Here is a 113204-nt window from a genome sequence, read left to right as displayed (position 1 = left end):
GCACAGTGGCAACGGAACCACGACCGCGTTCCAGACTGGATTCAACCACCACGCCTTTGGCGCTGGCATCCGGAGATGCTTCCAGCTCGAGAATTTCCGCCTGCAGCAGCAGGGCTTCAAGCAGATCGTCGATACCTTCACCGGTCTTGGCCGAGACCGGAACGAACTGGACATCGCCGCCCCAGTCTTCCGGAATAACGTCCATGCCGGCCAGTTCGTTCTTGATGCGGTCCGGATCGGCTTCTTCCTTGTCCATCTTGTTGATGGCCACGACGATCGGCACGCCTGCGGAGCGGGCATGATCCACCGCTTCCTTGGTTTGCGGCATCACACCGTCGTCGGCGGCGACCACCAGGACAACCACGTCGGTGCACTGGGCACCACGGGCACGCATGGCGGTAAACGCGGCGTGGCCCGGGGTATCCAGGAAGGACACCATGCCGTGGCCGGTTTCCACGTGATAAGCACCGATGTGCTGGGTAATACCACCGGACTCGCCTGATGCCACCTTGGTGCGACGGATGTAGTCCAGCAGGGAGGTCTTACCGTGGTCGACGTGACCCATGACACTGACAACCGGCGCACGCTTGACCTTCTCTTTGCCCTCGGCCTGTTCGCTCAGTTCGCTCAGCACCTCTTCCTCGAAGGCGTCTTCACTGGTGGCCTTGGGCTTGTGACCCAGCTCTTCGGTCACCAGAATCGCGGTTTCCTGATCCAGAGCCTGGTTGATGGTGGCCATCACGCCCATGCCCATCAGGGTTTTGATCACATCGGCGGATTTCACCGCCATGCGCTGGGCCAGATCACCGACGGTGATGGTTTCCGGGATCTCTACTTCTCTAACCATAGGTTTGGTCGGTCTCTCGAAGGCGTGTCGCTTCTGTTTCGGTTTCTTTTTGGCTCGCAGCTGTTTGCGGGGAACCACTTCTTCGTCGTCCTCCGACAGCACCACCGGCTCGTCAACCGGACGATTACGCGGGCCACGATGGCCAGCCTTTTTCTTCTTAGGCTTGCCTTCTTCCAGATCATCACCCCGGTCGCGGGCCTTTTCCTTCTCTTTCTTTTTCTTCGGTTTGCGGTCGCGGCCGTCATCTTCCGGCGGCGGCATCGGCATATCTTCAGGCTGCGGTTCTGGCTCGCTCACCTTTTCTTCCGACGCCTTCTCAGCCGCAGGCTCGACTGCTTTTTGTTCCGGCTCGGCAGGAGCCGGAGCTTCGGCCGGCTTGGCCGCTGGTTCAGCTGTCACTTCCGGAGCATTCTGCTCGGGCGCCTGTTCCGGCGCGGCCTTACTTTCCACCGGCGCTTCCGGTTTTTCCGCTTCCTGCGCCGCTTCCGGCTGCAATTCTGCCCGCTTCACATAGGTGCGGCGCTTACGCACTTCAACGTTGACGGTTTTGGCCTTACCCGCCTTCAACGTAGTGGTCGTTTTACGCTTGAGCGTGATCTTGCGCGGTTCGGCATCGGCCTCACCGTGGGTCTTTCTCAGATAGGCCACCAACTGCTGCTTCTCATCGCTGGTGACAGTGTCATTCTCGCTGCGGGCTTTCAGGCCCGCTTCCACGATCTGCTTCAGCAAACGATCCACGGGAGCGCCTACATCTGCGGCCAGTTGTTTTACCGTTACATCAGCCATACTGGTCCTCCTCTCCCGAATCAAGCCTGGTCTTCAAACCAGGGGGCACGTGCCGCCATAATCAACTGGCCCGCACGCTCTTCATCCATACCTTCAATTTCGAGCAATTCATCAATGGATTGCTCGGCCAGATCTTCCATCGTACGCACGCCCATACCGGCCAGCTTGAAGGCCAGGGCACGCTCCATACCTTCCATGTTGAGAAGATCTTCTGCCGGTTCCGCCCCTTCCAGGGCTTCTTCGCTCGCCAGCGCCTGGTTCAACAGGGCATCCTTGGCGCGGTTACGCAGCTCGGTGACGGTTTCTTCATCGAAACCGTCGATCGCCAGCATTTCCTCCATCGGCACATACGCCACTTCTTCAATGGAGGTGAAGCCTTCCTCAATCAACACACCCGCAAATTCTTCATCCACATCCAGATTGCTGATGAAGTGCTCCAGCAAACGGCTGTATTCCTCTTCCTGGCGCTCACCGGCTTCTTCTTCGGTCATCACATTCAGCGACCAGCCGGTCAGATCCGTGGCCAGGCGAACGTTCTGCCCATTACGGCCGATGGCCTGGGCCAGATTGTCTTCTGCAACGGCCACATCCATGGTGTGACGATCTTCGTCCATCACGATGGAAGCCACTTCGGCCGGCGCCATGGCGTTAATTACCAGTTGAGCCGGGTTGTCATCGTACAGGACGATGTCGACACGCTCGCCGCCCAGTTCATTGGACACCGCCTGCACACGGGAGCCCCGCATACCAACGCAGGCGCCAACCGGATCGATACGGCGGTCGTTGGTTTTCACCGAGATTTTCGCGCGGGAACCCGGGTCACGGGCGGCACCGCGGATCTCAATCAGATCCTCGGCAATTTCCGGCACTTCGATACGGAACAGCTCAATCAGCATTTGCGGGTCGGTGCGGCTGAGAATCAGCTGCGGACCGCGATGATCCGTGCGGATCTCGAGCAGTAGCGCGCGCACCCGGTCGCCCATGCGGAAAGTTTCCCGGGGGATCAGGTGTTCCCTTGGCAGCAGCGCTTCAGCATTGTTGCCGAGATCGACAATCACATTGTCGCGGGTAACTTTTTTCACGGTACCGGACACAAGTTCACCCACACGGTCCCGGTAGCTGTCGACGATTTTCGTGCGCTCAGCTTCCCGCACTTTCTGGAAGATGATCTGCTTGGCCGCCTGGGCGCCAATCCGGCCGAAGGAGACCGACTCCACTTTCTCTTCGTGGATATCACCCGGCTTCAGGTTCGGGTCAATTTCCTCGGCTTCCTGCAGAGTCAGCTCGGTACCCAGCGCAGGCACGGCATCGTTGTCCACGACCAGCCAACGACGGAAGGTTTCGTACTCACCGGTGCGGCGGTCGATGGCAACCCGGATGTCCGCTTCCTCGTCTTCATAACGTTTCTTGGCAGCGGTCGCGAGGGCGAGTTCAATCGCCTCGAAAATCACATCCTTCTCCACGCCTTTTTCGTTGGAGACGGATTCCACTACCAGCAAAATCTCTTTACTCATGGGATTGCCCTGCCCTTAATATGATCGATACTTCTGAAACTTGTTCGAGCGAATGATACAAACGTCCGAGCCTATTCAAACGTCGGGACGATGCTGGCCTTCTCGATGCTGTCGAAGGGCAGCAGATATTCGTGATCATCGACCACAATGACCACTTCGTCACCTTCCACGCCCTTGATCAGGCCCTGGAATTTCCGGCGGCCTTCGAAAGCCATGCGCAACCGGATTTTGACCTTGTGACCAACAAATTCCTGATACTGCTCCAGGCGGAATAACGGCCGATCCATTCCGGGAGACGACACTTCCAGGGTGTATTCACTCTGAATCGGGTCTTCCACGTCCATCACGCCGCTGACCTGCCGGCTGACTTTCTCGCAGTCTTCGATGCTGATGCCATTGTCGGCATCATCAATAAAAATACGGAGCATGGATTCGTGGCCCCGGGAGCGGAATTCAATGCCCCAGAGTTCATACCCCAGTCCTTCCACGACCGGCCGCAGAATTTCTTCCAGTTGCTTGAGCTTGGCTGACAAGTGTCGCCGCCTCCATTTTCAGGTTTTCAGAATTCACAAACAAAAAAAGGGCTGTTGATCAGCCCTTTTTATGCACAGGGCCTTTTGCGCCAGGCCCTTTAATCAAAAAACCCCGGATAACGGGGCTTTTTGTTGCAAGAATTCGCAAGGAACAGCCCCAAGCTGTTCCCGCCGACAGACACCTGGCCTGCCCGGAAGCCTGCGTGGACACAGGCTCCGATATCCGCCGGAGTATAGAGACGCCGCGCGGAGTGGTCAAGGACTGACCAAAAAAAACGGCCTGGGAATACCAAGCCGCCTTCTTCTATATGGTGCCCGGGGCCGGACTCGAACCGGCACGGCTCTCGCCACTACCCCCTCAAGATAGCGTGTCTACCAATTTCACCACCCGGGCATATTCTTTACTCGAGTTCCGGAAGCTCTTCGGAGCCGCCTTCCTCACTTTCACTGCCGCTTTCGGCATTGCCGGCAGGCGCGTCATCAACAGAGGGTGAACCCGAGGACTCCTCAACAACCGGAATACCCGCTTCACCCGCCACTTCGGCGCGCTGCTTGGCGAAAATCGCCAGCGAAAAACTGGTCACGAAAAAGACAACGGCCAACAGGGTCGTCATCTTGGTCAGGAAGCTGCCGCTACCCTGACTGCCAAATACGGTTTGAGACGCGCCGCCACCAAAAGCCGCACCGGCATCTGCGCCCTTACCCTGCTGGATCAGAACCAGACCCACCAGCGCCACGGCGATCACGACGTGAACAGTAACTACCAGTGTTTCCATCCAATCCATACAAACTCTCGTAATCGATTTGGCTTACGCACCCACCGGGAATGACCGGCAAATGCTCAAAAACTCGTCGGCCTTAAGCGATGCTCCGCCAATAAGACCACCATCAATATCCGGCTCTGCAAACAGAGCGGCCGCATTATCCGCTTTTACACTGCCGCCGTAAAGTACCGAAACCTCATTTGCAGGCGCATTCATAGATTCAAGCACTTCGCGAATGTGTAAATGCATGGCCTGGGCGTCTTCCGAAGTCGCCGTTTTACCCGTTCCGATGGCCCACACCGGCTCGTAGGCAACAACCACCTGAGCCCATTCGTCGCCCTGAATGCCGGCCAGCCCGCTTTCAATCTGGCTGGCAACCACCTGTTCGGCGCGACCCGATTCCCGCTGCTGCAGGGTTTCGCCCACGCAAACCATTGCCACAAGGCCATTTTCGATCACGCGGCGGACTTTCTCGGCCACCACCTGGTCGGTTTCGGCAAAATACTCCCGGCGCTCTGAGTGACCAACCAGAACATAACGGCACCCCAGGTCGGCAGCCATGGACGCTGACACTTCACCGGTGTAAGCACCGGATTGCCAGGGCGCAACATTCTGCACGCCCACTTGCAACTTGTCCTGCGCTGCTGAAAGTACCGGACTGACATACAAGGCCGGAGGCACGATAACCACTTCTGGACTGCCCGAAAAGTCTCCCGCTTGAGCAGCGACGGTGCCAACCAACTGGTCTACCAGGTCTTTCGACCCGTTCATTTTCCAGTTTCCAGCTACAATTTTTCGACGCATTGCTCTATCTCGACAGCCCTCGAATTCAGCGAGGGCGAACTATACAGCAGACCCTTGCGGCGCACAAGCCACGCCCGGCAAGGGCCTCAGGCGCGGGACGCTTCCACCGCCCTGGCCAACTGATCGGCAACGCGTGAAATCTCGTCGGCATTTTTGCCCTCGGCCATGACCCGGATCAGCGGCTCGGTTCCGGACGCCCGGAGCAGAATCCTGCCCGCATCGCCCAGCGCTTGCTCTGCCTCCCGCACCGCCTGGCGAATGTCGTCCCGCGCCAGTGGATCAAACCGCTCTGCCACCCGCACGTTCACCATTTTCTGGGGCAACTTGTTCATTCCCTTGCGCAGCTGCTGCAGGGTCTGCCCGGAACGGCGAACCGCCAGTAACACCTGTAGGGCAGACACAATACCGTCACCGGTGGTGGTGCAATCCCGGATCACCATGTGGCCGGAGCCTTCACCGCCAACCAGCCAGTTATTGGCCAGCAGACGCTCCATCACATAACGGTCTCCCACCTTGGCACGCTCAAATGCAATGCCTGCAGCCTGCAGGGCCAGCTCAACCCCCAGGTTGGTCATCAGCGTACCCACAACGCCCCCATTCAGGCGGCCCTCACGGTGACGCTGGGAAGCCAGGATATAAAGCAGCTCGTCGCCATCGATTTCCGAACCGTCGCGGTCGACCATCAGTACGCGGTCACCGTCGCCGTCAAAGGCAATACCCATATCCGCCTGTTTTTCCGCCACGGTCTTTTTCAGCGCGTCCAGATGGGTTGAGCCCACGTTAAGGTTGATGTTCAGACCGTCAGGTTCGGCACCGATCGTGGTGACTCTGGCCCCCAACTCCCGGAACACCTTGGGGGCCACATGGTAGGTGGCGCCATGGGCGCAATCGAGCACGATATGCAGGCCATCCAGGGTAAACTCGTTGGGCACTGTGCTCTTGCAGAACTCCACGTAACGGCCCGGGGCATCATCCACCCGGCTCGCCTTGCCCAGTTCTTCCGGTTCGCAGACCTCGATGGGGCGGTCGAGCCAGCGCTCGATTTCCTCCTCCAGGGCGTCATCAAGCTTGGTGCCCGCCGCCGAGAAGAACTTGATGCCATTGTCGTGGTGGGGGTTATGGGAGGCACTGATGACAATGCCCGCCGAGGCGCGGAATGTCCGGGTCAGATAGGCAATGGCCGGGGTTGGCATGGGGCCAAGCAGTTTGACATCCACGCCGGCGGCCGAAAGCCCGGCCTCAAGCGCCGATTCAAACATATACCCCGAAAGACGAGTGTCTTTGCCGATCAAGACGCTGTTGCGCTGGCCTTCCTGCTTGAACGCCTGGCCCGCCGCCCATCCCAGGTGCAGCATGAAATCCGGGGTAATGGGGCTGTCCCCGACCCGACCACGTATGCCATCGGTTCCAAAATATTTTCTGCCTGCCATTACAGGGCCTCCCTTGTAGCCTGCACCACGTTTACCGCGTCGACGGTTTCACGTACATCGTGAACGCGCAAAATACTTGCGCCTTTCATGGCGGATATTGTCGCGGCTGCCAGACTGCCGGGCAAGCGTTCATCGACCTCCCGCCCGGTCACGGCACCAAGCATGGACTTGCGGGACACCCCGATCAGCAGCGGATGTCCGAGGATATGCAGTTGTTCGAGACTGGCCAGCAACTGGAAGTTGTGGGCAACCGATTTACCAAAACCAAATCCCGGGTCCAGGATGATATTGTCCGCCGGGATACCGGCGCTCTCCGCCACCCGCATGCGCTCGGTCAGAAACGAGCTGACCTCCCGGCGCACATTCCGATAGCGGGGATCATCCTGCATGGACTCCGGCTCGCCCTGAATATGCATGATGCACACGGGAATGCCGACCTCCGCGGCCGCCTCCGGCGCACCCGGACGCTGCAGGGCTCGCACGTCGTTGATCAGCCCCGCCCCCAGCTTGGCGGTTTCCCTGATAACTACCGGGTTACTGGTATCAACAGAAATGACTACATCCAGTTCGCGGGCAACGGCCTCGACCACCGGGCATACCCGATCGAGCTCCTGCTGGGTCGATACCGGCGTGGCGCCGGGCCTGGTGGATTCGCCACCGACATCCACAAACGTGGCACCGTCTGCCACCATCTGCCGGGCCCGGGACAAGGCTGCTGCCGGAGCATTGTATTGTCCGCCATCGGAAAACGAGTCCGGGGTAACGTTCACTATCCCCATAACATGGCAGCGGGACAGATCCAGACGACGGCCTGCAAAATTCATTTCCATGGTGTGGTTTCCAGACAAGAATTCATCGCGGGTAGGAAAAACAAACGCCGCCCGGGAACCGGGCGGCGCGGATTACTGCGGTCTGTACGGCCAGTTGTCAATGCTCGCCGGCAGGGCGACCTACGTCCGGGCGGCGACCGTCATCGCCCCGCTCGGGGCTTGCAGCCGGCTCGGGCTCATCGGCCTTGACGCCACCACTTGGACCACTGTCACCCCAATTCTTGGGCGGACGGGGCTCATGACCGGCCATGATGTCGTCGATCTGACCGCTGTCGATGGTCTCGTACTTCATCAACGCATGGGCCATCAAGTCCAGCTTGTCCCGATTGTCGATCAGGATCTGCTTGGCCTTTTCATAGCAGCTGTCGATGATGTTACGAACTTCCTCATCGATGCGCTGGGCGGTTTCCGGCGAATAAACCGTGTGGGACTGGCCTGCGGAACGGCCCAGGAACGGCTCTTCGCTCTCGGTGTCGTATTGCAGAGGTCCCAGCTTCTCGGACAGCCCCCACTTGGTCACCATGTTACGGGCCAACTGGGTGGCGCGTTCGATATCGTTGGAAGCACCCGTGGTTACCCCATCAAAACCCAGAGTCAGCTCCTCTGCGATCCGGCCACCGAACAGGCTACAGATCGAGCTGATCAGGTAACGCTTGGAGTGACTGTATTTGTCCTCCTCCGGCAGGAACATGGTCACACCCAGGGCACGGCCACGGGGAATGATACTGACCTTGTACACCGGATCATGTTCCGGCATCAGGCGACCAACGATCGCATGACCGGACTCGTGATAAGCGGTGTTCAGCTTCTCTTTCTCGTTCATCACCATGGACTTGCGCTCGGCGCCCATCATGATCTTGTCTTTCGCCAACTCCAGCTCTTCCATGGTCACCAGACGCTGATTGCGACGGGCGGCAAACAGTGCGGCCTCGTTTACCAGGTTAGCCAGGTCGGCACCGGAAAAGCCGGGCGTACCACGGGCAATCGTCGAGGGCTCAACACCATCGGCCAGCGGCACTTTCTTCAGGTGAACTTTCAGAATCTGCTCACGACCAATGATGTCCGGCAGGCTGACCACCACCTGACGGTCAAAGCGACCGGGGCGCAGCAGCGCCGGGTCCAGCACGTCCGGACGGTTGGTCGCGGCAATGACGATAACACCTTCGTTGCCTTCAAAGCCGTCCATTTCCACCAGCAACTGGTTCAGGGTCTGCTCACGTTCGTCGTGACCACCACCCATGCCAGCGCCACGATGACGACCCACGGCATCAATCTCGTCGATGAAGATAATGCACGGGCTCTGCTTCTTGGCCTGCTCGAACATGTCGCGAACACGGGACGCACCCACACCCACGAACATTTCCACGAAGTCGGAACCGGAAATGGAGAAGAATGGAACCTTGGCTTCACCGGCAATGGCCTTGGCCAGCAGGGTCTTACCGGTACCCGGAGGACCGACCATCAGCACGCCCTTGGGAATCTGACCGCCCAGGCGCTGGAATTTGCTCGGGTCACGCAGGAAATCCACCAGTTCTTTGACGTCTTCCTTGGCCTCGTCGCAACCTGCCACGTCACCAAAGGTGGTCTTGATCTGGTCTTCACTCATCAGGCGCGCCTTGGATTTACCAAAGGACATGGGGCCTTTGCCACCAGCGCCCCCGCCTTGCATCTGGCGCATGAAGAACACAAACAACGCAATAATGATCAAAATCGGGAAAGCCGCCACCAGCAACTGCGTCCACAGGCTCTGGCGTTCTGGTTCCTTGCCGATCACTTCCACGTCATTGGCCAGCAGGTCATCCATCAACTTGTTGTCGGACACCTGCGGGCGGATGGTCTGGAACTGGGACCCGTCACCCCGGGTGCCCTGTACCTGCAGTCCATCGATGGTTACTTGCCGAACCTGGCCCTGCTGGACCATTTCAACAAACTGGGAATAGTTAACTTGTTGCCCGCTGGTAGTGGGAGAGAAATTCTGAAACACCATCAGCAGAACAGCGGCTATGATTAGCCAGAGAACCAGATTTTTTGCCATATCGTTCAAGGATCATCACCTGTGAATTGTCGGAACAGCGCTGTCAGGCCACCGCTCCTTTTATCGACACCTTACACTAATTGTACGCCGCTCCACCAGAAACAGCCCACTATCGCGGCCTTCCGGCAGCAGCCCCATGGCCCTGGAGGTATCAACGTCAGCCATACCACTCATAGTGGGCGCAACATCCGAAATTACAACGTCTGCCCGGGAACGGCAGCCATCTTCCTGGGATTTTTGACCCAGACACCCTCGAAATGTTCCTGCAGCCACTGGCCACGGGATTCAGAGCGGGCAAAACCAACCGCCAGCACTTGCGGAAATCACCAGAGACACCTGTAGGGGAACACGCCCATTCGTGACTCCGGCCAATCTGTTACAATTGCCGGATTATACGATGATGTCAGCCAATACGCCGCTGACCTTTTGTTAATTGCACCCATAAAGAGATCACATAATGAGTTTGTCACCGGAACAACGCCGGGAATACCGGGCCATTGCCCACAACCTGAAGCCTGTCATCATTGTTGGCGACAAGGGCCTTTCCGAAGGCCTCCAGGAAGAGCTGGAACGGGCCCTGAACGACCACGAGCTGATCAAGATAAAAGTCGCCAGCCCGGATCGTGAAGTGCGACGCGAAGCCATCGAGGCCCTGTGCGAAGCCTCCGGTGCCGAACTGGTACAGACCATCGGCAAGATCGCCGTAATCCTGCGCCGTGCCAAGCAGCCGAATCCTAAGTTGTCCAACCTGCTAAGAAATAAATAATTTTTTGCCACGGAAGAACACGAAAAACTGACTAACGATACTGATTGGTCGTCTTTTAATTTCGTGTTCTTTCGTGGGTTTAGTGGCCAGAAAACAAAAAGCCGGCCTGGGGAATCCCACGCCGGCTTTTTAGTTGCCCGGAGCACCTTAGATGTACTCCACCTCCGCAATTTCGTACTCCACGGTACCTGAAGGAATGCGGATCGCGACCACATCGCCCTCGTTCTTGCCCACCAGCGCGCGGGCGATGGGCGAGGAGATCGACAGCTTGCCTGCCTTGATGTCTGCCTCGTCCTCACCAACGATCTGGTAGGACACTTCCTCGTCGGTATCCATATTCACCAGGTGCACGGTGGTGCCGAAAATCACCTTTCCGGTGTTTTCCATGGTGGTGACATCGATCACCTGGGCGGCACCCAGCTTGCCTTCGATTTCCTGGATACGGCCCTCGATGAAGCTCTGCTGCTCACGCGCGGCGTGGTACTCGGCGTTCTCTTTCAAATCGCCGTGTTCCCGGGCGTCGGCAATGGCCGCGATCACCCGCGGCCGGTCTTCGGCTTTGAGCTTCTTCAGTTCTGCGCGCAGGCTCTCTTCCCCTGCTTTGGTCATGGGTACTCTGTCAGCCATAATTCTTACTTTCCTGCGTGTAGTTCCTGGAGACGACGAACGGTGCGCTCCGGACCAAACTTGATGGCCCGGCAGAACGCTTCGCCACCTGCCAGTGTCGTTGTATAGGTTGTCTTGGTCTGCAAGGCGGACTGGCGAATCTGCGCCGAGTCAGCAATGGCCTTGCGACCCTCGGTGGTGTTGATGATCAACTGCACCTGGCCATTCTTGATGGCATCAACAATATGCGGCCGACCTTCACGGACCTTGTTCACCCGCTCGGCCTCAACACCCGCCTCGGCCAGCGCCTGGGCGGTGCCGGTGGTGGCGATGATACGGAAACCGGCTTCCTGCAGGTCGCGCGCCACCTTGGCCGCTGCAGGCTTGTCGACATCCCGCACCGACATGAAAGCCACACCCTTGACCGGCAAACGCTCACCGGACGCCAGGGAAGCCTTGGCGAAGGCCTCATCAAAGCTGTCGCCGATGCCCATCACTTCGCCAGTGGACTTCATTTCCGGGCCGAGAATCGGATCGACCGCCGGGAATTTGTTGAACGGGAACACAGACTCTTTCACCGAGTAGTGTTCCGGTACAATTTCCTGGGTGAAGTTCAGCTCTTTCAGGGTTTTACCGGACATGACCCGAGCCGCGACCGCCGCCAGGGAAACGCCCACCGCCTTGGACACAAACGGCACCGTCCGCGAGGCCCGCGGGTTCACCTCGATCACGTAGATCTCGCCGTCCTGCCAGGCCAGCTGCACGTTCATCAGGCCGATCACATCCAGCTCGATGGCCATTTTCTTCACCGCCTCGCGCATTTCATCCTGCACCTCTTTGGGCAGGGTATACGGGGGCAGTGAACAGGCGGAGTCACCGGAGTGCACGCCAGCCTGCTCGATATGCTGCATGATGCCGCCGATCACCACGTCGGTGCCGTCGGAGATGGCATCGATGTCTACCTCGATGGCCGCGTTCAGGAAGTGATCCAGCAGTACCGGGCTGTCGTTGGACACCAGCACCGCGCTGCGCATGTAGTGCACCAGTTCCTTCTCGTCATAGACGATTTCCATGGCGCGGCCGCCCAGCACATAGGATGGACGAACCACCAGCGGGTAGCCAATCTCGCGAGCCGCCAGGATGCCTTCCTCGTGGCTGCGCACGGTGGCGTTTTCCGGCTGTTTCAGACCCAGGCGCTGGATCATCTGCTGGAAGCGCTCGCGGTCCTCGGCGCGATCGATGGCGTCCGGGCTGGTGCCAATGATGGGCACGCCGGCCGCCTCCAGCCCACGGGCCAGCTTCAGCGGAGTCTGGCCGCCGTACTGGACAATCACGCCCTTGGGCTTCTCGATGTAGACGATTTCCAGCACGTCCTCGAGGGTGATCGGCTCGAAATACAACCGGTCGGAGGTGTCGTAATCGGTGGACACGGTCTCCGGGTTGCAGTTGATCATGATGGTTTCGTAACCGTCCTCGCGCATGGCCAGGGCGGCGTGAACACAGCAGTAATCGAACTCGATGCCCTGGCCGATCCGGTTCGGGCCACCACCAATCACCACGATTTTATCGCGATCCGAAACATCCGACTCACACTCCTCCTCATAGGTGGAGTACATGTAGGCGGTGTCGGAGGCGAATTCCGCGGCACAGGTGTCCACGCGCTTGTAAACCGGGCGCACGTCCAGGTCGTGGCGCAGCTTGCGCAGGCTGACTTCGGAAATGCCCAGCAGCTTGGCCAGGCGGGCGTCCGAGAAGCCCTTGCGCTTGAGGCGGAACAGGGTGGCTTTGTCGATATCGGCCTTGCCGGCGGACTTCAGCATTTCCTCTTCGCGGATCAGATCCTCGATCTGCACCAGGTACCAGGGGTCCACATGGGTGTTGCGGAACACTTCCTCGACGGTCATCCCGGAGCGGAAGGCATCGCCGATGTACCAGATGCGCTCGGCGCCCGGCACGTTCAGCTCGCGGGTCAGGGTCTCTTTCGAGCTTTCCGACTGCAGGTCTTCCAGTTTCTCATCCATGCCCTCGGAGCCGACTTCGAGACCGCGCAGGGCTTTCTGCAGGGACTCCTGGAAGGTGCGACCAATCGCCATCACCTCACCCACGGATTTCATCTGGGTGGTCAGGCGGGCGTCCGCCTGCGGGAATTTTTCGAAGGTGAAACGCGGAATCTTGGTAACCACGTAGTCGATGCTGGGCTCGAACGAGGCCGGGGTCACGCCGCCGGTGATTTCGTTCTGCAGTTCATCGAGGGTGTAACCCACCGCCAGCTTGGCCGCCACTTTGGCGATCGGGAAGCCGGTGGCCTTGGAGGCCAGCGCCGAGGAACGGGATACCCGAGGGTTCATTTCGATAACGACCATGCGGCCGGTGTCCGGGTTAATGCCGAACTGCACGTTGGAGCCGCCGGTTTCCACCCCGATTTCACGCAGAACCGCCAGGGAGGCGTTCCGCATGATCTGGTATTCCTTATCGGTCAGGGTCTGGGCCGGGGCCACGGTGATGGAGTCACCGGTGTGCACGCCCATGGCGTCGAAGTTCTCGATGGAGCAGACGATGATGCAGTTGTCGTTTTTGTCACGGACAACTTCCATCTCGTACTCTTTCCAGCCGATCAGGGATTCGTCGATCAGCAGCTCGTTGGTCGGGGACAGGTCGAGGCCGCGAGTACAGATTTCCTCGAACTCTTCCTTGTTGTAGGCAATACCACCGCCAGAGCCACCCATGGTGAAGGACGGACGGATGATGCAGGGGAAACCGATGTCTTCTGAGACTTCCCAGGCTTCCGCCATGGAGTGGGCGATGGTGGCGCGGGGGCACTCCAGGCCGATCTTGCGCATGGCCTTGTCGAAACGGTCTCGGTCTTCGGCTTTATCGATGGTGTCGGCGTTGGCGCCGATCATTTCCACGCCGTGTTTTTCCAGGATGCCGTGTTTTTCCAGATCCAGCGCGCAGTTCAATGCGGTCTGCCCCCCCATGGTGGGCAGCAGGGCATCCGGCTGTTCCTTTTCGATGATCTTTTCGACGGTTTTCCAGGTGATCGGCTCGATGTAGGTGGCATCGGCCATGACCGGATCGGTCATGATGGTGGCCGGGTTGGAGTTCACCAGAATCACCCGGTAACCCTCTTCACGCAGGGCCTTACACGCCTGCGCGCCGGAATAGTCGAATTCGCACGCCTGCCCGATCACGATGGGGCCGGCGCCCAGGATCAGGATGCTTTTGATATCAGTACGTTTTGGCATGTCTCGGTAAACCTGTCAGCAACTTTGAATTCTTTCGCGCTGTTGGCAGCGCCCGTGAGTTATCCGTGATGGCCTTGCCTTCAGGCAGATCGCTTTTCCATCAACTGGATGAACTCGTCAAACAGCGGCGCCACATCGTGGGGGCCGGGGCTGGCTTCCGGGTGACCCTGGAAGCTGTAGGCCGGCTTGTCGGTGCGGCGAATGCCCTGCAGGGTGCCGTCAAACAGCGACTTGTGGGTGGCTTCCACGTTGGCCGGCAGGCTGGCCTCGTCCACCGCAAAGCCGTGGTTCTGGCTGGTGATCATTACCGTGCCCTTGGCGATGTCCTGTACCGGGTGGTTGGCGCCGTGGTGACCATGGCCCATCTTCATGGATTTGGCACCACTGGCCAGGGCCAGCAACTGGTGCCCCAGGCAGATACCGAACACCGGAATGTCGGTTTCCAGCACTTCCTTGATGGCCTTGATGGCGTAGTCGCAGGGCTCGGGGTCGCCCGGGCCGTTGGACAGGAAGATGCCATCGGGATTCATGGCCAGCACCTCGGAGGCCGGGGTCTGGGCCGGCACCACGGTGATGTCACAACCGCGCGAGGCAAGCATGCGCAGGATGTTGTATTTCACGCCGTAGTCCCAGGCCACCACCTTGAACTTTGACTCGGTGCGCTCACCGTAGCCGCCACCCTTCAGGCTCCATTCAGTCTGGCTCCACTGGTAGGGCTTTTCGCAGGTGGCTTCTTTGGCCAGGTCCATGCCCTTGAGGCCAGGGAAGGCGTTGGCCAGTTCCAGGGCGCGTTCGGCGGTGGCGTTTTCACCGGCCACAACGGCGCCGTTCTGGGAACCTTTGTCGCGCAGGATGCGAGTGAGGCGGCGGGTATCGATATCTGCAATACCAACAACGTTGTTGCTTCGCAGGTAGTCATCCAGGCTCTGCTGGTTGCGCCAGCTGCTGGCGAGCAGGGGCAGATCGCGGATGATCAGGCCGGCGGCCTGAATGCGATCGGATTCCACGTCTTCTTCGTTAACACCGGTGTTGCCAATGTGCGGATACGTGAGGGTCACGATCTGGCGGGAATAGGACGGGTCGGTCAGGATTTCCTGGTAGCCGGTCATGGCGGTGTTGAACACCACCTCGCCGCTGGTTTCGCCGTCTGCGCCAATGGCGGTGCCGTAGAAGAGGCTTCCGTCTGCGAGTGCAAGGATTGCTGGTGTGCTCAAGGCTTGTATCCTCATCGAGTGGCGGTAAGTTCGTCACGAACAGGAACGCAAGCGCATATTCAGGTTGCAAAAAAGCGAGACAGAGTAAAACCCGGTCCCGCTTTTTCAAAAACTTGTTAATGTTACGCTTGGTGCAGTCAAATCGCCTTATTGTAAGAAATCTGGCGATTTTTGTCCACGGCTATTACTTGAGTCCTAGAACATCCTGCATATCGTACAACCCCACCGGCTTGTCCTTCAGCCACAGCGCCGCACGCATGGCGCCCTTGGCGAAGGTCATGCGGCTGTTGGCCTTGTGGGTGACTTCGATGCGCTCGCCTTCGGTGGCGAACAGTACGGTGTGATCACCCACCACATCGCCGGCACGAATGGTTTCGAAGCCAATTTCCTTGCGGGTGCGCTCGCCGGTGAAGCCTTCGCGACCGTAGACGGCGCATTCTTTCAGATCACGACCCAGGGCACCGGCCACCACTTCGCCCATGCGCAAAGCCGTACCCGAGGGGGCGTCTTTCTTGTGGCGGTGGTGGGCTTCGATGATTTCCACGTCGTAGTCGTCGCCCAGGGTGGCGGCGGCGGTGCGCAGCAGGTTGAGGACGACGTTGACGCCCACACTCATATTGGGGGCGAAGACCACCGGGGTGGATTCGGCCGCCAGGGCGAGCTGGGCTTTTTCGGCATCGGTGAGGCCGGTGGTGCCGACCACGAGCATTTTGCCGTTGGCCTTGCAGAACCCGGCGTTTTCCAGGGTGAGGTCCGGGAAGGTGAAGTCGACCAGTACGTCGAAGTCGTCTTTCACCGCTTCCAGGCTGTCGGCCATTTTCACGCCGGTTTTACCGATGCCGGTCATTTCGCCGGCGTCGGCACCCACCAGGCTGCTACCGGGCTGCACAATGGCAGCGCCGAGTTCCAGCCCTTCGGTGCCGTCGACAGCTTCGATCAACACTTTGCCCATGCGCCCGGCGGCGCCGATGATTGCTACCCGCATTGGTTCGGCCCTCAGAATTTCATTTCGTCGAAGAAGTTTTTCACACCCTCAAACCAGGAGGTTTTCTTGGGGGCGTGGTTATTGCCGTTATTGCCATCCAGCGTTTTCTGGAATTCTTCCATCAATTCCTTCTGACGCTTGGTCAGGTTGACTGGCGTTTCGACGATCACTCGGCACAGCAGGTCGCCGGCCGGGCCACCACGTACCGGGCTGACGCCCTTATTGCGCAGGCGGAACAGTTTGCCGGTCTGGGTTTCGGGCGGAATTTTCAGCTTCACGCGGCCATCCAGAGTCGGCACTTCGAGTTCACCTCCCAGCGTGGCGTCAACGATGCTGATGGGTACTTCGCAATACAGGTTGCGGCCATCACGGGTGAAGATGGAGTGTTCGCGCACGGCCACCTGCACGTACAGATCGCCCGGCGGCCCACCATCAACACCCATTTCGCCTTCACCAGACAGCCGGATGCGATCACCGGTATCAACACCCGGCGGCACTTTCACCGACAGGGTCTTCTCCTGGCGCACACGGCCCTGACCGTTGCATTTTCTGCATGGATTCTTGATGATCTGGCCGGCACCGCCACAGGTCGGACACGCCTGTTGCACGGTGAAAAAGCCTTGCTGCATGCGTACCTGGCCCATGCCCTTGCAGGTGCCGCAGGTTTCCACGCCGGAGCCTTTCTCCGCGCCGCTGCCATCGCAGGAATCGCATTCTTTGTGGCCCGGGATGGTGATTTCGACGTTCTTGCCTTTGACGGCTTCTTCCAGGTCCAGCTCCAGGGTGTAACGCAGATCGGCACCGCGGGTGCTGCGGCCACGACCGCCGCCACCGAAGATATCGCCGAACACATCCCCGAAGATGTCGGAGAAGCTGGCACCACCGCCGCCAAAGCCACCGCCAGCACCGGCCTGGCCATCCACGCCGGCGTGACCGAACTGGTCATACGCTGCACGCTTGTTGGCATCCGCCAGCACTTCGTAAGCCTCACTGGCCTCTTTAAACTTGGCTTCGGATTCTTTGTCGTCCGGGTTGCGGTCCGGATGGTACTTCATCGCAAGCTTGCGATAAGCCTTTTTGATTTCCTTCTCGTCCGCTCCCCGGGAGACCCCGAGTACTTCGTAATAATCGCGCTTGGCCATGCTGTAAAACCCTGTTGCTATAACGAGGAAAACGCGGGCCTCGGCCCGCGCTTTCCAACTACCTGATGTACCTCGGAATTACTTCTTGTCGTCGTCTTTAACTTCTTCGAACTCAGCGTCGACGGCGTCATCAGCACTCTGGGCCTGGCCTTCTTCCTGGCCGCCAGCCTGCTGCGCCTGATCAGCGCCCTGTTCCGCGTACATCTTCTGGGCCAGCTCGGAAGAGGCTTCGGACAGCTTCTGGGTCTTGGCTTCGATGTCGTCCTTGTCGGAGCCTTCCAGCGCTTCTTCCAGTTCCTTGATCGCTGTTTCGATAGACTCTTTCTCGCTATCGCTGGCCTTGTCGCCGGCTTCGTCCAGAGTCTTGCGTACCGCGTGCACCATGGCGTCGCCCTGGTTGCGGGCCTGCACCAGCTCTTCGAACTTGCGATCTTCCTCGGCGTTCGCCTCGGCGTCCTGAACCATCTTTTCGATTTCGTCATCGTTCAGGCCGGAAGAAGCCTTGATCACGATGGACTGCTCCTTGCCAGTCGCCTTGTCTTTGGCGGACACGTTCAGGATACCGTTAGCATCAATATCGAAGGTCACTTCGATCTGCGGCACACCGCGCGCTGCCGGCGGAATGTCTGCCAGGTCGAAACGGCCCAGCGACTTGTTCTGGGACGCCTGCTTACGCTCACCCTGGACTACGTGAATGGTCACGGCAGTCTGGTTGTCTTCGGCCGTCGAGAAGGTCTGCGACTTCTTGGTCGGGATCGTGGTGTTCTTCTCGATCAGCGGCGTGGCTACGCCACCCATGGTTTCGATACCCAGGGTCAGCGGGGTTACGTCCAGCAGCAGGACGTCTTTCACGTCACCGGAGAGTACCGCACCCTGGATGGCCGCACCGATGGCAACCGCTTCGTCCGGGTTCACATCCTTACGCGGCTCTTTTCCGAAGAACTCTTTCACCTTTTGCTGTACCAGCGGCATACGGGTCTGGCCGCCCACCAGGATAACCTCGTCCACCTCGGACGCACTCAGGCCGGAATCTTTCAGGGCCATCTTGCACGGCTCAAGACTGCGCTGAACCAGCTCTTCCACCAGTGACTCGAGCTTGGCACGGGTCAGCTTGACGTTCATGTGCTTTGGACCGGTCTGATCGGCCGTGATGTACGGCAGGTTCACGTCGGTCTGCTGGCTGCTGGACAGCTCGATTTTCGCCTTCTCGCCGGCTTCCTTCAGGCGCTGCATGGCCAGGGAATCGCCGCGCAGGTCGATGCCGCTGTCTTTCTTGAACTGGTCCGCCAGGTATTCGATGATTTTCAGGTCAAAGTCTTCACCACCCAGGAAGGTGTCACCGTTGGTGGCCAGTACTTCGAACTGGTGCTCACCGTCCACATCGGCGATTTCGATGATGGACAGGTCAAAGGTACCACCGCCCAGGTCGTAAACCGCCACGGTGCGGTCGCCGCTCTGCTTGTCCATGCCATAGGCCAGGGCCGCAGCGGTCGGCTCGTTGATGATGCGCTTCACTTCCAGACCGGCGATCTTGCCGGCGTCTTTGGTGGCCTGACGCTGGCTGTCGTTGAAGTAGGCCGGCACGGTGATAACCGCTTCGGTCACTTTCTCGCCCAGATAATCTTCTGCGGTTTTCTTCATTTTCTTCAGAACTTCCGCAGACACCTGGGGAGGCGCCATTTTCTGGCCTTTAACCTCAACCCATGCATCGCCGTTGTCGGCTTTGGCAATCTTGTAGGGCACCATCTTGATGTCTTTCTGAACCACGTCGTCTTCAAAACGACGGCCGATCAGGCGCTTGATGGCGTACAGGGTGTTGTCCGGGTTAGTCACCGCCTGGCGCTTGGCCGACTGGCCTACCAGGGTTTCACCGTCGTCGGTGTAGGCGATGATCGACGGGGTGGTGCGATCACCCTCGGCGTTTTCGATAACCTTGACCTTGTCACCATCCATGATGGCCACACAGGAGTTGGTCGTACCCAGGTCGATACCGATAATCTTGCTCATTGAATCACTCCAATTCTTCTGAATTCCTGCCCGAAGCATTTCACTTCGGCAATTTCTGTTTAAAAGCTATATTGGCGCGCTAATCTGCTTTTCAAGCCTGCTCGTCGATTTTTGGGCTATCTTCAGCCTTCGCCACCATAACCATGGCCGGACGAACAACACGACCATTCAACAAATAGCCTTTCTGCACCACGGCCACCACACTGTTGGGCTCGGCATTCGGCGCCGGAACCATCGACATGGCTTCGTGCTGCTGCGGGTCAAACGGCTCACCCACCGGGTCCAGCTGCTCGACATTGAACTTGGCCAGACTCTTTCTGAACAGATCCAGAGTCATCTCGACACCCTCGCGGATGGAGGTCACCATTTCACTGGCGTCCTGCTGGCCTTCCGTACTTTCGACGGCCTTTTCCAGACTGTCCGCCACCGGCAGCAATTCCTTGACGAATTTCTCCAGGGCGAACTTGTGGGCCTTTTCCACATCGATTTCCGCGCGGCGGCGCACGTTCTGCATTTCCGCCTGGACTCGCAGAACCTGCTCCTGCTGCTCCTGCAGCTGAGCCTGCAACGACTCTACTTCCGACATTTCCGGCTCTGCCGACTGCTCGGCCGCGACATTCTCCTCGGCCGCCGCCTCGGTTGCTTCGTTCTGCTCGTCTACCTGTTCACTGCGCTTTTCGTCCGCACTCATGACTACTCCTGATACCTGATCTCACGGCCCGCCAGGGACCGCTCACTGAATGAGTCCTGCCCTTGCAAGACAGGAGAAACGACTTTGCGAACGGATATGGGGCCCGTGCCACGGGTTTCAACCTTATCGACAACATTCTTTGAGGTTTTTCCATCCCCGAATTTGCAAACAGCAAAAACCCTGTATATATTCACAGTCACTGTATACAACCACAGTATCAAGACGAGCGGAGGTCCAGGCATGCTCACGGAACTGACGGTTTCCAACTACGCCATCGCCGAGAAGGTGGAGCTGAATTTCAACAAGGGTATGACAGCCCTGACCGGCGAAACCGGCGCTGGCAAGTCCATTGTTCTTGACGCCCTGGGCCTGGCCATGGGCGGCCGGGCTGATGCCGGCACCGTGCGCCATGGCGCCAAGCGCGCCGACATCACCGCCAGCTTCGACATTTCCCGCATCCCCGAAGCCCGCCAATGGCTTGAAGCCCACGAACTGGATGATCCGGACCACTGCATTTTACGACGCACCATCAGCAAGGAAGGCCGGTCCCGGGCATTTATCAACGGCCAACCCTGCCCGCTCTCACAACTCAAAGAGCTGGGGGGCATGTTGATGGACATCCACAGTCAGCACCAGCATCAGTCGTTGTTGCGCAAAGAAACCCACCGCAAACTGCTGGACGAATTTGCCGGCGCCGAAGCTCTTCTTGAGCAAACCCGTGCCGCCTGGAAAACCTGGCACCAGACTCGCCAGAAACTGGAGCAACGCCGACAGAATGCCGATGAAGCCGAGGCCCGCATCCAGCTTTTGCGTTATCAGGTGGAAGAGCTTGACCGCCTTGCCCTTGAGGCCGGAGAGCAAGAGGCACTGGAACGGGAGCAGGAACAGCTCGCCCAGGCAGACACCGTTTTGCATGGCAGCCATCAGGCCGCCATGCTCTGTACCGAGGACGAGACCAGCGCGGCTGGCCTGATTCGCCAGGCTCTGCAACAACTCGAACAACTGCCGGTAGAGGTTCCGGCACTCAGCGACACCCTGCAAATGCTCAGTGAAGCCGAAATCCAGATTTCCGAGGCGGGCGACAACCTTCGGCGCTTTGTGGACGATTACGAGGCCGACCCGGCCCGCCTTGCCGAAGTGGAAGAACGGCTGAGCGCCATCTACCAGATGGCTCGCAAACACCGGATTACACCCGAGCAGTTGCCCGAGTTCCATCAGTCACTCACTGACGAGCTGGCAGAGCTGGACGGCGGCGAAGGTAGCCTGGAACGGCTGGAGGCCGAGCTGGCCGAACAGCGGGCATCCTTCAACGAACTTGCCCATCAGCTCACTGAAAAGCGCCAGCAGGCGGCGGTGGACCTGGATCAGCGCATCGCCGAAGAACTGGGTCAGCTAAGCATGCCTTCGGTGCAGTTTGTCACCCACCTGAACCGCAACGCCGGAGGCGAACCCGCACCCCACGGGCTGGAAGATATTGAGTTTCTGGTCAGCGCCAACCCGGGCCAGCCAGCACGCCCGCTTGCCAAGGTCGCTTCCGGTGGCGAACTGTCACGCATCAGTCTGGCCATTCAGGTGGTGGTGGCACAAACCTCAACCACCCCCACCCTCGTATTTGACGAAGTGGATGTCGGTATTGGCGGCGGCACGGCAGAAGTGGTTGGCCGGCTGCTGAGATCCCTCGGTGAAAACGGTCAGGTTTTGTGCGTTACTCACCTGGCCCAGGTCGCGGCACAATCGCACCAGCACTTGTTTGTCAGCAAATTTACCGAAGCGGAAGCCACGTACTCACGGATTGAGGCGCTGGACGATCAGGGAAGAATTGATGAAGTGGCGAGAATGCTCGGCGGCATGGATATGACCAAACAAACCATGGCCCACGCAAAAGAAATGTTCGTAAAGGGCCAGGCGACCCATCATTAAAGGCAACAGGCCTTCACTAACCCCTTCTCTTCGTTGCGAAGAGTTTGCGGAGCCCGGCTGACCGGGCTCCGCTTTTTTACTTCTTGCCGGAGCGGATCGGCTTTACATACAGAATCAGGCTGTGATCAACAATTTCATAGCCATGCTCTTCTGCTATTTTTCTCTGACGCTCTTCAATAACGTCATCAACAAACTCGACCACCTCACCGGTCTCGGTGCAGACCATGTGGTCGTGATGATCGTCTCCGGCCATTTCAAACACGGCATGGCCACCTTCAAAGTTGTGCCGGAGCACCAGGCCTGCCGCTTCAAACTGCGTCAGCACCCGGTAAACGGTTGCCAGACCCACGTCATCTCCCTGGTCAAGCAGCTTCTTGTACACATCTTCAGCGCTGAGGTGATGCTCTTCCGCGTTCTCCAGAATATTGAAGATTTTGACTCGCGGCAGAGTGACCTTCAGACCGACTTTTCGTAATTCGGTGTTTTCAGATGACATGTTACCATTCGCTCTTTGGTGTGCCTCGCGGCTTCGGGTATGATGAGGCCGCTGTTCAACGGTTTACCGTTTCACTCCTGCCCAGGCAGGCGACGTCAAGATAGAGGATTTCCCCCGGCGATGCAAAAGCTCACCGCTATCGTTTTCATAAGCATTTTATTCTTGTCTGGCTGCTCGTTTCCGGGCGTCTACAAAATCAATGTCCAGCAAGGCAACATTGTCACCGACGCCGAACTGGCGCAACTTGCCGAAGGCATGCCGAAAAGCCAGGTACGTGCCATTCTGGGCACTCCACTGGTGTCGAATCCGGTGGATTCATCCAGGGACTATTATGTGTACACCTTCCAGCGCCGGGGTGGCGACATCGAAGAACAGCGCATCGTTGTTCATTACGACGACGAGCAATACAGCCACCACGAAGCGAAACTACTGGAAGAAACCCCGGCGTACTGACACTCACCCCTTCTTTTTGGCCCGGTTCAACCGGGCCTGCTTGGGGTCAATTTTCAGTGGTCGGTACAATTCCACCCGGTCACCCTCGCGCAGTGTCTGCTCCCCCGGCTTTTTCACCACCTTGCCGAAAATGCCCATATCGATCTGCTCCAGATCGATCTCCGGGAACATGTCCACTATGCCTGACAATCTTGCGGCCTCTACCAGCGTTGTCCCCTCCGGAACCTGCAGGCGGATAATCCGCTGCTTGTCGGGCCGGGCGTAGGCTACTTCCACTTCCATCAGCCCTGCCCCCGACCGTAAACTTCGTCTGCCCGCTTGCAGAAAGCATCAACCATGGCATTGGCCACATACTTGAACACGGGACCGAAAGCCATGCGGGACAACGAACCCGAGAATTCAAAATTAAGAGTCAGCACCACCTTGCAGGCGTTGTCATCCAGTGGATGAAAATGCCAGCAACCATTCAAGCGCTTGAACGGACCGTCCGCCAACTGCATCTCGATCCGTTCCGGCTCAACGACCCGGTTACGGGTAGTAAACCAATGATGCATACCTCCCTTGGAAATCTCCAATGACGCCCTGCGCTGCCCTTCTCCCTCTTCATGGACTTCCGCGCCCGTACACCAGGGCAGAAACTCGGGATATCGGTCGATATCGTTAACCAGCCGGAACATCTGTTCTGCCGAATGCATGACAAGTGCGCTTTTATCAATCTGGTGAGCCATCAGAACCGGGACCCTAATTTGGTACAACACAAGCAATCATGGCTGCTCATCATACCGGATTCTGCCCTCCATTGGCTCGTTTTGCGCTCCCGCTCCTTCGACTTCAGCGGGATCGCCACCGCACCAGATGGAAGCATTTCCGTTTTCGCAAACATCCGCCAGCGAAAATACCGTGTATTGCAGGCCAATCAGAGCCACGGCCACCGGCACCACGAGCTTTAGTGCCCAATACCAGTATCGATGGACGGCGGGCACCGCACGCCCCAGAAGATCACCCGCATAGCGACGACTAATGCACCAGCCGGTAAACAGGGCCAGCATGATCCCGGCAAGCGGAACCAGCACCCCGCCCGCCAACAACTCAACCCAGCGGAAAGGCGACACTCCGCCCGGGTGGTAACCGGTCCAGAGGTTGAAAGAGAACAGCGAGACCAGCCCCGCCAGCCAGACACCCGTGCCGACCAACAGCACAGACATCCGGCGAGGTGCACCGGCCCATTCGCGCAACCAGCCGATCACGGGCTCAAACAGTGCCAAAGCAGTCGTCCAGACAACCAGCATCACCATTAAAAAGACGGCAGCCGTCACCAACTGCCCATAGGGCAACTGGGCCAGGGTTACCGGCAGGGAAACGAACAGGAGACTGAACCCCCGCTCAGACTCCAGGCCGGCCCGGGTCAGTGCGAACATCATGATACCGGCAACTATCGCCACCAGTGTATCGGTAAGCACAACCGCCAGCACCGAGCGCTTCAGGCGGGTACCCGGGGCCGCATAGGCCCCGAAAATGGTCCAGACACCCATGCCCAGCCCGAGGGTATAAAACGCGTGGAAAAAAGCGGCTCGCAGGCTGTCCAGCCCCAACTGCTCAGGCCTGGCCTCAAGCACCCGGGAAGCGCCGGAGCCCAGCTGACCATACCAGGCCGCCAGCACAAACAAGGTGACCATAAGAAGCAGCATGAGTGGCACCAGAAAGCGCACGGAACGCTCAACCCCTCTTACCACTCCACGTCCGGAGACCAGCAAAAGCAGCAACAGGAAGAAAAAATGCCAGGCCATCAATTCACGATAGTTACCGGGATTGGCCACCAGATCGGCAAAAACAGCCGAGGCCTGCGCTTCTGTTGCGCCCCGCAACTGCCCTGCCGCTCCGATAAAGACATAGGCGAGCACAATTCCGCCAAAAACAACAGTGAATGACAGCACCAAAAACGCGGCAACAATACTGACCGGACCAAGCACACGCCAGGCCGGATGACTGCCAGCGGTTTTCACATAACCACTGATGGCCAGCACAATACCGTGCCGGGAATGCCGGCCGAACACGGTTTCAGTCACCATCAGAGGCAGGGTCACCAACAGCAGGCAGGCCAGATACAGGACAATAAACAAGCCGCCGCCGTGCCGGCTGGCCAGATAGGGAAACTGCCACAGGTTCGCCAGGCCCACGGTGGCACCCACCGCCGCCCAGAAGAAGGTTGATTTACGGGTAAACGACCCGATAGATGTCTGATACTTGCGTGGCATTCCGGCCCCTGGCATCCATGAGCCCGTTATTGTAGCCGAACCACGGCAACACCGTTAATGGCTGCCCAGCGACACCGTGACCCGCCACGCCGTACTGGGCTACAATAGCCGATTCACCATTCTTCCGATCCCGGACAGGATTCATGAGCAAGAAGAAGAAAGCACCAAGCAGTAACACCATTGCCCTGAATAAAAAGGCGAAACACGAGTATCACATCGAGGAACGCTTCGAGGCGGGCCTGTCGCTACTCGGCTGGGAAGTCAAATCCCTTCGGGCCGGCAAAGCCCAGCTGGTGGATGCCTACGTGCTTCTGAAAAACGGCGAAGCCTGGCTGCTCGGAGCCCATATCACCCCGCTGATCACCGCCTCCACCCATGTGATAGCGGACCCGACCCGGACCCGGAAACTGCTTCTGCACGCCAAGGAAATTGCCAAGATCATCGGCAAGGTAAACCAGACCGGCCACACCTGCGTGCCGCTGGCCCTCTACTGGAAAGGCAACAAGGTAAAGTGCGAGATCGCCCTGGTGAAAGGCAAGAAACAACACGACAAACGAGCCGCCGAAAAGGAAAAGGATTGGAACCGCCAGAAACAGCGCATTCTGCGGGAAGTGAACCAGTAATCCGGACCGGTAGGTACAAGCCACTCGTTTACTACTTGAAGTTGATCAAACGATACCCATATACTGAAGACAAGAGGGGACGACATGGCTTCGACGCCGGTGACGAACCCTTGGGTGCATGTCGAGATGGCAGCGAATCTCGTAAATCCAAAGCTGCTTTAAAATAGTCGCAAACGACGAAAACTACGCACTGGCAGCGTAAGCTGCCGGTCGTCCTGGCTGGGGCGCCTATAACCCAGTAGCAACATCCCAGGACGTCATCGCTTATAGGCTGCTCCGTTAGTCAGAGCTCACTGTCTAACGGCTAAGATTAAAGAGCTCGGTTCTTGCACCCTGACTCTCGGGTCGCTTGAACTTAAAACAATAGAGAGACACTAAGCATGTAGACCTCAAGGCTGAGTGCTGGCGGACGCGGGTTCAATTCCCGCCGTCTCCACCAAACACCACGAATTAAGCCCCTGACTTCAGGGGCTTTTTTCGTTTCTGGCCTTCCGTTTTTTCTTCAGGTGTCAACGAAACGTCAACGGAACACATGGGGTTCAGGGTTACCGCTTCCTCCAGGTGGTCCGGTGCCAGGTGCGCGTATCGCATGGTCATGGCAATCGACGAATGGCCCAGGATCTTTTGAAGGGCCAGAATGTTGCCGCCATTCATCATGAAGTGGCTGGCGAACGTGTGCCGGAGTATATGGGCGCACTGACCGTCGGGTAACTGGATGCCGGTCCGATCGACGGCGCGGCGAAACGCTGAAATGGTCGACGTGCCGAAACTGCCCCACTCTTCCAGATGTTCTTTGAGTTCCAGGTAAAACGCTTTGGATATTGGCACTGATCGTTTTTTGCCAGACTTGGTTTGATCGTAAGTCACGCGATATGGCTTTAACCTGGCAAGCGTAAGCCCTTCGGCTTCGGACCACCTGGCGCCAGTTTCCAGGGAAAGGCGCGTTACCAGGTAAACGTGTGGATTCTTTGAGCCCTGCCGAATCTCCTGGAGGATTTGCTTTATCTGCCCCAGTTCCAGGTAACCCATTTCCCGCTCCGGGATGCTGATTGGCCGGACGTGTTTATAGAGCTGCCCTGGCAGAGCCCCCACGGTCATGAGCTGTTCACTACGCAGTACCACCGAGCGCGGCATGTAGCCTTTGACGCTTCTGAAATACTCCAGATAGGTGTCCAGCTTGGCGCGAATCTTCAGGGACTTCGGGTTGTTATTGAATTGAACGGCTTCGCCTTCGACGGGCGGCTGTTCGACGCAAGGAGAGACAAAAGACCAGCCAGCCGCACCGTTTTCGCTGTCACCGCCCACGGCCATCCACTGACGACCTGAAGCACTTACAGCAATGGTGCCCGGCGCGACCATGCAGGCGGGGCCGAGGCGGTCAGCAGATGCAACAAGCTTTTTCCCGTCGAAGAACCAGAAACCAGGAACCTTGCACCCACCGTTTTGCCGAAGCTCAACAAAGAGCTTTACGGACTTGCCACATTCGTTCAGGACTTTCATGCCGCCACCTTCAATACGTTGCAGGCCTGCCCTACTGCCCAGGCGTGAAAGTCTTTGGCACCGGAGGCGCAGAATTCGTCCACCCGGTCCAGGCTGTCGCGTACGTCGTTTACCAGTTGGCAATCAACGCCCACGAACGCGCTTTTCATGCCGATCAACTTGGCGCAGTAAAAGTGATGGTCATTGAAGTTGCGTTCTGCCCATGCGAGGCAGGCTCTTTCGGCCAGTTCGCAAATGGAGGATTGCTTCAGCTTGCGGACCTGTTCGTTGATCATTGCCAGTCCTCCTGATCCAGTGCCTGTTGAGACAGGGCGGCAATGTTCACCATGCGAACGCGGCCAATCTTGATGAACGCCAGATGACCTTTTTCGATCTGGCCCCTTACCTGCCCTTCCGTGAGGCCGGTCAGCTGGGCGTAGCGCTCCTGCGTCATGACCGGCGTTGCTATCAGGATGATTTGCTTTTGCTCGTCCACTGTTCTGCACTCTGCTACACTGTTTTCCACAAAATCACTCTGTAACAAACGCTAAGTACTGAGTACTTAATGCTTGCTCTAGCAGAGCGAGTATATTTTACTATTTTAAGATAACTATGATCAGAGATCGGATAATAGAAATCTTCGATACCCTAGATCTGACATCAAAAAAGATGGAGGAACTGACCGGGATCGACCGGTACAAGTGGGGCAATATCCGGGGAAGGAAGCAGAAGGTGAACGAGGACTACCTGGAAGCACTAAACCAAGTCTTTCCTCAGCTCTCCTATTGGATAATGACGGGAAAGACCATACCGGAGGTGGGCCAGATCAGCCCGGAGATGGAGAAAGCTCGTTCAGAGAACAGCCTGAAAATAGGATAGGTTTCCGCTTGGCAGCTCGGATCGTCAAGGCATGGCAAGGGAGCCGGGAAAGGGAACGATAACAAGAACAGGGAAATGATTAAGGTGTCTAGAGCTCAAAAGCAGAAACCAAAAATCATATTTTTCAATAATTTACACTACGCTCAAGCTAACATTTAGCCCAACCCTTCGGTGCGATAGGGAAATTCAACCAACTATGCCTCGACTTTTTTTAACATAGCGTTAAAATGGCACCCCCTTTAACAAACCGTTAAAGTCCGCTTGACGAGGCTGTGAATATGAACCAGCATTGATATGAGCAGCACAGTTCTAAAAAATCCTCTGGACTACAGTGAGGCGACGACTTTAATCAATGAGTACGCATGGTCGGATCGCCTTACCCTTAACCTTGTCGACCACGCGATCGACAGAATGGACGAAAGAGGAATATGCGAAGACTACGTACTAGAAACCTTAAGAAATGGGGAAGTTGTTGACCATCGGGAGCACACCAACAAAAAAGGACTAACGACTTACCGTTATAGAGTCCTTTACAAAACAAGGTGGGGAGAAACGGTAGCTATAACAATCATCCCTGCCGAAGATGAGTTAACTGTCATAACAGAATGGTAGATAAAGAGAGGCGCTTTATGTTTTGCAAAGTTTGCGGCTCCGATGATGTAACAATCGAAAAAAAATCCCTCAAGCTTAATCGCTTAGGCCTAAAAAATATTGTTATTAGAAACATCGAACATATTTCCTGTGAGGACTGCGGACACACCGCTCAATCACTGCCCAAGTACAATCTCATGATGAAGCAGGTAAGAATTAGCCTTGCATCATCCAACCGACCACTCTCGGGCAAGGAGTTTGCTTTTCTCAGAGAGAAGTTAGGGCTAAGCGGTCTCCAAGCTGCAAAAGAGCTTGGAGTATCTAACGTATCTATTTCACGCTGGGAAAAAGAGCACAATGACCTTTCGCCCATGGCCGACAGACTAATAAGAGCTCTTACACTTGAAGAGCTAAACAGCGTAAAGCTGCAAAACGTTCTTTCTCGAATAAGTAAAAATGAACCACAAGAAATATATATAGATGCCGACGACTTCAAAGATGTTGCCACATTTAAGCATACCAGTGGTTATAGGTTTGGACGCAGCAAAAAACCGGCTTGGGTTGTCACAAAAGTTTCTTAGTTTAGAGGAAAGAAATGTCAGAACATGATAAAAGCAAATCAGATGCTTTTGCTCATTGCGCTACAATTTTAAGTATCGACTTGCTAAAAAATAGTTTTGAATGCTTTCCGAGCAACGCTGACCCACGTGGTGGATCTCTCGAAATAAGTATAAACTCACACCACGACCACTTTAGTGAAGACAAAGATCATAGATATACAGTGGAATTTGACATTGAAGTAAATGGATTCAATGACGAAAAAGAAAGTGTATTTGAGCTGAACTCAAAATTTCTACTGATTTATGATCTAGAACAATGCGCGTCATGCTGGGAAGAAGAAGAAAGAGAATATTTTAAGAACAGAAACGCAGTACTACATGCGTGGCCTTATATCCGAGAGCATGTAGATAGAATTACAAACAGCTCACCTATCCCTCGAGCAATACTGCCGCTCTATCCTTTAGGCAAGTAAAGCACTTTAATGCATAGATAAAGATTTATTTTCCAATACAAAACTTGAAGCAGGCCTCTCCCTGAGGTCACACCACTATGCAGGTGTCGCGCTCGCCAAGACATCCTGTCAGCACTGAGCCCCGGTCGTCCTGACCAGCGGGCTCAACTCATAACCTACAGGGCTCAGCCGCGATTTTTAGAGGCAATATCTTCAGTTTACGTAAGAAATTTCGCACAAAGACGCCACAACAGCATGGGACTCTACTGCTGCAGTTCCCTCAAGCTCTTTCGGTACCGAATACACGCCATTTCCATGAAGCCTTCATTTTGACGAGTAGCATCCTTCTGGTACTCAGCCCGCCAGAACTCACACATCTTTTTATTGGTTTGTACTGCACTGGCTGAAGTGGTTGGCTTTGAGCGTTCCGTTGCCGACGGCTGTTCAGGCTCTTTTGCCGGGGTCGGCGTTCTCTCCACAACACCAAACTGGGGTGAAATATCACCTCCGGTAACGGAAGACATCTCGTCCTGGAATTGCTCAAAGTGGCTTTTTAGTGACGCCATTTGATGATCAAGGTAAGCCGACCAGATAGCCAGAGTTACCACCGAGATGATTACCCAGGCAGTAAGGATAGCGGCCAGAACTGCAGAATAGATTTTTAGCCAAGACATTATTCATTCCTTGAAACTAGGCCATGCACCGTAAATCAGGCCGGTCCAAATGAAGCCTCTTTCTCAGCAATGTGAGCAAGAAGCTGTTTGTTAATTACCTGCTTGTTTTCCGCATGGTGTGCGGCTCTATGGCAATTCGGGCAGATGGCCGCCACATGGTCCTGCCGATCGGGGCCGCCGTCGGATAACCGCAGAATATGGTGCACTTCCAAAAACGGTTCACCGTTAGAGCTGGTGAAAAGGGCGGGCGTATCGCAGTTTTCGCAAACACCATCAGCTCGGCGCCGGGCATAGGCTTTCACGGCTGCACTTCTCTGGAAAACCTGTTTCTTTACGTTCGTTGTCGCGGTCGGTTCGGTAGTCTGCCGGTCGTTATAGGCGCGATTTCGGAGCTCTGCTAATGATGTTTCTGTTTGCTGGTCTTCTGTGCTGGTAGTGCTAAAGTCCTCAATCGGCAAAAGATGAAACACGATCGCTTGCCGCATTTCCTTGTTGGTATCAGGTGCTTCCCGGTACTCGTAGCCTGAGTAGACGAAGCTACCCATGAATCGAACTGAACCGTCGTGGCGGAGCTTTTCAAAAAGCAGGAGTTCCTTGCCGTTTTTCAGGTGATCCCTGATCGCTTTGTTGCCGGACGAAAAGGTCATTGGTCCGACCTGGCCTTCACCGAAGTAGTTGAAGACTCCATCTTATGTCCAGCCGTCTTCATAGCCGTGCTGGCTTCCGGCCGAACCGGTAAAGGCAAAAATGACAGGGTGAGCTTTGGGGGTGGATATGCCGCCTTGCTGTTGCCCTCCGAATACGGAGTGAATGTCTTTGCGGCGTTTGTAGACCTGACCTGGCTGGAAGTTAAAGATAGCGGCTCTCCTTTTCCGAATGGAAGACGATGACGGCATTGGCCGAACTACCGTAGACTACACCGACACGTATCATTAGGAAACTGATTAACAAGGGATTGCCACCAATGGCAGAGAATGCAACAGAGCAAGATCACAAAAACTTCATGAATTGGCTAGGAGGACTGTTTGCTATAAACGTTGTCCTAGCAGCGACTTTCCTAGTTCTATACTCCCAGCATTTTAATGGTGATATCACAAAAGACCATACCCAATGGGCGGAATTTGGGGATTTCGTGGGAGGGTCGGTCGGCGCTCTAGTCTCCTTAACAGGCCTGCTTGCTCTTTTGTTGACGATTGGAATCCAGAGCAAAGCGTTAAGAATCTCAAAGGAAGAATTGCAATTAACACGCCAAGAAGTAGCAAAGGCTAGTGCTGCCGCGGAGGCTCAAGTTCAACACTTCGATTCACAGGCAAAAATCGATGACATTGTTGCTTCCATTAAAGAAATAGAGCAAGAAATAAAGTTAAGAAAAGACGACACCTTGGTTGCCTATGACGAGAAATATGGGGATTTCTTAGAAATACCATTAGAGGCATTTTTGGAAAAGTGGCCTCAATCCATCGCCTTCCTTCATCCAGGTTTTGACCTATCTAGTAGGTCAATGTTCATTAATAGTAGGAACGAAGAACTGGGACACCTATTCAAACTCCTATTTGACCAAATCATGACACTAAAAACATTCCCAACCGCTACAAATCGTTATCGGGTTTTCATTAGTAAGCACCTGGAAACTTTTTTCTGTCTCAGCAAAGCTGATGCACTACCTTTTGAGTGGAAGAATTCCCTAGATAAAGAAAGCCAGCAATTCCTCGAAACGTACGAAAATACGCTCGCTTATTTTCGGCTACTGCTGAAAGAGGCGCCCTAACTCCAGTGTCAACAAAGTGTCAACGCCGGTGCGGTTTTGTGTGGCTTACTGTGTTACGGTATTTTTTTAACTCCCTGATTTGTGAGGCTCTGTGGTTTGGTGTGGTGCTGCAAAAGCCTTAGACGCCGGGTTCAATTCCCGCCGTCTCCACCAAACAACCAGAAAAAGCCCCTGATTTCAGGGGCTTTTTTCGTTTATGACCCACCCAATCCCGAGCCACGGCACATGAGTCACGCTCCTCACCAGGCAAAAGATCCGGGCAACCTTCAAGAGCTCCTCGAGCGCATTCACAGCCACTCAGAGTCCCGGGCGCAGGTTTCGGTGCACGACATACTGCTTGCCGTTGGCGAACGTTCGTTCGGGCCGGTGGTGCTGGTGGCCGGGCTGATCATCGTGGCGCCACTGATTGGTGACATTCCCGGCGTACCCACCCTGATGGCACTGCTGGTATTGTTGACGCTGGGGCAGCGCCTGTTCCAGCGCCACACCATCTGGTTGCCGGGCAAACTGGCCAGACGCTCATTATCCCGGGACAAACTTTTACGGGGATTACGCTGGGCAAGGCGGCCTGCCGCCTTCGTCGATCGCTGGACCAGGCCTCGTCTGCCCTGGCTGGTCAGTGGAGTAGGCCAATACCTGATGGCCATCGTATGTATGGCTGTTGCGCTCGCCACGCCATTGATGGAGCTGATCCCGTTCAGCGCCACTGGCGGCGGGCTGGCGCTTGCGGCTTTTGGCCTGTCAATCGTTGCCAAAGACGGCTTACTGGCTTTGATTGCCCTGGCGGTTACCGGTGGCACCGGCTGGTTTATCCTTGCCAACCTGCCCTGGTGAGCATGGCCTTCATGTCGCCGGCAAAGCTGCTACTATAAGCAGGGTGTGTGGCCAGACCGGCCGGCATCCTGATACATTTATCGGTTTTCCAGTTACCGGACAGGCGCTTACGCCTGCCAACGTGCAAGGATATGTTTATGTCGAGCAAAGCGAAACAGACCCAGAAACTCCTGCTGTTCCGCCTGTTCGGATCGCGCCTGTTTGGCCTTGGCACTCTCAAGATCCGGGAAATACTGCCCCTGCAGAAGCTGACTCACCTGCCCCAGAGTCACCATGCAGTGATCGGCACCGCAACCTTCCGGGGGTCGGCCGTGCCGGTTATTGATATGGCGGCGGCGGTGGGCTATCCGGCCATGTCCCGGGAAGAGCAGCAGGAAGGCTCGATCATCATCACCGACATCCAGCGCCGGGAAATTGGTTTTATGGTGCGCAGCGTGAACCGCATCATCGAAACCGACTGGAAAACGGTAATGCCGCCACCCAGGGCCCTGGGCACCAACGCGTTCATCACCGGCCTGCTGGATATAGACGGCGATATCATTCAGTTGCTGGACGTGGAGCTGCTTCTGGCGAAGGTGTATCCCGAGTCGGTCGATGCCCGCGAGGTATTGCTCTCACCCATGGAAATCGAAACCCTGCGGAATCTGAACATCCTGCTGGTGGATGACTCCATGGTGGCACGCAAGCAGCTATCAGATGTGCTGGATGCCAAGGATATTTCCTACCATGTCACCACCAATGGCGACGAAGCGATGCAGGTGCTGGTGAGAGAACACGAGCTGGGACAGCCGATTGACATCCTGGTCAGCGATATTGAAATGCCAGGCCTGGACGGTTACGAACTGACGTTCAACATCCGCGACAATAAAAGCCTCAAACAGCCGTACATCATTCTGCACACCTCCCTGAACAGTGAGATGAGCCTGAGTTACGCCAACCAGGTAGGAGCCAACGAGGCCCTGACCAAGTTCGATGCAGACGAGCTGCTGCACGCCATGCTCCGGGCCGCCGGCGAACACACCAGCTGATTCCTTCCAGACAGGCAGCGCCGTCCGGCTTCAGTCCGCGGCTCCTGGCTGCGCCTGCAGCCCCTGGGACGGCACTCGGTTTTTGCCCCAGCTTTGGTGTACCCGGGCAATGACCTGCTGCAACTCTTCCACGGGCACATCGGCCGGCTCACCACGCTCCAGCGGATCAAAATGGTAGATATACAGCCGTGAGGTGAACTGACCAAACGGCAGGGACGATTCGCCAAAACGCTCCCCATGCCCGGAAGTGCTGACGGTCACGCCATCACCCCAATTCTGGCCGCTGTCATTGTTGGGGTTAAAGAAGTACACCCGCATTTCCCCTTCCGGGTCCAGCGCGGCCCGCAAAATCGTGATGGCATGCCAGCCGATAAAGCGGGCGGCGCTGTCGGTGACCGCGATGCCCGCCGGTTGCGGATGAATCAGCGGCTGATTGCCGTTGTAATAAGGATGGTAAGACGCATAAAAGTGACGGATAAAGGTTTCCAGCTCTACCAGTTGGCCGGTTTCCACATCCACATTGATGGCAAACCCGCGCCCGGACGACCAGCCATGGAACTCCGGATTGACCCAGCGATGGGGATCTCCCTCCCGGCCCAGGCACAACCGGCCCATTTCGGCGTAGATCCGGTCCAGGTGCGGCACCACGACCAGCGAAACCGGATCAAGATCCAGGGTGACTTCGGGCGCAACGCCAGCTTGGCTCTCGGCGGAGGACACCGGCTGCCCTTCAAAGTGCATGATAATCTCGTTATCACGCACCGCCCAGGCCACCATCTGCAGCAGATAATCCGGGTCATTGTAGGCCCACATGGACAACGCCCTGGCCGATTGGCAGGTGGGGTTGTTGCCTTGCCCAACACCCAGCGGCTGGCCGAGCACATTCAGTACCCCCTGCAGCAGCCAGGCAGCGGGCTGGGGCTGGTAGCCGAAGGCCAACTGCAGGCGCTCGCGGGCCTCCGGGCACAATGACAGACGAATCTGCCGCCACAGGGCAGGTGCGACCGGCGGCTGATAAAGGATCCCCCGCTCCAGAAGCAGGGCCAGGCCATAAATGCCCTGACAGGTCTCCGGGAACACCGCCTCACGCAAAAGTGTTTGCACCAGTTCCCGATAACACAACAGACAATCCCTGCCGGTACTGGAAAGACCGAGCGCCTCGGTGACCAGCGCTTCTTCCTCCTCAAGAACAAAGCGGATAAACACCGCATGATAGGGCGACACCAGGCCGGTATCGTGCATGGAGCGGGCAAAGCCGGTGGCTTCGTTATACAAGGCCAGGCTGTCCATGCTTTCCAGCCTTTGCTGATAGACCACGATGCCAGGATCTTCACTGCAGGCCCGGGTGGGGCCATACAGACTGGAAATCAAGCGGTCGGCACCAAGGCCGGCACCGCCCAGGTCCGTGCCCGGATCGGCCCGGCACAGGGCAATCTGGGTAATCATTTTGCGCACCGGTTCCACCTGAATCGGCCGCTGCTCCAGGATCCGCCAGATCTCCTCAATCAGGCTGTCAATCACCTGCTCGTAACCGATGTGACTGGCCACGTATTGAACCAGCCCCTGGCTGATCAGCGCCAGCTTGCCCTGCTCCCGTTCGGCTTCACCGGTCAGGCCGAACAACAAGCCCAGATTGATCGCGAGCACCTGGGTGAGATAGTGATGGGCCTGCTCCGCGGAAAAGCCATCATGCAGGTACTCACCCCGGGCAATCGCCAGCAGCCGAAGTTCGCTGAGCGCTTCAACAACCACGGTGTCGGCGTTCGGGCTTTGCAGCGACGAGGTAGTCAGGGCCGGCAGCAGAATGGACGGATCGGCCCAGTCGGTTCCCTCGAACACACCGGCCTGCTCCAGCCGCTCGGCCCGGGATTCAATCGCAGCCATACCTTCTGGCTGCTGAAGTACCCGTCGGATCACATCAAAAAGCCTGGGCAGCTTGCCGGCCCTGGCAAAAGGCCGGCTATCTTCCAGCGCCAGAATGGCATCGTCCAGCCTCGCCAATAGCTTGTCGAGGCTGACTGCCGGCACAGGGCCGGGCGGTTGCGGGTCGCTCACACTCAGGTCCTCAGGGCCTGAAACAGGCCCGTGATGTTAATTCCTGACTCGATTATACATAGAAATCGAGGTCTTCCTGGTGCTTGAGCAGATCACGCATGGTGTACGGGTCATCACCAAAGAAGTAAATCAGCCCCCAGTGCGTACCGAAAGCGGTGCGTTTGGTGACGGTTTCCTCGATGGGAGGGGTCAGTTCATGAGACTCAAAATACTCGTGATTCTCGGTTTCCTCCGGCATTTCCAGACGACTGACCACGCGACGGCGCGGATATACCCCGAAACAACCGGCATACCCTTTAGCGTCCACCACCTCTTTCGGGAAAAAGGCGGTGATTTCCTCTTCGGTGGTTTTCGGATCAAAGGCCAGAATCAGCCCCTGATAGGCATTGAAGCCGTAGGCCCGCTCCAACAACTCAAACACCTTGAAGCCGGGCGGGCGGTAGGCCACCTCACCGAAGTACATGGTGCCGTCGCTGGTGACAAAGTATTCCGGGTGGATAAAGCCAAACTCGATATCGAAGGTCTTGATCAGTTTCTCGATTTCGGCGGTGATTTGCGGACGGTACTTTTCCAGATCCGGAGTTGCGGGCACGAACACCGAATACCCCAGCGTCACGTACTCGGAGATATTGAGGAACCGGATTTTCCCGTTATGTACCCAGGCCTCGACCGCAAACTCCCAGCCATCCAGATGCGATTCCATCAGCACCGGGAATTCCTCGTCGGGAATGCTGTCTACCTCGTCCGGTGTCCGGATTACCCGGTGGCCCAGGCAACCGGCCTTGTCGAACGCTTTCAGATGAATGGGGTCGTTGGGGTCGCCATCCAGCTTGAGCAACGTCTGGTTCACCCGTTTGAGAAAACGGATCACGTCTTCCCGGTCGTGAGCTTCCTCGAAAATGCCCACCCGGATACCTCCCAACTGCGCCCGGCGTTTCATAAGCGCCTTATCACGCAGCAACATGGCCTGGCCCAGCAAACGCGGGTTATTCATCAACACTGAATTGATGGCGCCAGCCCATTCCACCGTTTCCTCAAACAGCGGGATGGCCACATCCACCCCCATGTCTTTGAGTGTTTGGGCTATTTCGAAAGAGCGGTCATTCAGGCGCTCGAAGTTCCAGGGTACATAAGGAATCTCGTGCTTGTCGCAGTATTCCTGCGCCCAGTCCGGAGCAACCACCACGTATCGGCGGTCAAACTTGTCTGCCGCCTCGACCGCGTTCAGGCTCCAGCCCAGCAGGGCTATATAGCCTTTTTCGGGGTTGAAATTTTGTTGTGTCACGGGCCATCTCCCTGGAAAGTTGTCCTTCAACAGTGGGCCCATTACCTGCAAAAAGCAACTTTCTTTTTCAGGCACAAAAAAAGGGCACCCGACGCATCCGGTGCCCTCTTCTGGCCCTGATCAAGCCTGGCTCCGCCAGACTTGCCACAACCGTTTTAACGCAGCTTCAGGGTCGACAAGGTTCTTTCACGAACCTTGTGCAGCAGCTCTGCATCGTCAACCAGCGACTGGCCGTATGACGGCACCAGCTCACGCATGCGCTCCTGCCAGGATTCCGTTTTCAACTTCTCGGGGAAGCAGCGCTCGATGACGTTGATCATGGCGTTCACCGCAGTAGAGGCACCCGGGGAGGCGCCCAGCAACGCAGCGAGCGAGCCATCCTTCGCGGCAACGATTTCGGTACCGAACTCCAGCTTGCCGCCACCGCCCGGTGCTTCCTTGATGATCTGCACACGCTGGCCAGCCATCTGCAGGGTCCAGTCTTCTTCTTTCGCTTCCGGGAAGAAATTGCGCAAGGCATCAACACGCGCCTTGTGGGACTGGAACACTTCACCGATCAGGTAACGGGTAAGGTCCATGTTGTTCTTGCTGACCGACAACATCGGCTTGAGGTTGTTGGCTTTCACGGAGCCGAACAGGTCGAAAATCGAACCCTGCTTGAGGAAACGGGTGGTGAAGCCGGCAAACGGCCCAAACAACAGTGCTGGCTCACCATTGATGATGCGGGTATCCAGGTGCGGTACCGACATCGGCGGCGCACCGATCGGAGCCTTGCCATAAACCTTGGAGTTATGGGATTTAACGATGTCCTGCTTCTGGCACACCAGCCACTGGCCACTGACCGGGAAGCCACCGTAGCCGCGGGCTTCATCAATACCGGATTTCTGCAGCAGGGGCAGCGCACCGCCACCAGCACCCAGGAAGACAAAACCGGCTTCAAGTTTGACGTTCTCACCGGTCTTCTGATTCTTGACCCGGACGGTCCAGCTGCCGTCGTCGTGCTGGTCCAGGTTGGTTACCGGCGAGCTGAGCATCAGCTCAAAATTGGGCTGGGTTTCCAACCACTTCACCATACTGCGAGTGAGCGAGCCGAAATCCACATCGGAACCATGCTCAATGCGGGTCGCCGCCACTTTCTCGCTGCGGTCGCGATTGCGGACAACCAGGGGCATCCACTGCTCGAGGGTATCCAGGCTTTCGGTGTATTCCATTTCCTGGAACAGGTGATGCTCTTTCAGGCGCTCCCAGCGGCGCTTGAGGAACTTCACACCATCGTCACCCCAGACAAAGCTCTGGTGCGGTGTGCGGTTAATGAAGCTGGACGGCTCCGGCAGAATGTTCTGCTCCACCAGGTACGACCACAGCTGCAGGGATAACTCGAACTGTGCGTTGATGTTAAGCGCCCGCTCGATGGTCACGTCACCGTCATCGGTTTCCGGGGTATAGTTCAGTTCGCAGTAGCCGGCATGGCCGGTACCCGCGTTGTTCCATCCATCGGTACTTTCGTGGGCAACGTGGTCCAGACGCTCTACCATTACGATATCGAGGGACGGATCCAGCTGCCGGAGCATCATGCCGAGGGTAGCGCTCATGACGCCCCCGCCGACCAGCACTACATCTGCCTGTCTAACGGCCATTGGTTTTCACCCTAGCTAGTGTTGAGCCTGTTATCACCACCCCACGATCAGCAAGGCGGCCTGTCGGGAGCCGGCGGGGCGCGAGGTTAAAGGGCGCTGCCGAATGCTCCCGGTCTGAATTTGGACGCAATTATCCAGATTTTGACGGGAAAAATAAATTGCGTTTGTTAATCGATATGTGTCGGGCCCACAATTGTGGTTTGCCGCAATTCTCCCTTGTTTTGTTAACAATATCAGCGCCACTTTAGTCTGATACTCGCTCAGCAACTGAGTGGATCATCCCTTTCTCACTCACGCCAACAAGGTTAGAGTGACCCTGCGCCGCACTTGGGGTATCTTACCGGCGTTTCCGATGCGCCCTCATTCAGGGCGATTTCAACGTTCAGGTACCGAGGATTTTCTATGTTGATGGCCATTGCCGCCATACTTGCGGGTCTGGTTCTTCTGGTCTGGAGTGCTGACCGATTTGTCGAGGGCGCCGCCGCCACCGCCAAACACCTGGGCATGCCCACTCTGCTGATAGGCATGGTGATTATCGGCTTTGGCACCTCGGCTCCGGAACTGGCGGTCTCCGCCATGGCGGCGACGGACGGCAATCCCGGCCTGGCCCTGGGTAACGGTTACGGCTCCAACATCACCAACATCGCCCTGATTGTCGGCCTGACGGCGGTCATTGCCCCCATCGCCGTGCACTCCCAGGTGATCCGCAAGGAATTACCCCTGCTGATTGTGCTGACCCTGATTGGCGGCGCCCAACTGCTGGATGGCGAGCTGAGCCGTCTCGATGGCTGGGTATTGCTGGCAGTCTTCAGTGCGGTTATGGGCTGGTCGATCTACCAGGGTTACAAAGGCAAGGCAGATCCCCTGGGCGGAGAGACGGACGCCGAAATCATCGCCCATCCGATGCCCCTTAAAGTGGCGGTCATCTGGCTGGTGATTGGTCTTGTCCTGTTGATTGCCAGCTCCCGCATGCTGGTCTGGGGTGCGGTAACCATCGCCCAGAGCCTGGGCGTGAGTGACCTGGTGATCGGTCTGACCATTGTCGCCATTGGCACTTCCCTGCCGGAGCTGGCTTCCGCCATCGCGGCGGTTAAAAAGAACGAACATGACCTGATTCTGGGCAACATTCTTGGTTCGGGCATTTTCAATACCCTGGCCGTGGTTGGCCTGGCGGCAGCCATCAAACCACTGAAGGTCGACCCGGAAGTGCTCTACCGTGACTGGACGCTGATGCTGGCCCTGACCGTGGGCTTGCTGGTCATGGGGTTTGGCCTGACCGGCTGGCGCAAGGTCATCACCCGACTGGACGGTAGCCTGCTCATGCTGGTGTACGTGAGCTACACCGGTTACCTGTTTTACACGGTGGCCGCTGCAGCGGCCTGAATCAGGAGGCCAGGGGGTTCCCGCCCTGGCCGGTATCGCCACTCAGCAGTAGCTGCATCTGACTGCGCACCTCGGCCATCAGTTCCGGCATCTCGTCTTTGCTCCTGCCGGCGGTATCGATGGGCGCACCCACGCACACCTCCACCGGCAAGCCTAGGTTGATCTGGCAGGTTCGGGCCGGCAACACCTTGTGAATCCCCCGCACCGCCACCGGCACAATCACGGCATCGGTATCCATGGCCAGGTGAAAGCACCCTTTCTTGAAGGGTAACAGCTGGCCATCAGGTGAGCGGGTACCTTCAGGGGCCGCCCAGAGCACGATGCCGTCTTCCATCATCTCCTTTGCCCGGCGCAGGTCCGCCAACGCCCGCTGGCGATCCCGACGGTCAATGGACGGAAACTCCGCCGCCCGCATCGCCCGCCCGAGAAGGGGCAGCCGGAACAGCTCCTTTTTCGCCAGCATGCGAATGGAGCCAGGCAGAGACACGAAGGTTACCGGGATGTCGTAATGGCTGGCGTGGGTACACAAGATAATGTAACGCCGGCCATCGCTAAAATCCGGCACCTCGCCGGTTACTGTCAAATCAGCCCGTACCAGCCGCAACAAGGCTGCCGACCATTTACGGCAATAGTTGTCGACAATACCGCGGTCCAGCCGGCGAAACAGGGCTCGCACAATAATCAGCAAGGAGTAATGGCAGGTCAGCCCAACAGAGCCGAGCACCACCAGCGCCCGACGCGCCAGAGTGGCGGATTCCGCCAGGGGCCTGGGGTTAAGGTTCAGTGAAATCATCCGTCAGCTGTCGTTATTGGCCCGAAATTCCATCGCCACGGAATTGAGACAGTAACGCTGACCGGTCGGCGGCGGACCATCCGGGAAAACGTGGCCCAGGTGGCTGTCACAACGGGGACAGCGGATTTCCGTGCGCACCATCCCCAGGCTGCCGTCTTCCAGATAGCGGATATGGTCCGGATCAAACGGCTGAAAAAAGCTCGGCCAGCCGGTGCCGGAGTCAAACTTGGCACTCGAACTGAACAGCGGCAGCTCACACAGCCGGCAGTGATAGGTACCGGCTTGTTTGTTATCCAGCAAATTGCCGCAAAACGGGTGCTCGGTGCCGTGCTCCAGCAGAATCCGGCGCTCTTCGTCGGTCAGCCGGGCGGCTTTTTCCGCCACCTCTTCTTTGCTCAACGGTGTCAGGTCGTAACCTGCTGCAGAAACAGTCATGCAATCTCCTCAGGCCGGATCATCGTCCGGGTGGTAATCCGACTTCAGCCGGTCCGGCCAGGTGTTGGCCAGCTTTTCCATTTTCGGACCGGCAACCGCCATGATGTAGGGCTGCCGGGGATTTCGGTTGGCAAAGTTCTGGTGGTATTGCTCCGCCGGATAAAAGGCATCAAGGGGCTCGACGCTGGTGACAACCGGATCGGGGAAAACACCGGCCTGATTGAGCTGGGCGATATAGCTCTCGGCGACCCGGCGCTGCTCCGCAGTTTCATAGAAGATTGCCGATCGGTATTGGCTACCCACATCATGGCCCTGACGATTCAGTTGGGTTGGGTCGTGGGCGACCGAGAAAAATACCCGCAGCAGATCACCAAAACTCACTTGCGCGGGATTATAACGAACCTCAACCACTTCGGCATGACCGGTTGTGCCGGTACACACCGCCTCGTAATTGGCGGTTTCGGCCGAACCACCGGCGTACCCCGAGGTCACCGCATTTACCCCGGCAATCGCCTGACAGACCGCTTCCACACACCAGAAACAACCACCGGCCAGCACCACCAGGGCCTCATCTTTGCCGTTCTCCAACAGATCCTGCTCAGGTGCGGGGAAACGGCTACGGGGTACAGTCAACCCCGGAATATTACAGGCATTACTCATAACAGCGCTCCGATAATGGGGTCAAAGCATGATGGCATCCACGCTCCGAGCATACCATAATGATAGTCGGAGCCCGTGACCGGGGCTCACCATTCGCCGCGCAAACGGGATGCACCATGACCTCACAGGCGAAAACACCGAATACGCCCGACGAGCTTCTGCACTACCGCCTGAGCCTTCGACTGGGCCCGGTCCATGCACGCCAGCGGCTGGCCATCGAGCAGGAAGCCGAAGCACTCGTGTTTGGCCGCAATCATCGCTCTTTTCACCTGGAAAACCTGGCCAACGCTCCCGGGCTGATCCGCTTCTGCCTGCAGGCCACGGGCCTGCTCAAACGGGCCCGGGCCAACAGCCGCATGCTGACCACAGCCCACAATCGTTTTGTACTGCCCGACCTGCCCGAGGCGTTTGAAGGGCTGCGCATTCTGCATCTGACCGACCTGCACGTGGACATGGATGAGGAAAACCTGCAGGCCGTGATGCGTCATATCGAGCCACTGGCCTACGATCTGTGCGTGCTGACCGGCGATTACCGCAAACTGACCCGGGGCCCCGTGGAAGACTCACTGGACGGCATGGCACGACTACGAGAGGCCATTAACGGTGAAGCCTATGCGGTACTCGGCAATCACGACAGTGTGCGCATGGTGCCAGCGCTGGAAGACATGGGCTATCGGTTGCTGATGAACGAAATGGCGCCGCTGGAACGGGGCGGCGAGAGGATTTACCTGGCCGGAGTGGACGACGCCCACTACTACAAGGCCCACAACCTGCACCGGGCCGGTGACGACATACCGCCGGGCGGCATCAGCCTGCTGTTGAGCCACACTCCGGAAATCTGGCGCGAAGCCGCCCACGCCGGCTATGACATTTTCCTGTGCGGCCACACCCATGGTGGTCAGTTGTGCCTGCCCGGTGGTATTCCCCTGACACTGGACGCCAATTGTCCACGCCAGTTGGGCCGGGGAGCATGGCAAGTCAATGGTATGCAGGGCTATACCTCGCCGGGGGCTGGCACCTCCGTCCTGAACGTCCGGCTCAATTGCCCGCCGGAAGTGACCATCCACACACTTAGCCGAGGGCCGACCTGATCAATGGGGCTGGCGACGAACACCCCAGCGATACAACAAGGGCGACACCCAGATATTGGCCATGGCGAACAGGACAGCCACCGCCAGCACCTGCCAGGCGCTGACACCGAGCCAGTACCAGGCCAACGCCATGGGCAATAGTCCCTCGGGAAGCTGATCGAGCCACCTGGCCCGGGCACTGGCCGCCAGCCCGAGCCGGCGTTTGATGAAACTGCTCAGCAAATCGCCGAGCAGTGCCAGAATTCCGAACATAAATCCGAAGCCGGCGCCCAGACCAGCCCCATGCGCAAACAGGCCACAGGCGAGGGTCCCGGCCAACAGGCCCCGCCAGGTTTTGCTTCGCCCAAAGACCGGGCGACCGTCCCGCCAGAGTCGCCCACCGTCAATGGGCCGGCTGCACCGCTGGCCAAACAGGCGAGCAGCCAGCACCGGGGCGCCGTTGGCCAGAACCAACAACACGAACAACGCCAGCAATATCAGCAACGGTGCCGCTCCCGGTCCGCGGGCGGATTATTCGGTCAAACCACCACGGGTCAGTTTGAGCGGGTCCATCACCTGCTCCAGTCGTTCCCGGCTCAACCCGCTGCGTTCCTCGGCCACATCAATCACCGCGCGACCGGTGGCGTAAGCCTCCTTGGCAATATCCGAGGCCAGCGCATAGCCAATTTCCGGGTTCAGGGCCGTCACCAGCACCGGGTTACGCCCCACCCCTTCGTTCAGGTTGTCGGCGTTCACGGTAAACCCGGCCACTGCCTTATCGGCCAGCATATTAATGGCATTGGCCAGCAGCGATGTCATTTCCAGCAGGTTGGCTCCCACCATCGGCAGCATCACATTCAACTGGAAGTTGCCGGACTGGCCGGCAATGGCCACGGCGCTGTCCAGCCCCATGACCTGGGCACTGACCATGGCAACCGACTCGGGAATCACCGGATTGACCTTGCCCGGCATGATGCTGCTGCCCGGCTGCAGGGCGGGCAGGCTGATTTCCGCCAGGCCATGAATCGGGCCGCTGTTCATCCAGCGCAGGTCATTGGCGATCTTGGTCAGTACCACCGCCGTGCCCCGCAACTGGGCCGACAGGGCCACCGGCGCATCAATGGCACTCTGGCCCACAAACTTGTGGTCCAGGGAACGGAAGTTCTGGCCAGTATTGATCTTCAGGAATTTGATGAACTGACCGGCGAACTCTTCATCGGCATTGACGCCGGTACCAACCGCCGTACCGCCCTGGGGCACCGCCGCCAGCTCGTCACAGGCCTGTTCCAGCCGGCGTTCCACGGCCACGAGCTGCTCGCGCCAGGTACGCAACTCCTGGCCCATGGTCACCGGCATTGCATCCATCAGATGAGTACGCCCGGTTTTGACCTGATCATTCAACTGCGCTTCACGTTCATAGATCACGCCCCGCAGGTGCGAGATAGCCGGCAGCAGCTGCTCCTTTACAGCCATCAGCGAGCTGACATGGATGGCCGTGGGGATCACGTCGTTGGAGCTCTGGCTCATGTTCACATGATCGTTCGGGTTCACTTCCACACCCTGCTGTCGGGCAATGGAGGCCACCACTTCATTCACGTTCATGTTGGTACTCGTGCCCGAGCCAGTCTGGTAGCGGTCCACCGGAAACTGATCGGCAAACTCTCCTGAAGCGACCCGCTGGCAGGCCTGCACAATGGCATCCCGCAGATCCGGTGCCAGCAGTCCCAGCGCCCCGTTGGCCTGGGCAGCGGAACACTTCACTTCAGCCACCGCCTTGATGAAGCCGACCGGCATGGGTTGCCCGCTGACCGGAAAGTTGTCCACGGCCCGCTGAGTCTGCGCGCCCCACAGGGCGTTGGCCGGGACTTTCACTTCGCCCAGACTGTCTTTCTCGGTTCTGAATTCGCTCATAACACCTCCTGTTTCCAGACTCCTCAATATGAGTTCAGCATACTACGAACACCTGCAGTGACCCTATCCAGCCGTACCTACCGGCTTGATCAACTCAGCCAATCGCCCGTTTTACCGGGCACAACCAAAAACGGGCCCCGCAGGGCCCGTTTTCATGGAAGGCTCAGAAGAAGCCAAGCGGGTTGGTGTCGTAACTCACCAGCATGCACTTGGTCTGCTGGTAATGCTCCAACGCCATCTTGTGGGTTTCCCGGCCAACACCGGACTTCTTGTAGCCACCGAACGCCGCATGCGCCGGGTAGGCGTGATAGCAGTTCATCCATACCCGGCCAGCCTGGATGCCACGCCCCATTCGGTAGGCGAGATTGGTGTCACGGGTCCAGACACCGGCGCCCAGGCCAAACTCGGTGTCGTTGGCGATCGCCAGGGCTTCCTCTTCGGTCTTGAAGGTGGTCACGCCCACCACCGGACCGAAAATTTCCTCCTGGAACACGCGCATCTTGTTGTCACCCTTGAACAGGGTGGGCTGGATGTAGAAGCCATTGTTGAACTCCACACCCAGGTCTTCCTTGTCGCCACCGGTGAGTACCACCGCGCCTTCCTTCTTGCCGATTTCCAGATACGACATGATCTTGTCGAACTGCTCCTTGGAGGCCTGGGCACCCACCTGCACATCGGTATCCAGCGGGTTGCCCCGCTTGATAGCCTTGGTGCGCTGAACCACCTTCTGCATGAACTCCTCGAACATGTCCTCCTGAACCAGCGCCCGGGACGGACAGGTGCACACTTCACCCTGATTGAAGAACGCCAGCACCAGGCCTTCCACGCACTTGTCGACAAACTCCGGCTCGGCCTTCATGACATCCGAGAAGTAGATGTTGGGGGATTTGCCGCCCAGCTCCACGGTGGAGGGAATGATGTTATCGGCCGCGCACTTGAGAATGTGGGAGCCCACCGGGGTGGAGCCGGTAAAGGCAATTTTGGCAATACGGGTACTGGTGGCCAGTGCCTGACCGGCTTCCGGACCGTAGCCATTGACGATGTTAATCACACCCGGCGGCAACAGGTCGCCAATCAGCTCCATCAGGACCAGGATGCTGGCCGGTGTCTGCTCCGCCGGCTTGAGCACGGTGCAGTTGCCGGCCGCCAGGCAGGGCCCCAGCTTCCAAGCGGCCATCAACAGGGGAAAGTTCCAGGGAATAATCTGCCCCACCACACCCAGCGGCTCGTGAAAATGATACGCCACGGTGTTGTGGTCAATCTCACCAGTGTGCCCCTCCTGGGCCCGGATACAGCCGGCAAAATAGCGGAAGTGATCGGCCGCCAGCGGAATGTCGGCGTTCAGGGTTTCACGCACTGCCTTGCCGTTGTCCCAGGTTTCCGCCACCGCCAGCATCTCCAGATTAGCTTCGATGCGGTCGGCAATTTTCAGCAGGATGTTGGAGCGTTCGGTGGCCGAGGTCTTGCCCCAGGCCGGTGCCGCCTTGTGAGCGGCATCCAGCGCCAAATCGACATCCTCGGCGCTGGAGCGTGGAATCTCGCAGATCACATCGCCGGTCACCGGGGTGATATTCTCAAAATACTCACCCTTGACCGGAGCTACCCACTTGCCGCCAATGTAGTTCTCGTAGCGGGGCTTGAACGAAACAATGGCACCTTCCTGTCCGGGTTGTGCGTAAATCATGCGGACTTACCTCTTATTGTGTTTATACCGAATAACGCAGACCTGCGTCAGTACATCCAATAAAGGTAGATCCGAATCCCGGTTGTGGCAAACTCAGATTCAGCCGCTGATCACCCGATCAATCCGCGTCTCGATTTCATTCTCGATTTTGGCTTTGAACGGACGGAGCATCATGCCCAGCTCAATGCGCACACGCAGGTCGGTGTCGGAAATATCCAGATGCCCGGTGATGCCGTTATGCTGAAGCATCAACCGGTCGCCCTGCCATTCAGACTGAACGCCAAATTTACTGGCCAGTTTGTCCGCCAGGGTGTCGGCGGCAGAGCGGGCTTTTTCCTGGCCCAGGGAATGGGAACGCTGGATATCAATAACAGACATGGATCAGTTTTCTCGGTGGTCTAAAAAAGGTTTTACAGTGTAAATTCGGTTTGACCTTGTAGCCACCCCCCGAGCGGTTAGAATACGGGCAATCAGATTCAGACAGGACCATCCCCATGAGCGAGCAGCAAACGCCAGGCACCGCCGGCAACGGCCAGGACGACGTTACCCATTTTGGCTTCCGCAACGTACCGAAAAGCCAGAAAGCAGGCCAGGTGGCCCAGGTATTTCACAGCGTGGCCGGCAAGTACGACCTCATGAACGATTTGATGTCCATGGGCATTCACCGGCTGTGGAAGCGTTTCACCATTGAGTTGTCCGGTGTGCGCCCGGGCCACAAGGTGTTGGACATCGCCGGCGGTACCGGCGATCTGACCATGAAGTTCTCCGACCTGGTGGGACCGTCCGGCAAGGTGGTGCTGGCGGACATCAACGCCTCCATGCTGCAGGTCGGCCGCAGCCGACTGACCGACCGGGGCTACGCCGGTAACATCGAATACGTGCAGGCAGATGCCGAGCACCTGCCGTTTCCGGACAACAACTTCCAGGCCGTGTCCATCGCCTTTGGCCTGCGCAACGTGACCGACAAGGACCAGGCCCTGCGGGACATGACCCGGGTACTGAAGCCCGGCGGCAAACTCATGGTGCTGGAGTTTTCCAAGCCCACCAACCCGCTGCTGAGCAAAGTCTATGATGAGTATTCCTTCCGCGCCCTGCCGCTGATGGGCAAGCTGATTGCCAACGACAGCGAAAGCTATAAGTACCTGGCCGAATCCATCCGCATGCATCCGGACCAGGAAACCCTCAAAGCCATGATGGAAGACGCCGGGCTGGTGCAGTGCAAATACTACAACATGACCGGTGGCGTGGTGGCCCTGCACGTGGGGATCAAGCCCTGATGATCACCGGCAGCACTCTGGCGGACATTGTCCAGACCGGACTGAACCGTGCCCTGCAACTGGACCCGGCGGGTCGCGTGCGCTTCTTCCAGAGCCTGGAAAAACCGGTACGATTGCGCCTGACCACGCCAACACCGTTGACGCTGACCCTGCGCAACAATGACCCACTGGTGCAGGTTGAAGCGGCCAGCCACGACAAGGTCGCCGTGACCATTGCCGGCGGCCCCATTGCCCTGGCCGCTTTTGCCCTGGGCGATCCCCATGCGCTGGATGAAGGTCGTCTGAGCATTGATGGCGAATACACCCTGGCCATCGGGCTACACCAGGCACTGGCCGGGCTGGCCCCGGACTGGGAAGCGGCCGTGGCACAACACCTGGGCGATGTGCCAGCACACTTTCTGGGCAAACGCCTGCGCGGCGCCGTTCAGTGGAGCCGGAAAGCCATGGCCAGCCTGACCGCCAACCTGGAAGAGTACATTCACGAGGAAGCGCGAACGCTACCGGGCCGGCACGAACTGGCTGACTGCACAACCGCCATCACCGACCTGCAACAACGCACTGAGACACTGGATGCCAAGCTGGCCGCTGTGGGCAATCACACCGACAGCACCGGCAGCACCACACCAACGGAGACGCTGTGAGCCGCCTGCAACGCCTGTTCCGAATTGCCTGGGTTTTCTGCCGCTACCGGCTGGATATCTTCCTGCCGCTGGACGAATTGCCGGCACCACTGAAACTGTTTTTCCTGCTGGCGCCCTGGCACCTCTTCCCGAAACCGAAAATGAGCCGTGGCGACCGATTGCGCCTGGCGCTGGAAGAACTGGGGCCGGTGTTCGTCAAATTCGGACAGATTCTCTCCACCCGCCGTGATCTGATGCCCGACGACATGGCCGAATCCCTGAAAGACCTTCAGGATCGTGTGCCTCCCTTCCCCAGTGACCAGGCCCGGGGCATTATCGAGCGCTCCCTCGGTGCGCCGGTGTCCGAACTGTTTGCCGAATTTTCCGCCGATCCCATGGCGTCCGCCTCGGTGGCCCAGGTACACGCAGCCACCCTGCCCAATGGCCAGAAAGTAGTGGTGAAAGTGGTTCGGCCGGGCATCGAGAAAGTTATTCATCAGGACATTTCCCTGATGTACCTGATGGCCGGGCTGCTGGAAAAGTACTGGTCCGAGGGCCGGCGCCTGAGGCCGGTGGATGTGGTGGCCGATTACGACTCCACCATCCATGATGAACTGGACCTGCAGCGCGAGGCCGCCAATGCCAGCCAGCTGCGCCGGAACTTCGACAATTCACCACTGATCTACATTCCCTACATCGACTGGGACTACACCACCCAGTCAGTGATGGTAATGGAGCGCATCAAGGGCATCCCCATTGCAGACGTTCCTGCCCTGCGGGAAGCCGGCGTGAATATGAAAGTACTGGCGGAAAAAGGTGTGGAGATCTTCTTCACCCAGGTGTTCCGCGACAGTTTCTTTCATGCCGACATGCACCCGGGCAACATCTTCGTGGATGCCAGCAACCCGGACGACCCGAAGTACATCGCCATCGACTTCGGCATTGTCGGCACCCTGGCCCCGGACGACCAGAGCTACCTGGCCCGCAACCTGCTGGCGTTCTTCCGCCGGGACTACCGGCAGGTGGCCGAACTGCACATCCGCTCCGGCTGGGTGCCACCGGAAACCCGGGTCAACGAATTTGAAGCGGCCATCCGTACCGTATGCGAACCGATTTTCGAGCGGCCACTGAAGGACATTTCCTTCGGCCACTTCCTGCTGCGCCTGTTCCAGACCGCCCGGCGCTTCAACATGGAAGTGCAGCCGCAGCTGGTATTGCTGCAGAAGACGCTGCTGAACGTGGAAGGTCTGGGGCGCCAGCTTTACCCGGAACTGGATTTGTGGACCACCGCCCGGCCATTCCTGGAAAAATGGATGCGCCAGCGCATTGGCCCCAAGGGGCTCTACAAGTCGCTGCAAACCCATTTCCCGGGGTGGCTGGAACAGGCACCGGAAATGCCACAACTGGTGCACGACGCCCTGCTTCGGTTGCGCAGCAGCGGCCCGACCGAAGACCAGAACCGGGCCGCCCTGGCACTGATGAAAGAACAGAACAAACGCAGCGAACGCCGCTGGCGCCGGGGCTTTGTCGCCGCCACCCTCATCGCTGCGGCTATCGCCGGCAGCCAGCCGGAAACCCGGCAACTGGCGGCCGACATGCCCGCCTGGGGCTGGGCCCTTCTCGCCGTTGCCGGCGCCATCATGCTGCGGGGCGGCCGCTAAGCTCACCACGATCAGGACCGACGAACATGCAAGAACCCACAGATGAGCAAAACCAGCCGGCCTGGCTGAACGACATTCAATGGACCAACGACGGCCTGGTCCCCGCCATCGCCCAGGACGCCGAAACCGGCGACATCCTGATGATGGCCTGGATGAACCGGGAATCCCTAACGCTGACTGTACAGGAGGGCCAGGCCGTATACTGGTCCCGTTCCCGGGGCAAACTCTGGCGCAAGGGTGAAAGCTCCGGCCATCAGCAGGTGCTCAAGGACATCCGCCTGGACTGCGACGCTGACGTCATCCTGCTGAAAGTGGAACAAAAAGGCGGGATCGCCTGCCATACCGGGCGTCGCAGCTGCTTCTACCGCTCCCTGCGAGATGGCGAGTGGGTCAGCACCGATCCCGTTCTGAAAGAACCGGACAGCATTTACGGCAAACACTGAGGAACCAACCATGAGTGATGTACTCGAACAACTTGCCGACGTACTGGAGGCGCGCAAGCAGGCCGATCCAGACAAGTCCTACGTGGCCAGCCTGCACGCCAAGGGCCTGAACAAGATCCTGGAAAAAGTGGGCGAGGAATGCACTGAGACCCTGCTGGCCGCCAAAGACGCCGAACACACCGGCGAGACCCGTGAACTGGTCAGCGAAACCGCCGATCTGTGGTTCCACAGCATGGTCATGCTGTCCCGGCTGGGCCTCGGCCCGCAAGATGTACTGGACGAGCTGGCCCGGCGCTTTGACCTGTCTGGTCTGGAAGAAAAAGCATCACGCTCTGCCAAGTAACCGGCGAAGCGGGGAAACGCCGGCGGCAAGGTGTCGCACCGATTTCCTCCGGAGTGGCACCCTGGCGTACAATAGCTGGCAACTGAAACGAGTCAACGAGGATTGCTCATGATTAGCCCCTGGCAACTTCTGATTATTCTGGTCATTGTGGTTCTGCTGTTCGGCACCAAGAAGCTGCGCAACATGGGCAGTGATCTGGGCGGCGCCGTTCGTGGTTTCAAGAAATCCATGAGCGAGGAGGAGAACAAAGCCAAAGACCAGAACTCCGACTTCAAGCCGGATCAGCTGGAAGACAACAAGGCCGATGAGCCTGAATCCAGGACCGAGGAAAAACCCCGGGAAAAGCAGGACTGAGCGCACCCTGAATGTTCGATATCGGTTTTGTAGAACTGCTGATCTGCGGTGTTATTGCATTGTTGATTCTGGGGCCGGAGCGCCTGCCCCAGGCAGCGCGCGCAGCCGGACGCTGGGTTGGTGGCGCCAAACGCATGGCCAGCCAGTTCAGTAGCGAGCTGGATCGCCAGCTGAAAGCCGATGAACTGCGTGAGGAACTGCGCAAGGCCGGCGACGTGGGCCTGGAAGATGTGGAGAAAACCATCCGCGACGCCCTGGCCGAGGCGGAAAGCCAGCAGCATTATGTTCAAGACCCGCAGCACCAAAAGAAGCCGGACGCCCCCGATTCATCAGCAGATCCATCACAAGACCCACCGCAAGAGAAGTCATCGGATAACCGTTCATGAATGGCACCCCAGAGGATAACCAGACGTCTTCCGGCCAGGGAGACATGTCCCTGATCGAACACTTGCTGGAGCTGCGCAGCCGGCTGCTGAAAATGGTGCTGGCGGTGGCCATCTGCTTTGCGGCCATTTACCCGTTTGCCAACGACCTCTACCTGCTGCTGTCAGAACCCTTGCGGGAGCTGCTGCCGGTGGGGCAGACCATGATCGCCACCGACATCACCTCACCCTTCTTCGCGCCACTGAAACTGGCGCTGGTGCTGGCGCTGTTTGTCGCCATACCGGTGATTCTCTACCAACTCTGGAGCTTCATCGCGCCGGGACTCTACACCCATGAGAAGCGCCTGGCCTTCCCGCTGCTATTCACATCCGTGCTGCTGTTCTACGCCGGTGCCGCCTTCGCCTATTTTGTGGTGTTCCCGCTGGTGTTCGGCTTTTTCACCGCCATTGGGCCGGAAGGCATTGTCGAGCTGCCGGACATCAACAGCTACCTGAATTTCGTACTGAAAATGTTCTTCGCCTTCGGCGTGGCCTTTGAAATTCCGGTCGCGACGGTGCTGCTGATCCTCACCGGCGCCACCACGCCCGAGCGCCTGGCGGCCAAACGCCCCTACGTGATCGTCGGCTGCTTTGTCATCGGCATGCTGCTGACTCCGCCGGATGTCATTTCCCAGACCCTGCTGGCGCTGCCCATGTGGATTCTGTTCGAATTTGGCATCATCTTCGGCCGACTGGCCAGGCGCGAGGTTCCCGGGCAAGCGGAAGACGAGCCTGACGCAGAATGAACCTGGCCCTTCTGAGCGACGAGGATTTCACTGGCGAAAACCGCGTGCGTCTGACCGGTCGCCGGCTGAAACACCTGAAAACCGTGCTGCGCGCCTCCGAAGGGCGGCGCATTCCGGTTGGCCGGGAGAACGGCCTGATGGGTGAAGGTGAAGTCCTCAGCCTGACTGACACCCATGCGGAACTCCAGATCATCCTGGACCAGAATCCGCCAGCCCCCCTGCCCCTCACCCTGATTCTCGCCATGCCCCGGCCAAAAATGCTGCGCCGGGTACTGCAGACCTGCGCGGCCCTCGGGGTAAAAGACATCTGGCTGATCAACAGTTACAAGGTGGAAAAAAGCTTCTGGCAAACGCCGTGGCTTCAGGAAGAGCATTTGCGGGAAAACCTGACGCTGGGCCTGGAGCAGGCCAAAGACACGGTCATGCCGAAAGTACACATCCGCAAGCTGTTCAAACCCTTCGTGGAAGACGAGTTGCCCGGATTGCTGGCCGGCACCCGGGCGCTGGTGGCCCACCCCGGCCGCGCCGAACCCTGTCCGGTACACCTGCGTGAGCCGGCCGCCCTGTGCATTGGCCCGGAAGGCGGCTTTACTGACTACGAGGTGGGGAAACTGGAAGAAGCGGGCTGCACCAGCGTGCATCTGGGCCCCCGCATCCTGCGGGTGGAAACGGCGGTGCCGGTGCTGGTCAGCCGGCTGTTTGACGCCTGCGGCTGAACCCGGCCAACCGTCTTTCAGCGATCCGGAACCCGTTCGTCAGTCCACGCCCATGGCTTCGGCAGCGATGCGATTCTTTAGTGGCGTTAACCGGTCAAACCAGCGCATGCCTGCATTGCGCAGCCAGCGCACCGGCAATTCGTCCCGGGCAAACAGCTGCTTGAAGCTTTCCATCGCCGCCATCATGGTCAGGTTGTCACCCTTGCGCCGACGCTGGTAGCGCTCAAGCACCAGTGGTCCGCCAGCCGACAGGCCCGCTTCATGGGCTTTAGCCAGTTCATCGAGCAGCACCTGAACGTCGCCATAACCCAGGTTGGCGCCCTGTCCGGCCAGCGGGTGAATGGTATGGGCGGCATCACCCACCAGCACCAGGCCTTCGGCAATGTAATCCTTGGCGTGACGCTGGCGCAGTGGGAAGGCAAAACGGCGGGAAACCGCCTGCAACTCGCCCAACTGGCCCTCAATGGCGCGCTCAAGCTCCTGTTGGAAGTCTTCATCGCTTAACGCCATCAGCCGGCGTGCCTCGCCGGTTTGCTGGGACCAGACGATGGAGCAGAAGTGATCATCCCCGTTTTCATTGGCCAGCGGCAAAAAGGCCAGCGGGCCGGTCGGCGAGAACCGCTGCCAGGCGGTGAAGGCGTGAGTGTTGGTTGTCTTTACCGTGCAGACAATGGCCTGGTGGTCATAATCCCATTCCCGGGTCGCCAGCCCGGCCCACTGGCGCAGGCGAGAGCGGGCGCCGTCGGCACCCACCACCAGGTCGGCGGTCACCAGCCGGCCATCGTCCAGCTCCACACCCTGCCCCCGGAGCCATCGGCTGACCGTCACTCCATCAAAAACCGTGACCGAACTGTCCGCCAGGGCCTGAAACAGGGCACGCACAATATGACGGTTCTCAACAATGGTGCCCAGCGCCGTGGCATGCAGCTCGGCCGCATCAAAATGCACGCGGCCAGTGCCGTCGCCATCCCAGACAGTCATCTCCGAGTAATCGCAATAACGCCCGGTCTGCACCCGGGACCAGACCCCCAACTGCGAAAGCAAGCGCTGGCTGGCCAGAGAAATGGCGCTGACACGGGGTTCGAAATCTTCCACCGTTTGAGCCGGCGATGGCGCCTGCAACAGGCTTTCAACGGCCTCACTCTCCACCAGGGCCACCTGCCAGCCCTGCCGGGACAGCCCCAGCGCCACCGCAGAGCCGATCATGCCGCCACCGGCGACCACCACATCAAAATGCGAAAGGTTGGAGGTACTGGTCATTCGGAGCGAGCCTCCCTGGCTTTACCTGTTATGGATAATACCGGTTTGCGACCGCCGGTACCCATGGCCTTGCGGGCAAACCAGCGCTTGGCGCCGGGCAACACATCCAGCCCGATCAGGCCCGCATCCCGGGCCAGGGCCACGGGCGCCAGCGGCTGGCCAAACAGTCGGATCAGCGAATCGGAGAACTGCACAGTCTGCTGCCAGTCTTTCCGGTGCAGGCGCTGGTATTCGCCCAGCACCGACAGGTCACCAATCGACACACCACGGTCGACGCCCCGGCGCATCTGCTCCACCAACGTCATCAGGCCCCGCAGGGCCAGATTGAACCCCTGCCCCGCCACCGGATGCAGTGCGTGAGCCGCATTGCCCACCAGCGCCACGCCCGGGCGCACCGGCTCGTTCACCGTGGTCAGTTTCAGCGGATAGTGATAACAATCACCGATGCGGGTGAAGCGGCCCAGGCGGGAGCCGAAGCGCTCCTGCAGCTTGCGGCATTTCTGCTCGTCGGACAGCGACAGAATGTCGTGCAATGCGGTATCGCTCAGGGTCCACACCAGCGCCGACTGGTTACCCGGTTCCCTTGGCGAGCCATGGGGCAAGAGCGCCATGGGACCGGTGTCGGTGAAGCGCTCGTAGGCCACATACCGGTGCGACTCGGCGGTGGAGACGTTGGCAATGAGCGCGTTCTGGCCGTATTCCTCGGTTCTGGCCTGAAAGCCCAGTTTTTCCCGCAAACCGGAACGACCGCCATCAGCCACCACCAGACACTGGCCGGTCAGGGTCAGTGGTTCACCGCCTTTGCGGATATCCACCCGCACACCCTCTTCAGTCGGCACCATACCGGTGACTTGTGCCGGTGCCTGCCACTGCACACGGGTGTCCAGCAGTGCCCGCATCAGGCACAGGCCCATCCAGCGGTTGTCCACCACGTAACCCAGCGCCTGCTGGCCATGATCCTGTGCATGCAGACGTGTGGCCCCGAAATGCCCCCGATCCGAGACATGAATGTGCTGAATGGGGGTGGCGTGTTCAGACACTGCCTGCCACAACCCCAGCTCTTCGAGAATCAGCCTCGAGCCCCAGGCCAGTGCCGTGGAGCGGGCATCGTAACTGGGCTGGTACTCGTCAGGCAGGGCATCCGGCGCCAGCGGCACACTTTCCACCACCGTCACCCGCAATTCGGGTACCACGCGGGCAAGCGCGAGAGCCAGGGTGGCGCCGGCCAGGCCACCACCGGCGATGATCAGATCAGTATCCAGCTGGTTTCGGGTCACGGTGTCAGTCCGCCATCAGCGCTTCAATTTCAGGAATGGTTTTTGGCACACCATCAGTGAGTATGCGGCAGCCCTCTTTGGTCACGACCACATCGTCTTCGATGCGAATACCAATGCCACGCCACTTTTCATCCACATCGGTGTTGTCGGGCGCCACATACAGACCCGGCTCCACGGTCAGCGCCATGCCCGGCTCCAGCAGGCGCCAGGCATCTCCAATCTTGTAGTCGCCCACATCATGCACGTCCATACCCAGCCAGTGGCCGGTGCGGTGCATGAAGAACGGCCGGTAGGCACCCTCGGCAATGGCGTCTTCCACATTACCGGTCAGCAGGCCCAGGTCAATCAGGCCCTGGGTCAGCACTTCGAGTGCCGCTTCATGGGGCTGGTTCCAGTGGTTGCCGGGCTTTACCGCATCAATGGCCGCGTACTGGGCTTCGAGTACCACATTGTACAGGGCGGCCTGCTCGGCACTGAACCGGCCACTCACCGGGAAGGTTCGGGTAATGTCGGAGGCGTAACACTCCAGCTCACAACCGGCATCGATCAGCACCAGGTCGCCGTCTTTCAGCGGTGCAGAATTCTCGATGTAGTGCAGGATACAGGCGTTGGCACCACTGCCCACGATGGACGGATAGGCGGTATTCCGTGCCCCGTGTTCCATGAAGGTGTGGATCAGCTCCGCTTCCAACTGGTACTCGTAACCGCCACGCCGGGCCCGCTTCATCGCCCGGGAGTGGGCTTCGGCGCTGATTTTGCCGGCCTTGGCCATCACCTTGATTTCCGCCGGGCTCTTGATCAGGCGCATGTCGTGCAACAGGTGCTCCAGCGCCACGAACTCACCCGGCGGGTGGGCGCCGGCCCGTACCTTGCTGCGAATAACCTTCACCCAGTCCATCACCCGGTTATCGAAGGCCGGGTCCTTGCCCAGCGGATAATAAACGCGGCTGCGGCCTTCCAGCAGGCCCGGCAGGATGTCGTCGATATCGGCAATCGGGAAGGCGTCGTCCAGGCCGTATTGTTCTATGGCACCGTCCTGGCCTACCAGAAAACCGTCCCAAAGCTCCTTCTCCGGGTTGCGCTCCCGGCAGAACAGTACGGCTTCGCCGTGTTCCCGGCCCGGAATCAGCGCCAGTACCGCTTCGGGTTCCCCGAAGCCGGTCAGATACTGGAAATCACTGTCCTGACGGAAGGGGTGCAGCACATCGCGGTTGCGCACCCGCTCGGGGGCGGCCGGCAGAATGGCGATGCTGTCCGGCGCCATCCGCTCCATCAGCTTGCGGCGGCGCCCGGCAAATTCTTTCATCGGAATCATGGAAGCCATGCAATCTCCTGATCAGTGCAGCGTCGGGCCGGCGGCGGCCGGTTTTTCCGGTTCATTGAATTCGGTAAATACCGTCAGGGCACCCAGACGCACGTATTCGGTGATCTCCAGCAGCTGTTGCTCGCTTTCGTCGTCCGCTTCTTCCTCTTCGGACAACTGGCTGATGGCCACCATATCCTCGATCAGCTCGCGGATTTCATCCGGTGCCTGCCCAAGCGACTCACCCGCCGCCAAAGCCATACCTTCAAGAAAACCACGCACCCAGGTCACCAGTGCTTCCAGACGCTGGTCCATGGCGTAGTCGTCGTCAGGCAGCAGCAGGTGAAAGTCCATGTCGCTGGACTGGAATTGCTGCAGGGTTTGCTCATAGGCGCTGTACATAAAGGGCGCCAGGTCTTCGGACTCTTCCATGGCCTTCTCCCCCAGCCCCATGTGCTCGCACACCATTGCCAGCCACTCCTGCTCTTCCATACGGGCACCGGCGGCCAGCCGACCACAGAGTGCGCCATGCAGTTCCGAAGGGTGGCTGAATGCCTTGTGGGTGGCAAAGACATTGGCCCAGCGCTCGAACGGGGTAACCTGAACGGCAGAGGTATCGGTATCAGACATGAAACGGTTTGATCCTGCGTGATTGAGAGCGCGGCACACACGCCGGCGCTCGGAATTTATGGATGCACGTATCCTAGCATTCTGTCACTGCCGTGGCACTGACACCGGCCAGCAGACACTTTCTCAAACACCAAAAACCATGTTATAACATAACAAAAGAGGAGCCGCCCCATGTCAATCAACCTTCGCCTTAGCCTGTTCACGGCTGTTTCCGCCCTGCTGCTGACCGGCACCGCCGCCGCCCAGGATAACCCCGCCGGGCATCAGCACGGCCGGGCCGAGTTGCAATTATCCATCGAAGAAACCCGTATCGATGCCTTCCTGCTTTCACCCGCCGCCAACCTGGTGGGATTTGAGCATGCACCGGAAACCGACGAGCAAAAACAGGCGCTTGCTGACTTGCAGCGATGGGCCGAAACCAGACCGATGGTCAACACACCAGAGGGGCATTGCCGGGTCGAGAGCGCCGAGGTTTACGCCTCCTGGCCGAAAAAAGCCGGGGACCGGGGGCACGACCACCATGACCATGAAAGTCACGGCGGCCATGCCGACATTGAAATCAGCCAGTCCCTGGACTGCCCGGGCCTGGGCAAGGAACTGGAAACACCGTTAACAGCCCGTTTCCCGGCCATGGAACACCTCGATGTCCAGTGGGTTGGGCTTTACGGCCAGGGCAGCCGGCAACTGGGGCCTGGGCGGAATCAGTTGATCCTGGATGAGTAAGTGGGTGGGCCGCTGCTCAATATGTATGCTGATACGGTTCCACGGCCGTCGCCTCGATGGAATAGGACGAGGTCCCGATATCGTTCTCGGTACGCTCAATGCGCAGCGTACCTTCGATCCAGAACGGCTCGGTTAAGGCGTTCAGTTCAAAGCCTTCCTTGTAGGTCACATGGATGATCTGGTTGGGTGGAGGGGGCGGCACATGGATGCAGGCACCGTAGTAGGGCACCAGGAAAAACTCGAGAACACGGCCACCCTTGGTGGTTTTCAGGGGCACCACAAAACCCGGCAACCGGCCTTCGGTACCGGCCATGTCTTCAACCACCCGCCCGGTCAGGATTTCATCGGGCAACAACGCCGGGCCATCGCCCTCGTGTTCGATTTCCGGCATGCTTTCCAGCAGCGCCAGATCTTCTTTCGGCATCAGGTCGAGCCAGTCGATTTCCGGCAACTCGGCATGCACGAAAGGTGAAACCAAAAGCAGAAAAAGCAGTCCAAGGCGGGCCGCCCGGCTGAAGCAATTAACACCTGCAAACATCAACGTCTTTTCCTCGGGTGGCTGAACGGAAAACCGGCACCATCATACAACGGGATACACAGCAACAGCATGACAGAGAAGACAGCCGCAACGCCCGCCGGTTCCGCCGGAACGGATAACGCCATTCATACACGGGCCCTGGCCTACCGCTGGCCCGGCATGGATACCGCCATGGTTTTCCCGGACATCCAACTGGCCCGGGGCGAACACCTGTTCCTGCACGGGCCCAGCGGCACCGGCAAAAGCACCTTGCTGGGTTTGCTATCGGGATTGCTGGTACCGGAGCGCGGAACCGTCCAACTGCTGGGCGAAACTGTCTCGGACTGGCCTAACGGCGCGCGGGACCGGTTTCGTGCTGACCATCTTGGCATTATTTTCCAGCAATTCAATCTGGTCCCCTACCTCACTGCCAGCGGTAACGCGGAACTGCCCTGCCGGCTGTCATCTTCCCGGCATAAACGTGCGGGGCCGGGGGTCTCAACCGTTGCCCGATCGTTATTGGCCCAACTGGGGCTTGACGACGACACCGCACACAGGAAAGTTACCGGCCTGTCCATTGGCCAGCAACAGCGAGTGGCTGCAGCCCGGGCACTGATCGGGGCCCCGGAGATTATCCTGGCGGATGAACCCACCTCGGCACTGGACACGGACAACCGCGACCGTTTTCTCGAACTGCTGCTTACCATGGCGGCGGAACAGGGCACGTCGGTGGTGTTTGTCAGTCACGACCAGGCGCTGGCCCGACACTTCCATGACCATATTGCCCTGGAGGGGAGATCATGAATGCGCTGCGCCTGGCCCTGTCACTGACCGCCGCCAGCCTGTGGCATCGCCGTCGGGTGCTGGCGCTGGTGTGTCTGACCCTGACCCTGAGCGTGACCCTGCTGCTGGGCATTCAGTACCTGCGCACCGAGGTGCGCCAGTCGTTCAACAACACCATCACCGGCACCGACCTGATCGTCGGCGCCCGCAGCGGCCAGCTCAACCTGCTGCTGTACACCGTGTTCCATCTGGGCGATGCCACCAACAACATCCGCTGGTCCACTTACCAGAAGCTGCGCACCGATGAACGTATTGACTGGGTCATCCCCCTGTCCCTGGGCGACAGCTACCGGGGCCACCGGGTCATCGGTACCAACACTCAGTTCTTCGAGCGTTTCGGATACGGCGATGAACAATCATTGGCCCTGGCCAGCGGTGACTGGTTCAGTGACCTGTTCGATGTGGTACTCGGCGCCAATGTTGCCCGACAAATGACACACCGGGTCGGCGACCGGATCACCCTGTCCCACGGCGGCGGCAGCACCAGCTTCTCCCGCCATGACGACCTTCCCTTTCGGGTATCCGGCGTGCTGGAAGCGACTGGCACGCCGGTCGATCAGGCAGTGTTCATCGGCCTCGACGCCATGGAGGCCATTCACGTGGGCTGGGAGTCCGGTGTCGCCATTCCCGGACGAACGCTTTCGGGCGACGAAGCACGTGAACGCAGTTACCAGCCGGACAGCATCACTGCCGCGCTGCTCGGGCTCAAACGACCGATTCTCACCTTCCAGGTCCAGCGTGAGCTGAACCAGTACACCGGCGAACCCTTGTCGGCCATCCTGCCGGGGGTGGCACTCAGCCGTCTCTGGCAGGTCATGGGTCAGTTCGAGAAAGCCTTGCTCGCTATTGGCGGATTTGTCGTGGTCACCAGCCTCGTCGGTCTGGTGTCGGTGCTTTTGACTCTGCAGGCACAACGGCGCCGGGAAATGGCCATATTGCGGGCCACCGGTGCATCACCGGCACTGATCGCCTCACTGTACAGCCTGGAAAGCCTGGGTCTGGCGCTGCTGTCCTGCCTGCTGGCGGTTGTACTGGGGGCACTGGGGATTGCCGCCCTGTCGCCGTGGCTGCTGGAACACTATGGCCTGCAACTGGGTCTTCGCGCCCTGAATACGGATGAATGGGCAGTGCTTGGCTCGGTGCCGCTGGCGGCTCTGCTGGTCTCACTGGCACCTGCGATAAGCTCCTGGCTGACCAGTCGACGGCAGGGCTTTGGCGGTTTCGAATAGGCTCATGTCGTGAAAGCCGTCACACCTGCCGTGATAACGTTCCTGTAAATTGACCGGTCTGGCGTCGGCACTTATAGTTACTGACACTTTGCGGGTCGTTCGCAGACTTATTAACCGACCGTGTTAACTCATCAATGTTGGGCAGGCCATGGAACAGTCCGAAGTACAGGCGCTGGCAGACAAGCTGGACAAGCTGATCGAACGCTGCGAGAAGCTGGAGCAGGACAACGCCCTGCTACGGGAACTTCAGGATGACTGGAACCGTGAACGGGCCCAGTTGATGCACAAGAACGACCTCGCCAAAAACAAGATCGAAGCCATGATCGGCCGCCTCAGAGCGCTGGAGCACCACTGATGTCAGAGCAGTCCACCACCGTTGCCGTCCGTATTCTGGACAAGGAATACCTGGTTGCCAGCCCGGAGGAGCAACAGGATGCACTGCTGCGCGCCGCCAAACACCTGGACAGCAAGATGCGGGAAATTCGCGCCAGCGGCAAGGTGTTCGGCACCGAACGCATCGCAGTAATGGCCGCTTTGAACATCACCCATGAGCTGCTGGAGCGCGACACCATGTCCGAAGCCTCCAGCAAGATTCTTGAAGCCATGGACAGTCGCCTGGACGAAGCCCTGGGTGAAAACTCGGGCAAGTGACGGCAAAAGGGGTTGCAATCCGCCCCGGCCCTGCCCCTATAATGGTCTCAACTTCCTGGGCTGTACGGGGTGTCGGATACGTCCTCGAGCCGATGCGCACTACCCAGGTGGCTACTTCAGGGCATTGTGAGCACGCCTCCTTCGGGAGGAAGCCTAATATGTCACAGCGGCCACCGACCTTGAACTCTGGGTTCAAGGGCCACATCCGATAACGGCAGCCCGGGAAGCTTTATTTTGACCCAGCACCACGCCCCCCACTCGTTCCAGACCCAACCTGATACGCCCGGCAGAAACCAGCTTCGCAAACAGTTGCGGGCCAAACGCCGTGCCCTGTCTTTCGAGCAACAGCAACAGGCAGCCGAGGGCCTGGCCCTGAACCTGCTGAAACACCCGGCCCTGCACCGCGCCCGACACATTGGCATTTACCTGCCCAATGACGGTGAGATTGATCCCCGTCTCTACCTGGATCTGGCCCGGCGCAAAGGCATCAAATTCTACCTGCCCATCCTGCACCCGATTTACCCGGGCAAACTGGTCTTCAGCCCCTACTTCGACGGAGTACAGCTGACCGCCAACCGCTTCGGCATACCCGAGCCCCCGTTCCCGCGCTCACGGCGGCGGCCGGCCTGGGCACTGGATGCAGTGCTGTTTCCGCTGGTGGGATTTGACGAGGAAGGTGGCCGCCTGGGCATGGGTGGCGGCTTCTATGACCGAACCTTTGCCTTCAGTCGCATACGACCGGCCATGGCCCCAAAACTGATCGGCCTGGCCCATGAATTCCAGAAGGTGGAGTCACTGCCCACGGAGCCGTGGGACGTGCCGCTGCACGGCGTGGTGACGGATAAGCGCTGTTACCGGTTCCGGCGTTAGTCAGCCGGCTGGGAAACCTCAACGGCGGGCAAGTCAACGTCCCGATTGTCTTCCGACGCCTGCAAAGACGTGAACCCGGTAATCACAAGACCAACCGCAAAAATCAGCAGAACTGTACGCAGAATGTCAGGCTTGCGTCCCATGACGTGCTTTCCGTTTCTTTTCTTCGAAGTGAATGAAGGGGTTGTCAGAAATTGTTTATGTCAATTGCCAACATAGAATCCTAACATGAAGCGGATATTTTACAATTTTTAACGGCTTAAAATTGTGTAAAGGTTCAAAAAGACGTGCGAGTGCTTTGATCAAGACAGGGTACGGCACCCGAAGTCGAACCGGGTAGAGCTTTCCGGGAACCGCTACAAGCACGATCCCTGTGCGCTTCTCTCAGGCCATCCATGGCCTTCGAAATTCCCGGAAAGCTCTACCCGGCCCGCCTTCTACTTTCGCGACAAGACGCCAGTCTCTTATTTAGCCGCAGAATTGCCAGCCCCAAGAAACAACCGATACGCCTCGTTATCGGTCATGTTCTCGTACTCAAAGCCCACCTTATCTAGCATTTTCTCGAAATCCGCCACTTCACCATCGCTCACCTGGGCACCGAGCAGCACCCGGCTGTAGGCGGCGCCGTGGTTGCGGTAGTGGAACAACGAGATGTTCCAGCGGGTACCCAGCGACATAAGGAACTTCAGCAAGGCGCCCGGGCGTTCGGGGAACTGGAACTGGTACACCACTTCGTTGTTCACCGAGGGCGCGTGGCCACCCACCATGTGGCGGATGTGCTGTTTGGCCAGGTCGCTGTCGGTCAGGTCGATCACCGAGTAGCCGTCTTCGCGCAACTCCTGCACCAGCTCGTCACGGCCGTGGCCGCCGGCCTGGATCTGGATGCCCACGAAGATCACCGCCTGCTGGTCGTCGGCGTAGCGGTAGTTGAACTCGGTAATGCTGCGCTTGTGCAGGGCATTGATAAAGCTCTTGAAGGCCCCCGGCTTCTCCGGAATCGTGACCGCCAGAATGGCTTCGCGCTTTTCACCGATCTCGGTACGCTCGGAAATGTATCGCAGGCGATCGAAGTTCATATTGGCACCGCTGAGCACACCGGCCAGGTTTTCACCCTCAATGCTTTCACGTTCCACGTACTTCTTCATGCCCGCGATCGCAAGCGCACCCGCCGGCTCGGCAATCGAGCGGGTATCCTCAAACACATCCTTGATGGCGGCGCAGATCTCATCGGTGGACACGGTGATCACCTCGTCCACATTGTCCTTGCAGATGTCCCAGGGCGCCTCGCCGATCTGCCTGACCGCCACACCATCGGCAAAAATGCCCACCTGCTCCAGCACCACTCGCTCACCGGCAGCCAGTGCTGCCTGCAGGCAGTTGGAGTCTTCCGGCTCCACACCGATCACCTTGATCTCGGGACGCAGGTACTTGATGTAGGCGGCCATGCCCGCAATCAGGCCACCGCCGCCCACTGGAATGAATACGGCGTGCAACGGCTTGGAGAACTGCCACATCAGTTCCATCGCCACGGTACCCTGCCCGGCGATTACGTCCGGGTCATCGTAGGGCGGGATGTAAGTGTAGCCGTGTTTGGCGATCAACTCCTGCGCATGAGCGGCGGCTTCATCAAACGCATCGCCCTTCAACACCACTTTCGCACCCCGGTCACGGACAGACTTCACTTTGATGTCCGGCGTGGTCTGGGGCATGACAATCACCGCCTTGATGCCCAGCTGTTTGGCCGACATGGCCACGCCCTGGGCGTGGTTGCCGGCGGAGGCGCAGATCACGCCCTTGGCCTTCTGCTCTTCGGAAAGCTGGGCAATCCGGTTATAGGCGCCGCGAATCTTGAAGGAAAACACCGGCTGAAGGTCTTCGCGCTTGATCAGAATGTTGTTTCCAAGGCGCTTGGAGAGACTACGGGCTTCAGTCAGGGGTGTTTCGATGGCCACATCGTAAACACGGGCATCGAGGATCTTCTTGATGTAGCGTTGCGGCATGATGGTTCCGATTGCTGGTGAATGTCGGGGAAAAGAAAAACCCACAGTGTAGGAAGTTTGCACGGTTGCCGTCTATAAGCAGACTCCCTGCCGGCGTATAATAACGGCACATTCATCATCTCCCATCATTCCGGAGCCTGTCATGACTCAGGACGAACTGAAGCAGGCGGTCGCCAGGGCCGCTGTCGACTACATTGCCCCGCGCCTGGACAGCCGTAGTATTGTCGGTGTCGGTACCGGCAGCACCGCCAACTACTTTATTGATTATCTGGCCGAATACCAGAGCGACTTTGACGGCGCGGTGGCCAGCTCCGAAGCCACCGCCGAACGCCTGAAAAGCCACGGCATTCCGGTGTATGACCTGAACGCCGTGGGGGAAATCGAGTTTTACGTGGACGGCGCCGATGAAACCAATGAGCGCCTGGAACTGATCAAGGGCGGCGGCGGGGCGCTGACCCGGGAAAAAATCGTGGCGGCAGTGGCAAAAACCTTTATCTGCATCGCGGATGAATCCAAGAAAGTGGACATCCTGGGCGATTTCCCGCTGCCGGTGGAAGTCATCCCCATGGCCCGCAGCCATGTAGGCCGCGAGATCGTCAAACTCGGAGGGGACCCGGTGTATCGTGAGGGCTTCACCACCGACAACGGTAATATCATCATCGACATCCACAACCTGGACATCTCCCGACCGATTGTCATGGAAGAAAAACTGAATAATGTGGTCGGAATCGTTACCAATGGCCTGTTTGCCCGCCGCCCCGCGGACCTGCTCCTGCTCGGTACCAGTGACGGCGTCAGGACCATTGAGCGCAAAGGCGTGTAACATCAGCGGTGAGTTTCGAAGCGCTGCGCGCTTGCGTATAATTTCGCCGGATTATTGACCTGCAGAAAACTGCACCACACTGTTTAAAAGGATCGCACATGCAATTCGACCACATTCCTGCCGGCAAGAACCCGCCGGAAGACATCTACGTTGCCATCGAAATTCCGGCCAACAGCGCGCCGGTCAAATACGAACTGGACAAGCAGATGGGTGCCCTGCTGGTGGACCGTTTCATGGCCACGCCCATGTTCTACCCGGCCAACTACGGTTTCATCCCGCACACCCTGGCCGATGACGGCGACCCGATCGACGTACTGGTCGTGACCCCCTATCCGGTGCAAGCCGGCTCGGTTATCCGCGCCCGTCCGGTAGGTGTCCTGAACATGGAAGACGAAGCCGGTGGCGATGCCAAGCTGATTGCCGTACCCCACGACAAGCTGACCCAGACCTACCACAACATCAAGGAAGTGGAAGATCTGCCGGAATTGCTGCGTGATCAGATCAAGCACTTCTTCGAAAACTACAAGACCCTGGAGCCAGGCAAATGGGTCAAGGTAGAGGGCTGGGATAACGCAGCCGCGGCCAAAAAGGCTATCGAAGAATCCATTGCCAACTACACCAAAGGTTGATAGTGCTTTGTCAGGCCAAGTCGGATAAAACCTGACCCACAAAAAAGCCGGGCCTTCATGAAGAAAGAGCCCGGCTTTTTTGTGTCTGACGGAATGATTAGCCCCGGGACAACAGATCCCGCATATCACTGATCGCAGCATTGGCCCGCGACAGGTAGGCGGCCATGGTCAGGGAGTGGTTGGCCAGCACCCCGAAACCGCTGCCATTGAGAATGACCGGGCTCCACACGGTTTTCTGTGTGCCTTCCAGTTCGATAATAATCTGTTTGACGCTCGCCATGGCGTTCTTGTCCTGCAGCACCTTGCGGAAGTCCACCTCAATCGCCTTGAAGATGTGCAACAACGCCCAGGCACTGCCACGGGCCTCATAGAAGACGTCGTCAATCTCGGTCCAGGCGGTTTTCACATCCTCGCCGCCGGTGTCTTCCGACAGGGGATCATCCGGGTCCAGATTGGCCACGGCATCGGAAACCGAGGCCTTGCCCACACTCTCGCTCAGCGTTCGGGACAAGCTGCCCAGGCGGGTCTCCAGGTCGGCCAGCCAGTTGTTGAGGTTGTCGGCCCGGGCAAAGAACTGGGCATCCACCTGCTCAGGGCTGGACAAGCGGTCCAGATAACGCTTCAGGGCGTTGATACCCCGGCGATACTCGTTTTCGGTGGAGGGAATAGCCCAGCTCCCGCTGTCAAAATGCAGTTGGGGCTCGGCGATGGTCAGGTCCGGATCTTCCGCCGACTGGCTCTGGGAGCGGCTGATGTCCTTGCGCAGAGCCCGAGACATGTCTCGCAGCTGAACCAGCGCGCCAAACTCCCAGTTCGGCATGTTGTCCATCCACAGACCCGGCGGGGCAATGTCGTTGGAAATATAGCCACCGGGCTTGTCCAGCAGGGTTTCGGCCAGCCTGATCATGGTGGCGGTGGTGGCAAAACCGGTCACCGGCTCCCGCCCCATCTCGTCAGCCAGGGTCCGGGTATGCTCACGGACCGAGAAGGTATCCGGCTCGCTGCTCCAGATCATGCCGAGCACAATGGCAATCAGCAGGTAGACAACCACCAGCGCCAACAGCAGCTTGAAGACAACACCGCTACCGCCGGTGTAATCCTGCAGGTCTTCTTTCTTGTCCCTGAAATATTGTCTGATTTTGCCCGGCATAAGACGATCATTCTCCCGTTGGTTAGTCATCAGCTGCGAATGGCCGGCCCAAATAGTATCCCATGGCGCCATCAATACCCAGCTCACAGAGTACCGAGTATTCGGCGGCGGTTTCCACTCCGGTGGCAAAAACCTTTACCCCCCGGCTACGGGCGATACCAATCACCGACTCCAGCCAAAAGCGGTTTTCTTCGTGGCGATCAAGGTCGTGAATAAAACTGTTATCGATACGCAGGGCGCCAAAAGGCAGATTCTTCAGATAACTGAATGGCACCCCACCCACTCCGAAATGATCCACCAGAACCGGCACCTGCAGCCTGGCCAGTGCGCCCACCAGCAGGCCCGCCGGTTTCCGGTGCTGGCTGATGGCCTGTTCGGGTATGCCGATCCATAAGCGCCGGGCCACTTCACCAGCATCTGCCAGGCGCTCGACCAATTCCTCCCGGAACGCCGAATCCGCCACGGAACTGCGCCCCAGGGAAATGGCCAGCACCGCCTCCGGCCGGTTTTCCAGGCAAGCCAGCACCCGAACCACCAACAGCCGGTCCAACTCCTTGATCAGCCCCAGCTTCTCGGCCACCGGCACAAACAGAGCGGCTCGCAAGTCGCCCTCGGGCGCACGGATTCGGGAGAACACCTGGTGATGCACCAGCGCACGTTCATCTCCCCGGACCATCGGCTGCAACCACAGCGACAGATTGGGGGTACGCAGGGCACTGATCAGGATGTTACGCCAGGCCTCCAGATCATGGTGATTGCCAGCTCCGGTGTCAGCGACCTCCACAGCGGTGTGCCCACGCTGCCCGGCCGACAGCAGCGCTTCATCAGCGGTCGACAGCAGTTCCCGCACATTCTCGCCCGGATGGGCCGGCGCCAGGCCTGCATGAACCGTGGCGTCCATGGGCGCGGCCAGCGTCCGATAACGCTGCTCAAGTTCTGCCACCAGCTCCAGTGCCCAGGCCCGGGCATCACTGACCGACGCTCCGGGCAGAAACAGGGCAAACTCTGCCCCGGTTCTGCGCCCGGCAAAGGCTTCCGGATGGCGGACAACGAATTCCCGCAGACATTCAGCCATTTCCTTGAGCAGATAATCGCCTTCACGCTGGCCATAGGCCCGGTTGTAATCGTTGAAGTACCCCAGGCGCAGCAGCATCAGAACGCCAGGGGCGGCCTTCTCTTCCGACTCGACCTGCGCCTTCAGCCTCTGGTCAAACGCCGGCCGGCTGGCCAGACCGGTGACCGAGTCTTCATTGTTCACCCGGCGCAAATGCTGGATCAGCTTACCCTGCCCCTCGAACAGACATCCCAGATCATCCGCCATGCGATTCATGGCTTCGGTGACCCGGTTCAGCTCTCGGGTTGAACGCAGGTCAATACGCTTGCGGAAATTGCGCTGACTCAGCGCTTCGGCCTGAGCCTCCAGTGCCTTGAGCGGTCGCAACAAGCCTCGCAGCAGTATAAACAGCGATACCAGACCCAGCCCGCCAATCAACAGCACCCCGGCCAGAAGCCCCAGGGTAATGCGCCACAGGTCGTCATAGGCCCGGCCGGGATGACTGACCACGCTCACCTTGCCCAGACGCATCCAACCACGGATCACCTCCGCCTCGGCCATGGGCGTGGGCAATTTCGCCATGGCCACAAACCAACCGGGGGCCAGACGCGGCTGTAACGTCATGGTACGCCCTGCGATCAGCTCGCCCTCGTGATTGCGGTATTCCACCGACAGGTACTTGCCGCTGTCGAACACCGCATCAATCAGTGACCCGGCCGCTACCGGATCACTGCCATCGATCGCATTGGACAGCGACAAACCCGTTGCCGTGGCACCATCCCCGGCATGGGACGCCAGCTGGTCGGCCACATAATCCCGGAAATAGCCATAACTGACAGCGAACGCCGCCAGCAACAGCACCACCAGCAATGCACCGGTAAACAGCAAAAGCAACGACTGCAGAGTGATGACACCCCGTTGCAGACAAACATGGCAGCCGCGTTTCCCTGGCATGTCTTTGTGCCCCGAATCAAAAAAAACAGCAATCGGCTCAAAAATTGACAAACATTTACAGTTAACCGCCTGCGCCGATACCACTAAACACTATAGACTCTAGCCAGGACTAACGAGGCGTCTTTACCAACACAAATAATCAAAGAAAAGGCTCGTCGCCAACCATAATCACCAGAATCATCGACCGGGCAGGTCTGCCTGGTTGCTGACCCGGGCCCGGCGACTTGTTTGAAAGGAGGCAGGCTGGAGCGCAATGACCGAGGAAAGCCAGAACGAAAAACTCAGGCAGCATTTTGCCCGTCGCGTGACCACCCAGGCCCGCGTGGTACTGGACACCTGGCAGAAAATCCAGGATAACCCGGACAAAGCCGCCACCTGGCGTGACGAGCTGGCCATCGCCACCGACAAGCTGACCCGCTACGCCCGGCGCTTCGATATGGCAGACCACGCCAATGCCGGCGAACGCATCCTGCAGGCCCTGCGCGACTGGCCCTCGCACCAGCCGCTCACCGACACGCTGGCCGAGCACCTGGAAGCCGGATTTGCCGACCTGCGCTGCACCACCCGCCGCCAGACCGACCCGGCAGACGGCGCCGAACCGCAACAATACCGGCGCACACCGGTGTACATCGCCCTGCCAAACGGTGATCTGGCCGCCCGCCTGATCCGTCAACTGGAGTTTTTCGGCTTCCGGGCCTCGGCGTTCCACACCGCAGATGAACTGATCGAAGCCTGCGCCCTGAACAAGCCGGAAACCATTCTCGTGGATGTCAATTTCGGAGGCGGCCCCAACAGCGGCATCAGCATGGTCGAACGCCTCCAGGCCCGGCATGAAACCCCTATTCCGATCATCTTTGTCAGCGAAGACGACGGCAGCATTGAAACCCGGCTGCGGGCCTCACGCTGCGGGGGCGAAGAGTTCTTTTACCCGGCCGTCGACCCCGGTCAGCTGATCGAGAAAATCGAGGCGTACACCCACGGCAACAATATTGAGCCTTATAAAGTGCTGGTGCTCGATGACTCCAAGGCCCAGGCCAAGTATATGGAAACGGTGCTGAAAAAGGCCGGCATGGTGGCCCATATCATCACCGACCCCATGGACATCATCCGCGCCCTTGAAGCGTTCTCCCCGGAAATCATCATCCTGGACATGTACATGCCCGGCTGCACCGGCATGGAAATCGCCCGCGTGATCCGCCAGCAGGACAAGTTCCACAGCGTACCGATCATCTACCTGTCGGCCGAGGAAGACGTCACCAAACAACTGCAGGCCATGAGCCTGGGTGGTGATGATTTCCTGACCAAGCCGATCGACCCGAAACACCTGATCGCCACCCTGCACAACCGTGGCCGCCGCGCCCGCTCACTGCTGGCGCTGATGATCCGCGACAGCCTGACGGGCCTGTATAACCACACCCATACCCTGCACCTGCTCGAACAGGAGATCGTTCGTGCCGGCCAGAAAGACGAGCCGCTGTGCTTTGCCATGCTCGACATCGACTATTTCAAGAAGGTCAACGACACCTACGGCCATCCCATCGGTGACCGCATCCTGCGCAACCTGTCGATGTTCCTGAAACAGCGGCTGCGAAAAACCGACCACATCGGCCGTTACGGCGGTGAGGAATTTGCCATCATTCTCACCGGCACCGGCCCGGAAGGCGCCCGCCAGGTGCTGGACAATATTCGTGAGAGCTTTTCCAAACTGCAGCAGCCGGCCGGTGAACGCGAATTCTCCGTCACCTTTAGTTGCGGTGTGGCCTGCTGGCAGCCGGGCGAAAGCTCCCAGGCATTGTGCGAACGGGCTGATCGTGCTCTCTACAAATCCAAGGGTAATGGTCGCAATCAGGTGACGATTGCCTGCAATTAGGGCGAAAAACACGACAGATGGCCGACGTTCATGAAACCAATGTCGAATATCGGGCTGGTCAGACTTGACCGACAATGGCATCGTCAACGAAATGTCATCGCACCGCCTGCCATGGCTGTGTAATCTCGCATCTGGAAGCCAACAAAAACAGGTTCAGTCATGTCGACCATACTTGTCCTACATGGTCCCAATCTCAACATGCTCGGCACCCGGGAACCGGACGTGTACGGCCATGAGACCCTGGCAGACATTGACGATCGCCTGCGCAGCAAGGCCGCTGACGCCGGTCACCACCTGCTGCACCTGCAATCCAATGCCGAGTACGAACTGATTGAGCGGGTGCACGAAGCCCGGGCCGAAGGTGTGGATTTCATCATTATCAATCCCGCAGCCTTCACCCACACCAGCGTGGCTCTTCGTGATGCCATGCTGGCCGCCGGCATTCCGTTCATCGAAGTGCATCTATCCAACGTGCATGCGCGGGAAAGCTTCCGCCATCACTCCTACTTTTCAGATATCGCCGAAGGCGTTATCTGCGGGCTGGGCAGCCAGGGCTATGATCTTGCCCTGCAGGCGGCCCTGCAACGAATTCACCGATAGACCAGAGACAAAGAGACTGGAACCGCTATGGATATTCGCAAAATCAAGAAACTGATCGAATTGCTTGAAGAGTCTGACGTCGAAGAGCTGGAAATTCAGGAAGGCGACGATTCCGTTCGCATTTCCCGCCGTCGCGAACAGCTGGCCGCAGCGGCACCGCAGGTGGCCCATTACGCCGCTCCAGCCCCGCAGGCACCGGCGCCGGCACCCGCCGCAGCTGAAGCACCGGCTGCTGAAGCCGCTCCGGCCGCACCGGCTGGCCACAGCGTGAAATCGCCGATGGTTGGCACCTTCTACCGTGCGCCGTCGCCCACGTCTGCCCCGTTCGTGGAAGTTGGCCAGACCGTCAAGGCCGGCGACGTGGTCTGCATTGTTGAAGCCATGAAGATGATGAACCAGATCGAAGCCGACAAATCCGGTACCGTCACCGAAATTCTGGTCGAGAACGGCCAGCCGGTGGAATTTGACCAGCCCCTGGTCGTCATTTCCTGAACTCGGTGAATGTGAATCATGGCCATGTTAGATAAAGTTCTGATCGCAAACCGCGGTGAAATCGCTCTGCGTATTCTCCGCGCCTGCAAGGAACTGGGCATCAAGACCGTTGCCGTCCACTCCCAGGTAGACCGCGAACTGATGCACGTTCGCCTGGCGGATGAGTCGGTGTGTATCGGTCCCAACAGCCCGGTTGACAGTTACCTGAACATCCCCACCATCATCAGCGCGGCGGAAGTGACCGACTCCATGGGTATTCACCCGGGGTATGGCTTCCTGGCGGAAAACGCCGATTTCGCCGAGCAGGTGGAAAAGAGCGGTTTCCGCTTCATTGGCCCGCGCGCCGAAACCATTCGCCTGATGGGCAACAAGGTTTCCGCCATTGAAGCCATGAAAGAAGCCGGGGTACCGACGGTTCCCGGCTCCGACGGCCCGCTGACCGATGACGACAAGCGCACCCTGGAAATCGCCCGCAACATCGGTTATCCGGTGATGATCAAGGCCGCTTCCGGCGGTGGTGGTCGCGGCATGCAGGTGGTGCACTCCGAGGCCGCCCTGCTCAAAGCCGTCCAGATCACCCAGACCGAAGCGAAAAACGCCTTCGGCGATCCCACCGTGTACCTGGAAAAGTTCCTGGAAAAGCCGCGCCACGTGGAAGTCCAGGTGCTGGCCGACATGCACGGCAACGTCATTCACCTGGGCGACCGCGACTGCTCCATGCAGCGCCGCAACCAGAAGGTGATTGAAGAAGCCCCGGCGCCGAACATCAACGAGGAATCCCGCCAGCGCACGTTCAAGGCCTGCGTGGATGCCTGCAAGAAGATCGGCTACGTGGGCGCGGGCACCTTCGAGTTCCTGTACCAGGACGGCGAGTTCTACTTCATCGAAATGAACACCCGGGTACAGGTGGAGCATCCGGTCTCCGAAATGGTCACCGGCGTGGATATCGTCCGTGAGCAACTGCGCATCGCCAGCGGCGAGAAGCTGCAGTACAGCCAGGACGAGATCACCATCTCCGGTCACGCCATGGAATGCCGGATCAACGCTGAAGATCCGAAAACCTTCGTGCCCAGCCCCGGCAAGGTCAGCCACTTCCATGCCCCCGGCGGCAATGGTGTTCGGGTGGATTCGCACATGTACAGTGGTTACTCGGTTCCGCCGTACTACGACTCCCTGATCGCCAAGCTGATCACCTGGGGTGACGACCGCGAGATCGCGCGCCGTCGCATGAAAATCGCCCTGGACGAAATGCTGGTGGAAGGCATCAAGACCAACCAGGCCCTGCACAGGCAACTGTTGCGTGATGGCGGCTTCAAGCAAGTCGACTTCACCATCCATCACCTCGAAAACCTGATGCGGGACTGATATGCCCTGGGTACAACTGCAGATTCCGGCTGACCCGGATACCGCCGAGCAGCTGGAAGACCTGCTGATGGAAATGGGTTCCGACGCCGTGTCCATGGAAGACGCGGCCGACCAGCCCCTGTACGAGCCGGACCCCGGCACCACACCCCTGTGGAGCCAGACGGTGGTCACCGGGCTGTTCCAGTCCGACCGGGATACCGAGCAGCTGTGTGCCGACCTGCGGGACGCCTGGCATCAGCAGACCCAGCAGGAACTGCCGGAGATCGCAGTTACGCTGGTCGAAGACAAGGACTGGGAACGGGCCTGGATGGACGACTTCCAGCCGATCAAGTTCGGCGAACGCCTGTGGATTGTACCCAGCTGGCACAAAGCGCCAGACCCGGCTGCTGCCAACCTGATGCTCGACCCCGGTCTGGCCTTTGGCACCGGCACCCATCCCACCACAGCCCTGTGCCTGGAGTGGCTCGATGGCCAGGATGTGGCCGGCAAACAGGTCACCGACTATGGTTGTGGCTCCGGCATCCTCGGCCTGGCGGCCCTGTTGCTGGGCGCCGAGCACGTGATTGGCGTGGACACAGACCCCCAGGCACTGGAAGCCAGCCGGGAAAATGCCCGCCGCAACGAGGTGGCCGACCAGCGGCTGGATCTGTACCTGCCGGGCGATGATCCCGACACCCGGGCCGACATCATGCTGGCCAATATTCTGGCCCAGCCACTGATCGGCCTGGCACCCCGGCTGGCGGAACTGACCCGCCCCGGCGGTGATCTGGTGCTGTCCGGCATTCTGTTTAACCAGGCCCGCGAGGTCATGGAGGCCTACGAGCCCTGGTTTATCATGGACGAACCCGAGCAGAAAGAAGATTGGATACGCCTCACAGGACGCCGCAAAACCGGGTGACGACTCACCCGGTTATGTCTAAACTGCTGCGGGAGTAACCATCAAGCTTTCAGGACCGAAGCATGACCCAGAGCAGCCTGCAAACCCAGTGTCCCCAATGCGAAACCCGCTTCCGGGTGACCGACGAGCAACTCGGCATCGCCGGGGGCAAGGTTCGCTGCGGCAATTGCATGCATGTTTTCAACGCTGTTGAGCACCAGGTTCTGCCAGAAACAGAAAAGCCCGCCCCGGCTCAAAACGACGATCCCCCCTCCGGACATGACGACGAAGACGATGATCTGGTATTCGAGGACAATCCGGAAGAAGACGCCACGGAACGCAACTACACCGGCGGCAAACTCACCTTCTCCGAAGACGAATTAAGCGACAGCTTCCGCGAATTCGAGCAGGGCGACAAGCCCGGCTATGGCGCCGAGGATTCCGGGGAACTGGCCCCTCAGGACGACGAAAGCTGGGCCGAGGCCATCCTGCAAGAGGATGACACCCCAAGCGAGGAAGCCGCACAAGAACCTGCCCAGGCAACCGCTCAGCCGCAACGGGGAGAGTTTGAAGGGCAACCTTTCAGCGGCATCGACGCCAAACCGGAGCCAGACCCCGGCTTTAACGATTTTTCCCTGAGCGCCACCGAGGAAGAACGGCTGACCAGTCCAGAGCCTTCGGCCTTGAGAGAGCCTCCAGCCTCAAAAGAACCATCCGCCACAAAGCAGTCCTCAGCCAGCGAAAAGCGGCCTCACGAAAAGGCGGAGCCGGAAGCCTCAGCCGACCTGTATCAGAATCTGCGTCACGAGCCCGTGTCAGTTTCCGGCGGCAGCGGGCGCCTGCGCAAGACCCTCTGGAGCCTTGCCATTCTGGCACTGACTGGCTTGCTGGTGGCCCAGGTTACCTGGTTCCAGTTCGACCGGCTGGCGGCCATTCCTCAGCTCCGCCCCTATTATGAGCAGGCCTGTGAACTGGCCGGCTGCGAACTCGAACCGCTGGTAAACGTTGAAGCGATCGAAAGCAGAAAACTGGTGGTGCGCACCAACCCTGACAACCGCAGCCAGCTGATCGTGGATGCGGTCATGGTTAACCGAGCCGGTTTCGAGCAGCCCTACCCGGCCATCGCCCTCACCTTCTCCAACCTCAACGGCGATGTCGTGGCCCAAAGCACCTTCACGCCGGATGAGTACCTGGCTGAACAGGCCCCGGAACCGGCACTGTTGCCCAAAGACACGCCGGTCCGGATTGCCATCACCATCCGCGACCCGGGCCGCGATGCGGTCAATTACAACCTCAGTTTCCGCCCCTGGGCCGGCTGAACGGCAGCAACCGACCCGGCGGGCAATGGTTGACAGCGCAAAAGTCAACCAGAAAGCACGAAAAATAATCAACTTTTTCAGGCTCCCGCCCCTTCAATCACTTTGCCCCCGGCGGTATTATTAGCGCCCTTCGGATCCCGGGCCGGTCATAATTTGATCAGCCGCCCTCATCCGATGCTTGCTTCACCTCCAGTGACACGGATTCTAACCATGTTGCCAACGGCAAAAATCGGGCCCTATACGCTGCCCAACCCCTTGATCGTTGCGCCCATGGCCGGCGTGACCGACCGCCCCTTCCGGCAACTGTGCCGCAGAATGGGTGCTGGTCTGGCCGTATCAGAGATGGTGATCGCAGACAGCAAACTCTGGCATACGCGCAAATCCCAGACCCGCCTGAACCACGAAGGCGAGCCGGAACCCCGTTCGGTGCAGATAGCCGGCGGTGATCCCGCCATGCTGGCGGAAGCGGCACGACTGAACGCCGAATTCGGCGCCCAGATCATCGACATCAACATGGGCTGCCCGGCCAAGAAGGTTTGCAACAAGGCCGCCGGCTCCGCCCTGATGAAAGATGAAGCGCTGGTACGGGACATTCTCGAAGCCGTGGTGGCGGCCGTGGATATCCCCGTCACCCTGAAAATGCGCACGGGCTGGGACCGCGACCACCGCAATGCGCCGGTGATTGCGCGCATGGCCGAAGACGCCGGCATACAGGCACTGGCTGTGCATGGCCGCACCCGGGCCGATAAGTACAACGGCGAGGCGGAATACGACACCATCGCCGAAGTAAAAGCCAGTGTGGGCATCCCGGTGTTCGCCAACGGCGACATCACCTCGCCGGAGAAGGCCCGGCAGGTGCTGACCCACACCGGCGCCGACGGCCTGCTGATTGGCCGTGGCGCCCAGGGCCGGCCCTGGATCTTCCGGGAAATCCTGCATTACCTGGAAACCGGTGAGCACCTGCCCGTCCCGCCTTTGAACGAAGTGCAGGGTATTCTTTCGGCACACCTTGCCGATCTGCATCACTTCTATGGCGAGAAAATGGGTGTGCGCATCGCCAGAAAACACGTGGGCTGGTATCTGCAGGCCCACGACGAAAGCAAACAATTCCGCAAACGCTTCAACGCCATCGACGAGGCGCGGGAGCAACACGACAGCATTGAACAGTACTTCGCACGCTTACGTAATGGAGAGGAATTCGCAGCATGAGCGCTGAGACTTTGAGCAACGAAACCCTGAACACACCGGCCAACGACGACCTGCACCAGTTGCAAACCGTCAACGGCAGTGGCAAAAGCGTCACCCTGCGCGACAGCGTGGAGGTCGCCCTGGAAAACTACTTCGAACAACTCGACGGCGCACCGGTTTCTGATGTCTATCAACTGGTGCTGTCAGAAGTTGAGGCACCCTTGCTGGAGCAGGTCATGAAGTACACCCGCAACAACCAGACGAAGGCCTCAACCATGCTGGGTCTGAACCGGGGCACCCTGCGCAAGAAACTCAAGCAGTACGGTCTGCTATAATCCGGACCCTTGCAGATTTATCCCGAGCATGAAATTCAGCGTATCTGACCAGCGAAGAAAGTGACCATGGCAAATCAGGCAAACACCCCCGTCCGTCGCGCTCTGATCAGCGTGAGTGATAAAACCGGCATCGTCGACTTTGGCCGTGCCCTGACCGAACGCGGCATCGAGCTGTTGTCGACCGGCGGTACCTTCCGCCTGCTCCAGGAAAACAACGTCCCGGTCACCGAGGTGTCCGACTACACCGAATTTCCCGAAATGATGGACGGCCGGGTCAAAACCCTGCACCCGAAAATCCACGGCGGCATCCTCGGCCGTCGCGGCACCGACGACGCGGTGATGGGCGAACACGGCATCAACCCCATCGACATGGTGGTGGTCAACCTCTACCCGTTTGAAGACACCGTTGCCAACCCGGACTGCGATCTGGCCACCGCCATCGAAAACATCGACATTGGCGGCCCGACCATGGTGCGTGCCGCGGCCAAGAACCACAATGATGTCGCCATCGTGGTCAATGCTTCCGATTACAGCCGGGTACTGAAAGAACTGGAAGACAACGACGGCGACCTGACCTACAGCACCCGTTTCGATCTGGCCGTGAAAGCCTTTGAGCACACCGCCGGTTACGACGGCGCCATCGCCAACTACCTGGGCGGACGCACACCGGACAACGACAATCCGGATTTCCCTCGCACCTTTAACGCCCAGTTCGTGAAAGTCCAGGACATGCGTTACGGCGAAAACCCGCACCAGCGCGCGGCCTTCTATGCCGAGCGCAACCCGAAGGAAGCCTGTGTGGCCACGGCCAAGCAGTTGCAGGGTAAGGAACTCAGTTTCAACAACGTGGCCGACACCGACGCTGCCCTGGAGTGCGTCAAGCCCTTCGCCGACCCGGCCTGTGTCATCGTCAAGCACGCCAACCCCTGTGGTGTGGCCATCGGCGCCGACATTGAACAGGCCTACGAGCTGGCCTTCGCCACCGACCCCACCTCCGCCTTTGGCGGCATCATCGCCTTCAACCGCGAGCTGGATGCCAAAACTGCCAAGGCCATTGTTGACCGCCAGTTCGTGGAAGTGATCATCGCACCCACCATCGCCCCGGAAGCCGTGGAAATCGTCTCCGCCAAGAAGAACGTGCGCCTGCTGGCCTGTGGCGAGTTCGATGGCGAGCGTGCCAAGTCCCTGGACTACAAGCGCGTGACCGGCGGCCTGCTGGTGCAGGACCGGGATCTGGGCATGGTGGCCATGGAAGACGTGAAAGTGGTCACCGAGCGTCAGCCTACCGAACAGGAACTGAACGACCTCCTGTTCGCCTGGGAAGTCGCCAAGTATGTGAAATCCAACGCCATTGTTTACGCCAAGGCCGGCCGCACCATCGGCGTGGGCGCGGGCCAGATGAGCCGCGTGTACAGCGCCAAGATCGCCGGCATCAAGGCCGCCGACGAGAACCTGGAAGTGAAAGGCTCGGTGATGTCCTCCGACGCCTTCTTCCCGTTCCGCGACGGCATTGACGCCGCAGCCGAGGCCGGCATTACCGCCGTTATCCAGCCGGGCGGCTCCATGCGCGACCAGGAAGTGATCGACGCCGCCAACGAGCACGGCATTGCCATGGTCTTCACCGGCATGCGCCACTTCCGCCACTGATACGGATTCAAGGAGAACACGATGAACATTCTGGTTATCGGCGGCGGTGGTCGCGAACACGCACTGGCCTGGAAAGCGGCCCAATCCCCCCAGGCGGACAAGGTATTCGTGGCCCCCGGCAACGCCGGCACCGCCCGCGAGCCGAACCTTGAGAACATTGACCTGGACGTCATGGATCTGGACGGACTGGCCAACTTTGCCGAGCAGAACAACGTGGGCCTGACCATCGTCGGCCCGGAAGCACCCCTGGTGGCCGGTGTGGTCGACAAATTCGAAGAGCGCGGCCTGCGCATCTTCGGCCCCAGCGCCGGTGCCGCCCAACTTGAAGGCTCCAAGGCCTTCACCAAGGATTTCCTGGCTCGCCAGAAGATCCCCACCGCCGACTACGCCAACTTCACCGATGTGGATGAAGCCCTGGCCTACGTGCGCGAGAAAGGCGCGCCGATCGTGGTCAAGGCCGACGGCCTAGCCGCTGGTAAAGGCGTGATCGTCGCCATGTCCCTGGAAGAAGCCGAAGACGCCATCCGCGACATGCTCGCGGGCAATGCCTTCGGCGACGCCGGCAGCCGCGTGGTGATCGAGGAGTTTCTGGAAGGCGAGGAAGCCTCCTTCATCGTGATGGTGGATGGCAAGAACGTCCTGGCCATGGCCACCTCCCAGGACCACAAGCGCGTGGGCGATGGCGACACCGGCCCGAATACCGGCGGCATGGGCGCCTACTCCCCGGCTCCGGTGGTCACCGCCGATGTGCACCAGCGCATCATGGACGAGGTAATCATGCCCACGGTCAACGGCATGGCGGCTGAGGGTCATCCGTACAAGGGCTTTTTGTACGCCGGCCTGATGATCGACCCCAACGGCGCGCCCAAGGTGATCGAATTCAACTGCCGCTTTGGCGACCCGGAAACCCAGCCGATCATGCTGCGCATGAAATCCGACCTGGTGGCCCTGTGCCAGGCCGCCGTCGACGGCAAGCTGGATGAGTGTGACTCCGAGTGGGACGAGCGCGCCTCAGTCGGCATCGTGTTGGCAGCCGGCGGCTATCCGGGCAGCTACAACAAGGGCGATGTCATTTCCGGCCTGCCGGAAACCGAGGTGGACGGCGAAAAAATCTTCCACGCCGGCACCAAACTGGACGGCGACAATGTTGTGACCGTCGGCGGCCGCGTGCTCTGCGCCACCGCCCTGGGCAACACGGTGACCGAGGCGCAGCAGCGTGCTTACCAGTTGGCTGGAAAAGTGACCTGGAACGGCGTCTTCTGCCGCAAGGACATCGCTTACCGGGCCATAGCGCGGGAACAGAACTGAACCCTGTCTACAACGGATGTAACGAGGCCTGCTGCTGATGCCTGAAGCGATATGGATTACCTTTGCCTTCATCCTCGGCCTTGGCGTCAAAGCCATTGGCCTGCCGCCACTGGTAGGTTACCTGGCGGCAGGTTTCGTGCTCAGTGGTCTGTCCTCGTTCACCAGCCTGGCAATTGAGCAAACCAATGTGCTGGAGCACATTGCCCATCTGGGCGTGTTGTTGCTGCTGTTTACCGTTGGCCTGAAGCTCAAGATCAAATCCATTATCAGCCCGGAAGTCATCGGCGGCGGGCTGCTGCATTTCGGCATCACCTGCCTGGTATTCACACCTGGTCTCTATTGGCTGCTGGAGCTGGACTGGCTGACCGCCTTCCTGCTGGCGGTTGCGCTGTCGTTCTCCAGCACCGTACTCGCCGCCAAGGTGCTGGAAAGCAAACGGGAAATCCGGGCCTTCCACGGCCGGGTCGCCATCGGCATCCTGATCATGCAGGATCTGATTGCCCTGGTGGTGATGAGCCTGGCCGCCGGCAAAACGCCGTCGGAATGGGCGCTGATGGTGTTTGGCCTGCCACTGCTGCGGCCACTGCTCTACAAACTGCTGGATGCCAGCGGACACGATGAACTGCTGGTGCTGCTGGGCCTGCTGCTGGCGCTGGTGGTCGGTGGCCTGGGCTTCGAAGCCGTGGGGCTAAGCTCGGAGCTGGGCGCCCTGATTTTCGGCGCCATGCTGGCCAACCACCCCCGCTCCCAGGAGCTGTCCAAGTCCCTGTGGAGCGTCAAGGAAATGTTCCTGGTGGGCTTTTTCCTGCAGATCGGCATTGGCGGTCTGCCGGATCAGCAGGCGATTATCTTTGCCGTGGTGGCGGCCCTGGTGCTGCCGCTCAAGGGCATCCTGTTCTATTTCCTGCTGCTGGCCTTCCGCCTGCGCGCTCGCAGCAGTTTCCTGACTTCCCTGTCGCTGACCAACTACAGCGAGTTCGGCCTGATTGTCGCCAGCGTGGCGTTGCCGGAATGGCTAATTCCGCTGGCCATCACCGTCTCCCTGTCCTTTGTGTTTTCGGCGCCGATCAATCGATTCTCCCATGCCATCTACGAGCGCATTTGCCACAAGATCGATCGCTTCGAAACCCACAAACGCCATCCGGACGAGCAGCCAATTTCCCTGGGCGACACCCGTATCCTGGTGATGGGCATGGGCCGTACCGGCACCGCCGCCTACGACTGGCTGAAAGCCAGCGAAGAACGGATCATGGGACTGGATTCCGACCCGGCAAAAACAGAGAAACACCAGGAAAGCGGCCGCAACGTGGTCTTCGCCGATGCCGAAGACACCACCTTCTGGGAAGGGCTGCATATGCCGCAGCTGGAGTCAGTGGTACTGGCCATGAACGACATCGAAGGCAAACTGATTGCCGCCCGCATGCTGCGCAAGCTGGGTTTTACCGGTTACATCGTAGCCCACACCATGTACGCGGATGAAGCAAAACAGATTCGAGAAGCGGGCGCCAACGACGCCTACCTGACGCTTAGCGAAACCGGTGTAGCCCTGGCCAGCCACCTGATGGACCACGAATACCAGGCCGAAGACGTACGCGCCATGCGGGCACTGAATAACTGAGCCGGGGAGTTATCCCCACTCAGACGGCGCAGGTCCGGAAGCCGGTGTACACGTCATTACGGAACGGGAAGTAGGCCTGCCGGTAGGTACCCCGAATCAGGTTCGATGAAGTCGCGCAGCTACCCCCCTTGGTCACCTTGTGGGTGGCGAACTGCAGTGTCGACATAAACGGATACATATCCACCTTGAAGCCGTCGTAAGGCAGGAACTGGTTACTGGTCCACTCCCACACGGTACCCACCATCTGCCGGCAACCAAACGGACTGTCGCCAGCCGGGTAATCCCATACCGGATTCTGCGCCATGCTGCGCCCGTCCATGTCCGCGGTCGATACATCCGGCGCCTCATTGCCCCAGGGGTAACGGCGAAAGGCCTCCCCCGGTCGATTCGCCAGTGCGGCCACTTCCCACTCAGTTTCCGTCGGCAAGCGCCGCCCGGCCCAGGCGCAGAAAGCCTCGGCTTCCCAGTAGGTCACGTGGGTCACCGGTGCATCCGGGTTCAGCGGCTGCCACTGATCAAACAACCGCTCCTGCCACTGGCCGTTTTGCCACCGCCAGTAAAGCGGATGCCGGGGTTCTCTCATCAGGGGCTCGTCATGACCATGCACCAGGGCCACGTCCTGCTCTGTCGCCAGCCATTTGCGCCCGCCAAATGACCACAACTCCGGGCGCTTGTAACCATCGGCCTCCACGAACGCCTGGAATTCCGCGTTGGTGACCAGTGTGCGACTGATGGTGAAAGCCTCCAGCTCGATCTCAAAACCCGGCTTTTCGTTGTCAAAGGCAAAGTCCTCGCGGGCGAATGCCTCCGACTCCCCCGGCATGCCAATCCGCCAGCGGCCGGCCGGCACGTCCACGTCACCAGCCAATGGCTCGCCAGGCGATGGCCGGTCGCCCCGGAGGTCGGGCGGTGCCGGATAACCCACCGTCTGCCGGCACCAGATCAGCGATTCGATGTGCATGTTCTGGTGGAAGATGGCGTAGCGGTACAGGTAGAGCTCATCATCGGTTAGTGGCTTGCTCTGAATCCGCTGCGCCACCCGGTCGTAGATGGTCCGGAAGTAGGTCAGCGTGGCTTCCCGCCCGGGAAACAGGTCATGGCGCCAACGGTCTTTATGCTCGACGTGGAAGGAATCCCAAAGGTCGTCCATGGATGAATCATAACTGGGCGTACCATCCAGCAGGTTGAAGACAAACACTTCATAGAAAAACGCCGAGTGCCCCATTTCCCAGAGCGGCGGATTCACCCCCGGGTGGTAGGGGACATCCAGTTTCTCCGCCGGCAAGGACTCAATCAGCGCCAGAGTCCGGCTGCGGGCCAGCTCCAGCTCTGCCAGTAATTGTTCTTTATAGGCCTCAGCGACCATAAACTCAGCCTCTTAGCGTTTTGCTTCCAGGTTTGGTGAGCGGGATCGGGAGCGATCCTGCTCCGACTCCAAGCATAACAGACAAAAAAACCGCCGGTGGCATAAAACCAGCGGCGGCTTGATGTGGGTTTATACGACCTCTCAGGTCTTGGCGGACTTCTTGCGCTTACGCCGCCAATCCCCCAGATCTTCGATCAGCTTGTAGAACAGCGGCACGAAGAACAGCGCCAGGGTACTGGCCGCCAGCATACCGCCGACCACCACGGTACCGATTTCCTGGCGGGACACCGCGCCGGCACCGGTGCTGAAGGCCAGCGGCAGGGAGCCGACGATGAAGGTCAGGGCGGTCATCATGATCGCGCGGAAACGCTGGCGTGCTGCCGCGCTGGCCGCTTCGAACGAGCTCATGCCGGTTTTCCGATTCTGGGCGGCGAATTCGACGATCAGAATCGCGTTTTTGGCCGCCAGGCCAATCAGCACCAGCAGGCCAACCTGGAAGTAGATGTCGTTCGGGAAACCGCGCCACAGGGAAGCCAGGGCCGCGCCGAACACACCGAAGGGCACCGCCGTGGCCACGGCCACCGGCAGGCCCCAGCGCTCGTACTGGGCCGCCAGAATCAGGAACACCAGCAACAGCCCCATGCCAAAGGCCAGGGTGCCGGAATCGGCCGAGTCCTGCAGCTGGAAGGCTTCGCCGGTCCAGCCCAGCAGGGTGTTGCGGTCAAACTGCTGCTCCGCCACTTCCTGCAGGGCCGCCAGCGCTTCACCACTGGTGTGGCCCGGGGTCGGGTCGGCCAGCAGCTTGGCTGCCGGGTACACGTTGAAACGGTTTAGAATGTCCGGCCCGCTGTCGCGCTTCAGGTTCACCAGTGAGCTGAGGGGGATCATCTCGCCATAATCCGAACGCACAAACACCTTGCGCAGATCGTCCGGATGGCTTCGGAACTCCCCTTCAGACTGCAGGTTCACCTGCCAGTTGCGGCCCTGCAGGGTGAAATCGTTCACGTACAGGCCACCAAAGGTACTTTGCATGGTGGTGAAGATCTGATCGATCGGCACACCGGCGGCCTGGGCCTTCTCCCGGTCCACCTCGGCCTCATAGCGGGGAATGCCGGTATCCAGTGTCACCCGCACGTTGGTCAGCTCCGGGCGCTGGTTGGCGGCTCGGGTGAAGCGGTCGGCCATGGCCTTGATTTCCTGGGGTGTCCGGCCACCCCGGGCCTGAATATAGCCTTCCACGCCGCCGGTGGTGGACAGCCCCTGAATGGGGGGCGGGGCAAAGGAAATCACACTGGCCTCGGGCATGCCCGCACCAATACCCATGATCTTGCCGGCAATGTCCTGGGCCTTCTGCCCCTCGCCTTCCCGCTCATCCCAGTCTTCAAGAGTCACAAAGGCCACACCGGCATTGGTGCGCAGGGCACTGGAAATAATGTCGTAACCGGCGAATGACACCACGTCTTTCACCTCCGGCACTTCCATCATCCTGGCCACCAGCTCGTCACGGGTGTCTTCGGTGCGGCTCAGGGATGAAACCGGTGGCAGCGAGTAGGCGGTCAGTACAAAGCCCTGGTCCTCCTGGGGGACCAGACCGGAGGGCATTTTTCCCATCATGAACACCACCGAGCCGATCATCGCGGCAAACAGGAGCACGCCAATAACCGCATGCTTCAGCAGCCAGTCGACGATCCAGGAGAAACCGGCGGTCAGTTTGTCGAAGCCGGCATCGAACCAGCGGAACACCGCCAGCTGTTTTCCCTCAAGGCCCAGCAACAAGGCACACATGGCCGGTGTGAGCGTGAGTGCCACCACCCCGGAAATGACCACCGACACGGCAATGGTGATGGCGAACTGCCGGTACAGCTCGCCGCTGAGCCCGCCGAGGAAGGCCACAGGAGCGAACACCGCCACCAGCACCAGCGTGGACGACACCACCGCGCCCGACACCTGCTGGATGGTACTCACCGCCGCGTTATAGGCCGACAGGCCTTCTTCCTTCATCAACCGTTCGGCGTTTTCCATGATGATAATGGCGTTGTCCACCACCACCCCGATGGCCAGTATCAGGCCAAACAGGGTCAGCAGGTTCACCGAGAAGCCCAGCGCCTGCATGCCGGCGAAGGTGCCGATGAGCGATACCGGAATGGCAATCAGCGGAATCAGCGTGGCCTTCAGGTGCTGCAGGAACAGGAAGGTCACCAGAACCACCAGCAGGACCGCAACGATGAAGGTGGAAATCACTTCCTGGATGGAAATGTCGATAAAGCGGGTGGTGTCGTACGGGGTGTTGTACTCCAGTCCTTCCGGAAAACGATCGGCAATATCGTCCATGGCCTGGTTGACGGCTTCGGCGGCCTCCAGCGCGTTGGCACCCGGCTGCAGATAGATCCCCATGGGCACGGTGGTGCCGCCGTTGTAAATGGCACCGAAATCGTAATTCTGGGCGCCCAGCTCAATCCGGGCTACGTCCTTCAGGCGCAGGGATGCGCCCTGATCGTCGCTGCGCAGGATCACTTCACCGAATTCCTCGGGGCTGGTCAGGCGACCGGGTGCCGATACGCTGAAGGTGAAGGCCTGGCCTTCCGGCGCCGGTTCGGCACCAATGCGGCCGGCGGCAAACTGGGCGTTCTGCGCCCGCAGGGCCAGGGCAACATCGTTGGGGGTCAGATCATACTGGGCCAGTTTGTCCGGGCGCAGCCAGATGCGCATGGAGTAGTCCTGGGCACCGAACAGGGAGGCATCGCCAATACCTGGCAAACGCACCAGTTCATCCAGCACATTCAGCAAGGCGTAGTTGGAGATTTCCACCACGTCCATGGAGTTGTCCGGGGACGACAAGGTCACCACCTGCAGAATCGAGGTGGAACGGGCCTCCACCTGCAGACCCTGATCGCGCACCGCTTGCGGCAAGCGGGAGGTGGCCTGCTGCACCCGGTTATTGACGTTGATGGTGGCCTGGTCCGGATCGGTGCCGATTTCAAACGAAATACTGATGCGGAAACTGCCTGAATCAGTGGCGTTGGATTCCATGTAAATCATGTCATCCACGCCGTTGATTTCCTGCTCGAGGGGCGCCACCACCGAGTCGGAAATCACATCGGCACTGGCACCCGGGAAGCGACCCTCAACCACCACCTGGGGCGGCACAACATTCGGGTACTGTTCCACCGGCAGACCGATCAGTGCCAGGGCACCGCCGAGGGTAATGATGATGGAGATGACCGACGCAAAAATGGGCCGGTCTATGAATGTGCGCAGCATCAGTCGGCGCCCTCCCCGGCGTTGTCATCCATCACTTTCACTTCGGCACCATCGCGCACGCCGGTCAGGCCACTGACCACAAAACGCTCGCCGGCGGCCAGGCCGTCCAGGATAATCTGACGGTCATCGGAGACCGGACCCAGCTCCACCGGGCGGGCCCGGGCCTTGTTCCCGTCATCAATCACGTACACCACCGGGCCTTCGGGACCCTGGGCCACGGCTTTCTCCGGAATGGTGACAACGTCTTCAAATTCCTGCAGGGCCACTCGCACCCGGACAAACTGGCCAGGCACGATCAGCCGCTGTTCGTTGGGAAAGACCGCCCGCGCGGACACCGTGCCAGTGCGCGGATCCAGGGTTGAGGCGGTAAAATCGATACGCCCGGGTTCGGTGTACTCCCTGCCATCGGCCATGATCAGAGTGGCCGAGACGTTCTGCTCCTCACCGGCATTGACCATGCCCTCGCGCGCGGCCCGCCGGATATTGGCGTCGTCTTCGGGCAAGGCAAAGCGCACGTGTATCGGGTCCAGTTGCACAATGGTGGTCAGCAGGGTGCCGACATCAATCAGGCTGCCTTCGGGCAGGTCTTCCAGACTGGTCACCCCCGACACCGGGGCGGTGACTTCGGTATAGCCCAGGTTCAGCTCGGCCTCGGTTACCCCGGCCCTGGCCACTGCCAGATTGGCCCGCGCCAGTTCCAGCGCGGAGCGGGCGTTGTCCCGCTCACGCTCACTGACCGCGTTACGCTCAAACAATGACGCAATCCGGTTCCACTCCCGCTCGGCCTGGCGCACATCCGCCTCGGCCACCTGCTGCTGGGCTTCAGCCCTTTGCAGGGCTGCCGCCGTGGGTTCACGGTCAATGCGGAACAGGGCCTCGCCTTCGCTGACCATCTGACCCTCTTCGTAAAGGCGTTCTTCCAGAATGCCGTTGACCCGGGCACGCACTTCCACTTCCCGGGCACCCCGGGCCCGACCGGCGTAGTCCTGGCGGACGGTGGCGTCAGTGGTTTCCGCCGTTTCCACCTTGACCGAGGGTGCCGGCGTGCCACCTTGTTGCTGGTTGCTGTCGCCATCGTTGCTGCAACCGGCAAGGGCCAGCAAACCGGCCAGGCCGGCAAGCGCCAGGGCTTTTCGGGCAAACAAGCGGGAAGGACGTTTCATGGGCATGTGCGGTCTCCTGAACACCGGGTCACGTTCGTTAGGGCGCTATAAAATACATTCATTCGTGTATGTATGTAAACTATTGATCGGTTATACTGCCCCGCCAGCCAAACAGATGACGGACTGACCGGGTAACCATGGCAAGAAAAACCAAGGCGGAAGCGGAAGCAACCCGCGAATCGATCCTCGATTGCGCAGAACAGGTGTTCATGGAAAAAGGCGTGGCCAGGGCCTCACTGGAACAGATTGCCCGCGCCGCCGGCGTCACTCGGGGTGCGGTTTACTGGCACTTTCACAACAAGCAGGACATTCTGGACGCCATGCTGGCCCGGGTGCGCGCACCATTGGCGGAAATGATCGATGACACCCGTCGTGGCGGGCCGGGCCTGGACAACCTCAAACAGGTCTGTGTGATCGCTCTGAAAAAGCTGGTGGAGGACAAGCACTACTTCCGGGTGCACTACATTCTTTTTCACCGCAACGAATCCGACCAGGCGCTGGAAAAACACCGGGAGCTGTCTGACGAGGCGGTCAGCCATGTATCACGCATCATGGCACTGCCGGAAAGCCGCGCCCGGCTGCACCCTTCCCTGAGCCCCGAACAGGCGGCCTATGTGCTGCATACCCAGATGCTGGGCATTTTCTTTGACTGGCTGGGCGCCCCTGATCGCCAGCCTCTGGCCGAGATGGCTGAAATCCTGGTGGACAGCCTGTTCCGGGGCCTGCTGATCAAACCCTGACGGCCGCGCTTCAGGCCCAGACCCAGAGAATCACCGGCAAATCAGCAAGCTGGAGAGAAAGACGGGTGTCAAAAAACAAAAACCCCGCAAAGCTCGCGCCTTGCGGGGTTTTCTGTGGTCAGTGAGCGCAACAGCGCTCACCGGAACATCATGGAGCCAGTCTTAGAACTGGTTCATGGTGTTGTCTTTACCACCGGCCTTCAGAGCCGCGTCACCTGCGAAGAACTCTTTGTGGTCATCACCGATGTTGGAGCCGGCCATGTCCTGGTGCTTGACAGTCGCGATACCCTGACGGATTTCCTTACGCTGAACACCGCCAACATAAGCCAGCATGCCTTCGTCACCGAAGTAGCCCTTGGCCAGGTTGTCAGTGGACAGAGCCGCAGTGTGGTAAGTCGGCAGAGTGATCAGGTGGTGGAAGATACCTGCTTCTGCAGACGCCTTGCGCTGGAAGTCAGCGGTCCACTCGTCAGCCAGTTTGCCCAGCTCGGTGTCGTCGTACTTGCTGTTCATCAGGTCTTCGCGCTCGTAGGCAGATACGTCTTTGCCTTCTTCTTTCCACGCGTCGAATACCTGCTGACGGAAGTTCAGGGTCCAGTTGAAGGACGGGCTGTTGTTGTAAACCAGCTTGGCATCGGGCACAACTTCACGGATACGGTTAACCATGCCGGCGATCTGGCCAACGTGCGGCTTCTCGGTCTCGATCCACAGCAGGTCAGCGCCGTTCTGCAGGGAAGTGATGCAGTCCAGAACAACACGGTCTTCGCCAGTGCCCGGACGGAACTGGAACAGGCCGGAAGGCAGACGCTTCGGCTTCATCAGCTTGCCGTCGGACTTGATCACAACGTCGCCGTTGTCGATCTGGGAAGCGTCGTCGATGTAGTCGCCATCGAGGAAGCTGTTGTACTTGTCGCCCAGGTCGCCCGGCTCTTCGGTAACGGCCAGCTTCTGGGTCAGGCCAGCGCCCAGGGAGTCGGTACGGGCAACGATCACACCGTCATCAACGCCCAGCTCCAGGAACGCCAGGCGTACGGCGTTGATCTTGGACAGGAAGTCGGCGTGCGGAACGGTTACCTTACCGTCCTGGTGGCCACACTGCTTCTCGTCGGAAACCTGGTTTTCGATCTGGATGCAGCAAGCACCGGCTTCGATCATCTTCTTGGACAGCAGGTAAGTTGCTTCGGCGTTACCGAAACCTGCGTCGATGTCGGCAATGATCGGCACAACGTGAGTTTCGTGGTTGTCGATCTGCTGCTCGAGCTCTTTGGCCTTGGCGGTATCGCCAGCCTGCTCGGCTTCGTCCAGGGCACGGAACAGGTGGTTCAGTTCCCATGCGTCAGCCTGGCGCAGGAAGGTGTACAGTTCTTCGATCAGGCCAGGAACGGCAGTTTTCTCGTGCATGGACTGGTCCGGCAGCGGGCCGAACTGAGAGCGCATGGCGGCAACCATCCAGCCAGACAGGTACAGGTAACGACGCTTGGTGCTACCGAAGTGCTTCTTGATGGAGATCAGCTTCTGCTGACCGATGAAGCCGTGCCAGCAACCCAGAGACTGGGTGTACTGGGAAGTGTCTTTGTCGTAGTTCGCCATGTCTTCGCGCATGATCTTGGCGGTGTACTTGGCGATGTCCAGACCAGTCTTGAACTTGTTCTGGGCGCGCATGCGGGCAGCGTGCTTCGGGTTGATGGCGTTCCAGGTCGGGTTTTGCTTCAGGATGGAAGCAATTTGGTCGACGTCTTGTGCGTAAGGCATGATCTCTGTCCTTTCTACGTTTGATGTTCAAAAGGTGCGGAAAAGCTGCTGCCAGGCAGCATCCGAAGCCAACTGCCTGCGGCCGGAAACGGGGCAGGCGCTGACATTGGCCGTTACTGTAGTCCCTTTGAATTTATAATTGAAATTTATGTGGTGTATTTTCGGCATTTTTTTGGTGAATACTGAAACTTTCTTCAGCGGGCTTTGTCAGTTGGCTGATTCCACGGCAAAACTGAGCCCGGTCAGTTAACATCACGGTAGATGTGATAACGTCTGCAACGTTTCTATTGGCAACCCGAGGAAGCCTGTGTTTTATCTCCACGCCTTCAGCCATTCCCTGTTACACGCCCTGAAAAACCTGCTACCCATCGTTGTGGTGGTGGCGTTCTTCCAGTTGGTGATTCTGCAACAGGTGCCCGACAACCTGGGCAGCATGGTCGTCGGCCTGTTGATTGTCGCCGCCGGCGTGGCGCTGTTCCTGCAAGGCCTGGAGTTGAGTATTTTCCCGGTTGGCAAAAGCCTGGCCAACCAGTTTGCCAAGCGCGGCTCTTTGTTAATTCTGCTGTCGTTCGGCTTTGCCATGGGCTTTTCTGCAGTGATCGCCGAACCAGCTTTGATTGCCGTGGCGGAGCAGGCGCAAACCATCAGTGAAGGCCGGATTGACGCCCTCACCCTGCGGGTGCTGGTGGCGGTGTCCGTGGGACTGGTGATTTCACTAGGGGTGTTCCGGATCATTTTCGGCTACCCGCTGCACTGGTTCATGATCATCGGTTACATCACCGTGGTGATTATCACCTGGTTTGCGCCCGAAGAAATCGTGGGTCTGGCCTATGACTCCGGCGGCGTCACCACCAACGTGGTGACGGTGCCTCTGATTGCCGCCCTGGGCATTGGCCTGGCCGCCTCCATTGCCGGCCGCAATCCGCTGATTGACGGTTTCGGGCTCGTCGCACTGGCGGTTATGGTGCCGATGATTACCGTGCAAGGTTACGGCATGCTGGTGTATTCCGGCGACACTACCGCCGGCGAACTGGTGCTCGGCAATGAATCGGAATCCTCCGGGCCCTCCGGCATTGTCAACGTTCTGTTGAATCTGGCGGAGATGGTTCGGGATGTACTGCCGATCATCATCACTGTGCTGTTTTTCCAGTACCTGGTGCTTCGGCGAAAACTGGCCAACCCGGCCACCGTGGCTTTCGGTTTTCTGTTGGTCATCCTCGGCCTTTACGCGTTTGTGGTCGGCCTCAAGCTGGGCCTGTTTCCCATCGGCACCAGCATGGCCGAACAGCTCACTGCCCGGGACAACCACTTGTACATCTACCTGTTCGCCCTGATGATCGGCTTTGCCACCACCATGGCGGAACCGGCTCTGATCGCCATCGGCCAGCAGGTGGAGGAAGCTGCGAATGGTAGCCTGAATGGCAACGTTATTCGTATTCTGGTGGCAGTGGGTGTCGCCATTGGCATTACCATTGGCGTACACCGGATCATCACCGGCGACTCCATCCACTATTATGTGATGGGCGGATACATCCTGGTTATTATCCTGACGCTGCTGGCGCCTCGCTATATTGTGGCTCTGGCTTATGATCTGGGCGGCGTCACCACCTCGGAGGTCACCGTTCCGCTGGTGACGGCCCTGGGCATTGGCCTGGCCAGCAGCATTGACGGGCGCAGCGTTTTGATCGATGGCTTCGGCTTGATAGCGTTCGCCTCAATCTTCCCCATCGTTACCGTAATGGCCTACGCCATTGTTTCTCAAACCATTGCAGATCGCAGGAAGGAACAACCATGAAATTCTCGGCACTGGTCGCCGTTGTCCCGGAAGACCTGGAACAGAAATGCATCGACAAGGCCCGGGAATGCGGCGCCGGCGGTATTACCCTGGTGTCCGGTAGAGGCGTCAGCAATACCGCCAAAAAAACGTTTTTCGGCATGACCTACGAAGGCAACCAGAGTGTGCTTTTGATGGTTCTGGAAAAGGGTCTGTCACTGGAGGTGTTGAAAACCATCCAGAAAATCATCACACCCGACCCGAAAGACTCCCAGGGACTGGTATTTACGGTACCGCTGGAGCATCTGGGCGGCATTGATCTGGCCCAGGTGGAAAAATTCGAACAACACGTTAAAGACACTTTCTGATCGGAGAGCCCCATGAAACTGGTCAAAGACGTTATGGTGACCGACAACATCACCATCTCCCCCTTCGCCAAGGTGCGCGAAGCCCTGTCGATGATGAAGCAGCACGGAGTGAAATCGCTGATCGTAGAGCGCCAGAATGAACACGACGCCTGGGGCCTGATTACCTACACCAATGTGCTGAAGGCGGTGATTTCCGAGGACGGCGACATTGATTTGCTGAACGTCTACGACATCTGCGCCAAACCGGTGATCAGCGTGGGTGAAAACCTGGCACTCCGGCATGCGGCCCGGCTGATGACCGAACACCGGGTTAAGCGCTTGCTGGTACTGGCCGACAACGATCTGAAAGGGTTTGTGGTCATGGATGACATCATGCAGGCCTTGCTGGACACCATCGACTGAGCCGCTCGCTGCGGCTCAGGTCCTGCATAACACCAACAAACGGTCCCCTTCTTGCAATTCCAGGTAGTCCTGCCGGGGCGGGTTCATGGCCAGATGCCGGCCCCGCTCATCGGCCTGGGCACGGTAAACGCCCAGCGCCACTTCGCCCCGGGCCGCCACGATTTTCTCCAGAACCTGGAAGGTGGCACTCGCCGGCAGCGGATAATCATGGGGGTTGCGGAACTGGACTTCCGCGCCGCCCGCGGTGAACAGTTCATCGAGCACGGCCCGCAGCTCACGGCGCAACGCCACCTGGGCCAGCACATGGCTCAGGATCATCGGGCTGATCAGCATTTCGCTCTGGTGGCCGTACAGCAGGTGACGGTTGTCCGGATCACTCAGTTCCATGATCACCTGCGGCCGACGGGCGAATTCGGCCAGAATGTCTTCCAGCTGAAGGTAGCCCACCATGGCCCGGGCATCGGCCTCTTCATCCGAACCCACCCGGTCGCTACTGAGCAGCATCACGGTATCGTAGGAGGCCGGGTTCAACCGGCGCAGGTCTGCCTCCACCATGTAATCGGCTTCCAGCAACCGGCCGTTGACCAGGCTCAAATCCACACCGTGGCGAGCAATTTCCCGCTCCCGCTCGGCAACAGGAATGACCGACACCAGGTCCAGCTGAAACTGTCGGTCCCGGTAGCTGGCAAACTCCCGGGCAAGATTGGCCACCCTTCGGTTCCATCCCAACACCAGAATGCGCTGAAAGCCGGTTTTCTCGGGACCAATAACCGGCGGCTTCCCTAGTTCGATAATCGGCAGCGTGGCAACCCGAGTATCCGCGCCGGTGTGCTGGTAATCGCGGGCCAGCAACACAACCCGGTCTTCGGCTCGGATTACGGTATCGGACGGTGCCGGCAACTCTACCTGCCACCCCGTGCCCGGCCTGCCGGCTGGCTTCAACAGTCCCAGGACGATGGCATGGGGCCGTTGCCTGGCCAGTTCGCCCAGGGTCAGGCCCTCGGCGGTCTCACCGCCACGGACAAAAATCTCATTGCCCTCGCCGGCCGTCAGCAGCTCGTTGTATACCTCCGACAGACCATGGTGCAGCACGTTCTGCACCATCAACCGGCTGATGGTGGCATCGCCGGCCACCACCTCCACCGGCCCCGGGTAGGCGCGCTCGATCACCGGCAGTTTGCGCATGTCCTGGATTTCCGCCACCACAAATGGCAGCGAACTGCCAAAGTGACGGGCCTGGGCAGCAATCGACAGCAACGCCTTGACCGTTTCCACATCCGGGGTCACGAAACTCCCGCCCCCGTGCTCCTGGCTGGGCACAATCACCGCAGCGGCGTCCAGACAGGCCACCCGCTGCAGCGCCTCGGGCTGAATGGCCGAGCCACTGCGCAGGATCACTTCCCGGGAGCGGCGCCCAATACCCGGCTCGCTGGCCAGTTCGTGCAGTTGTCCGGCCCCGGCATTCTCCGCCAACACCACCACCCGCAGGGTCTGGGTGTCGTGCTTTTCCAGAAAACGCTGCACACGGCCGGTCGAGCCGAACAGCTCGGCCACCAACGGCGGTGTTTGCGCACTCCAGCCCAGCACCACCAGATGGTTTTTCAGGGTAACCGGTGTCAGCCCCCGCTCCAGGTCTTCCATTTTGGCGATCAGCCAGCGGGTCAGGATGGCCACCAGAGTACCCATGAACACCACATAGCCGGAGATGGTCAGCAGGGTGGAAATAATCCGCTGCCAGGTACCCAGGTCATCACCCAGGTAACCCGGGTCGGTCAGGCGCAGAAAGGCCCACCAGATGGCCGAGCTGACATCCTCGAACTCATCAGTGGCTGGCAGCACCACCAGCAGTCCGCCAAGCAGTGAGATCAGCGCGATGAACAGCCCGACCACCAGTAACTGGAAGCCGGCGCCCTTCACCAGCTGGCGCTCGACAATAAATTTGACCCGGTCAATCAGACGGAAAGGCAGCATGGCGTATCCTGTGCACAAAAATCTTACGCACAGGATAGAGCAAAGCGCGGGGAAAACAGAGTGCCGGAGCTGCCGGCCGTTCAGGCATTGCCGGTACCGGCTGCCTCCAGTGCCGCCGCCAGGGTGGGCGTAAAGCGGCTGACCCCGGCCTCCGGCTCCAGCCCGGCCCGGGCCAGCGCCTTGAGCGGCTGGAACTGCAGATCGGCGATGATCACCTGGCTGCCGGTTTCCCGGCAGGTGTCGATCAGCTTGCCCAACGCGGAAAGCCCCCCGGCATCCAGGACCGTGACGCCATCCATGTACAGGATAAAGCCCTTCGCCTCACGGGACAGCTCCGCCAACTCACCAAAAATCCGGTCGGCGGCGGCGAAAAACAGCGGACCATTGATCTTGAAGACCCGCCAGCCTTCCGGCAGCTGCGACCGGTCTATGCGCTTGCTGTCGGTGATATCGGTTACCCGGGTCATCTTCGCCATTTCCCGCATGAACAACACCGCCGCCAGCAGAATACCGGTGGTGATGGCAATCACCATGTCCAGCGCCACGGTGAGGCCGAAGCAGGTCAGAAACACCAGCACATCGCCTCGGGGGGCGGTTTTCAGCAAATGCGCCGCCTTGGGTGCCTCGCTCATGTTCCAGGCCACCATCACCAGCAGCGCCGCCATCGCCGGCATGGGCAGATAGGCCAGCACCCCGGCCAGGGACACCAGCGCCAACAGAACGACGATAGCGTGAATCATCGCCGCCACCGGCGACTGAGCCCCGGCCCGGTAGTTGGCGGCCGAACGGGCAATGGCGGCGGTGGCGGTAATACCACCGAAAAACGGCACCACCATGTTACCGATGCCCTGGCCCATCAGCTCGCTGTTGGCGCTGTGCCGCTTGCCGGACATCCCATCAAGCACCACCGCGCACAGCAGCGATTCAATGGCACCCAGCATGGCAATGGCGAAGGCTGCCGGCAGCAACTCCTGAACCATGGTCCAGGACAATCCCAGCGGCTCGCCGTCCGGCCCCGGCTGTTGCCAGGGCCAGGCAAACTCCGGCAGGAACGGCGGAATACCCGCACCGGTGGTGCCGTCCGGCAGCAGGTAACTGAAGCGTGAGCCAATGGTTTCAATACCCGCGCCACCGGCATTCAGCAACAGGGCCAGGCCACTGCCGATCAGCACCGCCGGCAGGTGTGGCGGCACGGGCGTGCGCAGTCGTGGCCAGACAAGCATCACCGCGAGCGTAGCGGCGGCCACCAGCGTACTCATGGTATCGATTTGTGGCATGGCCTGGCCCAGCACCGCCAGTTTGTCCCAGTAATGTTCGGGCATGGCGTCGATCGGCAGCCCCAGGAAGTCTTTTACCTGCAGGGTGACAATCACCACGGCAATACCGCCGGTGAAGCCCAGGGTGACCGCCTCCGGGATATACTCGATAAACCGGCCCAGCCGCATCAGCGCCATGATCACCAGCAGCGCGCCGGACATCAGCGTGGCCAGCAACAGGCCGCCAAGACCATATTCCTGGGCAATCGGATAGAGGATCACCACAAAGGCGGCTGTGGGCCCCGAGATACTGAAACGACTACCGCCGGTCAGAGCAATGACAAAACCGGCAATAAAGGCCGTATAAAGGCCGTACTGGGGCGCTACACCACTGGCGATGGCCAGCGCCATGGCCAGAGGAATGGCAATAATGCCCACCGTGATACCGGCCATGGCATCTTTGACAAACCGGCGGCCATCATAGCGTTCGTCCAGGCAGGCTTCGCGGAAGGCATGGGCGACTCGCAGGGAAAACAGATGGGCTCGATGGGACATGACAGTACTCGCCGGCGGAATTTTCTTTACATTATATGGTTGTTATTTGATCATTCAATGTTAACCTGATTAACATACCAAATCAGACACTGCTAAGCCGCTTGCATCAGGCGAAGGAGATTGTTCCGCACCATGGAAAACCGCACTGCCCGACTCACCCTGCTGATCGACCCGGAGAAAAAGGCGACGTTCGAGGCCCTGTGCAAGGAAGAAGACGTCACCCCGTCCCAGAAAGTCCGACAGTTCATCCGCGAGTACGTGGAAGAACGCCTGGGACCGGACTGGCGCGAACACAAACGGCAGAAAACCGATCAATCCTGACGTCGTATAACAGGCCATGAAAACACTGATCCTTGCCCTTGGTTTTGCCACCCTGGCGTCCGGTTGCGCCGCCAGCCATTCAGCCCGAATGGCCCACGAACCGATGGAGCGCCCCGCCAGCCAGTACGATGCCCGGCTGGTGGACCCGGCCACCGGGCAAGCGCTGTCCGTTCAGGCCCTGGCAACACGACTGGCCGATACCGACATCGTGATCATCGGCGAGCATCACGGCCATCATGCCTCTCACCTGCTACAGGCCCGCCTTCAACAGGCCCTGTGGCGTCTGAATCCACGCCAGGTGCTAACCATGGAACAGTTCAACCTGGACCATCAGCCGGCGCTCGATGATTATCTGGCCGGACACACCGGTGAAACCGAAATGCGCGAAGATGCCAACGCCTGGGACAACTATCGGGCCTCCTACCGCCCGCTGGTTGAATTCGCCAAACAGCATTCGCTTCCGGTCATTGCCGCCAACGCGCCCGCCAACACTGTCCGCTGCATCGGTCGCCTGGGGCCGGACTATCTGGAGCGCCTGGATGCCGACGAGCGCCGCCAACTGCCTGACGCCCCCTTCCTCGATACACCTGCCTACAAGGACAAGTTCGTGGAGGCCATTGGTGGCAGCCATGGAACGAAAGACGACGAACTGTCCGGGCTTATGCTCAACACCTACAAGGCCCAGTTGCTGCGCGACAACACCATGGCGGCGCGCATTCTTGAGGCCCGCGAACGCCACCCTGACCACCAGGTGATACACCTGACCGGCACCTTCCACAGTGAGGACCGGCTGGGCACTGTGGCGGTCCTGGAAAAACGGGCACCCGACCTGACCATAGCGGTGATTTCACCCGTCAACTGGCCGGCCGATGCGGACTCTCCGCCACTGGAGAAACACCGCGAACGGGGCGATTACCTCTATTTCATTCAGCCACTGCCACAGGAGTTCAGGGACGACGAACGCCGGCGCGAGGCCATGACAGAACGTTTCAGCCGCAGCCCCGAAGCCAGCTGCGACTGACGTCTCACGCCAGGGCCCGGCGAAATTCGTTCAAATCGGACTCACTGAACAACACAAAACGAATGCGCCGCACACTGGACAAACCCGGCGCCGCGTCGCGGATCGCGGCCGCCGCCACTTTGGCCGCCTCCGCCAGTGGATACCCGAACACACCCGTGGAGATAGCCGGAAAGGCGACAGACTCCAGCCCCTCGGCATCTGCAAGCCGGAGCGCATTGCGGTAGCAATCGCCCAGCAACCGGTCCGAGGGCTCATCCACTCCAAACACCGGCCCAAGGCAATGAATGACTTTCCGGTTGGGCAGGTCATGGCCGCCGGTCATCACCGCCTGTCCCGGAGAAATGGGGGCCAACGGCTGACACTCTTCCGCCAGCCCCGGGCCCGCCGCCGAGTGAATCGCGCCCGCCACGCCGCTGCCGGGCATCAGGCGGGCATTGGCGGCATTGACGACGGCATCCATATCCGGCTGGTCAGCAATGTCGCCCTGCACGCATTCAATGAACACGTCTGTCATGCTTTTCCCCTTTTCCATACGCCGGCTTAACGGTACTCTTTCCGTACATCAGGATAGCAGCCCGCCCGGACTCTGTTGGCCGGTCCGGCTCAAGGAGTGAACCATGAAAATTGTCTCTGCCCTTATTCTCGGCGCCAGCGCCATTATTGCTGCCTTTTTGCTCAGCGCAGGCCTGACCGACCTGCGCACCGGTGACCGCTACGTGACCGTCAAAGGCGTTGCGGAAAGAGAGGTGGAAGCTGATCTGGCACTCTGGCCCCTGCGCTTCGTTGCCACCGGCGATACCCTGGAACAGGCCCAGGAAAAAGCGAGGATCAGCCGCGAAGCCATTCTCGCCTTCCTGAAACTGCAGGCTATCGACACCTCAGCCGTTGAGCTGCAGCGCCTGGATGTCACCGACACCCGGGCCAACGCCTACGGAGGCAATAACAATCCGCAGAAGTTCATCATCAACCAGACCCTGATGGTACGTAGCAATAACATCCAGAAGGTCCGCCAGGCCGCGCAGAATGTCAGCGAACTGGTGGATTCAGGCGTGGTCCTGTCGTCGGATTACGGCCCAAGCGGCCCCACCTACCTGTTCAATCGCCTGAACGACATCAAACCGGAGATGATCTCCGAGGCCACTTCCGCTGCGCGGGAAGCGGCCAGCCAGTTCGCAAACGACGCCGATGCCCGCCTCGGCGGTCTGCGCCGGGCCAACCAGGGGGTGTTCCAGATTCTCGCCAGGGATCAGGCTCCCGGCATTTCCGAGCCGCAACAGCCGATCAAAACCGTGCGGGTGGTGTCCACTTTCGACTACTACCTGGAGTAACCGGGCTATCGCCGGTTACTGGGTTTCCACCATTTCGTCGGTTACCTGATACTCGCCCGACAGCCAGCGCATGATTTCGCTGGCCGCCGGGTGATCGAACGCATCATAGGTATGTATAAGCGCCTGCCTGCGTTCGTCACTCAGGCGCCCCAGCCCTGCATCCTGCAGCACCAGCAGGTCATTCCGTACCTGCGAGCCCAGTTCCTTGCCCAGCACTTCCCGGGCAGCGTGCACGAACGCCTGGCCATACTGGTAATCCGGCCCCAGCCGGTAGCTTTCCGCCAGGGTTAACGCGGGAATGGCAGTCAAAGTAGGCTGCAACGCCGGGTTGATGGCGTGGCCGGCCAGCCAGGCGGCATTAGCAGCCGCGCGGCCAGTGAAAGCGCGCAAGTGTAAATGCTGAGACATGCGATCGCCGTCGTTCACCGGGTAATTGTCCCAAAGCAGCGGTTTGCGTCCCAGCAACTTGCCTACCCGTTTCAGATGCCCCGGTGAGATTTCCCGGGAACACACTTCCTCGCCGGTCCAGAACACCTGAATGGCCGGGTCCAGCTCCTGGCCCAGCGTTTCCAGATACCCGGCCGGTCGCTCACCGAACACCCGGTCCAACACCGGATCGTCCGAATAATAGCTGGGACAGACACTCAGGCGCTGGATGGCCGTGTGATCGCGCACCCAGTGCATAATATCCGCTTGCTGACGGGCAAGGTCCGGATGGTCGGAGCGCATGTCGTCAAACAGGATGGCCAGTTCATCCAGACCCAGCTTTTCCAGGGCTCGCAGTTTGGCGGCCAGATGCGACTGGGCGGTTTGGTCGAAGTCGTTGAATATTTCGTAGGGGCTCAGACCAACGCCAAAGCGCACGCCCTGCTTGCGACAGAAGCGGGCGAAATCCGCCAGTTCCCGAGCCTGCTCTTCGGGGTGCGGGTCCTGCCAGCGGCGGCGCAGGAAGGCGTCGGCTTTCGGGGCATACAGGTAAAATCCGTAGCCGTGCGGTGCCAGGGTTTCAAGCAGCCGACGGCGCTCCGGCCAGCTCCACAGCGGCCCGTAAAATCCTTCGATAATACCCAGTGACACGGTCATGGCTATGCTCTCTGTTTTCTGGCCTTTGCCCCGCTGATCCCTGCTCACGGGAGCTGCAGCCTCCTGGGGCATGGCTTCAGGATTCAGTATTGTTGACGCCCGGGCGCAGAACAAGTTCCACCCGCCGGTTCCGCTCGCGGCCCCGTTCGGTGTCGTTACGGGCCACGGGCTTTGTATCGGCATAACCGCTGGCCCGCATCCGATTGGCGGCGATACCCTCGGCCAGAAACAGCCGCACCACGCTGGCTGCCCGGGCGGAGGACAATTCCCAGTTGGAGGGGTAACGCTCACTGCGAATCGGCCGGTTATCGGTGTGCCCGGCCACCTCCAGCCGGTAATCAGTCTGCGCCAGTAAAGGGGTGAGTTGTTCCAATTGCCTCATGCCGTCATTGGACAGCTCGGCAGTGCCGGAAGCGAACAGGACCTCGCTGCCAATACGCAGGCTAACGCCGCCATCCTGGCGCACCACATCCACCTGTCCGCTCAGTCCCGCTTCCCGCAAGAACTGCGAGGCCTGTTCGGCAAAGGCCGCCGCCGGGTCAGCCTGAGGCTCGGCTGCCGGGTCTTTGTCAGTCTCTACTTTCGGCTCGGCCAGCCTGTCCTCATCGGTGGCGACGACCGGCGGCGAGGTTTTGGTTTCCACGATCTCGTCAGTGCCTGGCATGCCGGACGGCCCGCCGGACAACGCCAGCATTACCACGAACATCACCAGCAGCAGGGTAATCACATCCAGGTAGGTGATCAGCCAGCCGTCTTCCTGACTGTCAGCGGATTCCGGCGCACCCAGATGCCCCGAACGCCGGGCAGCCCGCAAGGCTGAACGTTCCAGATCAGACATTACGCACGCCTTCCTTTGCCTTACCCGGGGTGGCACGGCCGTCGCGGGCTTCCGGGGCGGTTTGACGACCGTTGTTAACCGGCGGCCGAAGATCGCGGATTTCATCGTCATAGCTGGCGACAAAGGATTTCAGGGTCTCGCGCATGAGCGAAGGACTGCGTTTTTTGCACATCATGGAGATACCCTGCATCACCATGCGCATGAGAATAATGCGCTGCTCGGTGCGCCGCTCCAGCTTCACCGCCACCGGCCGGAAAATCAGGTTAGCCAGCAGAATGCCATAGAAGGTGGTCATCAGTGCCACCGCCAGCTGCTGACCGATCACCGCCATGCTGCCGCCATCAAGCAGAAACATCATGTTGATCAGCCCCACCAGGGTGCCGATCATGCCGAAGGCCGGGGCAAAACTGGCCATCACTCGGAACAGCTGGGCTTCGGCATGCTCCCGGGCACGCAAACGGGCAATGCGCCATTCCATGAAATCCATAATGTCGTCTTCCGGGTTCAACTCGATCACCAGCTGAACGCCGGAGCGCAAAAACGGGTTGCGCACGGTTTCCAGCGCCCGCTCCACCGCCGCCAGATCGCCATCGATCCAGAGCCGGGAAATACGAACCAGTTCTTCAATGTCGCGCTCGGTGTAGAGCTTTTCATTGCGAACCACAGTGCCGAACAGACGGAATACCCGCAGTACCTCACGTAGGGGGAAGGAGATAAAAGTGGCGGCCAGGGTGCCGCCCACGACAATCGCCACGCCAGGCAGATTGATGAACAACGCCGGGTCCTCGGCTGACCAGAACAACACACTGGCCAGAACAGCCAGGCCGGCTACCATACCGATAAGCGTGGACGGGTTCATTTATTACTCCATGGAACAACAGTCAGACTAGACTGTTATGATAGAAGAAAAAATACAATTGCCATTGTGACCGGAGGTGCAACTCTATGGAAATCAAAACCTTTGCCGATCTGATTGAATGGACCCGCCAACTGCACGAGTACCTGGCCCGGTGCATGAAAGAATCCGCAGCCCTGCACAGGGACGAACGTGCCAGTGCCCTGCTCGATTACATCAGCACCCACGAAAGCCTTCTCGAAAAGGCCGTTGCAGAATACGAACGCCAGGCCGACCCAAAAGCCATGCAAACCCGGCTTTACGACTATGGCGTGCACAAACCCATCGAGAAGAACCGGATGTGTGATCTGCGCTACAACGACATGTCCTTCGACGATATCGCCAGAGAAATTTTTGATTTCCACGATCAGGTGATGGAGTTGTACGACGGTTTGATCGGCAAGGCGGAAATCCGTGAGGCGAAAGAACTGCTGGAAGATCTCAAATCCCTGGAGGAGCACGAAGCCATGCGCATGGCCGGCCAGATCGGTCGCATGGGCGATTTGTAGCATATCGCCCGGGTAGTTGCTATTCTCAACCATGAATGACGGTGCGGCGCGCATCCAGGCGTGGCCACACCGACAACAACAACGACAATGAGGGCACAAGAACAATGAAACTCCGTTCTGTTCTTTCCGCGGCAGTACTCGCCGTAGCAACCACCTTTAGCGCGACCCAGGCACTGGCCCAGGACCGGTTCACTCTCCGGCTGGCAGAAACCTGGGGCCCCAACTTCCCCATTTTCGGCGATACCACCAAACGCTTCGCAGAAACCGTAGAGAAAATGTCTGACGGCCGGCTGCGCATCCGCATTGATTCCGCCAACAAGCACAAGGCACCTCTGGGTGTGTTCGACATGGTCAAGGCCGGTCAGTACGACATGGGCCACTCCGCTTCCTATTACTGGAAAGGCAAGGTTCCCGAGACCCTGTTCTTCACCAGCATGCCGTTCGGCATGAACGCCATGGAACAGTACGCCTGGTTCTACCACGGCGGCGGCATGGAGCTGATGCAGGAAGTGTACGAGCCCCATAACATGCTGTCCTTCCCGGGCGGTAACACCGGCGTGCAGATGGGCGGCTGGTTCCGTGACGAAATCAACTCTCTGGAAGATCTGGAAGGCCTGAAAATGCGCATTCCGGGCTTCGCCGGCGAAGTCTTCGCGGAAGTGGGCGTAAACCCGACCAACATCGCCCCGGGCGAGCTGTACACCGCGCTTGAGCGCAACACCATCGATGCGGTTGAGTGGGTAGGCCCGGCACTGGATCTGCGTTTGGGCTTCCAGCAAATTGCTGACTACTACTACACCGGCTGGCACGAGCCGGCCACCGAGCTTCAGTTCCTGGTCAACAAGCGGGTGTGGGAACGCCTGCCGGCGGACCTGCAGGAAATCATGCGTGTGGCCATGCGCACGGCTTCCTACGACATGTTGGTGCATTCACAGCACGCCAACGCCGAAGCCTGGGCTAACATCAAGGAAGAATACCCGAACGTACAGATCAAACAGTTCCCGGATGAAGTGTTCGACGCCATGTACGAAGCCAACGAACGCCTGCTGGACGAAGCGGCGGAAGGCAGCGAAATGGCAGCGAAAATTATCGATTCGCAGCTGAAGTACCTGGAGCAGAGCCGCGCTTACACGGATATTTCCGAGCGGGCCTATCTCAACACCATGGCCGAAGTCGAGTAAACTTGACCGCCATGCAGTAACAGAGCCGGGATCGCTCTTGAAGTGATCCCGGCTTTTTTGTTCCACCATTCACCCAAATAATCCGCCTGGCGGAGGAAGACGTTCAATGCGCTGGATAATCAAGCTGGATGAGGGCCTGGGCTGGCTCTCGAAATTCTGCGGCTGGATCGCCTGCGTTGCCATGATCCTGATGGCAGCCAATGTGTTTTATGACGTGTTGATGCGTTACGCCTTCAACGACGTCTCCATCGGCATGCAAGAGATGGAATGGCACCTTTATTCGGTAGTGTTCCTGATGGGCATCCCCTACGCCCTGCGCACGGACGGCCATGTGCGGGTAGACGTGTTCTACACCCGCTGGAGCAACAAAACCAAAGCCTGGGTCAATATTCTGGGTGCGGTCTTTTTCGTGGTTCCCTTTGCCTACCTGATCGGCTTTTACGGCTACAGCTTTGCCGTGGACGCCTACCACATGGGCGAAGGCAGTGGTGACCCGGGCGGGCTGCCACACCGGTGGATTATCAAATCCGTGATTCCCTTCTCGGCCATTTTTATCGCCACCGCCGGTCTCAACATGGTCACCCATGCCATTCGGGTCATTGCCGGTGACAAGGAATACGAAGGCGAACACAGCGCGGGAGGCCTGGCATGATTGGCATGATTATGTTCGGCGTGGCCCTGGTCATGCTGATGTTCGGTTTTCCGGTGGCGTTCACCTTTGGTGGCGTCGCCCTGTTTTTTGGTATTTTCGCCGAGGGCATGGATCTGTTTGCGTTCATGCCCTACCGCATTATGAGCGTGATGCAGAACACCGTATTGATGGCGGTGCCACTGTTCATATTCATGGGTGTGGTGCTGCAACGCACCCGGCTGGCCGAACAACTACTGACCTCCATGGGCCGGCTGTTTGGCGGCCTGCCCGGTGGCCTGGCCATTTCCACGATCCTTGTTGGTGCCCTGCTGGCCGCCTCCACTGGTGTAGTGGGGGCCAGCGTGGTGGCCATGGGCCTGATCTCCCTGCCGGTCATGCTTGCCCATAAATACGACAAGCGCCTGGCCACCGGCACCATCTGTGCCTCCGGCACTCTGGGGCAGATCGTGCCGCCATCCATCATCCTGATCATCCTGGGTGATGTACTGGGCCTTCCCGTCGGTGATCTGTTCAAGGCGGCGGTGATGCCCGGCGTGGTGCTGATCGGTCTGTACATTGCCTACATTCTGATCATGACCCGGTTCAAGCCGGAAACGGCACCGGCCATGCCCCAGGAAGACGAAAACGCAAGTCGCGGCAAGGAAATCCGCGATGCACTGCTGGCCATTATTCCGCCACTGGCGCTGATTGTGGTGGTTCTGGGCTCCATCTTCACCGGCATTGCCACGCCCACCGAATCTTCTGCGCTTGGCGGCGTGGGTGCGGTGGTGCTGGCGATCATCTACCGCCAGTTCAGCTTCAAAATGGTGTGGGACGCCAGCAAGGACACGGTCAAGGTGACCGCCATGGTATTCGCCATCCTGATCGGCGCCACGGCCTTTTCCATGGTGTTCAGCTACACCGGCGGCGATTACCTGCTGGAAGAGTGGCTGCTGATGCTGCCCGGCGAGCAATGGGGCTTTATCATCCTGGCCATGGTGGTGATTCTGGTGCTGGGTTTCTTCATCGACTTTGTGGAGATTTCCTTCATCATCGTGCCGATCCTGGCACCAGTGGCTGAAGCCATGGGCATCAACATGCTCTGGTTTGCCATCCTGATTGCCATGAACCTGCAGACCAGCTTCCTGACCCCACCCTTCGGGTTCTCGCTGTTCTATCTCAAGGGGGTGGCACCACCGGAGGTGCGAACCACCGACATCTACAAGGGGATTCTGCCGTTCATCCTGATCCAGATTCTGGTGTTGGCGATGATTGTGATCTTCCCCGAGTGGTTTGGTATGAGCGCCACCTACTGACACAGGTGGTCACGGCAAGGTTCCTGACAGGATCTTGCCGGCGGAACGCAAAAAGGCCGGGCAAAAATGCCCGGCCTTTTTGTAGGTTTCCGACACAGCCCTTAAGGGCGCTGTGTTGGCGGCTGGCGTTTAGAACTTCACGCGCAGGCCGGCCAGGAAGCCCATGTCGACTTCTTCGCCGTTTACTTCTTCATCACTGTCAGCCACCTCAGCGAACACACTTACGTTCTTCGCCTCTGGGAACTTGTAGGTAACGTTGGCGTACCACTCAGTGACGTCTTCATAACCGTCAACATCAGAATCCTTGTTACCCATACCAACGGCAACATCAGTGGTGCTGGCCACACCAAACACCGCAGCAACGTTGTACTGGGTAGTGTCTTCTTTCACCCAGCCGTTGTCGTCGCTCCAGTCAGAAACGCTGTAATCAGCTGCCAGGCTCATGAAGCCAAAGTCGTAGCCCGCACTGATGCCGTAGGTTCCAACGGAATCATCCAGGTCAACGGGGTTGTACTGCTGATAAGCTGCGGCCAGTTCCAGGCCAACAATTTCGGTGCCAACAAACAGATCGTAGAATTCACCATCAATGCCATCGTTGTCGTCACGGGCATCCATTTCGTGAGAGGCAGCGATATAGACATTGTCCAATTCAACGTCGATACGCACAGTGTCATCACCATCAGTACCGATGCCGTCGAAACGGTCTTCATCAATGGTTTCCACTTCATAGGCTTCTTCGATGCCAAATTCATCGGAAGCAAAATTCTGCTTACCGAAAGAGAAAGAAGCCACGCCGTACTTCAGGCCTACATAGGCTTCTTCCAGGTTGCTGCCGTTCTCATCGTCTTCAGCGGCATCCTTGAACCCGAAGTCCAGGCGACCAAAGGCTGTCAGGTCGTTACCCAGGTCGTAGCTCACATAGTTTTTCAGCTCCAGATCGTCGTACTCGACTTCAGCACGCTCGTCTTCGCCAATGGACTGACGCATCTGAACCTGAAAATCGCCGTTCAGCTTGTAGGTAAATCCGTCTTTCTCGTAAATGGTTGCAGCGTTGGCAGAACCTGCCGCTACAGAGGACACAGCAACAGCCAGAAGAAGCTTCTTCATGGGGTTTTACTCCACTTTCGATTGGTTTTATGGGGTTTTATTGGCTGGATTCGATCCAGTTCTTCCACTCGTTCCGAGTTTCCCTGTCGGCCTGCAAATACCAGTAACGCAGCATTTGCCGAACCGTTTCCTGATCCGGAGCACCCGCATCGCCAGCGTGCGTGGCGGGCCCCGCTCCATTGCTCACCGCGGCCGGAAGGCCTGGCGCGTAAGGGCGCAGGGCCGCGGGCGAGTCAGTGCGGTTGAAGGCTTCCAGCTCCTCCGGGTAATCCCGGAACACCTGAAAACCTTCTTTTTTCAGTACATCGGTCTGATAACTCACAGCGGCGCCATCACTGCTGACCAGTCGAAAATTGCCCTGCCGGTTGAAACGCTCCATCTGGGTTTCGGTATTGATCACCGGAGCGGACAGCGTAAGCTCGGCATCCCTTGCCTCAAACAGCAGGACAAAGGCATCGCTGGTTTCCGGGAAGGTGTCGTCCTCGGAGCGGCCCAGGTTGGCCGTGCAATCAACCACCAGCTGGTGAGTGCCATTGGCCAATGTCAGTGACTCGCCCGCCGCCAGCTCTTTTTCCTGACCGTTCAGGGCATGAGCCTGCAGGCAGGAATCGAGAGTCAGGGTGACGTCGGCCAGTGCCTGTGAAGAAAACAGACCGATGGATAAACAAAGCGGTAGAAAGCGGGCTTTCAAGGACAACTCCAGCGTTAAATTGAAACGCCAGCGGATGACATTTAATCAACGCACCCACCGGCAGGAATTTAAAAAAGCCGGGCAGCCAACCCGGCATCAAGGTTTCACTCAAAACGCAACATGAGCTCAAAGCCGGGTCTTCCCTTAAGCTTCGAGACTTCAATCTATAGGCAGGTTATTGCACGTAAGTGACACATTTGCTTCAGTTTTATGTCACGAAACTTCAGGTGGAGAAGTCAGGAAAGCCAACACGGTGCCATTGCATCGTGATGCTTTTCCGGGGAGGGAGGGGGCTAAAACCAAAAAAAATGGCGACCCGAAGGCCGCCATTTTCAGTGCTACTGGTAACGGGGAGATTTACTGTCCCAGGTAGCTGCGATACATCCACACGGTTTTCTCCTGCTCGGAGATGTAATCGCTCATCAGGGCGTTGGTGCCTTCATCATCCGCTTCATCCGCCATGTTCAGCAGTTCACGCTGGCGGGAGATGATTTTACCGAAGCTTTCGACGATGTTTTCCATGGCTTCTTTGCCATCGGTGACATCCTTGCGCTCCGGAATTTCCGATTTCTCCATGTAGGTGCTGTAAGCGTGTGCCGGGCGATGACCCAGGGTCAGGATGCGCTCGGCGATCTCATCGATTTTCAGCAGCAGATCGTCGTACAGTTCCTCGAACTTCACGTGCAGTTCGAAGAAGTTATCACCCTTGATGTTCCAGTGGTAACCGCGAACGTTCATGTAAAAAATCTGGTAGTTGGATAGCAGTTCGTTCAGTGCGTCCGCCAGTTTCGCCGTTTTCTCGGTATCAAGACCAATGAAATTCTTACCCATAATGAACCTCCTGATTCGTATTTAGGGATTAGTTACCTTCTACTGTAAGACAAACAGGGCGATAAACTCCAGTTCAGTCATTCAATCCAACCGATAGGAGTGACCAATGCTGGCCAGTTAATCCTGATAGGACCCTCCTATCAGTCGAAACAAAACAATTTATTTGGAAACAATTCTCGTTTGTACTTTAATGACTCCAGAGCCATTGGAAACGCGGAGTACGCCATGAGTACGCTGAAAATGTTTGTTCACGATCACAGTGCGAAAGGCGACCAGTCTTTGTTGAAGACCATTACTTTCGCGATCACCCACTTTACCGTCGCTTTTACCGTTGCCTATCTGCTGACCGGCGACATCCTGATCGGCAGCCTGATCGCCATGGTGGAGCCGACCATTAACACCGTTGCCTACTTCTTCCACGAGAAACTGTGGGCCCGGCACCAGCGGAATACAACCGCCACCCCGGCTACTTTCGAGCAACGAACCTCAGGGGCCTGATTTCCATCGAATCCAGCGTCGGCTCCGCGGGGCCGGGTGCCATCAGCCTCCCGGCCCACACTCCATGCATTCATCACCCTGTTCAGGGCCCATCTGTAAATTCCGGTTCAGTCCCTTCAGGGCCGTGCGCAAGCCTTCCTCGATCACCGGATGGTAGAACGGCATCTCCAGCATGGTTTTGACCGTCATACGCTGTTGAGCCGCCCAGGCCAGCAAGTGGGCCAGGTGCTCGGCCGCCGGCCCCAGCATCTCAGCGCCCATGAACAGACCGGAACCGTGCTCGCCATACACCCTTAACAGGCCGGCATTTTTTGCAATTACCCGACTGCGCCCCTGGTTGTCAAAGCTCACCTCACCAACAGCAAAACACCCCTGGCAACGCTCGCCGACTTGCGCCAGAGTGTAACCAACCCGGGCAATCTGCGGGTCGGAGAACACCACGGAAACGGGGGTTTTCCGCAAGCCGGTGCGAACGTCCGGCCAGGTGCCGGCATTCTTGCCGGCAATGCGACCTTCATCCGCCGCCTCATGCAGCAGCGGGCGGTCGTTATTAACGTCACCGGCAATGAAGATGTGGCTGTCGCCGCAACGCAGGGTGTAGGGATCAAACTCCGGCATCCCCTTGTCATCCAGCTCGATGCCGGCGTTCTGTATATCCAGGTGGTCAATGTTCGGTCGCCGGCCGGTGGCCGCCAGCAGATAGTCGAAGGTTTCCGTGTTTGTGCGACCGTCCTCACTGAAGGTGATTTCAACACCCTGATCGGTGCGGGTGATGGTTTCGGTTTTCGCACTCAGGCTCAACGCCAGTTCTTCGGCGAAGATGCGGCGGGCGCGATCCAGGATTTTTCCGTCCTGCAGGCCACCGATGCCGCCATCTACCCCAAACAGGCGAACCCGGACCCCCAGCCTTGCCAGCGCCTGCCCCAGCTCCAGCCCGATAACGCCGGGACCGAACACAGCCACGGATTCGGGCAGGTCCTGCCAGTCAAAAACATCGTCGTTGACGATTAACCGGTCTTTGGCGCCCTTGAACGGGGCGGGAATGTGAGGGCGGGAGCCGGTGGCAATAACAATGCGCCCGGCCTGAACTTCGGTGTGCTCACCGACCACCAGCCGATGGCTGCCAACAAAACGCGCGTGTCCCATCAGCCGATGTTCTTCGGGCAATGCCTCGGCGGCCTTGACCACCGGCTCGACAAAGCGATCTCGTTCACGGCGCACCCGCTCCATGACGGCCCGGCCATCCACTTGCACATCACCGACATGAACACCGAACTGACCGGCGTGGCGCACATCGTGGGCCCGCTCGGCGGCGGCAATCAGCAGTTTGCTGGGCATGCAGCCAACCCGTGCGCAGGTGGTGCCATATTGCTCACCTTCAATCAGCACAACCCTGTCGGTTGCCCTGGCTGCCTGCCGATAGGCCACCAGGCCAGCCGTGCCGGCACCGATGATCGCCACATCTACTTCACGCTTGTCCATTGGGCCTCCCTGAATTTTGCCGGTTTTCTCATAACTTGCAGAACAGTATAGAAAGCTTATGGATCCCTGACAGGTGAAACCGACAAAAAATCCGCTTATCCTTGGCCAACGTCAGTGACCTACGCCCCTTGCCATTGCCATTGCCATTGCCGGGATCACTTTCATTGCTGCCACCGTTTTCTGGAGAAATGCCGTGCACACCTACTGGCTGGAATTTTTGACCGTTGCCCTGGTTCACCTGCTGGCCGTGGCCAGCCCCGGACCGGATTTTGCCATCATGCTGCGCCAGGCGCTGACCCAGTCCCGGGCCAATGCGCTGTTGACCGCGGGCGGTATCGGCCTTGGCATTTTGCTGCATGTGGCCTATTCCCTGATGGGCATCGGTCTGCTTATCCAGCAGTCGGTCATGCTCTTCTCGGTACTGAAAGTGGCAGGCGCACTCTATTTGTTGTGGATTGCCTGGCATTGTCTGCGGTCAAAAGCCGGCAGTGTGCAGGTTCCGGTGGGGACAGGACTCGGCCAGACCGGCTGGGCGGCCTTCCGGCTGGGCTTTCTGACCAACGCACTGAACCCGAAGGCGACACTGTTTTTTGTATCCCTGTTCTCGGTTGTGATCAATCCGGACACCCCGGTGGCGGTGCAGGCCGGCTACGGCCTTTACATGGCGGTCGCGACGGGTCTGTGGTTTGCGCTGGTGGCGTTTGTTTTCACCCATCCCCGTGTCCGCCGGGGTTTCAACCGGATCGGACACTGGCTGGACAGAATTATGGGCGGTGTGCTCGTGGCCCTGGCAGGGCAGTTGCTGCTCTCTACAGTGAGCGGAGCAGAGTCTCCGTCTGTTCCCAGCCCAGGCACGGATCGGTAAGCGAACAGCCGTAAATCAGATTGTCATCATCGTCCTGGCGGCCCGGCTGCAGGAAGCTTTCCAGCATCAGTGCCCTGATCTGCCGGTTGCCCTTGTTCTTCTGAGCCATTACCTCCCGGGCGATGTCCACCTGCCGTTCCGCCTGCTTGCGGGCGTTGTCGTGGCTGCAGTCGACCATGATGGCGGTATTTACACCCGCTTTATCCAGTTCTTCCACGGCCCGGGCGATGCTCAACTCATCGTAGTTGGTGATGCCCCGACCGCCACGCAGCACCAGATGGGTGTCCGGGTTGCCCGGCGTGGAGATCATCGCCGGCGAGCCGCAGTGGGAAATGCCCATGTGGTGATGGGGGTGGGCACCGGATTTCATGGCATTAATGGCCACGCCAATACTGCCATCGGTACCGTTCTTGAACCCCACGGGCATGGGCAGGCCACTGACCATTTCCCGATGAATCTGGGATTCGGTGGTGCGGGCGCCAATGGCGGTCCAGCTCACCAGGTCACCCAGATAGTCCATCATGAAGGGCCCCAGCGCCTCGGTGGCCAGCGGCAGGCCCAGTTCAGAGAGCTCCAGCAACAACCGGCGAGAACGAGCCAGACCCTGGGCCAGATCGCCCCGGCCAGTGCGCTCGGGATCATACAGAAGACCCTTCCAGCCTACGGTGGTGCGGGGTTTTTCCAGGTAAGCACGCATGACAATCAGAAAACGGTCGCTGAGATCGTCAGCCAGTGCCTTGAGTTTCTGCCCGTACTCAAGCGCTGCCTGTTCGTCGTGGATCGAGCAGGGGCCGACGACGATCAGGGTGCGGTCGTCTTCGCCGTGCAGCACCTGGCGAACCTGCTCACGATAGCCGTCAATACGCCGGGCCAGCGCCTCGCTGACCGGAAAGCGGCCCCGAAGTTCCAGGGCCGTCGGCAGACGGGTTTCCTGACGATGGGGCGTCCGGGTCAATGGTTCGGAATCCAGTGTTTGTGCATTCAACGGCATATTCATAGCGTGTTTCCTGTTTTCCCTGTGTCAGAATCAAAAAAGCCCCGGCTGGGCTACCAGTCGGGGCTTTTCGAGTCCGGTGGCAGCCTGGGTTGCTTGCCGGGCTGCCTTCCTCGTTTGTTCGGTCGATGAAGATCTTATGGGCGGCCCGGGCTCTGGCTAAAGTAAAAGCCATAACCAAACCACCAAAAATACACAGCAGAACCCGCCGCCTTCAGTTTCTCACCGAAAGCTTTCAGAACATTCAATTGACAGGCTGCGTGTGTGGTCTTCATGCTTTTCACTATAACCCTGCCGTTTTTGTCTTGGCAACCCGATAAACGGATTTTACCGAGCTTTTTATCCACGGCTCCGGAGGCCCCGATGAACAAGCCCTTACATGCCGCTCACCCGCTGTCTTTTTTGTCTCTCTGCCTTGCCCTTTGCCTGGCACTGGTTTCAGGCGTGGCGTTTGCCCAGAGCGAAAGCCGCATTTATGAACTAAACAACCGCACCGCCGAAAGCATGGCAGCGCAGATTCGTCCGCTTTATCAAGGCGAATCGGTCACCATGACCACCCGGGGCAACCAGTTGGTGGTGCGCGCCCAGCCGCGCCTGCTGGACGAGATCGGCACATTAATAGAATCCATGGACGTGGCGCCGGTGCAAATGCGCATTACCGTGCGCTACCGGCAGGACATTGGCGGAAAACAGGCCGGCGGCGGCGTTCGCCTGAACGATGGCAAGGCCAGTGCCGGCGCCGGGAGCAAAACCATCTCCACCATCTC

The 113204-nt window shown here is 59.0% G+C and carries 113 protein-coding genes, 1 tRNA gene, 2 other RNA genes and 1 pseudogene (2 of these 117 running past the window's edge); 57 read left to right on the top strand and 60 right to left on the bottom strand.

All coding sequences use genetic code 11. The annotated features are described in order from the left end of the window. The 9 genes from infB to ftsH form a co-directional block, all read right to left on the bottom strand. On the bottom strand, positions 1–1633 hold the 5' portion of the coding sequence (gene infB, locus BMZ63_RS03330) for a translation initiation factor IF-2 (protein WP_091701613.1). Its footprint begins 929 nt before the window's first position; only the first 1633 of its 2562 coding nucleotides appear in the window; it begins with the start codon at positions 1631–1633; the stop codon falls past the left edge of the window. Between the two features lie 20 nt (positions 1634–1653). Next, positions 1654–3147, bottom strand: coding sequence for a transcription termination factor NusA (gene nusA, locus BMZ63_RS03325; protein ID WP_091701610.1), 1494 nt, complete (start codon positions 3145–3147; stop codon positions 1654–1656). Between the two features lie 71 nt (positions 3148–3218). Next, entirely contained in the window at positions 3219–3680 is a 462-nt protein-coding gene (gene rimP, locus BMZ63_RS03320; RefSeq protein WP_091701608.1) for a ribosome maturation factor RimP, read from the bottom strand. Between the two features lie 309 nt (positions 3681–3989). Further along, positions 3990–4074: transfer RNA gene (locus BMZ63_RS03315), tRNA-Leu, on the bottom strand. A 7-nt stretch (positions 4075–4081) separates the two neighbouring features. After that, entirely contained in the window at positions 4082–4465 is a 384-nt protein-coding gene (gene secG / locus BMZ63_RS03310) for a preprotein translocase subunit SecG (RefSeq protein ID WP_091701605.1), read from the bottom strand. A 24-nt stretch (positions 4466–4489) separates the two neighbouring features. Continuing rightward, the gene (gene tpiA / locus BMZ63_RS03305; RefSeq protein ID WP_091701603.1) at positions 4490–5248 is read right to left on the bottom strand and encodes a triose-phosphate isomerase; all 759 of its coding nucleotides are present in this window, start codon (positions 5246–5248) and stop codon (positions 4490–4492) included. An 86-nt stretch (positions 5249–5334) separates the two neighbouring features. Further along, positions 5335–6678: a phosphoglucosamine mutase gene (gene glmM, locus BMZ63_RS03300; RefSeq protein ID WP_091701600.1), complete on the bottom strand. Its 1344-nt coding sequence runs from the start codon at positions 6676–6678 to the stop codon at positions 5335–5337. Next, entirely contained in the window at positions 6678–7508 is an 831-nt protein-coding gene (folP, locus tag BMZ63_RS03295; protein WP_091701597.1) for a dihydropteroate synthase, read from the bottom strand. Before folP ends, glmM begins: the two co-directional genes overlap by 1 nt. A gap of 97 nt (positions 7509–7605) precedes the next feature. Further along, on the bottom strand, positions 7606–9552 hold the full coding sequence (ftsH, locus tag BMZ63_RS03290; RefSeq protein ID WP_177187017.1) for an ATP-dependent zinc metalloprotease FtsH: 1947 nt from the start codon (positions 9550–9552) through the stop codon (positions 7606–7608). A 448-nt stretch (positions 9553–10000) separates the two neighbouring features. Between ftsH and yhbY the strand changes: the two genes are divergently transcribed. After that, entirely contained in the window at positions 10001–10309 is a 309-nt protein-coding gene (gene yhbY / locus BMZ63_RS03285) for a ribosome assembly RNA-binding protein YhbY (protein ID WP_091701594.1), read from the top strand. A 147-nt stretch (positions 10310–10456) separates the two neighbouring features. Here yhbY and greA read toward each other — a convergent pair whose 3' ends face one another. From greA to grpE, 7 genes are all read right to left on the bottom strand, one after another. Continuing rightward, complete coding sequence (greA, locus tag BMZ63_RS03280; RefSeq protein ID WP_091701592.1) at positions 10457–10936, bottom strand: transcription elongation factor GreA; 480 nt, start codon at positions 10934–10936, stop codon at positions 10457–10459. A 5-nt stretch (positions 10937–10941) separates the two neighbouring features. Beyond that, on the bottom strand, positions 10942–14160 hold the full coding sequence (gene carB / locus BMZ63_RS03275; RefSeq protein ID WP_091701589.1) for a carbamoyl-phosphate synthase large subunit: 3219 nt from the start codon (positions 14158–14160) through the stop codon (positions 10942–10944). 80 nt (positions 14161–14240) lie between these two features. Then, the gene (gene carA / locus BMZ63_RS03270; RefSeq protein WP_177187016.1) at positions 14241–15374 is read right to left on the bottom strand and encodes a glutamine-hydrolyzing carbamoyl-phosphate synthase small subunit; all 1134 of its coding nucleotides are present in this window, start codon (positions 15372–15374) and stop codon (positions 14241–14243) included. 184 nt (positions 15375–15558) lie between these two features. Continuing rightward, entirely contained in the window at positions 15559–16359 is an 801-nt protein-coding gene (gene dapB, locus BMZ63_RS03265; protein WP_091701584.1) for a 4-hydroxy-tetrahydrodipicolinate reductase, read from the bottom strand. A gap of 11 nt (positions 16360–16370) precedes the next feature. Next, positions 16371–17501, bottom strand: coding sequence for a molecular chaperone DnaJ (gene dnaJ, locus BMZ63_RS03260; protein WP_091701583.1), 1131 nt, complete (start codon positions 17499–17501; stop codon positions 16371–16373). A gap of 78 nt (positions 17502–17579) precedes the next feature. Further along, on the bottom strand, positions 17580–19508 hold the full coding sequence (gene dnaK / locus BMZ63_RS03255) for a molecular chaperone DnaK (protein ID WP_091701580.1): 1929 nt from the start codon (positions 19506–19508) through the stop codon (positions 17580–17582). 91 nt (positions 19509–19599) lie between these two features. Beyond that, a complete protein-coding gene (gene grpE, locus BMZ63_RS03250; RefSeq protein WP_091701578.1) occupies positions 19600–20199 on the bottom strand; it encodes a nucleotide exchange factor GrpE in 600 nt (199 codons plus the stop codon). 240 nt (positions 20200–20439) lie between these two features. Between grpE and recN the strand changes: the two genes are divergently transcribed. Continuing rightward, complete coding sequence (recN, locus tag BMZ63_RS03240) at positions 20440–22119, top strand: DNA repair protein RecN (protein WP_091701573.1); 1680 nt, start codon at positions 20440–20442, stop codon at positions 22117–22119. A gap of 76 nt (positions 22120–22195) precedes the next feature. Here the strand turns inward: recN and fur are convergent, their stop codons facing one another. Beyond that, positions 22196–22615, bottom strand: a complete 420-nt coding sequence (fur, locus tag BMZ63_RS03235) for a ferric iron uptake transcriptional regulator (RefSeq protein WP_091701570.1) — start codon at positions 22613–22615, stop codon at positions 22196–22198. Between the two features lie 120 nt (positions 22616–22735). On the opposite strand from fur, the gene BMZ63_RS03230 reads away from it, so the two are divergent. Continuing rightward, complete coding sequence (locus BMZ63_RS03230) at positions 22736–23068, top strand: outer membrane protein assembly factor BamE (protein WP_091701567.1); 333 nt, start codon at positions 22736–22738, stop codon at positions 23066–23068. 3 nt (positions 23069–23071) lie between these two features. On the opposite strand, the gene BMZ63_RS03225 is transcribed toward BMZ63_RS03230, so the two are convergent. The 3 genes from BMZ63_RS03225 to BMZ63_RS03215 are packed head-to-tail and all read right to left on the bottom strand — an operon-like array spanning position 23072 to position 25323. Next, on the bottom strand, positions 23072–23350 hold the full coding sequence (locus BMZ63_RS03225) for an RnfH family protein (RefSeq protein WP_091701565.1): 279 nt from the start codon (positions 23348–23350) through the stop codon (positions 23072–23074). Next, positions 23350–23796, bottom strand: coding sequence for a type II toxin-antitoxin system RatA family toxin (locus BMZ63_RS03220; RefSeq protein WP_091701851.1), 447 nt, complete (start codon positions 23794–23796; stop codon positions 23350–23352). Before BMZ63_RS03220 ends, BMZ63_RS03225 begins: the two co-directional genes overlap by 1 nt. A gap of 36 nt (positions 23797–23832) precedes the next feature. After that, positions 23833–25323, bottom strand: coding sequence for a sodium-dependent transporter (locus tag BMZ63_RS03215; protein WP_091701562.1), 1491 nt, complete (start codon positions 25321–25323; stop codon positions 23833–23835). 143 nt (positions 25324–25466) lie between these two features. Between BMZ63_RS03215 and smpB the strand changes: the two genes are divergently transcribed. Then, the gene (gene smpB, locus BMZ63_RS03210; protein WP_091701559.1) at positions 25467–25946 is read left to right on the top strand and encodes an SsrA-binding protein SmpB; all 480 of its coding nucleotides are present in this window, start codon (positions 25467–25469) and stop codon (positions 25944–25946) included. A 75-nt stretch (positions 25947–26021) separates the two neighbouring features. Further along, positions 26022–26385, top strand: a transfer-messenger RNA (tmRNA) gene (ssrA, locus tag BMZ63_RS03205). Between the two features lie 11 nt (positions 26386–26396). Here ssrA and BMZ63_RS03200 read toward each other — a convergent pair. The 3 genes from BMZ63_RS03200 to BMZ63_RS03190 are packed head-to-tail and all read right to left on the bottom strand — an operon-like array spanning position 26397 to position 27921. After that, entirely contained in the window at positions 26397–27446 is a 1050-nt protein-coding gene (locus tag BMZ63_RS03200) for a tyrosine-type recombinase/integrase (RefSeq protein WP_091701556.1), read from the bottom strand. Further along, positions 27443–27721, bottom strand: coding sequence for a hypothetical protein (locus BMZ63_RS03195; protein ID WP_091701553.1), 279 nt, complete (start codon positions 27719–27721; stop codon positions 27443–27445). The genes BMZ63_RS03200 and BMZ63_RS03195 overlap by 4 nt, the downstream gene beginning before the upstream one ends. Beyond that, complete coding sequence (locus BMZ63_RS03190; RefSeq protein ID WP_091701551.1) at positions 27718–27921, bottom strand: hypothetical protein; 204 nt, start codon at positions 27919–27921, stop codon at positions 27718–27720. The genes BMZ63_RS03195 and BMZ63_RS03190 overlap by 4 nt, the downstream gene beginning before the upstream one ends. Before the next feature lie 116 nt (positions 27922–28037). Between BMZ63_RS03190 and BMZ63_RS03185 the strand changes: the two genes are divergently transcribed. From BMZ63_RS03185 to BMZ63_RS14830, 4 genes are all read left to right on the top strand, one after another. Beyond that, the gene (locus BMZ63_RS03185; protein ID WP_091701548.1) at positions 28038–28304 is read left to right on the top strand and encodes a DNA-binding protein; all 267 of its coding nucleotides are present in this window, start codon (positions 28038–28040) and stop codon (positions 28302–28304) included. A gap of 294 nt (positions 28305–28598) precedes the next feature. After that, complete coding sequence (locus BMZ63_RS15290) at positions 28599–28916, top strand: DUF4258 domain-containing protein (RefSeq protein ID WP_091701546.1); 318 nt, start codon at positions 28599–28601, stop codon at positions 28914–28916. Between the two features lie 17 nt (positions 28917–28933). Further along, positions 28934–29476 carry a type II TA system antitoxin MqsA family protein gene (locus tag BMZ63_RS03175; protein ID WP_177187015.1) on the top strand — a complete coding sequence of 181 codons (543 nt, stop codon included), beginning with the start codon at positions 28934–28936 and terminating at the stop codon, positions 29474–29476. A gap of 14 nt (positions 29477–29490) precedes the next feature. Continuing rightward, entirely contained in the window at positions 29491–29928 is a 438-nt protein-coding gene (locus BMZ63_RS14830) for a hypothetical protein (protein WP_143072188.1), read from the top strand. 242 nt (positions 29929–30170) lie between these two features. Here BMZ63_RS14830 and BMZ63_RS03170 read toward each other — a convergent pair whose 3' ends face one another. From BMZ63_RS03170 to BMZ63_RS15325, 3 genes and pseudogenes are all read right to left on the bottom strand, one after another. Then, positions 30171–30581 (bottom strand): hypothetical protein, encoded by a 411-nt coding sequence (locus BMZ63_RS03170; RefSeq protein WP_091701541.1) that lies wholly within the window; start codon positions 30579–30581, stop codon positions 30171–30173. Positions 30582–30616: 35 nt separating this feature from the next. After that, positions 30617–30883 (bottom strand): HNH endonuclease, encoded by a 267-nt coding sequence (locus BMZ63_RS15330; RefSeq protein WP_483406811.1) that lies wholly within the window; start codon positions 30881–30883, stop codon positions 30617–30619. A gap of 150 nt (positions 30884–31033) precedes the next feature. After that, a pseudogene (locus BMZ63_RS15325) lies at positions 31034–31477 on the bottom strand (SRA domain-containing endonuclease); the annotation flags it as partial. A gap of 68 nt (positions 31478–31545) precedes the next feature. Between BMZ63_RS15325 and BMZ63_RS03160 the strand changes: the two are divergent. The 3 genes from BMZ63_RS03160 to BMZ63_RS03150 all read left to right on the top strand — a co-directional run bounded on the left by BMZ63_RS03160 (position 31546) and on the right by BMZ63_RS03150 (position 34211). After that, a complete protein-coding gene (locus BMZ63_RS03160; RefSeq protein ID WP_091701535.1) occupies positions 31546–32349 on the top strand; it encodes a hypothetical protein in 804 nt (267 codons plus the stop codon). 225 nt (positions 32350–32574) lie between these two features. Next, positions 32575–33183, top strand: coding sequence for an exopolysaccharide biosynthesis protein (locus tag BMZ63_RS03155; protein WP_091701533.1), 609 nt, complete (start codon positions 32575–32577; stop codon positions 33181–33183). A 137-nt stretch (positions 33184–33320) separates the two neighbouring features. Continuing rightward, positions 33321–34211 carry a chemotaxis protein gene (locus BMZ63_RS03150; RefSeq protein ID WP_091701530.1) on the top strand — a complete coding sequence of 297 codons (891 nt, stop codon included), beginning with the start codon at positions 33321–33323 and terminating at the stop codon, positions 34209–34211. A gap of 30 nt (positions 34212–34241) precedes the next feature. Here BMZ63_RS03150 and BMZ63_RS03145 read toward each other — a convergent pair whose 3' ends face one another. The 3 genes from BMZ63_RS03145 to mqo form a co-directional block, all read right to left on the bottom strand. Beyond that, on the bottom strand, positions 34242–36266 hold the full coding sequence (locus tag BMZ63_RS03145) for a hypothetical protein (RefSeq protein ID WP_091701527.1): 2025 nt from the start codon (positions 36264–36266) through the stop codon (positions 34242–34244). A 52-nt stretch (positions 36267–36318) separates the two neighbouring features. Then, a complete protein-coding gene (locus BMZ63_RS03140) occupies positions 36319–37551 on the bottom strand; it encodes an ATP-grasp domain-containing protein (protein ID WP_091701525.1) in 1233 nt (410 codons plus the stop codon). A 155-nt stretch (positions 37552–37706) separates the two neighbouring features. Next, complete coding sequence (gene mqo, locus BMZ63_RS03135) at positions 37707–39188, bottom strand: malate dehydrogenase (quinone) (protein ID WP_091701523.1); 1482 nt, start codon at positions 39186–39188, stop codon at positions 37707–37709. Positions 39189–39590: 402 nt separating this feature from the next. Here mqo and BMZ63_RS03130 point away from each other — a divergent pair, with 402 nt between their 5' ends. Next, complete coding sequence (locus BMZ63_RS03130) at positions 39591–40571, top strand: calcium/sodium antiporter (protein ID WP_177187014.1); 981 nt, start codon at positions 39591–39593, stop codon at positions 40569–40571. A 1-nt stretch (position 40572) separates the two neighbouring features. Here BMZ63_RS03130 and BMZ63_RS03125 read toward each other — a convergent pair whose 3' ends face one another. Genes BMZ63_RS03125 through msrA form a run of 3 tightly spaced genes read right to left on the bottom strand, consistent with a single transcriptional unit; the run spans position 40573 to position 42459 of the window. Further along, entirely contained in the window at positions 40573–41364 is a 792-nt protein-coding gene (locus tag BMZ63_RS03125; RefSeq protein WP_091701521.1) for a lysophospholipid acyltransferase family protein, read from the bottom strand. A 3-nt stretch (positions 41365–41367) separates the two neighbouring features. Continuing rightward, entirely contained in the window at positions 41368–41799 is a 432-nt protein-coding gene (gene msrB, locus BMZ63_RS03120) for a peptide-methionine (R)-S-oxide reductase MsrB (RefSeq protein WP_091701518.1), read from the bottom strand. A 9-nt stretch (positions 41800–41808) separates the two neighbouring features. Continuing rightward, a complete protein-coding gene (msrA, locus tag BMZ63_RS03115) occupies positions 41809–42459 on the bottom strand; it encodes a peptide-methionine (S)-S-oxide reductase MsrA (protein ID WP_091701515.1) in 651 nt (216 codons plus the stop codon). 116 nt (positions 42460–42575) lie between these two features. Between msrA and BMZ63_RS03110 the strand changes: the two genes are divergently transcribed. Then, positions 42576–43550 carry a metallophosphoesterase gene (locus BMZ63_RS03110; RefSeq protein ID WP_091701513.1) on the top strand — a complete coding sequence of 325 codons (975 nt, stop codon included), beginning with the start codon at positions 42576–42578 and terminating at the stop codon, positions 43548–43550. Here BMZ63_RS03110 and BMZ63_RS03105 read toward each other — a convergent pair whose 3' ends face one another. The 4 genes from BMZ63_RS03105 to BMZ63_RS03090 all read right to left on the bottom strand — a co-directional run bounded on the left by BMZ63_RS03105 (position 43551) and on the right by BMZ63_RS03090 (position 47502). Continuing rightward, positions 43551–44033 (bottom strand): CDP-archaeol synthase, encoded by a 483-nt coding sequence (locus tag BMZ63_RS03105; RefSeq protein WP_091701510.1) that lies wholly within the window; start codon positions 44031–44033, stop codon positions 43551–43553. It abuts the gene before it with no gap. Positions 44034–44060: 27 nt separating this feature from the next. Beyond that, the gene (locus BMZ63_RS03100; RefSeq protein ID WP_091701507.1) at positions 44061–45440 is read right to left on the bottom strand and encodes a class II fumarate hydratase; all 1380 of its coding nucleotides are present in this window, start codon (positions 45438–45440) and stop codon (positions 44061–44063) included. Positions 45441–45603: 163 nt separating this feature from the next. Beyond that, positions 45604–47124 (bottom strand): acetaldehyde dehydrogenase ExaC, encoded by a 1521-nt coding sequence (gene exaC, locus BMZ63_RS03095; RefSeq protein ID WP_091701505.1) that lies wholly within the window; start codon positions 47122–47124, stop codon positions 45604–45606. 99 nt (positions 47125–47223) lie between these two features. Beyond that, a complete protein-coding gene (locus BMZ63_RS03090; protein ID WP_091701502.1) occupies positions 47224–47502 on the bottom strand; it encodes a polyhydroxyalkanoic acid system family protein in 279 nt (92 codons plus the stop codon). Between the two features lie 116 nt (positions 47503–47618). On the opposite strand from BMZ63_RS03090, the gene ubiE reads away from it, so the two are divergent. The 9 genes from ubiE (at position 47619) to BMZ63_RS03045 (ending at position 53706) form a co-directional block, all read left to right on the top strand. Continuing rightward, complete coding sequence (gene ubiE, locus BMZ63_RS03085; RefSeq protein WP_091701499.1) at positions 47619–48401, top strand: bifunctional demethylmenaquinone methyltransferase/2-methoxy-6-polyprenyl-1,4-benzoquinol methylase UbiE; 783 nt, start codon at positions 47619–47621, stop codon at positions 48399–48401. After that, the gene (locus BMZ63_RS03080; protein WP_091701497.1) at positions 48401–49042 is read left to right on the top strand and encodes a ubiquinone biosynthesis accessory factor UbiJ; all 642 of its coding nucleotides are present in this window, start codon (positions 48401–48403) and stop codon (positions 49040–49042) included. Before ubiE ends, BMZ63_RS03080 begins: the two co-directional genes overlap by 1 nt. Further along, complete coding sequence (ubiB, locus tag BMZ63_RS03075) at positions 49039–50682, top strand: ubiquinone biosynthesis regulatory protein kinase UbiB (RefSeq protein WP_091701494.1); 1644 nt, start codon at positions 49039–49041, stop codon at positions 50680–50682. The genes BMZ63_RS03080 and ubiB overlap by 4 nt, the downstream gene beginning before the upstream one ends. A 26-nt stretch (positions 50683–50708) precedes the next feature. Then, positions 50709–51125 (top strand): phosphoribosyl-AMP cyclohydrolase, encoded by a 417-nt coding sequence (gene hisI / locus BMZ63_RS03070; RefSeq protein ID WP_091701492.1) that lies wholly within the window; start codon positions 50709–50711, stop codon positions 51123–51125. A 10-nt stretch (positions 51126–51135) separates the two neighbouring features. Continuing rightward, complete coding sequence (locus BMZ63_RS03065; RefSeq protein ID WP_091701490.1) at positions 51136–51468, top strand: phosphoribosyl-ATP diphosphatase; 333 nt, start codon at positions 51136–51138, stop codon at positions 51466–51468. A 108-nt stretch (positions 51469–51576) separates the two neighbouring features. Then, complete coding sequence (gene tatA, locus BMZ63_RS03060) at positions 51577–51822, top strand: Sec-independent protein translocase subunit TatA (protein ID WP_091701487.1); 246 nt, start codon at positions 51577–51579, stop codon at positions 51820–51822. An 11-nt stretch (positions 51823–51833) separates the two neighbouring features. Next, positions 51834–52208, top strand: a complete 375-nt coding sequence (gene tatB / locus BMZ63_RS03055) for a Sec-independent protein translocase protein TatB (protein ID WP_091701484.1) — start codon at positions 51834–51836, stop codon at positions 52206–52208. Beyond that, the gene (gene tatC, locus BMZ63_RS03050) at positions 52205–52990 is read left to right on the top strand and encodes a twin-arginine translocase subunit TatC (RefSeq protein ID WP_091701481.1); all 786 of its coding nucleotides are present in this window, start codon (positions 52205–52207) and stop codon (positions 52988–52990) included. Before tatB ends, tatC begins: the two co-directional genes overlap by 4 nt. Continuing rightward, a complete protein-coding gene (locus BMZ63_RS03045; RefSeq protein ID WP_091701479.1) occupies positions 52987–53706 on the top strand; it encodes a 16S rRNA (uracil(1498)-N(3))-methyltransferase in 720 nt (239 codons plus the stop codon). The genes tatC and BMZ63_RS03045 overlap by 4 nt, the downstream gene beginning before the upstream one ends. Before the next feature lie 39 nt (positions 53707–53745). Here BMZ63_RS03045 and BMZ63_RS03040 read toward each other — a convergent pair whose 3' ends face one another. The 4 genes from BMZ63_RS03040 to BMZ63_RS03025 are packed head-to-tail and all read right to left on the bottom strand — an operon-like array spanning position 53746 to position 58176. After that, positions 53746–54966 (bottom strand): UbiH/UbiF/VisC/COQ6 family ubiquinone biosynthesis hydroxylase, encoded by a 1221-nt coding sequence (locus BMZ63_RS03040; RefSeq protein WP_091701476.1) that lies wholly within the window; start codon positions 54964–54966, stop codon positions 53746–53748. Continuing rightward, the gene (gene ubiH, locus BMZ63_RS03035) at positions 54963–56243 is read right to left on the bottom strand and encodes a 2-octaprenyl-6-methoxyphenyl hydroxylase (RefSeq protein ID WP_091701473.1); all 1281 of its coding nucleotides are present in this window, start codon (positions 56241–56243) and stop codon (positions 54963–54965) included. Before ubiH ends, BMZ63_RS03040 begins: the two co-directional genes overlap by 4 nt. A 4-nt stretch (positions 56244–56247) precedes the next feature. Beyond that, entirely contained in the window at positions 56248–57567 is a 1320-nt protein-coding gene (gene pepP, locus BMZ63_RS03030; RefSeq protein ID WP_091701470.1) for a Xaa-Pro aminopeptidase, read from the bottom strand. 12 nt (positions 57568–57579) lie between these two features. Next, positions 57580–58176, bottom strand: a complete 597-nt coding sequence (locus BMZ63_RS03025) for a UPF0149 family protein (RefSeq protein ID WP_091701467.1) — start codon at positions 58174–58176, stop codon at positions 57580–57582. Between the two features lie 171 nt (positions 58177–58347). Here BMZ63_RS03025 and BMZ63_RS03020 point away from each other — a divergent pair, with 171 nt between their 5' ends. After that, a complete protein-coding gene (locus BMZ63_RS03020) occupies positions 58348–58899 on the top strand; it encodes a ZrgA family zinc uptake protein (protein ID WP_091701465.1) in 552 nt (183 codons plus the stop codon). A gap of 16 nt (positions 58900–58915) precedes the next feature. Here the strand turns inward: BMZ63_RS03020 and BMZ63_RS03015 are convergent, their stop codons facing one another. Beyond that, positions 58916–59437, bottom strand: a complete 522-nt coding sequence (locus BMZ63_RS03015) for a DUF3299 domain-containing protein (protein WP_091701462.1) — start codon at positions 59435–59437, stop codon at positions 58916–58918. Positions 59438–59506: 69 nt separating this feature from the next. On the opposite strand from BMZ63_RS03015, the gene BMZ63_RS03010 reads away from it, so the two are divergent. From BMZ63_RS03010 to BMZ63_RS02985, 6 genes are all read left to right on the top strand, one after another. Beyond that, positions 59507–60220 (top strand): ATP-binding cassette domain-containing protein, encoded by a 714-nt coding sequence (locus BMZ63_RS03010; protein WP_091701459.1) that lies wholly within the window; start codon positions 59507–59509, stop codon positions 60218–60220. Then, positions 60217–61488, top strand: coding sequence for an ABC transporter permease (locus tag BMZ63_RS03005; protein ID WP_091701457.1), 1272 nt, complete (start codon positions 60217–60219; stop codon positions 61486–61488). Before BMZ63_RS03010 ends, BMZ63_RS03005 begins: the two co-directional genes overlap by 4 nt. A gap of 148 nt (positions 61489–61636) precedes the next feature. Further along, positions 61637–61843 carry a TIGR02449 family protein gene (locus BMZ63_RS03000; RefSeq protein ID WP_091701454.1) on the top strand — a complete coding sequence of 69 codons (207 nt, stop codon included), beginning with the start codon at positions 61637–61639 and terminating at the stop codon, positions 61841–61843. After that, positions 61843–62139 (top strand): cell division protein ZapA, encoded by a 297-nt coding sequence (locus tag BMZ63_RS02995; RefSeq protein ID WP_091701451.1) that lies wholly within the window; start codon positions 61843–61845, stop codon positions 62137–62139. The genes BMZ63_RS03000 and BMZ63_RS02995 overlap by 1 nt, the downstream gene beginning before the upstream one ends. Positions 62140–62188: 49 nt before the next feature. After that, positions 62189–62369: non-coding RNA, 6S RNA (gene ssrS, locus BMZ63_RS02990), on the top strand. Between the two features lie 4 nt (positions 62370–62373). Further along, positions 62374–63009: a 5-formyltetrahydrofolate cyclo-ligase gene (locus BMZ63_RS02985; protein WP_091701449.1), complete on the top strand. Its 636-nt coding sequence runs from the start codon at positions 62374–62376 to the stop codon at positions 63007–63009. Here the strand turns inward: BMZ63_RS02985 and BMZ63_RS14960 are convergent. Beyond that, positions 63006–63152, bottom strand: coding sequence for a hypothetical protein (locus BMZ63_RS14960; protein WP_177187012.1), 147 nt, complete (start codon positions 63150–63152; stop codon positions 63006–63008). The genes BMZ63_RS02985 and BMZ63_RS14960 overlap by 4 nt on opposite strands. A gap of 321 nt (positions 63153–63473) precedes the next feature. Then, positions 63474–65009 carry a threonine ammonia-lyase, biosynthetic gene (ilvA, locus tag BMZ63_RS02980; protein WP_091701446.1) on the bottom strand — a complete coding sequence of 512 codons (1536 nt, stop codon included), beginning with the start codon at positions 65007–65009 and terminating at the stop codon, positions 63474–63476. A 142-nt stretch (positions 65010–65151) separates the two neighbouring features. On the opposite strand from ilvA, the gene rpiA reads away from it, so the two are divergent. Beyond that, complete coding sequence (rpiA, locus tag BMZ63_RS02975) at positions 65152–65832, top strand: ribose-5-phosphate isomerase RpiA (protein WP_091701444.1); 681 nt, start codon at positions 65152–65154, stop codon at positions 65830–65832. Positions 65833–65930: 98 nt separating this feature from the next. Continuing rightward, positions 65931–66461, top strand: coding sequence for an inorganic diphosphatase (gene ppa, locus BMZ63_RS02970; protein ID WP_091701441.1), 531 nt, complete (start codon positions 65931–65933; stop codon positions 66459–66461). Between the two features lie 97 nt (positions 66462–66558). Here ppa and BMZ63_RS02965 read toward each other — a convergent pair whose 3' ends face one another. Together BMZ63_RS02965 and BMZ63_RS02960 are read right to left on the bottom strand one after the other, a co-directional pair. Then, entirely contained in the window at positions 66559–67611 is a 1053-nt protein-coding gene (locus BMZ63_RS02965) for a DUF2333 family protein (protein ID WP_091701439.1), read from the bottom strand. A gap of 22 nt (positions 67612–67633) precedes the next feature. Continuing rightward, positions 67634–69619 (bottom strand): EAL domain-containing protein, encoded by a 1986-nt coding sequence (locus tag BMZ63_RS02960; protein ID WP_091701845.1) that lies wholly within the window; start codon positions 69617–69619, stop codon positions 67634–67636. A 253-nt stretch (positions 69620–69872) separates the two neighbouring features. On the opposite strand from BMZ63_RS02960, the gene BMZ63_RS02955 reads away from it, so the two are divergent. The 11 genes from BMZ63_RS02955 (at position 69873) to BMZ63_RS02905 (ending at position 82238) form a co-directional block, all read left to right on the top strand. Then, entirely contained in the window at positions 69873–71489 is a 1617-nt protein-coding gene (locus BMZ63_RS02955) for a diguanylate cyclase (RefSeq protein ID WP_091701436.1), read from the top strand. A gap of 159 nt (positions 71490–71648) precedes the next feature. Continuing rightward, positions 71649–72089, top strand: a complete 441-nt coding sequence (gene aroQ / locus BMZ63_RS02950; protein WP_091701433.1) for a type II 3-dehydroquinate dehydratase — start codon at positions 71649–71651, stop codon at positions 72087–72089. A 27-nt stretch (positions 72090–72116) separates the two neighbouring features. After that, a complete protein-coding gene (accB, locus tag BMZ63_RS02945; RefSeq protein ID WP_091701428.1) occupies positions 72117–72581 on the top strand; it encodes an acetyl-CoA carboxylase biotin carboxyl carrier protein in 465 nt (154 codons plus the stop codon). Positions 72582–72599: 18 nt separating this feature from the next. Beyond that, a complete protein-coding gene (accC, locus tag BMZ63_RS02940) occupies positions 72600–73946 on the top strand; it encodes an acetyl-CoA carboxylase biotin carboxylase subunit (protein ID WP_091701425.1) in 1347 nt (448 codons plus the stop codon). 1 nt (position 73947) lies between these two features. After that, on the top strand, positions 73948–74844 hold the full coding sequence (gene prmA / locus BMZ63_RS02935; RefSeq protein WP_091701422.1) for a 50S ribosomal protein L11 methyltransferase: 897 nt from the start codon (positions 73948–73950) through the stop codon (positions 74842–74844). Between the two features lie 62 nt (positions 74845–74906). After that, positions 74907–76142: a DUF3426 domain-containing protein gene (locus BMZ63_RS02930; protein WP_091701420.1), complete on the top strand. Its 1236-nt coding sequence runs from the start codon at positions 74907–74909 to the stop codon at positions 76140–76142. Positions 76143–76352: 210 nt separating this feature from the next. Continuing rightward, positions 76353–77351, top strand: coding sequence for a tRNA dihydrouridine synthase DusB (gene dusB, locus BMZ63_RS02925; RefSeq protein ID WP_091701418.1), 999 nt, complete (start codon positions 76353–76355; stop codon positions 77349–77351). Further along, complete coding sequence (gene fis, locus BMZ63_RS02920) at positions 77348–77665, top strand: DNA-binding transcriptional regulator Fis (protein ID WP_091701416.1); 318 nt, start codon at positions 77348–77350, stop codon at positions 77663–77665. Before dusB ends, fis begins: the two co-directional genes overlap by 4 nt. A gap of 66 nt (positions 77666–77731) precedes the next feature. Beyond that, positions 77732–79312 (top strand): bifunctional phosphoribosylaminoimidazolecarboxamide formyltransferase/IMP cyclohydrolase, encoded by a 1581-nt coding sequence (gene purH / locus BMZ63_RS02915; protein WP_091701413.1) that lies wholly within the window; start codon positions 77732–77734, stop codon positions 79310–79312. A gap of 21 nt (positions 79313–79333) precedes the next feature. Next, the gene (gene purD / locus BMZ63_RS02910) at positions 79334–80620 is read left to right on the top strand and encodes a phosphoribosylamine--glycine ligase (protein WP_091701410.1); all 1287 of its coding nucleotides are present in this window, start codon (positions 79334–79336) and stop codon (positions 80618–80620) included. Positions 80621–80657: 37 nt separating this feature from the next. Beyond that, positions 80658–82238, top strand: a complete 1581-nt coding sequence (locus tag BMZ63_RS02905) for a cation:proton antiporter family protein (protein WP_091701409.1) — start codon at positions 80658–80660, stop codon at positions 82236–82238. Positions 82239–82257: 19 nt separating this feature from the next. On the opposite strand, the gene senA is transcribed toward BMZ63_RS02905, so the two are convergent. From senA to BMZ63_RS02890, 3 genes are all read right to left on the bottom strand, one after another. Continuing rightward, a complete protein-coding gene (gene senA, locus BMZ63_RS02900; RefSeq protein WP_091701406.1) occupies positions 82258–83604 on the bottom strand; it encodes a selenoneine synthase SenA in 1347 nt (448 codons plus the stop codon). A gap of 141 nt (positions 83605–83745) precedes the next feature. After that, on the bottom strand, positions 83746–86865 hold the full coding sequence (locus tag BMZ63_RS02895) for an efflux RND transporter permease subunit (protein WP_091701404.1): 3120 nt from the start codon (positions 86863–86865) through the stop codon (positions 83746–83748). Beyond that, positions 86865–88034: an efflux RND transporter periplasmic adaptor subunit gene (locus BMZ63_RS02890; protein WP_091701401.1), complete on the bottom strand. Its 1170-nt coding sequence runs from the start codon at positions 88032–88034 to the stop codon at positions 86865–86867. Before BMZ63_RS02890 ends, BMZ63_RS02895 begins: the two co-directional genes overlap by 1 nt. A 131-nt stretch (positions 88035–88165) precedes the next feature. Here BMZ63_RS02890 and BMZ63_RS02885 point away from each other — a divergent pair, with 131 nt between their 5' ends. Further along, a complete protein-coding gene (locus BMZ63_RS02885; RefSeq protein ID WP_091701398.1) occupies positions 88166–88768 on the top strand; it encodes a TetR family transcriptional regulator in 603 nt (200 codons plus the stop codon). A 162-nt stretch (positions 88769–88930) separates the two neighbouring features. On the opposite strand, the gene BMZ63_RS02880 is transcribed toward BMZ63_RS02885, so the two are convergent. Continuing rightward, positions 88931–90520, bottom strand: a complete 1590-nt coding sequence (locus BMZ63_RS02880) for an isocitrate lyase (protein ID WP_091701396.1) — start codon at positions 90518–90520, stop codon at positions 88931–88933. A gap of 307 nt (positions 90521–90827) precedes the next feature. Here BMZ63_RS02880 and BMZ63_RS02875 point away from each other — a divergent pair, with 307 nt between their 5' ends. From BMZ63_RS02875 to BMZ63_RS02865, 3 genes are read left to right on the top strand one after another with little or no spacing between them, the layout of a single operon-like run. Continuing rightward, positions 90828–92315, top strand: coding sequence for a DUF1538 domain-containing protein (locus tag BMZ63_RS02875; RefSeq protein ID WP_091701393.1), 1488 nt, complete (start codon positions 90828–90830; stop codon positions 92313–92315). Then, a complete protein-coding gene (locus tag BMZ63_RS02870) occupies positions 92312–92662 on the top strand; it encodes a transcriptional regulator (protein ID WP_091701391.1) in 351 nt (116 codons plus the stop codon). Before BMZ63_RS02875 ends, BMZ63_RS02870 begins: the two co-directional genes overlap by 4 nt. A 12-nt stretch (positions 92663–92674) precedes the next feature. Continuing rightward, the gene (locus BMZ63_RS02865; RefSeq protein ID WP_091701388.1) at positions 92675–93064 is read left to right on the top strand and encodes a CBS domain-containing protein; all 390 of its coding nucleotides are present in this window, start codon (positions 92675–92677) and stop codon (positions 93062–93064) included. Between the two features lie 15 nt (positions 93065–93079). Here BMZ63_RS02865 and BMZ63_RS02860 read toward each other — a convergent pair whose 3' ends face one another. Beyond that, positions 93080–95035: a CASTOR/POLLUX-related putative ion channel gene (locus BMZ63_RS02860; protein ID WP_091701386.1), complete on the bottom strand. Its 1956-nt coding sequence runs from the start codon at positions 95033–95035 to the stop codon at positions 93080–93082. A gap of 80 nt (positions 95036–95115) precedes the next feature. After that, positions 95116–96846, bottom strand: a complete 1731-nt coding sequence (gene dauA, locus BMZ63_RS02855; protein WP_091701383.1) for a C4-dicarboxylic acid transporter DauA — start codon at positions 96844–96846, stop codon at positions 95116–95118. Between the two features lie 132 nt (positions 96847–96978). Between dauA and BMZ63_RS02850 the strand changes: the two genes are divergently transcribed. Next, positions 96979–97167: a CopG family transcriptional regulator gene (locus BMZ63_RS02850; RefSeq protein ID WP_091701843.1), complete on the top strand. Its 189-nt coding sequence runs from the start codon at positions 96979–96981 to the stop codon at positions 97165–97167. Between the two features lie 16 nt (positions 97168–97183). Then, positions 97184–98188, top strand: a complete 1005-nt coding sequence (locus tag BMZ63_RS02845) for a ChaN family lipoprotein (protein ID WP_227663489.1) — start codon at positions 97184–97186, stop codon at positions 98186–98188. A gap of 4 nt (positions 98189–98192) precedes the next feature. Here the strand turns inward: BMZ63_RS02845 and BMZ63_RS02840 are convergent, their stop codons facing one another. Next, complete coding sequence (locus BMZ63_RS02840; protein ID WP_091701836.1) at positions 98193–98702, bottom strand: macro domain-containing protein; 510 nt, start codon at positions 98700–98702, stop codon at positions 98193–98195. A 103-nt stretch (positions 98703–98805) separates the two neighbouring features. Between BMZ63_RS02840 and BMZ63_RS02835 the strand changes: the two genes are divergently transcribed. Next, entirely contained in the window at positions 98806–99516 is a 711-nt protein-coding gene (locus BMZ63_RS02835) for an SIMPL domain-containing protein (protein ID WP_091701381.1), read from the top strand. A 15-nt stretch (positions 99517–99531) separates the two neighbouring features. On the opposite strand, the gene BMZ63_RS02830 is transcribed toward BMZ63_RS02835, so the two are convergent. The 3 genes from BMZ63_RS02830 to BMZ63_RS02820 all read right to left on the bottom strand — a co-directional run bounded on the left by BMZ63_RS02830 (position 99532) and on the right by BMZ63_RS02820 (position 102296). Further along, the gene (locus tag BMZ63_RS02830) at positions 99532–100599 is read right to left on the bottom strand and encodes a beta-N-acetylglucosaminidase domain-containing protein (RefSeq protein WP_091701834.1); all 1068 of its coding nucleotides are present in this window, start codon (positions 100597–100599) and stop codon (positions 99532–99534) included. 76 nt (positions 100600–100675) lie between these two features. Then, a complete protein-coding gene (locus BMZ63_RS02825; protein ID WP_091701378.1) occupies positions 100676–101437 on the bottom strand; it encodes an OmpA/MotB family protein in 762 nt (253 codons plus the stop codon). Further along, positions 101430–102296: a motility protein A gene (locus BMZ63_RS02820; RefSeq protein ID WP_091701375.1), complete on the bottom strand. Its 867-nt coding sequence runs from the start codon at positions 102294–102296 to the stop codon at positions 101430–101432. The genes BMZ63_RS02825 and BMZ63_RS02820 overlap by 8 nt, the downstream gene beginning before the upstream one ends. Positions 102297–102382: 86 nt before the next feature. Here BMZ63_RS02820 and BMZ63_RS02815 point away from each other — a divergent pair, with 86 nt between their 5' ends. The 4 genes from BMZ63_RS02815 to BMZ63_RS02800 all read left to right on the top strand — a co-directional run bounded on the left by BMZ63_RS02815 (position 102383) and on the right by BMZ63_RS02800 (position 105969). Next, a complete protein-coding gene (locus BMZ63_RS02815; RefSeq protein WP_091701373.1) occupies positions 102383–102841 on the top strand; it encodes an ATPase in 459 nt (152 codons plus the stop codon). 104 nt (positions 102842–102945) lie between these two features. Beyond that, positions 102946–104022 (top strand): TRAP transporter substrate-binding protein, encoded by a 1077-nt coding sequence (locus BMZ63_RS02810; protein ID WP_091701832.1) that lies wholly within the window; start codon positions 102946–102948, stop codon positions 104020–104022. Between the two features lie 106 nt (positions 104023–104128). After that, positions 104129–104674 carry a TRAP transporter small permease subunit gene (locus tag BMZ63_RS02805; RefSeq protein ID WP_091701370.1) on the top strand — a complete coding sequence of 182 codons (546 nt, stop codon included), beginning with the start codon at positions 104129–104131 and terminating at the stop codon, positions 104672–104674. Next, complete coding sequence (locus tag BMZ63_RS02800) at positions 104671–105969, top strand: TRAP transporter large permease (RefSeq protein ID WP_091701368.1); 1299 nt, start codon at positions 104671–104673, stop codon at positions 105967–105969. The genes BMZ63_RS02805 and BMZ63_RS02800 overlap by 4 nt, the downstream gene beginning before the upstream one ends. Positions 105970–106098: 129 nt before the next feature. On the opposite strand, the gene BMZ63_RS02795 is transcribed toward BMZ63_RS02800, so the two are convergent. From BMZ63_RS02795 to BMZ63_RS02785, 3 genes are all read right to left on the bottom strand, one after another. After that, a complete protein-coding gene (locus tag BMZ63_RS02795; RefSeq protein WP_091701365.1) occupies positions 106099–107076 on the bottom strand; it encodes a porin in 978 nt (325 codons plus the stop codon). 37 nt (positions 107077–107113) lie between these two features. Continuing rightward, positions 107114–107767 (bottom strand): DUF2057 domain-containing protein, encoded by a 654-nt coding sequence (locus tag BMZ63_RS02790; RefSeq protein WP_244888367.1) that lies wholly within the window; start codon positions 107765–107767, stop codon positions 107114–107116. 357 nt (positions 107768–108124) lie between these two features. Beyond that, on the bottom strand, positions 108125–108598 hold the full coding sequence (locus tag BMZ63_RS02785) for a Dps family protein (protein WP_091701362.1): 474 nt from the start codon (positions 108596–108598) through the stop codon (positions 108125–108127). Positions 108599–108823: 225 nt separating this feature from the next. Between BMZ63_RS02785 and BMZ63_RS02780 the strand changes: the two genes are divergently transcribed. Then, complete coding sequence (locus tag BMZ63_RS02780) at positions 108824–109096, top strand: DUF2061 domain-containing protein (RefSeq protein WP_091701359.1); 273 nt, start codon at positions 108824–108826, stop codon at positions 109094–109096. Between the two features lie 42 nt (positions 109097–109138). On the opposite strand, the gene BMZ63_RS02775 is transcribed toward BMZ63_RS02780, so the two are convergent. Further along, positions 109139–110578 (bottom strand): dihydrolipoyl dehydrogenase, encoded by a 1440-nt coding sequence (locus BMZ63_RS02775; protein ID WP_091701356.1) that lies wholly within the window; start codon positions 110576–110578, stop codon positions 109139–109141. Between the two features lie 193 nt (positions 110579–110771). Between BMZ63_RS02775 and BMZ63_RS02770 the strand changes: the two genes are divergently transcribed. Beyond that, positions 110772–111443 (top strand): LysE family translocator, encoded by a 672-nt coding sequence (locus BMZ63_RS02770; protein ID WP_091701354.1) that lies wholly within the window; start codon positions 110772–110774, stop codon positions 111441–111443. Here the strand turns inward: BMZ63_RS02770 and BMZ63_RS02765 are convergent. Next, positions 111388–112440, bottom strand: coding sequence for a 3-deoxy-7-phosphoheptulonate synthase (locus BMZ63_RS02765; protein ID WP_091701351.1), 1053 nt, complete (start codon positions 112438–112440; stop codon positions 111388–111390). The two genes, BMZ63_RS02770 and BMZ63_RS02765, sit on opposite strands and share 56 nt — an antisense overlap. A 360-nt stretch (positions 112441–112800) precedes the next feature. Between BMZ63_RS02765 and BMZ63_RS02760 the strand changes: the two genes are divergently transcribed. Then, positions 112801–113204, top strand: partial view of a secretin N-terminal domain-containing protein gene (locus BMZ63_RS02760; protein ID WP_091701349.1) — the 5' portion only. 397 nt of this gene lie beyond the right edge of the window; the window shows 404 of its 801 coding nt (coding positions 1–404); it begins with the start codon at positions 112801–112803; its stop codon lies beyond the right edge, outside the window.

Source organism: Marinobacter persicus (assembly GCF_900114155.1).
GTDB classification, from domain to species: Bacteria; Pseudomonadota; Gammaproteobacteria; order Pseudomonadales; family Oleiphilaceae; genus Marinobacter; species Marinobacter persicus.
This window is presented reverse-complemented; position numbering and strand designations above follow the sequence as displayed.

Coding starts and splice junctions, on each gene's coding strand:
- BMZ63_RS02905 (WP_091701409.1), top strand. CDS start 80,658: ATGCCTGAAGCGATATGGATTACCTTTGCCTTCATCCTCGGCCTTGGC.
- BMZ63_RS03170 (WP_091701541.1), bottom strand. CDS start 30,581: ATGTCTTGGCTAAAAATCTATTCTGCAGTTCTGGCCGCTATCCTTACT.
- dauA (WP_091701383.1), bottom strand. CDS start 96,846: ATGTCCCATCGAGCCCATCTGTTTTCCCTGCGAGTCGCCCATGCCTTC.
- aroQ (WP_091701433.1), top strand. CDS start 71,649: ATGTCGACCATACTTGTCCTACATGGTCCCAATCTCAACATGCTCGGC.
- BMZ63_RS03215 (WP_091701562.1), bottom strand. CDS start 25,323: ATGCCACGCAAGTATCAGACATCTATCGGGTCGTTTACCCGTAAATCA.
- greA (WP_091701592.1), bottom strand. CDS start 10,936: ATGGCTGACAGAGTACCCATGACCAAAGCAGGGGAAGAGAGCCTGCGC.
- ppa (WP_091701441.1), top strand. CDS start 65,931: ATGCAATTCGACCACATTCCTGCCGGCAAGAACCCGCCGGAAGACATC.
- BMZ63_RS02860 (WP_091701386.1), bottom strand. CDS start 95,035: ATGCTGCCTTTCCGTCTGATTGACCGGGTCAAATTTATTGTCGAGCGC.
- BMZ63_RS02780 (WP_091701359.1), top strand. CDS start 108,824: ATGAGTACGCTGAAAATGTTTGTTCACGATCACAGTGCGAAAGGCGAC.
- hisI (WP_091701492.1), top strand. CDS start 50,709: ATGCAAGAACCCACAGATGAGCAAAACCAGCCGGCCTGGCTGAACGAC.
- BMZ63_RS02845 (WP_227663489.1), top strand. CDS start 97,184: ATGAAAACACTGATCCTTGCCCTTGGTTTTGCCACCCTGGCGTCCGGT.
- prmA (WP_091701422.1), top strand. CDS start 73,948: ATGCCCTGGGTACAACTGCAGATTCCGGCTGACCCGGATACCGCCGAG.
- BMZ63_RS03000 (WP_091701454.1), top strand. CDS start 61,637: ATGGAACAGTCCGAAGTACAGGCGCTGGCAGACAAGCTGGACAAGCTG.
- BMZ63_RS02825 (WP_091701378.1), bottom strand. CDS start 101,437: ATGTCTGATCTGGAACGTTCAGCCTTGCGGGCTGCCCGGCGTTCGGGG.
- fis (WP_091701416.1), top strand. CDS start 77,348: ATGAGCGCTGAGACTTTGAGCAACGAAACCCTGAACACACCGGCCAAC.
- yhbY (WP_091701594.1), top strand. CDS start 10,001: ATGAGTTTGTCACCGGAACAACGCCGGGAATACCGGGCCATTGCCCAC.
- BMZ63_RS02820 (WP_091701375.1), bottom strand. CDS start 102,296: ATGAACCCGTCCACGCTTATCGGTATGGTAGCCGGCCTGGCTGTTCTG.
- BMZ63_RS02870 (WP_091701391.1), top strand. CDS start 92,312: ATGAAATTCTCGGCACTGGTCGCCGTTGTCCCGGAAGACCTGGAACAG.
- BMZ63_RS02830 (WP_091701834.1), bottom strand. CDS start 100,599: ATGACCGTGTCACTGGGTATTATCGAAGGATTTTACGGGCCGCTGTGG.
- BMZ63_RS02960 (WP_091701845.1), bottom strand. CDS start 69,619: ATGCCAGGGAAACGCGGCTGCCATGTTTGTCTGCAACGGGGTGTCATC.
- msrA (WP_091701515.1), bottom strand. CDS start 42,459: ATGAGTAATGCCTGTAATATTCCGGGGTTGACTGTACCCCGTAGCCGT.
- BMZ63_RS03230 (WP_091701567.1), top strand. CDS start 22,736: ATGCAAAAGCTCACCGCTATCGTTTTCATAAGCATTTTATTCTTGTCT.
- glmM (WP_091701600.1), bottom strand. CDS start 6,678: ATGGCAGGCAGAAAATATTTTGGAACCGATGGCATACGTGGTCGGGTC.
- purD (WP_091701410.1), top strand. CDS start 79,334: ATGAACATTCTGGTTATCGGCGGCGGTGGTCGCGAACACGCACTGGCC.
- dapB (WP_091701584.1), bottom strand. CDS start 16,359: ATGCGGGTAGCAATCATCGGCGCCGCCGGGCGCATGGGCAAAGTGTTG.
- BMZ63_RS03020 (WP_091701465.1), top strand. CDS start 58,348: ATGTCAATCAACCTTCGCCTTAGCCTGTTCACGGCTGTTTCCGCCCTG.
- BMZ63_RS03040 (WP_091701476.1), bottom strand. CDS start 54,966: ATGACCAGTACCTCCAACCTTTCGCATTTTGATGTGGTGGTCGCCGGT.
- nusA (WP_091701610.1), bottom strand. CDS start 3,147: ATGAGTAAAGAGATTTTGCTGGTAGTGGAATCCGTCTCCAACGAAAAA.
- BMZ63_RS03195 (WP_091701553.1), bottom strand. CDS start 27,721: ATGATCAACGAACAGGTCCGCAAGCTGAAGCAATCCTCCATTTGCGAA.
- tpiA (WP_091701603.1), bottom strand. CDS start 5,248: ATGCGTCGAAAAATTGTAGCTGGAAACTGGAAAATGAACGGGTCGAAA.
- BMZ63_RS03100 (WP_091701507.1), bottom strand. CDS start 45,440: ATGAGCGAATTCAGAACCGAGAAAGACAGTCTGGGCGAAGTGAAAGTC.
- accB (WP_091701428.1), top strand. CDS start 72,117: ATGGATATTCGCAAAATCAAGAAACTGATCGAATTGCTTGAAGAGTCT.
- BMZ63_RS03220 (WP_091701851.1), bottom strand. CDS start 23,796: ATGGCTCACCAGATTGATAAAAGCGCACTTGTCATGCATTCGGCAGAA.
- BMZ63_RS02995 (WP_091701451.1), top strand. CDS start 61,843: ATGTCAGAGCAGTCCACCACCGTTGCCGTCCGTATTCTGGACAAGGAA.
- recN (WP_091701573.1), top strand. CDS start 20,440: ATGCTCACGGAACTGACGGTTTCCAACTACGCCATCGCCGAGAAGGTG.
- rpiA (WP_091701444.1), top strand. CDS start 65,152: ATGACTCAGGACGAACTGAAGCAGGCGGTCGCCAGGGCCGCTGTCGAC.
- BMZ63_RS02785 (WP_091701362.1), bottom strand. CDS start 108,598: ATGGGTAAGAATTTCATTGGTCTTGATACCGAGAAAACGGCGAAACTG.
- BMZ63_RS03110 (WP_091701513.1), top strand. CDS start 42,576: ATGACCTCACAGGCGAAAACACCGAATACGCCCGACGAGCTTCTGCAC.
- BMZ63_RS02955 (WP_091701436.1), top strand. CDS start 69,873: ATGACCGAGGAAAGCCAGAACGAAAAACTCAGGCAGCATTTTGCCCGT.
- BMZ63_RS03015 (WP_091701462.1), bottom strand. CDS start 59,437: ATGTTTGCAGGTGTTAATTGCTTCAGCCGGGCGGCCCGCCTTGGACTG.
- ilvA (WP_091701446.1), bottom strand. CDS start 65,009: ATGCCGCAACGCTACATCAAGAAGATCCTCGATGCCCGTGTTTACGAT.
- BMZ63_RS02800 (WP_091701368.1), top strand. CDS start 104,671: ATGATTGGCATGATTATGTTCGGCGTGGCCCTGGTCATGCTGATGTTC.
- pepP (WP_091701470.1), bottom strand. CDS start 57,567: ATGGCTTCCATGATTCCGATGAAAGAATTTGCCGGGCGCCGCCGCAAG.
- BMZ63_RS03175 (WP_177187015.1), top strand. CDS start 28,934: ATGTTTTGCAAAGTTTGCGGCTCCGATGATGTAACAATCGAAAAAAAA.
- dnaJ (WP_091701583.1), bottom strand. CDS start 17,501: ATGGCCAAGCGCGATTATTACGAAGTACTCGGGGTCTCCCGGGGAGCG.
- secG (WP_091701605.1), bottom strand. CDS start 4,465: ATGGATTGGATGGAAACACTGGTAGTTACTGTTCACGTCGTGATCGCC.
- BMZ63_RS02930 (WP_091701420.1), top strand. CDS start 74,907: ATGACCCAGAGCAGCCTGCAAACCCAGTGTCCCCAATGCGAAACCCGC.
- BMZ63_RS02835 (WP_091701381.1), top strand. CDS start 98,806: ATGAAAATTGTCTCTGCCCTTATTCTCGGCGCCAGCGCCATTATTGCT.
- BMZ63_RS02775 (WP_091701356.1), bottom strand. CDS start 110,578: ATGGACAAGCGTGAAGTAGATGTGGCGATCATCGGTGCCGGCACGGCT.
- dusB (WP_091701418.1), top strand. CDS start 76,353: ATGTTGCCAACGGCAAAAATCGGGCCCTATACGCTGCCCAACCCCTTG.
- BMZ63_RS02880 (WP_091701396.1), bottom strand. CDS start 90,520: ATGCCTTACGCACAAGACGTCGACCAAATTGCTTCCATCCTGAAGCAA.
- BMZ63_RS02815 (WP_091701373.1), top strand. CDS start 102,383: ATGGAAATCAAAACCTTTGCCGATCTGATTGAATGGACCCGCCAACTG.
- tatA (WP_091701487.1), top strand. CDS start 51,577: ATGATTAGCCCCTGGCAACTTCTGATTATTCTGGTCATTGTGGTTCTG.
- BMZ63_RS03065 (WP_091701490.1), top strand. CDS start 51,136: ATGAGTGATGTACTCGAACAACTTGCCGACGTACTGGAGGCGCGCAAG.
- tatB (WP_091701484.1), top strand. CDS start 51,834: ATGTTCGATATCGGTTTTGTAGAACTGCTGATCTGCGGTGTTATTGCA.
- BMZ63_RS02765 (WP_091701351.1), bottom strand. CDS start 112,440: ATGAATATGCCGTTGAATGCACAAACACTGGATTCCGAACCATTGACC.
- exaC (WP_091701505.1), bottom strand. CDS start 47,124: ATGATTTACGCACAACCCGGACAGGAAGGTGCCATTGTTTCGTTCAAG.
- purH (WP_091701413.1), top strand. CDS start 77,732: ATGGCAAATCAGGCAAACACCCCCGTCCGTCGCGCTCTGATCAGCGTG.
- ubiE (WP_091701499.1), top strand. CDS start 47,619: ATGAGCGAGCAGCAAACGCCAGGCACCGCCGGCAACGGCCAGGACGAC.
- msrB (WP_091701518.1), bottom strand. CDS start 41,799: ATGACTGTTTCTGCAGCAGGTTACGACCTGACACCGTTGAGCAAAGAA.
- BMZ63_RS03185 (WP_091701548.1), top strand. CDS start 28,038: ATGATCAGAGATCGGATAATAGAAATCTTCGATACCCTAGATCTGACA.
- fur (WP_091701570.1), bottom strand. CDS start 22,615: ATGTCATCTGAAAACACCGAATTACGAAAAGTCGGTCTGAAGGTCACT.
- BMZ63_RS03025 (WP_091701467.1), bottom strand. CDS start 58,176: ATGTCTGATACCGATACCTCTGCCGTTCAGGTTACCCCGTTCGAGCGC.
- BMZ63_RS03090 (WP_091701502.1), bottom strand. CDS start 47,502: ATGTCTGTTATTGATATCCAGCGTTCCCATTCCCTGGGCCAGGAAAAA.
- BMZ63_RS03160 (WP_091701535.1), top strand. CDS start 31,546: ATGGCAGAGAATGCAACAGAGCAAGATCACAAAAACTTCATGAATTGG.
- BMZ63_RS03200 (WP_091701556.1), bottom strand. CDS start 27,446: ATGAAAGTCCTGAACGAATGTGGCAAGTCCGTAAAGCTCTTTGTTGAG.
- BMZ63_RS03130 (WP_177187014.1), top strand. CDS start 39,591: ATGTTGATGGCCATTGCCGCCATACTTGCGGGTCTGGTTCTTCTGGTC.
- BMZ63_RS02795 (WP_091701365.1), bottom strand. CDS start 107,076: ATGAAGAAGCTTCTTCTGGCTGTTGCTGTGTCCTCTGTAGCGGCAGGT.
- BMZ63_RS03155 (WP_091701533.1), top strand. CDS start 32,575: ATGAGTCACGCTCCTCACCAGGCAAAAGATCCGGGCAACCTTCAAGAG.
- senA (WP_091701406.1), bottom strand. CDS start 83,604: ATGGTCGCTGAGGCCTATAAAGAACAATTACTGGCAGAGCTGGAGCTG.
- BMZ63_RS02890 (WP_091701401.1), bottom strand. CDS start 88,034: ATGCCCATGAAACGTCCTTCCCGCTTGTTTGCCCGAAAAGCCCTGGCG.
- carB (WP_091701589.1), bottom strand. CDS start 14,160: ATGCCAAAACGTACTGATATCAAAAGCATCCTGATCCTGGGCGCCGGC.
- smpB (WP_091701559.1), top strand. CDS start 25,467: ATGAGCAAGAAGAAGAAAGCACCAAGCAGTAACACCATTGCCCTGAAT.
- accC (WP_091701425.1), top strand. CDS start 72,600: ATGGCCATGTTAGATAAAGTTCTGATCGCAAACCGCGGTGAAATCGCT.
- BMZ63_RS02885 (WP_091701398.1), top strand. CDS start 88,166: ATGGCAAGAAAAACCAAGGCGGAAGCGGAAGCAACCCGCGAATCGATC.
- mqo (WP_091701523.1), bottom strand. CDS start 39,188: ATGGCCGTTAGACAGGCAGATGTAGTGCTGGTCGGCGGGGGCGTCATG.
- BMZ63_RS02850 (WP_091701843.1), top strand. CDS start 96,979: ATGGAAAACCGCACTGCCCGACTCACCCTGCTGATCGACCCGGAGAAA.
- BMZ63_RS02865 (WP_091701388.1), top strand. CDS start 92,675: ATGAAACTGGTCAAAGACGTTATGGTGACCGACAACATCACCATCTCC.
- BMZ63_RS03005 (WP_091701457.1), top strand. CDS start 60,217: ATGAATGCGCTGCGCCTGGCCCTGTCACTGACCGCCGCCAGCCTGTGG.
- BMZ63_RS15290 (WP_091701546.1), top strand. CDS start 28,599: ATGAGCAGCACAGTTCTAAAAAATCCTCTGGACTACAGTGAGGCGACG.
- BMZ63_RS03045 (WP_091701479.1), top strand. CDS start 52,987: ATGAACCTGGCCCTTCTGAGCGACGAGGATTTCACTGGCGAAAACCGC.
- BMZ63_RS03080 (WP_091701497.1), top strand. CDS start 48,401: ATGATCACCGGCAGCACTCTGGCGGACATTGTCCAGACCGGACTGAAC.
- BMZ63_RS03150 (WP_091701530.1), top strand. CDS start 33,321: ATGTCGAGCAAAGCGAAACAGACCCAGAAACTCCTGCTGTTCCGCCTG.
- BMZ63_RS02965 (WP_091701439.1), bottom strand. CDS start 67,611: ATGCCGGGCAAAATCAGACAATATTTCAGGGACAAGAAAGAAGACCTG.
- grpE (WP_091701578.1), bottom strand. CDS start 20,199: ATGAGTGCGGACGAAAAGCGCAGTGAACAGGTAGACGAGCAGAACGAA.
- BMZ63_RS02895 (WP_091701404.1), bottom strand. CDS start 86,865: ATGCTGCGCACATTCATAGACCGGCCCATTTTTGCGTCGGTCATCTCC.
- BMZ63_RS02840 (WP_091701836.1), bottom strand. CDS start 98,702: ATGACAGACGTGTTCATTGAATGCGTGCAGGGCGACATTGCTGACCAG.
- BMZ63_RS14830 (WP_143072188.1), top strand. CDS start 29,491: ATGTCAGAACATGATAAAAGCAAATCAGATGCTTTTGCTCATTGCGCT.
- BMZ63_RS02810 (WP_091701832.1), top strand. CDS start 102,946: ATGAAACTCCGTTCTGTTCTTTCCGCGGCAGTACTCGCCGTAGCAACC.
- BMZ63_RS03125 (WP_091701521.1), bottom strand. CDS start 41,364: ATGATTTCACTGAACCTTAACCCCAGGCCCCTGGCGGAATCCGCCACT.
- BMZ63_RS03225 (WP_091701565.1), bottom strand. CDS start 23,350: ATGGAAGTGGAAGTAGCCTACGCCCGGCCCGACAAGCAGCGGATTATC.
- dnaK (WP_091701580.1), bottom strand. CDS start 19,508: ATGAGCAAGATTATCGGTATCGACCTGGGTACGACCAACTCCTGTGTG.
- BMZ63_RS02805 (WP_091701370.1), top strand. CDS start 104,129: ATGCGCTGGATAATCAAGCTGGATGAGGGCCTGGGCTGGCTCTCGAAA.
- BMZ63_RS14960 (WP_177187012.1), bottom strand. CDS start 63,152: ATGGGACGCAAGCCTGACATTCTGCGTACAGTTCTGCTGATTTTTGCG.
- BMZ63_RS03010 (WP_091701459.1), top strand. CDS start 59,507: ATGACAGAGAAGACAGCCGCAACGCCCGCCGGTTCCGCCGGAACGGAT.
- tatC (WP_091701481.1), top strand. CDS start 52,205: ATGAATGGCACCCCAGAGGATAACCAGACGTCTTCCGGCCAGGGAGAC.
- folP (WP_091701597.1), bottom strand. CDS start 7,508: ATGGAAATGAATTTTGCAGGCCGTCGTCTGGATCTGTCCCGCTGCCAT.